The sequence below is a fragment of the Psychrobacter sp. ASPA161_9 genome, assembly GCF_051970275.1.
Taxonomy (GTDB): Bacteria; Pseudomonadota; Gammaproteobacteria; order Pseudomonadales; family Moraxellaceae; genus Psychrobacter.
On record NZ_JBEFNI010000004.1, the window covers coordinates 1 to 115,343 of the forward strand.

Consider the following 115,343-nt stretch of genomic DNA (forward strand, 5'->3'; position numbering starts at 1 on the left):
TATCTAAAAAAATAAATTTAAAGTAATCCGCAATTCTAATAGTGATTAATAATCAAGGACCACTTATGCCCAACGATACACGCCCACAGACAGGTCAAGAAGCACTTGAGCTTTTAAAAGAAGGTAACGCCCGCTATGTTGATAGCCTTACCAGCACGGATCCATGTATGCAACGCCGTCCAGAGCTAGTCAGTGATCAAGACCCTCTAGCTATTATTTTGGGTTGCTCAGATGCACGTGTACCGGTTGAGATTGTGTTTGATCAAGGTTTAGGTGATTTATTTGTCATTCGCGTGGCGGGTAACGTGGTTGCCCCTTCACAGATTGGCTCAGTTGAATTCGCTGCCGAAAAGTTCGGTACCAAGCTGGTTGTGGTGCTGGGACATTCACATTGCGGTGCGGTCACAGCCTGCGTAGAAGCGCTTATCAATCCTGAACAGAACTATTCACCTAACTTGCAATCTATCGTCGACCGTATTCGTCCAAGCGTTTATAACTTGCATGAACTTGCGACTGCCAACGGTCAAGATGTAGATGCGGACGAGCTAGTCGATCGCTCTATAAGTGCCAACGTGCGTATGTCGGTCAGTCAGCTCAAGCATGGTTCGCGAGCGTTAGAGGACTTAGCTAACAGTAATCAATTACTTATCGTTGGTGCAGAGTATGATTTAGAAACAGGGAAGGTGCGGTTTTTAGACAGCTAATCAATATGTTTGATTGAGCATATTAAAGGTATGCTCTTACAAAACCCTATCAATAATTCCGCCGTTTTTTATTATGATGAGATGGTCATGCAAGTCATTGTCACAGTGATTTGCTATCTTTTAGATTTTACATTCTGTTAAATATTAGGATAATTATGTCTACTCTAGCGTCTACTTCATCTGCTAACTCAGCAACTGATAATAATGCATCAACCGTCGCTCAGCCAGCTAGCAGCGTAACTACAGCTGGCGTTCAGCCTATCTCCGCGCAGACTTCAGGCTTTACTTTTAACCATACTATGCTGCGGGTAAAAGACACTGCTAAGTCGTTAGCGTTTTATACTGGCGTACTCGGTATGACTTTGCTGGCGGTAAAGAAATTCCCTGATATGGGATTTGATTTATATTTCTTAGCCAAGCTTACCGATAGCGAGCGTGAGAATTTGCCTGCTGGTAATGATTTGGAAATCTTTGCGTTCCGTCAGCGCGGTATTTTAGAGTTGACCCATAACTACGGTACCGAAACGAAAGCTGACTTTAGTTATCACGATGGCAATGGTGAGCCACAAGGTTTTGGACATATTTGCTTTAGCGTGCCTAGTCTTGATGAAGCGGTAGCTTGGTTTGATAGAAATAATGTCGAATTTAAAAAACGCCCAGAAGATGGCAGTATGAAAAATATCGCCTTTATCAAAGACGTTGACGGCTATTGGATTGAGATTGTACAAGCCGATTTGATGGGCTAGATTCTAGACATGTGAAAAATACATATGAAAAATAAAGGTGCTGATGGATATAAAGGTACTGATGAACATAAAAGTTAAATAACTTAAGGAGTGACACCTGAATGCCTACTTCTGAGGCAGACCCTACGTTGAGTGCTGAGACTGCTGCTACAACGGCTGATGCGCTGACGTATCAAAGCATTATCGATTCCGCAAATGGCATCCTGATTGGCTTTGTTGAGCGTATACCGTATTTTGTGGCTTCGATTATCGTTATCCTAATTTTTTGGTTTCTATCGATTGTCTTCAAAAAAATCGTCTATAAATTATTAGGAAGTCGTAGTCGCCATCAGAACTTAGTTAAAGTGTTTCAGCGGGTAGGCGGTGCACTGATTATTTTCATTGGTTTTATGATTGCGATGGTTATAGCTGTGCCAGGATTTACGCCTACCAAGCTGATTGGTGCACTCGGTATTGGTTCGGTCGCCATTGGTTTTGCTTTTAAAGATATTTTTCAAAACTTACTATCTGGTATTTTGCTACTTATCTCAGAGCCATTTCGTATCGGCGATCAGATTGTCTCAGGGGATTTTGAGGGCACAGTTGAAGATATCAAGATTCGTGCGACTACCATTAAGACTTATGATGGTCGGCAAGTGGTTATTCCAAACTCGGATTTGTATACTTCAGCATTGACTGTCAATACCGCCTATAAGCAACGCCGTTTACAGCTTGCAGTAGGGATAGGATATGCAGATGATATCAATGAAGCCAAAGCTGAGATTATGCAAGCATTGAGCCGAGCTGATACGGTGTCCAAAGAAGCAACGCCAACTATTATCGCAGTCAACTTAGGCGATTCAACTATTGATCTAATTGTGCGCTGGTTCATTGATGATGGCACTCAAGCTAATAAAGTGGCCTCAATAGACCAAGTTTTAATTGAAGTCAAGACTGCACTCGATGCAGCTGGTATCGATATGCCGTTCCCTGTACGTACTCTGGATATGAGTGATCCATCGGTAAAAGCTATGGTAAAATCGTTGAATAAGCAGAATGATGCAAGTAAAGATCAAACCGAGACTACAAGCCTTATTACGGAATAGCTGGCCTCACAGATTTCAAATTTAAGCCAATAAAAAACCACCATTATCATCATGATATGGTGGTTTTTTTATTTCTCTACTAATCAAGAAGATGATTAATCTTCTTTCACTCTAAAGTCTGTATGACAGGATTTGCAGCTGTCGCCAACTTGTCCAATGGCAGGCATCACATCCTCGACACTAGTCGCTGTTTGTGCGGCAGCACTTAATTCAGAGGTTACTTGTTGAAAATTATCTGCTTCAGCACGAAAACCATCAACATTACTCCAAACGGCTTCAGTTGCGTTACCAGCGGCTTCTGCATTTGCAAAATGGCTCCAAGGGTTTTTAGCTTCCTCTGCTAAGAAGGTAGCTTGCTCTTTAAATACGTCAGCATCAAAAGTGTCTGGCTCTTTAGCCATACCACCTATGACTTTCATCGAATCGCCATAGTTTTTCATAATATCTTGGCGTGCTTTAACATCAGGGTCAGCTGGCGTGCTACAGGCTGTTAGACCGAGGGCAGCTGCCATTAATGTAATGCCGAAGATAGATTTTAATGATTTATTAGTATAAACCTGTGCCATGTAAATTACTCCTTTAAAATTGGCTAATAAAACAGATAGGCGCGTTAGCAAACGCTGACCTCAAATTGAAGTGTGACTGTCTACTATGCAAGCTCAACTGCTGCCTATGAGCAGTCGTTTATGAAATGCAAATCTTGATACTGTCTTAGTTTCCAATATCTTAATTTTCCATATCAGTATTTATTGTTACCGTACTCTCTCAATGTAACCGTGATAAGAGAAAGCCTTGTAGGTTACTTCAGTGCAATTTTGTAAACACATGTAACTCTAAGACTAGGCTCATTATAGCTGATAAGCCAGCGAGTAAAAATTATAAGTGATAAACAATGCTTAAAATGCTTGAATAGGAAAGACTTAAACAATAAAGGCCAGCTATAAAAGCTGACCTGTTTTAATATTAGAAAAGACTAGGAAGTTAACCAATCTCGTGGTTTTAAGTAAAACTCAGTCAATTCAAACTCAGGAGTACCTTCCATCGGCTCGAAGCGGTAATGCCAGCTAGCAAGCGGTGGCATACTAACTAAGATAGACTCAATGCGCCCATTACTTTGTAGACCGAACAGCGTACCGCGATCGTAGACCAGATTATATTCAATATAGCGTCCACGGCGATACAGCTGGAATTCACGTTGTTCGTCAGTATAGGGTGTTTCTTTACGCTGCTCAAAAATAGGCATAATACCGTCAAGATAGCCGTTGCCTACGGCCTTCATAAAGTCAAAGCAGGTCTCAAAGTCCCAGCCACGGCTCTCTGTATTGACATCATCATAAAACAAACCGCCGATGCCGCGTTGTTCATCGCGGTGACGCAGATGGAAGTACTCATCACACCATTGTTTAAAGTCAGGATAGACGCTATCACCAAAAGGCGCGCATAAGTCATGACAGACTTGATGCCAATGGACGCAGTCGGCCAGTACAGGATAGAACGGCGTCAAATCAAAGCCACCACCAAACCACCAAATAGGGTCTTCACCCTCGGCTTCGGCGACAAACAGACGCACGTTAGCATGGCTGGTCGGGACGTTTGGGTTTTTGGGATGGACGACCAGTGACACGCCCATGGCTTGAGCTTTACGACCAGCAATATCAGGATGACGGGCAGTGGCTGAAGCTGGCAAGTTATGGACGTGAATATGACTAAACATCACGCCAGCTTTTTCAATGACTTTGCCATCTGCTAAGACGCACGAGCGCCCGCCACCACCTTCAGGGCGATCCCAATCATCAGGGACAAAAGTCGCATCACCACCGCCGTCACGCTCTTGCGCTTCTAATGCTTGGCAGATACGCGCTTGCAAATCGACTAAAAACTCACGTACGCGCGTGATGTCACTAGGAGATGGAAAGATTTGACTGTCTTTAGCGTCAGTTGTCGTTGTACTATTTATGCTAGGAATGCTCATAAAAACATCTATAATTATTGGGTGTGTTGGTAATTCTCGGTGTGTTTCTTAGGGATTTTTGCTGATAGTAACTTTACCTATGCTGATAGTAACTTTATCCATTCAGGGGCAATTTATTCAGATGTATGCAATCTACTCAGGTATATCTTATTTATTGAGATGAGCTTCAGTATAGAACTCTTTATCAAAAAGATGACCCATGCGGTCACGTTTGGTCGCTAGATAGTCAGCATTGCTATCATTAACGCCAACGACTAATGGAACACGTTCGATCACATTGACACCATTTTCGCTTAGATAGGCCACCTTATCAGGATTATTAGTGATAAGACGAACCTCATCAACCCCTACGTGGGCGAGCATAGGACTACACATATCGTAGATGCGGGCATCAGCGGGTAGACCTAACATGAGATTGGCATCTAGGGTATCATGGCCTTGATCTTGTAAGGCATATGCGCGGATTTTATTGGTTAGACCAATACCGCGACCTTCTTGACGCAGATATAAGATAGCACCGCAGCCAGTTGCTTGTATTGCTTGCATGGCGGTATTGAGCTGTGCACCGCAGTCGCATTTTAACGAGCCAAAAGCATCGCCTGTCAAGCACTCAGAGTGAATACGGACTAACGGGATGGGGTGATCTGCTAATTTATGCTGTTCATTTGTAGGAGCTGTTGGCGCGGCGTTTTCTTCTAACAATGGGTTTACCACTGGTAGACCGACGGTAAGCATTACATGCTCTTGACCGTCTTCATTTTCAAATACATGAAGATCAAACTCGCCGTGACGAGTAGGTAGTTTTGCGCTGGTAATAAATTGATATGACATTGATGTCCTGCATAGGCCGATCATCGTGGCGGTAGATAGTGTAGTGGTCATAGCCATGTCGTAATGACTATGTTGTAATAACTATATCCTAATAAATATATCGTAATAACTACGTTTTTCAAAAACTATGTGCTGTAACAACTTGATGTTTGATTAGGTGTATTAATAATTAGATGCTTAATAACTAGGTAAATAATCTATGTGTTTGTAACATCTATGTTCATGATAACCATCTGGTTATCGTTTTATAAAGCTAATAATGATAGCATCCTAATCGCGTTTGTAAGAAAAACACACAAAGTTCACAGACTACGCACGATGATTAAAGCGACAGTTTAAAAAAAATGCTATTATGCCATACTATTTTAACGGATACAGTGACAAGTCTTTGCCCTTACATTACTGTATCGTCACTACTACATAGTAGGCAGTACATTATTATTAATATAGTCATTAGAGTTACTATTATATAGCGCCTCTAATAACGGTGTATTTAACAAAGCATGTAAATACTTTCATGCAAATACTAATAAACAGTGGCGATGCGCTAAGCATATCGTAATCTATAACCAATGCCAGCATATATTGTTTTGCTGTTAGCGTTGTAGATGGTTTCATAATACCGTATTAATATGATAACGGTGTATGGCGATATAGTAAGATAGCGCCTTGTCAGCAGATTGGTAGGTATCGTACGATTTATGCAGCAGTCACCTTATTTTTCACAGTCTCAGTCAGCATCTGTGTCACCCCATACGTCGCTATCTACGCCATTAGCTACTGACTCTGCTGCACACCTATCAGGCTTGCAACAGACGTTCACGCAGATACCGCGTATGCGTCCTAATGCACCGTTGCTTGATGCCATTGATGCACCTTCAGACATTCAGAAACTCACTACTGAGCAATTAATAGTGCTGGCCGATGAGCTGCGCTTGTTTTTATTGTATTCAGCTGGTCAAAGTGGTGGACATTTTGGGGCAAATTTAGGCGTGGTTGAGTTGACCATTGCATTGCATTATCTGTTAGATACGCCTAAAGATCAGATCGTTTGGGATGTAGGGCATCAAGCTTATGCCCATAAAGTACTTACTGGTCGCCGCGATAAGCTAAGTAGTATTCGCTCTAAAGGCGGCTTGACTGCTTTTCCTGAACGCGCAGAATCTGCCTATGATACCTTTGGCGTTGGCCACTCATCTACCTCTATCTCAGCAGGTTTAGGCATGAGTTTGGCGCTGCGCTATCAAGGTCGTCCGCAGACGGTCGCTTGTGTGATTGGTGATGGGGCGATGACTGGCGGCATGGCTTTTGAGGCTATGAATGATGCAGTACAGCAAGACGCTGATTTACTAGTCATTCTAAATGATAATGACATGTCAATATCATGCTCTATTGGCGGATTTTCACGGCATTTAGCGATGCTATGGGAGTCGGGCTATCAAGTTGATATCTCAGATTCAGGTGTGCCTGTATTGCGTCATCGTCCAAACATGCAGGCGTTTGACCGACGTAAGCGCCATAGCGAACATCGTGATGTGCCGCAGCTAGAAGACAATCTATTTAAAGCAATCGGTTTTACTTATTTTGGGCCATTTGATGGTCATAATATTCCTGAGCTACTGCGTGTGTTGTCACTTGCTAAGCAGGTAAAGGGCCCAGTATTAGTACATATCTATACGACTAAAGGTAAAGGCTTTGCACCTGCTGAGGCTGATCCAGTCGGTTATCATGCAATTAGCAAACTACCTGCTGAGGATATCGTTGCCTGTGACTTTGATAAAGATAAAGCTCCTGTTAAAAGCAAAGCTTCTGAGAGTAAGGTTTCTGGGTTAAAATACTCGCAGGTATTTGGCCAGTTCTTATGTGATAAAGCAGCACAAGATGATAAATTATTAGCGATTACCCCAGCCATGGAAGAAGGCTCAGGGATGATTGACTTTGCTCGTCAGTTCCCAGAGCGTTTCTTTGATGTGGCAATTGCTGAGCAGCATGCAGTCACCTTAGCGGGCGGCATGGCAACCCAAGGCGTCAAGCCGATAGTCGCTATATACTCAACCTTTTTGCAACGTGGTTATGATCAGCTTATTCATGATATTGCCTTACAAAATCTTGATGTAACGTTTGCGATTGATCGGGCTGGTCTTGTTGGTGAAGATGGCGCCACGCATGCTGGCGTGTTTGACTTGGCTTTTTTGCGCTGTGTCCCTCACATACTGATTGCCGCGCCAAAAGATGAAAATGAGTGCTATCATTTGCTGAATACTTGTTATGAGTATCAAGGCAGCACGGCGGTACGCTATCCACGCGGAACCGGAACTGGCGCGATGATAAGTCGTCCAGCGCAGAATTATAAGATAGGTCAAGCCATTGTAGAGTCAGTATTAGGCGCTAGTAATGCCCCTAAAAAGCTCGCGTTATTGGCCTTCGGTACGATGGTTGCCACTGCTGAGCAAGCTGCCAAGATACTAACGTCTGACAGTGCTAATAGCGATTGCCAAGTACAAGTCGTTAATATGCGTTGGGTAAAGCCATTAGATACCAATTTGCTTGAGACCTTAATTGAGCAAGGCGTGACTCATATTGCGACACTAGAAGAGCATATGATTATGGGCGGTGCAGGCAGTGCCGTAAATGAATACTTGCTCAATGCTTCTGCTGCGTTTGCCACTAAGCGTCCAGCAATCTGCAATATTGGTATTCCTGATCGCTTTATCGCCCATGGTTCCCAAGCAGAGCAATTAGCTGATTGTGGTTTGGATACAGATGGTGTGGTTATGCAGTTACAGCGTTTATTGTCTTAAGCGAAAGTAAAAAACTCTGGATTAATTCTTTAAGATAACTTGAAGAGATGTACATTAAAAGATGTTGAAATTGAAGTAACGCCTACTTGCCGTAGGTGCTCATTGTTTTACAGCTTGCGTAATTTGTGATGGCAGCCATTAAAGATGGTAAGCTTCGTATTTATGGTCGTTTTTATTTTTTTATAACGCTTTTAGTATGATACGGTCAGTCTTTTTAAGATCGTATAGGTGTAGCGTAATATGGCAGACAATTGGTGTGCCGTTTACGTATGTAGATGTAATATCAGTAGTATTCATTCGTTTTATTCATTCATTAAGTAGATAGGTTATTTATGGAACCCATGGTTGTCATCGCAGCGCGTACTGCCGAAAAAGTTGGTGCAGAAATTTTATACGCGCACCAAAACCGCCACAAAGTCGAATTCGAGACTGAGTCAAAAGGTCTCGATGGCTTGGTGACACGCATCGACCGCTATAGTGAAGAGCTGACCATTGCGACGCTAAAGAACAGCTATCCGAATCATTCGTTCTTGGGTGAAGAGTTTGGTATGCAAGAAGGTCGCGGTGAAGATGCTGATTGGTGCTGGATTATTGATCCGCTAGATGGCACCAAGAATTTTGTGCACGGTATACCGCAGTTTTGCGTATCGATTGCTGTACAGCATAAAGGTGTCACCCAACATGGTGTGGTCTATGATCCTGTCCGTGATGAGATGTTCTCTGCCAGTCGTGGTAAAGGTGCGCGTTTAAACCAGCGCCGTATCAGTGTTAGTGAACGCAAAACCATCGATGGTGGTTTATTTGCGATTGGTCATCCTCTTGAGCGTAAGCGTAATGGTGAAGTCATCTCTTATGCCAAAGAGCACTTTGAAAGCCTACAAAAAGTATCTGAAGCAGGCGGTCAAGTGCGCCGTTTAGGTTCAGCAGCGCTTGACTTGTGTTATGTGGCTGCAGGCCGTTTCGATGGTTACTTTGAGATGTCTATCAAGCCATGGGATATCGCAGCGGGTGAATTGATTGTATCAGAGGCACGCGGTGTAGTGGTTGATCATACAGGCGCACATAACTCTATGAAGTCAGGATCTATCTTTGCTTGTAACATAAAACTATTAAAACCATTGATGCAAGTAGTCGTGCCATCATGGGGTGATGCAGTATAGTTTTTTTGAGCGTTGATGTTTAAGTATTTTGATATTAAAAAGCTGATTCCATAAATGGAGTCAGCTTTTCTATTGCTTCTTAATAAGAGGGTAATGCTAACGTTATTCGCGCAAGCCTAAGTGTTTCTCTTTGCTAATGTTTTCTAATACATCGATTTCTTCTTCAATCAAGCATAGCATATCTTGTACATGTGGTAGCAGCTTGCTACAGGCTGTAATACAAAACTCTACTTTATCTAAATAGCTGGCAAGGGTGATATTCATGGCCTGCCCATCTAATATAATAGATGCTGGATACAACGCTTTGAGCGGTGCTCCATTCCAGTACAAGGGTTTTTTGGCACCAGGTACGTTAGAAATAATAAGATTAAAGGCTTGTTTTTTGGGAAATAACCCTGTCAATAGATTAATACCTTCCCACGCATAGGCGATCGCACTGTAGTTAATTACTTGCGCCTGATTCATACGTCGAAACCGACGTTTACCACTGTTCATACTACCGTGAATCAACTGTAACCTACGTACAGGGTTGTCTAAATGAGTCCCTAGGTTCGCCAATACAAACGAAATTTGATTGCCCGTTGCACTATCATCACTGCGTAGTGACATCGGCACAAAAGCAATCAGCGGTTTGTTGGGTAGGGCATCGAGTTTTAGTAGGTAACGTCGAATTGCGCCAGAGCAGACGGCAAGAATGACATCGTTCATACTGACGTCGAGCTTATCAGCAATATCGTTAAAGCGCTGCATGTCATAAGATTGTGCCGCTATTCGCCGCGATGCAGAGATACGCTGGTTCAAAATACTCATCGGAGCATCAAAGGTACCAACGTAATCATCTTTGCCATGATGTTTAAAATTGTCCATCAGTTCGGTAAATACTGGCTTAATAGTAGACAGCTGCTCCTTTATAATGCGAGTTGCAGAGCGACCAGCTGGTATCAGAGCGTCAACTTGATTACGATGGCGCGCCATCAATGACCATACTGGTAACGTCATTGGTTCAGTAGGTGACTGCGAAAGCGACTTTTGAACAAGGCGCATAGCAGCAATGCCGTCAACCAACGAATGATGAATCTTAAAATATAGGGCAAAGCGCTCAGGACTGTTTTCAGTCTCTGGTTGAATACCTTCGATAACATGGCATTCCCACAACGGCATAGCGCGATCTAGCAAACGCCCATGTTCTTTTGAGACATACATAAGTAGCTCACGGACACGTGCAGGCCTTGGCAAGGCGACATGGCGAAAGTGATGTTCAACATCGAAATCCTCATCTTGCTTCCAAAATAATAAACGCTCAAGTACCTGATTGAATGGAAAGCTCGGTGGCACTTTGGATGTTTGCATTTGTTGTACCAGCTGATACACAAAATCGCTATCTGCACCTTGGGTATCGGCTGGTAGTTCAAACAAAAATAAGCCACCCACATGCATGGGCTGCTTACGTGATTCCAGAAGCAAAAATAATTGATCAACTGCTGTTAACAATCGCATGGCGTGTCCTCTAAGGTCAATGGGCTGCGTGTTATAAGTGGCCTGACGGCGCATCGATATGAACAGCGGTTAAATTAAATATAGAGCCAATTATATTTTAAAGCACTTTATTAAAAAGTACCTTATTGAATAACGTTTTACTAAAAGGCATCTTACTGAAAAAAGTACCCAGTTTGCGGTGAGCTGGCAGTCGCCATCTTACGCATCGGCATCCGTCCTGCTAAAAATGCCTCGCGACCTGCCCAAACTGCATGTTTCATGGCGTGTGCCATCATGACTGGATTCTGTGCATTAGCAATCGCTGAATTCATTAAGACTCCATCACAACCAAGCTCCATCGCGATAGCTGCATCAGAGGCAGTACCAACGCCAGCATCGACTAATACGGGCACTTTAGCGTTTTCGATAATTAGGCTGAGTGTATGGCGATTAAGTAGCCCAAGACCAGAACCAATAAGGCTACCAAGCGGCATAATCGCCACACAGCCCATACTTTCTAACTCTTGCGCGACGATAGGGTCGTCTGATGTGTATACCATTACTTCAAAGCCATCATCAATCAGTACTTTTGCCGCTTTTAAAGTTTCCATAATATTAGGGTATAAGCTATTTTCATCACCTAATACTTCAAGCTTTACTAGATTATGACCACCTAATAGCTCACGAGCAAGCTTACAAGTACGAACCGCGGTTTCAGCATCAAAGCAACCGGCAGTATTGGGTAAAATTGTATATTTATCAGGCGAAATCACATCGAGTAAGTTAGGCTCGTTACTGTTTTGGCCAATATTAGTACGGCGAATAGCGACAGTAACAATTTCAGCCGCTGATGCTGCAATAGCTATCCCTGTCTCATTCATATCTTTATATTTGCCAGTACCTACCAGCAGCCGTGACGAAAACGTACGACTACCAACGGTAAAAGTATCTTGAACAAGGGCTGGGTTTTCAATAGCAGTTTGAGTCGTAGCTTGGGACATATCTGAAATCCTAATAACAGGCGGACTATAAAAGATGAAAAACGTAGGTAACAATAATAACAATAAGGTGAGCAGTACAAAGTTAGCACGCAGAGACGATGATAATATATGCTCATCGAATTGTGACACAGCGTAAAAGCTTTGTTAATGACATAAAACAAAGTGTTATTATAACAAAATCATAAGCGCTTACTGACAATCTTTACCCAGATTGTTCATTTAGGTGCCAGACATTTATGTTAAACATTCGCTACTTATTGTAGATGCTTATGTTTAGTTTAAACGTTGATCCTTACTTAAGACACTAGGCGCTTATTATTTGTTTATCACATAGATTATCAAATTTTTTACCACTCATTCTATCTTTATCAGGTCGTTTTTATGATGCAACTGCCATACAGTTTTGCGAAACGCCATCAGCTCTTAGTTATTTTAGCTATTGACCCTGAGCTGCCACCGACGCTGGTATTAACCAAGGCCACACCACTATCTGCTATCAATGAAGCAGTGCGGTTTTTGCAGCAGCAAGGGGTGCGCGGTGTGCCAGCTTATGACAGTGTCAGCGCGGATGAGTTTGAAAAACGTATGAATGTCGCCTACGCTGGTAATACAGGCGAATCACAACATATCGCTGCTGGGCTTGAAGACCATCCTGACCTTGATAGCTTGGCAGATAGTGTTCCTGAGACCGAAGATTTGATGGATCAGCAAGACGATGCACCTATTATTCGTCTGATTAATGCGCTGTTGTCTGAAGCTATCCGTCTCAATGCCTCAGATATCCATATCGAAACTTTTGAGAAGCGCCTAGTGGTACGCTTTCGTGTCGATGGTGAGCTCAAAGAAATCATCACGCCTAAACGTCAATTAGCGCCACTACTGGTTTCACGTATTAAAGTAATGGCCAAACTCGATATTGCTGAAAAACGCGTGCCGCAAGATGGACGTATTAGCTTGCGATTGGCAGGACGCGAAGTCGATGTGCGGGTATCCACGTTGCCTTCAAGCTTTGGCGAACGAGTCGTGATGCGACTGTTGGATAAACAAGCAGGTCGTCTCAATATGACTTATTTAGGGCTTTCGGATAATGACTATAGCGAGCTCAAGCGCTTGATTCATCGTCCGCATGGCATTATTTTGGTGACGGGTCCTACGGGTTCGGGTAAAACGACCACCCTTTATGCCGCATTGACTGATTTGAATGATCAAACTCGTAATATCTTAACTGCTGAGGATCCAATTGAATTTCAGCTTGATGGCATTGGGCAGACGCAAGTTAATAATAAAGTCGATATGACCTTTGCCAAAAGCTTACGGGCGATGTTACGTCAAGATCCAGACGTGGTAATGGTAGGGGAAATACGAGACATTGAAACCGCTGAGATTGCCGTACAAGCATCACTGACAGGGCATTTGGTACTATCAACCTTGCATACCAATACCGCTATCGGCGCGGTGACACGTCTGCAAGATATGGGTGTAGAGCCGTTCTTATTATCGTCCTCGCTCATTGGCGTAGTCGCGCAGCGCTTAGTGCGTACGCTTTGCGCGCATTGTCATACGTGGCAGCTGGCTGATTCTGAACAAGCCAAATTATTTACAGAGATTGGTATTGAGATAGATTCTAAAACGTCGGTAGAGACAGCGATTAAACTACCCAAACCAGTAGGTTGTGATAAGTGTAATCAGTCTGGGTTTAAAGGGCGGACAGCGATATATGAAGTCGTACCGGTGGATGATACTTTGAGACGGATGATTCATAGTAATACTGCAGAATATGAGCTGGAGTCCTATGCACGGCAAAAGACTCCATCGATTCGTGCTGATGGATTACGTAAAGTTATAGCGGGGCAGACGACATTAGAGGAAGTATTGCGCGTAACCAAAGAAAGCGCCCTAACAGATGACGCTATCTTGATTTAAATTGTCGGTTAAATTGCCAGCTTAACCTTTGGTTTCATGGTCGGCTGACAATATTTTGTGAAACATTAACTGTCAGATATAGGTTGCTCAAGTGAACCGGCTAAAGTAATTAGCTTAGTTGCTTAGTTGCTTAGTTGCTTAGTTGCTTAGTTGCTTAGTTGCTTAGTTGCTTGTTTATATAAGCATTGATATTATTTAGCTGCCATACATTCTACTTCAACACTAGCGCCGGCGGCCAAGTCTTTGACACCAAAGGCTGAGCGTACAGGATAAGGCTTGGCAAGCTCAGTTTTATAGACTTCATTAAACGCGCCAAAATCATTCATATCGGTCAGCATCGCCATACATTTGACAATATCTGACTTCTGGTAGCCGTATTTTAGTAATACTTCGTTGATATTATCTAATGTTTGCTTGGTTTCTGCTTTGATACCGCCTTCAACCAACTTGCCATCTTTAAAGCCAATTTGTCCTGACATATATAAAGTGTCACCAACACGTACTGCGCTAGAGAAAGGGTAATCGCCGCCATCACCCAAAAAAACAGGTTTGGATTTGGTCATAGTAGCTGTGCTAGTAGACGTGGCTGGAGCAGCGTTTGCGGTGACAGTCAGTCCAAGTGCACAGGCTACCACTAGTAAAGACTTAGATAGGTTGACAGTAAATTTATTGCTGAATTTAGACATCATTTTCTCCTTGTTATTGACCAATTAACTATTAAATACACTGTACAAAGTTTATTAAGGTAAATAGCGCATTATAAGGTTATAGAGCTATTATTTACTTCATTATTGATGGTTAGCAGTTTCAGTCTCGTTTTCAGTTTTATCTTCAGCAACAGTCACTTTTTTTTGTGACTTGCCTTGACGGCGTGCTTCTAATTCAGATTTCGGTACCCATGCCCATGTCATCTCAACGGTGATGGGCTCACGTACGCTATCAGACTCGCGATCATTGATGACGCATGGTATGACCATCTCACCCTTGGGCGTATTTAGAATATCTAAGCGTTGTTCATCACTTAAAGTAGCAACCGCAGCGATTTGACCTTTTTTGAGCGGACGATAAAAATTTACAGAGTAAGACTTAATCAGTAACACCCGATCAGCAGGTAGGTTTAATCCCAAAATAAAACCGGTGGCAGTCTCGGCAAGTAGAGTGACGGCAACCGCATGGATTGAGCCAATATGGTTCTGTACAGCTTTGTTGTTATTTAAACTCACAATCACTTGATTGGGTTCTACAGTTTCGTAGTAGACACCCGTTGTGCCCACATAAGGTACGACTTTGCCAAAGGCTTTAGATAGAATGGTCGAGCGTGCGCCAGCAGGTAAATACTTGGTAATAGCTAAAAGCTTAGTAAACTGATTGCTTATAGGTTTGAGTTTACTAGGATTCATCGGGACATTTGCTTGAGGGGTTAAGGCGTCGGATATCTTTTCAGGTAACTTAGCTGGTATCTTGGTCGGTAGTTTAATAGGTAGCTTATTTAATAATCCTGACATACAAAGTTCCTCAAATTAATCTGTTTGGGCATTTTTGAATAATGGATAAAGCAGGGCAAGCATAATCATAACAATAGTATAAACTTGCATCTGGCTATCATTAGTACCATAAACGACCACGCTCACAAAATAGTAGTAACGTAACCAATGGAGCGTTGTACACCTTACCTATCTGGTTCTTTATCAATCGCTTTGAACGCTGAGTTAAGCTATGAATGACGTATCAATTAACAGCCCTACCAATATTATATACACCGGTGTAGCAGGCACAGGGAAGACTTATCGATTGCTACAAATCGCCAAACAGTATACTTATCATTTGCCGATGATAGACAGCAACGAGCTATTGTCGCAATTATTATATGAGCTTAGTTGGCGTGATGTGGTGTGCTTAATCTTTTTAGACTTTAAGACTCAGCACAAAGATTTAGTAAAGGTACCTGAAATCGTCAATCACGAGTTTTTTATTGCAAAAGCCGCGCAAAATGAGCGTGAAAAAAACTTAAGCAATACCGCATGGTCGGTGCTGCAAATGCATAGTCCAGCCAGCTCAAAGACAGTCACTTATAAAAACCGCGCAAATCAAGCGTACTTCGATAAAGACGAAAGCGGGGCATGGCATTTACTACCAGACAGCGTGTCGCTATTAATAGGATTATCACAGCAGCTGGCCGAGTTTCGACAGGCCCAACGAGAAAATCAGGCTGTACAAAAGCAGTGCTATAGCATGGTCAGCTTTCATCAAGCATATGGCTATGAAGAGTTTGTCGAAGGTATTCGCCCAGTTATTAGCGCCAATGAATACAGTGGGCAGGGTGCTCAAAACAGCCATCAAGAAGTTAGTAACCAAATGCGTTACGAAATCCAAGACGGCGCTTTCTTAAAGCTTTGTCAACGCGCCGCCAATGATCCTGAACATCGTTATGCGATGCTGATTGATGAGATTAACCGCGCCAACGTGTCGCGAGTATTTGGGGAATTACTTAGCCTGATCGAGGCGGATAAACGCAATGGACAAGCGAACGCGATGCAAGTCAATCTAGCGTATTCTGGAAGGTCGTTTAGTGTGCCTGCCAATGTTGATATTTATGCAACGATGAATACGCAAGACCACTCTTTAGCACCGCTCGATATGGCGTTACGTCGGCGCTTTCGCTTTATAGACTGTTCCCCACAGCCTGAGTTATTACAAGTTATCAATGTTTCTAACCACAGCTCTAAAAGTTTAGAAGATGATAAGTCATCAGAAACGATAGATTTAGCTAAGCTGTTGTCGGGCTTAAACTATCGTATCATTCAAACGTTGGGACAAGAGGTGCAGTTGGGTCACGCATTTTTATTTTCGGTAAGTAATTTGGCACAGCTGCAAACAGTATTGGTGGAGCAAATCATCCCGCAATTGGCCCAAGCGACTGGCGGTCAAGTAGCTTTATTGCAGTATTTATTTAATGATGAGCAACAGCCAACTGCCGTACAATTTATCCAGGATAGTCAAAGCAACCTGTATCAACAGCCAGATATGGCTAATCAAAGCTCTATGTTTGCTGGTCAAAATGCATTTGTAGGCTCAACGATGGGAAATGCTGGCTATATCATAAACCCAGATCTTCTCGCACAGACTGGCGAGTTTGCTAAGCCCCATATCTATCAGCGTTTGTATTGATTTTAATGAAAAGTATCCTAATGAACAATAACGGCAACAGAGCTGTTTATTCCACCTCAAAATCGTTTCCTGACTTAAAAACGTCGGGTAACGCTATTATGAGCGTGTTCGAACATCAGCGTTTAGTTTCAGCAGACTTTTCTGTAGTAGCTGATTTTGCTTGGCTATTGGCGCAAGATTTTACGGTATTTACTATTCAGCGTCAGCGTGGACAATGGCAGCTTAAAGTAGGTCACTATATTGGTGTCATTATGCTACCAAGTGGCATCACGCTTGAGATATTGCCCAAAGCGGTTGCAGGATCGCAGGAAAATAATCTCACGCAAAACGATAAAGTCATGCAGGCACGTCAGTGGGTACAACTGATGTTGTCTGATTTGACCGCTGGATCTAACACAAATAATAAATTGCCGCACACAAAAAACTTAGGACAACTGAGCCACCATCTCGCTCCCTTATCTACACAAACGCCGCCGCTATCGCAATGGTTAGTCACGCAGTTTTTACAGTTACTGTCCGATTATCAGCCTACCAAGCATTATCAGACCCAAATTCATAATCAAACAATGCTACAGGGTAAGCTGCTCATCAAAGAACAGCTCAAGCGTAATAGCCATCAACCTCATAAGTTTGCCTGTGAAGTAAATCATTTAAGTACGGATATGCTCGCCAATCGCCTAATCAAAAGCGCTTTGGTTTTTCTTAAGCAGCTGGCAGGCTCGCATCAGGGTTATGACTCGCAATCAATATCGCTGTCTGCGGTACTCATGTCTAAGTTGGTGTCTTGGCGACAGATCACTGTGCTTAGCTACTATGAGCTACAAAGGTTGGATTCTCTATATCAGATGGCAAAGCAGCAGATAAGGTTACAGCCGTTGACTAGGTTGCAGCTACAATCTGCGCATAAGCTACTAGATTTAGCTTATTGGCTACTCCAGATGCAGCATTCAAGCATGCCTGCAGGCAATGGCATCAGCCATCAAAGCAGCCAATTGCAATTATGTTTATTGATTAATATGAATCAAGCGTTTGAGCAGTGGGCAGGCCAGCGCGTTGCTGAACTGTTTAATCAGTCTGGTGGCATTAACCAACCTCTGTATCAGACATTTCATCAGCAAAGAGGGGTTTGGCTTAGTGACCCTACAGGACAGACTTGTCTGTCTATGCAGCCGGATTTACTGGTTTATGACTCGTCCGCCCATCAGAGTAGTGAAAAAACACATCTGAGTAAAGATGACAACGCACGTCGTTGTAGTCATGTCATCGATATTAAATGGAAGCATCTATCTCATGCACGCGACATCAGTGCCAACGATGCTTATCAGCTGACCAGCTATGCGCAAGCTTACCAAGCAGAGCAGGTTTGGCTCGTCTATCCGGTCACAGATGATGCTCGGCGACCAGTCGCACTGCGGCAGTCTGCAAATTCTATAGACTTAGAGCAGGCGACATTATGGCTAATGCCCTTTAATGTCACTACTGGCGCGCTTAATAGCGGGCCTGTATAAAGTTACTCAATATTTACTTAAAGAGGTATAAACAATAAAAACAATTACTTAGCTAAAATTATGCAGATTTATTAAAATAACTAGAAATAGGTGTTGACACCAAGGTCTATAAGCCTTAATATGTGCACCTCGATAGCGAGGAACATTAACCAGTTAGTGGCATTGCCAATAACGAGTTAACTAACAAAACTATCGTGATAATAGAGAATTTCGGAGTGTGGCGCAGTTTGGTAGCGCATCTGGTTTGGGACCAGAGGGTCGTAGGTTCGAATCCTATCACTCCGACCATCTATTTTAAGAGCCTTACAGGCTTTTTTTTATGTATAATGGTTTAGTTTCTGATATTATAAGTTTACCAAAATATGTAAAAGTCCTCTAAGAGCGCCTGTAGCTCAGCTGGATAGAGCATCTCCCTTCTAAGGAGGTGGCCGCAGGTTCGAATCCTGCCAGGCGCACCATTTAGCCTGCAAATCTTGCCTTTTTGGCAATAGTTATGGCGGTTGTAGCTCAGTTGGTAGAGCCCCGGGTTGTGATCTCGGTTGTCGTGGGTTCGAGTCCCATCAGTCGCCCCAATTTTTATTTGATACCCTTCTGTTTATATCTTTTTTTACAAACTAATTGCCCTCGTTGGCATTTTTTTTCGTCTGCGTTTTTTGTATCTTTACATTCCCTTCTATTTTTGGGCTATTTTTTGATAGCTTAATGATATTATTTCGCCTATTGTTTGATGATAATCCTCATTTTTTTCTTAAGGCAGTTAACTGTTTATTAACGCTTAATTTCTTCTTAGATTTTTTCTTAATATGCTCGTTGAATAGTATTCATCGAGAACTGTTGAGTATTTAAACTAATTTAAAATTTATTTAGCTGTATATATCTATTTTTTTTCATGTAAGCTATTAATTATTAAGTATTTATAAATAATATATTAGGTTTTCTTTGATAGTTTTTAATAAGATGATGTTGATTCCATAATTGCATTATTAATTTGGATTGGATGAATGCGATTAATGCCGCCAATATTGGATATATCTATAGTTCATATGAAGCAGATTGTTTGACCAATCTAAGTTCAAGATGTGCTTAGCGTACGTATAACTTTAATGACAGTCCACGATAAGCGATTTTTCTTGTGTAAAGTCTCTTAGGTGGTTTATTTTGCAGAGTTCGGCTCAACTGCCGTAAATTACCATATATTATTGAGGAAGTTTTAATGGACGCACTTAGTATGTTATTACAGAACGTGCATTTGTCTGAGACAAAATATTATCGTTTGAATGGTAAGGGTAATTGGTCTTATTCAATCGATAGAAAAGATACGATTTTATTTTATTTGGTATTATCTGGTAGCTTTTGCATCAACGTAGGGAGTGAGATACGAGAAGCAAATGCTGGCGATACAATCATGGTCACGAATGCCTATAAGCATGTCAGCTATGCACTTAATCACAATGGTGATGATGCCAAATCTTTAGATGAGCTGCTTAATAATTCTGAAGATCATGTTATTGATCTTAACGGTGATGGTGAAATCAATGCGTGTTTGATACTAATCGAATGTCAATACGAGAAAGAGATGATGCAGCCGCTATTATCGGTGCTACCATCGGTATTGCCTGAGCTTACTGAAGCATCTGATGGGCGATTTGGTGTTATTGATGTAGAGGTTAAGCTGCTAACCTTGGAGTCTGAGCACGAGCGTATGGGTAAGACTGCCGTCATCAACCATTGGGCAGGTATTATGATGATTGAGTGTTTGCGCACTTATATTGAAGGTTTACCGGAGGCGACAGACAGCTGGTTACAAGCTTTACGAGACCCTTATTTAACTAAAGCATTAGTCGCAATGCATTATACTCCGAGCCGAGACTGGACAATTCATAAGCTTGCTGAAGTAGCAGGTATGTCACGCTCAAGCTTTGCACAGCGGTTTAAAGATATCGTTGGCATGCCGCCATTAACTTATTTAATCGATTATCGGTTACGTTTGGCAGCACGTTATTTACGCTTGCAGCAGAATAGCATCAGTCGGATTAGTGAGCTGGTGGGTTATGCATCAGACTCCACTTTTAGCCAAGCGTTCAAGCGCGTTTATGGCATATCACCAAAAGCGTATCGTCAGCAGTATCAAAGTAAGTTGATGGCATAAATAGATTTATGGTAAAGCATTAAGGTCGATAATCGGGCTTTAGTGCTTTTTTTGTAATGGTATTTTATAAACACCGATATGATTAAAGACTAGATAGAGGGATGTAGTAAAACTGACAATCAAAGTGCGTTCAGGTACTATATAATAGTAAGTTGTCTAAGCGCAATCACCATAATATTTGGCTATGTGTTGTATTTAGTCATGACATTTAGATGAATAGCTTTAATATGTGGTTGCAATGCCTGAGACAACGTTTATTTTTTGCTGGTGATGGTACTTTATGACCCAACCGATTTTTGAGAGTAGCTTTCAATCTGCCACTATAAATGGCGATAATAGCGCTAACGATGACAAAAGCACCTATAAGCAGGTAGCGTCGACGCAAAACTCGTTAGCGATTGATAAAGCCGCTTTGCTTGCACTCTTTACTACGCCGCCCTCTGAAGCAAACTCTATTCAAACCATTCAAAATGCTGACACATCAGAGTCTAGCGTTGCTGAACAGCGTGTGGCACTTTATCAGGCACAGCATGAGCGTACACGTCTGCTCTATTTGGCACCTGCGAGCACGCGTCCTACGTATTTGGTACAGACCCTAAAGCCACAGTTTGCAGAATATCAGCAGTATAAGCTTGCGCAGCAGCTCGATAAGCGTGGCCTACTTGATATTGATACGATTGAGCGTTTATGGCAGCAACTGCATGTGGTTGACGATATCATCGCTGACATTGTGCGTCATATGCCAGCCCAGCAACCTGCCGGGTGGCAACTAACGGCTCAAGACGGTCATAATCCGCTAAGACTTGCGACCGTCGGTAAGCTTAAACATCCCAAACCTATTAGTGACCAAGCCAGCCTAAATAGCTATGTACTTGGTCATTTTGGGGTGAGTAGCTTTACTTATGATCGTGGCTATTATATTGGTCATGTGATTGGTTATTTGTTCAGCTGTTATTTTTGTGCGCATTTATCTATTAGCTATGGGGTCACGGCACTTGGCGAGCAGGTCATTGAAGATTATGACTATGCTAGCCTTGAGACGCCTTATATGGTGCGCTTGCTACAGGGTTTGGACAGTTATTGTAAAAAGCGTATCTATCAGCTCGCTGTCATCTGTGCACGACTCAGCGTCTATGCGTCTGATAAACGTATTGAAAAAATGCTTATCGCTGAGGTTAATGATTTTGATAAAAAACTCCAGCAACAGCATTTAGATGTTTTATTATTACAAGGAATGATGCCTGAGAGTAACGACTCTACGCCGCTCTTTTAAATATATTATCGACTTATTTTATAATCCATTGCCCTAGGATATTCGCTGCTATGCCTGCTTATCATTATAAAGCGCTTGATGACCAAGGCGGTGTCCAAAAGGGGCTACTCGAAGGTGATTCTGCACGGCAAATACGCCAGCAACTCCGCGATAAGCAATGGACGCCAGTAGAAGTCAATGCAGTCAACGACCAACAAGGGCGACAGCGTAGTCGCTACAAAAAACCCTCTGCTTACGAGCTGGCATTATTGACTCGCCAGCTGTCCGTACTACTTGCAGCAGGTATTCCGCTCGAAGAAACACTGGCAGCCGTCGCCAAGCAATCACCCAAAACTCATATCAAGTCTCTGATGTTGGCAGTACGCTCACATGTCTTAGAAGGTTTAAGCTTTGCCCGTGCACTACAGCAAGCAGCTAGCTTCCCACCGTTATATATTGCTACTATCGCTGCTGGTGAAAAGTCCGGTCACCTTGATCTTATTCTTAATCAGCTGGCCGATTACACTGAAAACCGCTTTGCCTTACAAAAGAAAATCCAAGGGGCGATGGTATATCCCATTGTATTGATGGTCATGGCAATCAGCGTCATTATGGGCCTGATGAGCTTTGTCGTACCCAAAATTGTCAAAGTGTTTGAGCAGTCTGAGCAGGCACTACCACTGATTACTCAAGTGGTGCTTGCGATGTCCAATGCCATTACCCAATGGTGGTGGCTGATGTTACTGGTATTAGTGGGTACAGCACTGTTGTTTTATCGGTTTGCACAAACGCAGGCAGGCAAGCTTGCTATTGATAGCATCGTGCTTAGATTGCCGATATTGGCGCGGCTCTCTAAAGGTCTGAATGCTGCACGCTTTGCCAGTACGCTTGCGATATTGGTACGTTCGGGTGTACCACTAATTGAAGCGCTGCATATTGGCGCTGCGGTCACCACCAATCTACATATTAAACAAACCATTATTACCGCTGCAGATCGGGTAACAGAAGGCGCCAGTCTGTCAAGCCAGCTTGAGAGAACGCCTTATTTTCCACCGATGATGGTACAGATGATCAAAAGTGGTGAAAACTCAGGTGAGCTTGAAAGTATGCTCAGCCGCGCTGCCAATATGCAAGAGGCGGAAGCGACCAACTTTATTAGCACTTTGCTATCGTTGTTAGAGCCTCTGATGTTAGTACTGATGGGAGTCGTGGTGATGATTATTGTGATGGCGGTTATGCTACCGATTGTAAATATGAATGATTTAGCTGGTTAGCACTGGCTGTTTTCTGTGCTCTTATGTTCGTTTATTTCTGCTTTATACCACTTTTTATTCCTAATTTTTATTCTTTTGATTTATATCAACCTTACTGTAGGTTTCTTAAATTTTTCTTACTGTTGTATATTGATGAATGAGAGAGAAATGTACTGTCGTCCATCAAACAGTTGGGCTATAGTGGCTCTCATAAATACAAGTAGCTCTTGTAACTATTAGCGTAGCTGCTTTGGCTACAAGTAACTATAGTAATAATCTAAGTGCGATGGTAGATAAATATAAAATCATAGTTTATAGTGATAATCGTCTTGATATTTGTGTATAACCGTAATAATAAAAGCGATGACTATGATTGATAAAACCCAAACAAATGCGACAAAGCAGTATTTTATGAAAAGCATACAATCCCATTTAAATACCAACGACTCTACTATTGTTAATTCAAATGCTATTAGCAGTCGAGCAAGAGTGCGCCACCGTCAGGTTGGCTTTAGCCAGTCAGGCTTTACGCTTATCGAGATTATGGTTGTGATTGTTATCCTAGCTATTTTGGCAGGATTGGTTGTACCAAAAGTGGTAGGACAAAGCGATAAAGCGCGTGTTAAAACGACAGAAACGGCACTGTCGACCGTGTCCAATACGCTTGATATGTATAAGGTAGATAACTCACGCTATCCAACGACAGCACAAGGTTTAGAGGCGTTAAGTACGCCACCTGCCGAGGCGAAGAATTATCCTGAAGGTGGTTATATCAAAGGTGGTTATCCGACCGATGGTTGGGAAAATGAGCTACAGTACGTCTCTCCAGGTAGCGAAGGTCGTCCTTATGATTTATTTTCTTTAGGGGCTGATGGGCAACAAGGCGGCGAGGGTCAAGATGCTGATATCTATGCGCAACTATAGATATCATGATAAGCATACTGATTAATAGACTACTGATTAACAAGCTACTAGTAACGGATAACTAGAACATAATAACTATCAACCAATAAGGCGTTATTGGTTGATATTTTTTTATGACCACATAACTGTCCCACTTATATAAGTCACATCAGTCTCATAAGTATAGTAATAGACCTAAAAATCTCCTAACCAATTCCTAATGCATTAAAAGTCATTATCGATATAACGCCAGTCTCAGAAAAGAATACATCAGCCAAAGTCAGATTTAGTTCTAAACGTTAGCAATTAAAGGTAATTATTCATGTTGATAAAAATGCCAATAACAAAAACAGTCGCAATACACAAACGTACTTCTAAAAAGTCTAATGCGTTTGCCCTTGCTATCATGAGCACCTCATTGATGATGGGATTATCAATGGTTTCTATGAGTGCTCAGGCTGCAGGTCTAGGCGATCTGTTTGGTAACAACAGTGCTGCAAAATCAAAGTTTTTGCCAGTTGATAAAGCCTTTCAAGTTGACAGCATTACCAATGCGACATCTAAAGGCACGCGTTTATCCATCACCTTTGATATCACGCCAGGTCATTACGTCTATAAAAATCAGCTTACTTTAAGTTTCCCTAAGGGTGTGAGTGCAACCCCGTTTACTTTTAGTCAGACCCCAGTCTCAATTGATGATCCAACCTTTGGTAAAGTGCCCGTATTTACGCAAAAGAATGTGATAGCAACCACAACGCTAACGACCAATAATGGTAAAGGGGCAAAGAATGCACCGCTCGTGATTGGTTGGCAAGGCTGCGCCAAAGCTGGGTTATGTTATCCGCCAGAGAAAATAAAAACCACAGTTGATATCGCAGCAAAACGTAAGTAAATATCGATTAAGTCGATTTAAGTATTAGTAATAAATAGGCAGTCCTTTATGTCCATTAAGACACCAGAAAAACCTCCATCGCTCACTGCAAATCGTTGTTCCAAAAAGTCTTATCTGTTGGCATTTGCTTTAACCAGTAGCTCATTGCTGACTGGATTGGTCGCTACTGGACTGACAGCCACATCCATGACAGCTCAAGCTGCTAGTTTGGGTGATTTGTTTGGTAGTAATAAAAGCTCATCGAAGCCGAAATTTTTGCCAGTCGATCAAGCGTTTCAGGTTGGTAGTATCAGTAAGCCTGTCGCTACAGGAACGCAGTTGTCGATTAACTTTGACATTACTCCTGAACACTATGTTTATAAAAACCAAATAAAATTAACCTTGCCTGCTGGCGTGACTGCTGCGCCATTTACTTTCAGTCAGACGCCGTACTTAATTGAGGATCCAACCTTTGGTCGTGTGCCAGTATTTGATCAAGCTAACTTGGTTGCGACTACGGTATTAAGCAGTACGAGTGGCAAAAGTGTAAATAATGCAGCAATGGTTATTGGCTGGCAAGGCTGTGCTAAAGCAGGGCTTTGTTATCCACCCGAAAAGATTAATACTACTGTCAATATCGCTGCGACTTCGCAACAAACTGCGGCAAGTAGTGCTGGTACTTCTGCCCAAAACCTTCCAACTAAAACCTCGGCAACGAACGATAATCTTACCGATGATTCTCAGTTGGCTGCAAGCACTACAACGACAGCAGAAGCGATAAATGTAGCTGGTGCCGACAGTCTTGCATCTACAGCAGAGCAGGCGGAGACAGATGACGAGGTTATTGACTATGCCTTGCTAGATGACAGTTCTTTAGATGGAGAACTTGCAGCTACCAATACGATTTCTGGCGCAGATACTAACGTCATAGGCAGTGATACGGTCGGTAGTAATACGGCTAACAGCAATGATATGAACGCTAATGGCTTAGTCGATGGTGACCCGTTTGGGCTAGCATCGCATCCTTGGTTGGCATTAGGTTTATTATTTTTAGCAGGTTTAGGCTTAGCGCTAACCCCGTGCGTACTGCCGATGCTGCCTATCGTCGCCAATATTGTGGCGCGTCAAAAGAATCCCACAGTTAAAAAAGGCGTGATTTTGACCACCAGTTATGCCATTGGAGTCGCTACAGCCTATGGTATTTTGGGCGCAGTCATCGCGGTGTTTGGTGAGTCATTAGGAATTATTGGCTGGCTACAAAACCCAATTATCTTGATTAGCTTTGCTATCATCTTTGTATTGCTCGCACTATACATGCTGGGCTTATTTACTATTCGTCTGCCACGAGCAATCAGTAGTAAAATGCAAAGCTTGAGTCAAGCGGGCGATAGTAAGCTTGGTAGTACGGGAGGCAGCTGGGTAGCTGGGTTTTTATCAGCATTGGTCGTATCGCCTTGTGTGTCCGCGCCACTATTTGGCGCATTGCTGGCAGTTTCGACTATCGGTAGTCCGCTGCTTGGTTTTGTCGCCTTATTCATGCTTGGTTTTGGTCTATCAGCGCCGCTGATTTTGATTGGTGCAACCCAAGGTAAAATTATACCGAAGGCTGGCGAGTGGATGAACTGGGTCAAACAAGGTTTTGCTTTATTATTATTCGCAGTAGCGTTGCTATTAATTGAGCGCGTGTTTGTATCCCCTGTAATGCTATTAGTATGGGCATTATGGTTCATGGTAGTGGCGACATGGGCATGGAGCTGGCTGGGTCGTGGTCGGATGCTTACCCAAGCACTTGGTTTAGTGACCGGTATTTGGGCAGCTTGTTTGATTATTGGCGCGGCCCTAGGTAATGATGATAGTTTACATCCGTTAGCCTCACTGAGCGCTGCACCGATGATGCTACAGTCGGCTAATGGTCAAGCGGTTGGTAATAGTAGTGCGAATGATGAGCACGTTACGACGCTTGCGCAATTAGATGCAATTATTGCCGCAAATCCCAAGGTCATCGTTGATGTGACTGCTGATTGGTGTATCGAATGCCGAATTATGGATAAAAATTTATTCCGTAGTCGTCCAGCACAGATGCAAGATTGGCAACTGGTCAGACTTGATATTACCGAAACCACGGCAGACTCCAAAGCAATCTTAGCACGCTACAAGCTATTTGGGCCGCCAGCATTATTGTATTATCAAGATAGCCAATTAGTGAATCAGCAAGTTGGTGAAATTGGACGCTCAGAGTTTGAAGAGACATTAACTATGCTCAATAAGTAACGCAGCACCAACAAGACTTAACGTCATATATGAGTCAGCATACTGTTATTACACAGTTGCTGGCTATTTTTTTAGCTGTCAAATACCTGAATATATATTGCAGGAATGTCACATGGTACGTTACCAATACTAAGCAATATAGGCTGGTAAATAGTAGAGGCGAGCTTGTTTATGAGTAGTATCATGATATGAACAGCATATCATTCAGAGAGCTTGATTGATAAGAATGGCTTAAATTATCAATAAGTTAGAACGATGGTTTGTTTCACTTTAAAGTAGGTTTGGGAATCTAGTAAGGAGCAATGTTAGCGATTTAAGATTGTACTAAGTACGGATAATTCTAGTATAATGCGCGTATCTTTATTACACTAAAGCAACAATACTAAAGTTGTACTGGCAAAACGTAGTGACTGTAATTTATATATTATGCTTGTTCTTTAGTTTTAGTAACTTTTGCTCTTTAGTTTCAGTAACTTTAGTAATTTGATTAACCTCAGATAATCTGTCGGCGATAATGCCAATTAAGACCAAGGACACCTATGTTTGTTCATACTATCTCGCAGCGTCAGGCCGTAAGCCCTATTACTGTTTACCAAGCTACCGCTTATGTAGGGTCTAAAACCCGTTTGAGTCTCGCCGTCGGTATAGCACTAACTTGCTTCACCATGCAGGTACATGCTGCAGATAGCAGTCCGGTCTATAATGAAATATTTGTAAAAGATGCAGCTGTTGAATATGAGGATAGGAATGCGTCACAAGCTATCTACAAGCAAGCCGAAAATTCAAATAAGCCTGTTAATGCATCTGTCAAAGAAAGTACTTATAAAGAAAATGATTATAAAAACACTGACTATGCTGCAAGGCAATCAGAGCTATTTATTGAATGTACGCAAGTACAGACTAGTGCGGCACGCTTGGCCTGCTTTGATAAGGTAGCAGAAATAGGACAAGTCCCTAGCTATACAATGACTAAACAGCCGCTAGATCTGGCAAAGACTTTTAGAACGACCATAACAGGTAATCCGCAAGTAGTATTTGCAGAAGAAGAAACCGCTACCAACGGTAATAACGGAGAGCTTAATAGTCAGTCAACCTCTAACGAAAGCCTAGATACGGTCGGACTGACGAGAGGAGAAGCACAAATCCTAGAGGACGCAGGCGTCACTCAAACAGATATTGAGAGATATACACCATTAAGTCTAGCCTATGATCTTGATAAAAACAGTGAGCGCGGTACGTGGACGGCAAGACCACATAATCCTAACTATGTACTGCCTATATTTTATACCGCTGATCCTAATCTTAACCCAACGTCAAGTAATGTAGAAGAACCAGGAAAAGAGTACTCTTCTAACGATATACGTAATACAGAATTGAAGTTCCAGTTATCTCTAAAAACCAAAGTGGCTGAAGATTTGTTCGATACTAGCGCTGATTTATGGTTTGGCTATACTCAACAGTCGCATTGGCAGGTTTATAACGAAGACGATTCAAGAGCGTTTCGTGCGACCGATTATCAGCCAGAGATTTTCTTGACCCAACCAGTGACAGCTAATCTACCATTCGGTGGACGCTTGCGCATGTTAGGGGTAGGGGCTGTGCATCATTCAAACGGTCAGTCTGATCCTATATCACGCTCATGGAACCGCGCTTATCTCATAGGTGCTGCTGAATGGGGCAAGCTCTCAGTTATTCCGCGTATATGGGCGCGAGTAAATAATGAAGATGATGATAGCGATGATAACCCAGATATCACAGATTATATGGGTCATGGTGATTTGACTTTGTTATATGACCTGCCTAATCAGCAAAGTATCAGTACTACTTTACGCTATAACACTGACACTAATAAAGGCGCTGCGCAGATTGACTACGTTTATCCATTAACAAAAGACGTAAATGGCTTTGTGCAGCTGTTCCAAGGTTATGGCGAATCAATTATTGATTATAACCATGAAAACACGTCTGTTGGTGTTGGGATAGTGCTCAACGATTGGAAAGGGTTTTAATAAAAATTAATCTAATGGCATATAAATAGGGCGTGTCCTAATTTTAATAATGGTGATAAAAATAAGATAGATTTTTGTCAATCAAAGGAAATTTTGCAGAGAATATGAACATATTGTCTAAAAATTTTCAAAGAGTGACGAAAATATAACCAGTTTTAGCTCATTAGAAGTTCATTCGTTCAGATTGAGGACACGCCCTAATGATGCAGCGCTTAGCTCCATATCAAATTGGCCTATGGCTGGCAGAGTATATCAATCTACGCTGTCAGTTATGTCATATCCATCGTAGCGCATCGCAAGTATCTAGCGTTGCCGCGTCCTCACATCCTAATCATATATATCAGCGATTGAGCACAGGCCTTTTGTGCCCCCTCTGCCAAGACAATATAGCGTGGCTACCTCCAGTCTTTAATGTAGATATTGCCGCGAGCACCTCTTTGCCCATCCAAGCAGCGAATTATTACGACTATCCAATTCGACAAGCCATTCGCGCTTTTAAACATCATGAAGACATGACCAAATTACCTCTATTGGTACATGTATTACGCCAGCTACCAAGACCAATGGGCTGTCATAGCAGTAATAGCGTAATCTTACCGATGCCTACCACACCCAGTCGCCTAGCTGAGCGCGGTTTTGATCCAGTGACCATCCTGTCTGTCTATTTATCCAAACATTGGGATATCCCTATTTGGCGCGGTGTTCAGCGTATCGATCACACTCTCAGTCAGCAAGGCTTGACGCGTGCAGAACGCCTAACCAACTTGAACGATGCTTTTTTGCTTAATGAGCTACCACCTGTCAAACGCGTATTACTATTCGATGACGTAGCGACTACCGGTGCAAGTCTGCAAGCATTAGCTCGGGCGCTGTATGGCGAATCCTCCTTTCATAATCAAAACTCCTTTCATAACAAAATCAGTGCTCCTGCCTCTTATCCTTATCATTTATCTGCCTATGCACTCGCACATGGTAGCAACAACAAATAACCATTGATGTTAATGAATAATCTACAGTAAATATTTTTATGTAAAATAATGATACTGTATTGTTTCTATGTTACATTAACTTTTCTTGATTCTCATGTTTTTTATATTTTATTCCATTAAAAACTCTCTACAAGACGTATCGTCTATAGGGACACGCTGAATATTGTTTAATAAATGTAATGGAATGAATATTGCAACAAATCTCTGAAGAATCAGCAAAAGATGAGATACATTTATGCTCGTTTCTTATACCTTGATAAATTTGTAGCTGCTATTAATAGGATCTTGATGTGAACGCATCTTTGTATAGCTCATCATGCCAACGACCAGCAACCAGCGCAGGGTTTACTCTGATTGAGCTAATGGTGACTATTACTGTGCTTGCGATTATCGTCAGTATCGCTGCCCCTAACATCAGTAATCAGTTAGCCAATCAACGGGTGAAGTCGACAGCTTCAACGATAGAAAATGCGTTAAAAGAAGCGAAAGCCGAAAGTATAATACGTCGTCAGTCTGTGACAGTAAGTGTTAATAATAGTAGCAGTCCCAAAGTTATCGAACTAAAAGACTCAAGCTTAAAAGTGATAACAAGCTACGATTACGATGCCAATAGTACTATTAAACAATTACCCACGACTGCCATCGTCTTTGAGCCTAGTAAGCGCGTTACTGCAGCAGTAACCTATACGCTCTGTGATAAAAATACCAGCGTAACACCACGACAAATTGAGGTTAATGCTATCGCTACCATTACTAGAAAAGTGGGAGGGACATGTTGATGAAGAAATTAAACTCTCAGCTGGGCGTGGGATTGGTAGAGGTGCTGGTCGCAGTATTATTACTGTCTGTCGCTGTATTGGGTTTTAGTGCGTTACAGATGCGCGCTATTAGTGCCACGGATGAGAGTTTGGTACGCACCAAGTCGTTGACCATCGTTCGTAATTTGGCTGAGATCATGCGTGCTTATCCTGAAGCTTATGTGACCGGCAGCGGTACTGCTTTTAGTAGTGTCGCACCAGATACAGCGAATGCAGTGCCAACCATACAAGCAGTTGTTAGTAGTACAGCGACGGATACCGTTAGCATCGACAGCAAGTCTATTAGTATTTTAGCAACTGCTAATAATTGTCTATCCACAGAAGTGATAACGGATCCTAATGACGCTAGTAAAAAAATACCAAAGCAGCCTTGTAGTATCAATCAGCTAGCTGCACGTGATGCGTTGATGGTTAAGAAGATTGCCGCTGATGAAGATATAAAAGTGACTGTTGTTATGTGTCCAGGTACGACAGTACAAGCCATCCAAAAGCAGATGTGTGTAATTACCGCATGGAACGACACTAAAGCATTGCTAGATAATACAGACGCTAATGCTTGTGCTAATAGCGATGGAGTTTATAAAACAGGTAATAACTGCTTGATATCGGAGGCGTATTGATGGGACATGTTAATCATAGGAGCTTTTCGTCTGATGCACGAGGTTTTACTCTCATTGAGCTAATGATCTCATTGGTGCTAGGTTTATTAATATCAGCCGCAGTCATGCAAGTCTACCTGATTAATACTCGTACCCTTACTGTGCAGCAGAGTGCCTCAGAGGTGCAGGACAGTACTATTTTTGCCTTACAGTCTCTTGATGACCATATTCGCATTACTAATCTGGGCAACCCTATCAGTAATATCACAGATGGAACTGCGAATGGCGGTGTTGTACTAACGGCCTCTAATGTAGCTAACATTACTGCTATTAAGACGGCATACATGACAATCAGTGCAGGTCAGACAGTGACTGCTGCTACCAAAGGCTGGACTGGCGTATCAAATACTAACGTGGCAAGTGATCAGCTGACCATTCAATACAAAAATATTACACCAGCATCTTTGTATGATTGTGAAGGTACAGAGGTGGTGTCTGGTAGTAGTGATTGGGTTATCGAGCGTTATTTTGTACGTACGGTAACTGGTGATGCGCCAACGGGTTCGGGGACACAAGATTTAGTACTCGCTTGTGATGCGGGGCGTATTCAAAGCTCCAGTACGGTCACTGGTTTCGGTGGAAACGGTGAGGTTATAGTACCTGCAGTTGAGCAGTTTCAAGTGTTATTAGGAACGCTAGCGGATTTCGATAGATTAACCTATTTGCCTGCCAAAACCTATTTAGAAATTACGGATAAACCAGCGATTACTAGCATCAAGCTTGGAGTCATCGTCCGTAGTAGTACGCCATTAATAACGGACGCTGACAAAACTCAATTTAGTGTTCTTGGTAAATCACAAACATTAAAAACAGACACGACAAACAAGAAGTACTATCGCCGTAGCTACGAGTCAACTATCTTACTGCGCAATGCTCGTGTGATGTCAGTGACTGGTCTTCCGTCTAATAGCCAGTAGTGCTTACTGCATTGTAAAAAGAGGACAGTATGTCAAAAAACCAGCAGTATCAGTCTCCTAACAGTTCGATTTCAACGCAGCAAGGTGCGGTACTGATCGTGGTGTTGTTGTTTTTGATTTTGATCATATTGGCCGGTGTAATCGCAGTAAAACAAAGCACCACTGACCTGCGACTGGCGACCAGCGATCAAATTAATGCTTTGCTATTACAGTCAGCAGATAACGCCAACCAGAATATTGAACAGACTATTAACAGCAGTAGTGAGAGTGATATATATAAAGATATGCTGTCCCGTTCGGGACCGTTCGGATACTTTATCTTAGATGCCGACAGCTTTGATCATGAATACGTATTCTGTTTTCGTCCACGCGATCGCTTTTTTGATATTAGTAGAACATCAGTCCTAACACCAACTGGTACAGTTTTTGGCGGCAAAACGGGTTATTGCAATCCTAGTAATTCCGACGATTATGTCAGCAAGCGTAATGCCAGTATGACCCAAGTCAATATCTCCCTAACCCCGCCAAGTGCCAGTAACGAAGCATTTGGCAGCTATACCATTGGACAAGATAGCGGTGAGATATCCAGTCAAGCCTTTACGTTCGATATAAATAGTATAGCCGTATTGCCTGCTTATGCAGATGCAACGGTAGGTACTGATAATTGCTTTGAACAAACCAGCAGGCTACATACCGTTAGTAATAGCGAAAAAACTATTGGAGGTTGTATGGCAAAGGCTGGAGTACCGAATACGATTGTTTATGAGCAAGCAAACGTTGAAAACCTATCGCTACGTACCAAGTGTGTCGATTTTGGTACAGGTGCAGGTTTACTTTGCACACTACCATCAAGCTAATATCAACTACTTTAATAACGGCTTAAAACACATGGTCGATTGGCTAATCGTACTGGTGATAATCAAGAGGAATAAGTCATGAAACACTTACGTAACCAAAATTCAGCCATACGATCATGGCCTATCAAAACTCTTACTTCTGCTGTCATAATAAGCTTAACGGCTATGGTATCGCAGACAGTGAGCAGTGCCGAGAGAAAGCCAATAGGTGACTTAGAGATTTATAAGGCTGCAACACCATCTGGGCCAAAAATTTTTATGATGCTGGATATCTCAGGCAGTATGGGTAGAGGCAGCATCAAAGAAGATTATGGTAACGACTGTAGTGAGGGTGGTGGCGATGGTGGATATAAGCCAAGACCTGATGAAGAAATTACCGCTACGATTCTGAATAAGGATGGAAGTACCGCATCGAATATTACTTATAGACCATCGGGTTGTCAAACCACAAAAGGCGGTGGCAATGCAAACCCTAAAGAATTTGATAGATTATCACGTTTACAAATGTCACTGATAGAGCTATTCGCTGATAAAATTTCTCATAAAACAGACAAAGATAGATTCACAGATAAAGCCTCAATATCTAATGAGTATGAGATTGGGGTAGGTGTCTTTAGTGGTGATAAAGGAAAAGTAATAACCACATTGGGACCACTGGACGCTGCTCAGCGTATCAACTTAATCCAATCAATTGTAGATATAGGCGATGGTGGTTGGACACCGACAGCACATGCACTGGCTGAAGCAGGTGCTTATATGATGGGCACTACAACCAAAAAGTCAGGTTATACCAGTTATAGTGGTTTTGATAGTTCGGTCTCAACCTCTAAGAAGGACAGCAAATACATTTCTCCTCTTACTACAGAAAGGCAATGTAGCGGCAACGGCATCTATCTAATGACCGATGGTGAGCCGAATAGGTCTAATGAATCAAGAGCCAAAGCATTAATGAATCAGTCCTTAGCGGGTAGCTCACTTTCAGTTAATAGTTGTAGCGGTTTGACCGGAGGCAACTCGGATGGTGCATGGGGCTGTATGGGTGAGTATGCTCAGCTGTTACGAGATCCTACCAACCCTATCAAGCAGCCTATCAAAATCGCGACCGTAGGTTTCGGTAAAGACTTCGCCGGTATAACCGCTAAAAAAACTATTTTTATTGAAGGTGAACCGCTTGAGGTAACAAACTGTGAAGGTGCAGCCAACACTACCAGTGATAAAGACGCGCTGAATCTATGCCGGTTAGGTCAGCGTTGGGGCGATGATGAGCTGGCTGATAATACTAAGAAACCCAAGATATTTGGTGATGGTGGCTTTTATTATGTGAAAGGTGACCGAGGTAATCTTGATGATGGTTCTGACGATCCTAGTGGTACAGCGACGATTCAAAGCAGTCTGCTTGATTTTGCGGCAAGCCTAGATTACGTTATTAGTACTTCGCCTTCGGGGACAATTACAGTGCCTGATGATCCTTATCGTGCCTCAAACCAGCTCCCTTATGCTTACTTGCCGATGCTAGATCCCAACATTGCTTCTACCTCTAGCATTTGGAAAGGCAACCTAAAGAAATACAATCTCAATAACGGCACTTTATATGGTAAAAGCTCGAATTCGGCAGACATCAATAATCCACTGGATAACCTACTATATAAAGACGCCTCTGGTCGACTAAACGAATTAACTCGTGATATCTGGCAAGCAGGCGACTATCAACAAAAAGATGGTAGCACTGCCAATAATGCAATTGATGCTGGTGGTGTCTATGCGCAGTTAAAATCTCCGAAATCTGGTTTGGGTAGTCTGCGAACACTGTATGTTGAAGATGTCACTTCAGCGACGGATAGCAAACCAATACTACGTAAGATCAGTGTTAATACTAGCGGTAAGGCAGTAGGCTTTAATTTACTGTTAGATTCCGTATACACCGAGCTCAATAAACGCCGTTTGCTGAGTTTCTTAGGCTTTGATGGCTTGATTACTCTTGATGGCGACGCAGCAAATAATACTCCTGTAGCAAACTTAACACTTGCTCCACCAGCTCAAGAAATCAAAGTGTTGGGCGGTGTCGTGCACTCCAAACCTACATCAGTTTCTTATAGTTCTACTTTAGAAGACAATGGGCGCATCATCGATCCTCGTGATGACTATGTGTTATTTGGATCTATGGAGGGTGCTTTGCATTTGGTTGATGCTGATGATGGTAAAGAGTCAATCGCCATTATTCCTAAACGTATGCTCAAATCACAACCTGAAGCTTTAGTCGTTGGTTCAAAGAAAACGAAAGTTGGTGAACCTTATTTTGGTGTCGATGCGCCGTGGCTAGTAACGACAGATTATAAGTACGACTTGGACAACAATAAAGTAACGGTAGATACAGCAGAAAATCGAGGCATGTTTGCCTATGGTGGTCTACGTATGGGCGGTGAAGGGCTTAGTGGTATTAATATCACTGATAAATCTGCGCCCAAGATGCTATTTACGATCACTTCAGCAGGACTAGACTCTAGTACAACTGCCAAGTCAAGTGCTACAGGCTTTGGACGCATAGGGCAAATTTGGAGCAAGCCAGTAGAGGCTAAAATCCGTATGACTAAAAATGCTGAACCTATTGATGTCTTGGTATTCGGCGGTGGTTACGATATGGGGTACGAACAAGATACTTATAAACCTACTGCTACTATGCCTGCACGCGGTAACGCTATTTATATGATTAATGCCAAAACAGGTGAGTTGATATGGTCAACCAGTGGAGAAACTGGTGGTAACAAAAACACCAAAACCGCTAGTATGATTCACAGTATTGTTGGCGGTATTACAGTGCTAGATAGAGACAATGATGGCTTGATGGATCATCTATATGCGGCAGATCTAGGCGGACAAGTATTCCGTGCTGATTTTGAAAATGCCCGTCCTGCCAAGTACGGCTTTGAAGAAGTCAGTAATGCTTCAAACAAGCGTGTCGTCCGAGTAATTAATACTGCCCCTAGTGCTCCCAACGATAAATACGCTTATCGTTTTTATGAGCGTCCTGTAGTCAGTTTTTATCGTAGTGAGGCTGGTCCTAATAACGGCAAGATCTTTGCAATGGTCAACGTCATCTCCGGCAATCGCAGCGCACCCTTATCGACTTTGCGCGATGGTGATACATATGCCAACCGTGTCTATGGCATCATCGATAATGACGTAACTAATATGGATCTATACAAAACAGGCTTTACCACTACCGTAAATAATTTAACAGAAGGTAATCTTGTTAACTTATCGTCTACGTTAGGAAAGAATCCGACGAAAAATCAGAAAGAGACTGCTAAAGCCTCTATGATTGCAGGCACCAAGCAGGGTTGGTATTATCCGCTGACTCGCTTCGATGGTTATAATAACGTTCGCTACAGTAAAGGCGTCGGCGACAGTGTCGTTATTAACGACTTGCTCTATACGACGGTTTATAACCCTGATAAACAGTATTATGAAGTGGATAGCTGTACAGCTCGTATTGCTGGTGGCTCAGAGCGTCAACTCTACTGCCTACCTTATGGGATATGTATGGATGACACCTCAAAATCAGGTACAGGAGGTTATATTCCTGCAGGTCAAGGTGTTCAAGAGATTACATTGGGTGCTTATAATAAAGACAATACTGATTTAAAAATTCTCATTGGTACGAGTACGATTACCGATCGTATTGATGCAGCCAAACGCTCTGGCTATGGTAATGATGCTAATAAAAACGGTAGTAATATTAAAAATGTTGTCTATGGGAATAATGGAAAACCCACTCAAAGTGACGGAAATGTGATCGGTGATGGCAGCGCAGCCGAGTTTATATTCAATGAGCGTTATACTTTGCAGCCACGAGCATGGTATGAGCAAAGTCAATAATGATGAGTAATGACAATTAATTATCCTACTTGTATCTATAACAGGACGCTGCATATGACTAAGCTGGATATGATTAAGCTGGATATGATTAAGCCGCGTGTAAATAAGACAGCAAATGCGCCAGCCTATACTGGTGTGCGCGGCTTTACGCTCATAGAGTTGATGATTACGGTGGCGATTATTGGCATAATTGCCGCTATCGCTATTCCCAGCTATCGACGCTATGCCATTATGAACGCTGAGCGTGAGACACAGGCGAAGATGCTGCAATTAAAAATACAGCTAGAGCAGTGGCGGTCGTCTGCGCTTACTTACAAGGGTTTTAAGCCAAAAGTCGTTGCTTCTAATAGTACTGTTACCTATAGCTATGATGAGAGTGACAATAAAACGATTTATGTACCAGATGGTAGTACGTCAATCAATTACCGTTATAAGATTACTCTAATTGATGGCACAGTCACCACCAAGTCATTAGTCACTTCTGGTGACACTGTTGATAGTGCCACTGGCAGAGCATGGAAGATGATGGCAGAGCCTAGTAGTCACTACGTTACCGCCAGCAAAATATTATTAAGTAGCAGTGGCTTGCAATGTAAAACTAAGAACAGTGATACGAGCGTAAAGTTAGCATCTAGTAGTTGTGGCACCTATTCGGAGAGCTGGTAATGCAAAATAAAATGAATCTAGATAAAGGCTTTACGCTTATTGAGCTAATGATCGTTGTCGCTATCATCGGTGTACTGGCAGCCATTGCTTATCCTAATTATCAAAACTATATTATTAAGACCAAGCGCGTCGATATGATGAGTGAAATGCAAAACATCGCTTCACAAATTCAAAGCCGCAAGCTAGTACAAGGCAGCTATAGTAATGCTTTGACAACGGGTTTAGGTGGCAATTACCCTGCCCAAGGTACGGCTCTCTATACGATTACCTTTACCCCCAATCCGCTTACTGACAAGTGGAGCATTATTGCCATCCCAAAAACTGGCACTCAAATGGCTAGTGATGGCACGCTCAGTCTCAATTATCAAAACATCAAATGTCGAGCAACGATATGTGGCACTGGCAAAGAATGGAACTAGAGCTTAATTACCTTGTCTAAGCCATTCTCGCAATACCCCTCCAAACAATGCTGACGAAAAATGTCAGCCTTCAAAATCAGCAATTTCTATGCTTTATCTATAGTGACAATTTACAGTAATAATGTAGCAACAATAACATTATGACGAAAATTGTTATCGTTAATTAATTGCTATAAATCAACCATTCATACTTTATATCGGCATACCATTTATTTTTTTAAAATTACTTCTTGTTTATATTTCATCCAATTTAGAAATAAAATGAATAGTTTGTACCGTTTATCTGCTAAATATAACCGTTCGTTATGTGTAGGGATACGACGAATTTAAGACACTCAAATTAATAATCTATTCCTTTAAAAAGTTGGCATGCTACCTGCAATAATAACTATAAGAGAGTCAGCAGGGTGAAATATTAACTGCGTCTGACAGTCACAATATTGTTAACTGAAGACAGTGATCAATGCCTAACTAAGAATTGGTTACGCTGTCAACCTATTATTCTAAAGGAGTTCTCATGAACGCTGCTCAAAAAGGTTTTACCTTAATCGAACTAATGATTGTTGTTGCCATTATCGGTATTCTAGCTGCGATCGCGATTCCTCAGTATCAGAACTATATTGCTAAGTCGCAAGTAAGCCGTGCGGTGGCTGAAACTGGGGCTATTAAAACCGCTTATGAAACTTGTCTAAATGATGGTAAAGCTGCAGCTGCAGCATGTGATTTAGGTTGGACTGACTCTAATCTTATAACGTTAACAACGCCAGAGCCAGACGCAGGAAAGAATAAAACTGCTTTAACCCTTGGTGGTATTATTCAAGGAACGTTTAAAGAAACTGGAGCATCAGCAGCGCTTAAAGATAAAACTGTAACTTGGAAACGTGACGGTAATGGCTCATGGGCTTGCAGCACTACAGCTGATTCTAAGTATGCACCATCAGGTTGTGGTTATGTAGCTACCGCTCCTACTGCTAGTTAATGATAGGACAGTCTGGCAGTTAGATCCAGCCAAGACCGACATCTACTATTAATCATAGAGGACAGAGAGCAACGCAATATAGCGACTCACCCTGTGACCAACCTAAATTAAAAGGAATTGTTATGAACGCTCAAAAAGGCTTCACCCTAATCGAACTCATGATCGTTGTTGCTATTATTGGTATTCTAGCTGCGATTGCTATTCCACAGTATCAGAACTATATCGCAAAATCACAAGTAAGCCGTGCGATGGCTGAAACTGGCGCTATCAAAACCGCCTATGAAACTTGTCTAAATGATGGTAAAGCTGCAGCTGCAGCATGTGATTTGGGTTGGACTAATTCTAATATACTGACTTTAACATTGCCCCTGCCCGACAGTGATGGAAAGAACACAGCTGCATTAGCCCTTGATGGTAGTATCATAGGTACGTTTAAAGATGATGGAGCATCAGCAGCGCTCAAAGGTAAAACTGTAACTTGGTTACGTACAACAGCAGGCTCATGGGCTTGTACGACTACAGCCGAGTCTAAGTACGCGCCAACAGGTTGTCCTTTTAAAGCTAAAGTATAAAATAAAATTTTTTAAAGTAAAAAATATAACTACCACAAAAAGTCAAACATCATGTTTGGCTTTTTTATTTCTCTGAAAAAATCTTTGTATGAAGCGTGCAACCATCAATTATTAACGGTAGTCTTGTAGGCAATTATGTCATCAGTAATTACAGCTCCAAAGCTTTACCCCAATTTTCAATCAGGCTTTACCCTCATTGAAATTACGATTGTCGCTGCTATTATTGGTATATTATCGGCGATTGCTATTCCTCAATATCAGATTTATGTTGCCAAAGCACAAGCGACTAGATTGATAGGTGAGTTGGGCGAATTAAGACTATCAGTAGAAAGCTGCTTACAAACAGGTATTACTGAGATTGGACTTGGTATAGATGAATGTGACCCACGTGCCACGGCTTCTAACCTTATATTAGGCAGCTCACAAGTGGGTGTTACCTTGCCTAATAACATGGGCGTCGCACAATTAAGCAATCCGCTGACATCAACGTCTAGCATTACCGCTATCGTATCAAATCAAGTTATCCCAAGTTTATCAGGAAAAAAGATAGAATGGCTACGTACTAGCGGAGGGTCTTGGAGCTGTAGCAGTAATATTGAGTCTATCTATTTGCCTCAATCATGTTCTTATGACGCTAGCTTATAGCTTTAATATAATAAAACGCCACCTAATAGCATATTGCCGTTAGGTGGTTTCTCTTTGGATAATACAAAGTCTGTTTAGACAGCTACTTCTCTAAATACTGAATCTTACCTTCTACACCATCCCACTTTTTAGCGTCTGGTAACGGGCCTTTCATCTCAGTAATGTTTGGCCATTTTTGCGCCAGCTCTTCATTGAGCTGCGTGAAAATCTCTTGCCCTTTCGGTACTTCATCTTCCGAGAAGATTGCATTGGCAGGGCATTCAGGCTCGCATAGCGCGCAGTCGATACATTCATCAGGATCGATGACGAGGAAATTTGGCCCTTCGTAGAAGCAGTCTACAGGGCAGACCTCCACACAGTCGGTGTATTTACAAAGAATGCAATTATCTGTAACGACAAAGGTCATATTGAGATCTACCTGTGATTAGAAGGCTGATAAATGGTGCGCGGGGCGCACTCTATAACGGCAGAAATTGAAACAATAAAAAACCATCTAACCGTATGATACCGTTAAATGGTTTTGAATATCTAATAAAAAGCTTGTTTGAAAAGCTACTTCTCTAAATACTGAATCTTACCTTCTACACCATCCCACTTTTCAGCGTCTGGCAGACTGTCTTTCATCTCAGTAATGTTTGGCCATTTTTGTGCCAGCTCTTCATTCAGCTGCGTGAAAATCTCTTGTCCTTTCGGTACTTCATCTTCAGAAAAGATCGCATTGGCAGGACATTCAGGCTCGCATAGCGCGCAGTCAATGCACTCATCTGGATCAATGACGAGGAAGTTTGGCCCTTCGTAGAAGCAGTCCACAGGGCAGACTTCCACACAGTCGGTGTGTTTGCAAAGGATGCAGTTATCTGTAACGACAAAGGTCATAGTGCTGTCTACCTGTTTATGGCTAGGGCATGTCATCATTTAGATCGTGAGGCTTAAAATGAGAAAAATTGCCGCTAAACAAGGAAGAAATTGCCGTAAATATGAACATATTGACAAGACTTCTGACAATGTTTAGCAAAATTTAGCCATTTTAAGACCACTAAATGTATCAATGTGCTAATTGATGATATGCCCTAAATAGAATAAGTGAAAAATAAGGCGTATTTTAACGCTTTTAGGCTTATTTAACAATTCCCTTTAACAACTAATGAGTTGTTTAAGATTATAGAGCAAATCATGTGCTTGCTTGGGTGTTAGGCTGTCAGGATCAGTATTCATAAGTTTATCATGTAAGCTAAGCAATTGTTTTTGTTGTTTATTATCGGCTGAATAGCTTGCTTTAGCATTGATTTGTACATTCGTCTCAGTTATATGACTGTTATCGACTGGCTGGCCTTTATCGTTTGCCGACTTAGCTAATTCATTTTTGTCATCAATACTTTTTGCCTGCTCAGCGGTTAAATTGTTAATAAGATAGCGTTTGGCATCGTTGAGCACTTGGGTTGGAATGCCTGCCATTTTGGCAACGTGCAGTCCAAAGCTGGAGCTGGCTGCACCTTCGCGTATTTGATGTAGCAATAGCAGTTGCCCATCGACATCGCTTGCCGCGACATGGACGTTACGGATACCATCATTGTTATTTGGCAGCTCGTTATCTGCTAACTGGTTATTTGCTAGCTGAGTCAGCTCAAAGTAATGAGTGGCAAATAAAGTCAGACAGCCAATCTCTAGCAATCGATTGACACAAGCATGAGCAATAGCAAGTCCATCAGTGGTAGCCGTACCGCGTCCAACTTCATCCATGAGCACTAAGGATTTATTAGTAGCCAAGTTCAGAATATTGGCGGTCTCAATCATCTCCACCATAAAGGTCGATTTGCCACCGGCCAGATCATCGGCTGAGCCAATACGGGTAAAAATACGGTCGATATCACCAATATAGGCGTGCTCGGCTGGTACAAAGCTACCGCAATGAGCAAGTAGGACAATCAGCGCAGTCTGGCGCATAAAGGTCGATTTGCCACCCATATTAGGGCCAGTAATGATTAATAATCGTTCAGAATGCTCAAGGCTGCCAAGCGCGCAGTCATTGGCAACAAAGTGGCTAAGATGCTCAGTATTAACGTTTCTGTTATTACTATGACTGTTACTATTTCTATTATTAGCATTGACCGGATTTAAGGCCGCCTCGACGACGACATGACGACCTTTTTTGATATCAATACTGGTTTGGTTTTGCGCTTGATTTGACAGTTGGCTTTGAGGCTGGTTTTCAGAGTAGCTTTGAACAGGGCTTTCAAAATTAAGTTGATTCTGCTGGACGTCATTATTTTTTCCCCCATCTGTATTATTTATATCGTTATTTGCTAAGCCATTATGCATGACTGGACGTTGCCAATGATGCGTAACGGCTAGCTGTGCCCAATTGCTAAGGACATCTATTTGGGCGATAGCCGCGCTCAACTGTTGTAGCGCAGTCAAGTGAGTTCCGAGAGTGGTAAGTAATTGCTGATAAAGCTGCTTTTCTCGTGCCAGTGCTAACGTTTGCGCGCTAAGATATTCGGTTTCGACTTCTTTTAATTCATCAGTGATAAAGCGCTCAGCATTTTTGAGCGTTTGCCGACGGATAAAGTGACTGGGCGCATTTTTAGCCTGCATCTTAGGAAGCTCAAAATAGAAACCACTGACTTTATTAAAGCCGACTTTTAAACTTGGTAGCTGACACTCTTGCCGCGTACGCTCCGCCATCTCATCAAGGGTCGCTTGGATATTGTCATGCAGATGGGTTAAGCGATCGAGGTCTTCATCATAACCAGCGGCGAGCATACCACCGTCACGGATATGGGCAGGAGGCTCTAAGATAATGGCGCGCTCAATAAGGTCGGCGACCGCTTGTACCGCCGGTAACTGGGCAGGCAATTGCTGCATAAGCATCGGTAGTAAACCAGTATGCTCAGAATTGATACCGGATTCAGTCAATAGGGCAGTCAATTGATTGCTACTAGCAATCCCATCAGCAAGCTTGCGCAAGTCACGAGGTTTGGCGCTCATCAGACCGATACGACTACTAATACGTTCCATATCACCGATGGTGCTTAGAGTGTCACGTAAATGCGTGATTAAGGTCGCATCTAAATCAGCTGACTTGTTTAGTCCCTTATCTACTGCTAACAGACTAGCTATCGCATCCAAACGCTGATGGATACGCACATGCTGGCGTAATGGACGCTTCATTTGCTGTACTAATAATCGTCGACCCATTGGGGTTTTGCAATGATTAAGTACCGATATCAGTGACGTTCCATTAGCGCTAACCGGGGTAAATAGCTCAAGATTTTGCTGGCTATTGGCATCTATAATTAGATAGTCGTCACTGTATTCAACGATAAGCTGGTTGACCTGCGGCACATGGCGTTGCTGCGTTTGGCGTGCGTAATGAATCAGGGCTGCACAGCTTGACTGACTCAGTGGCGCATCACTGATACCCAAGCCATCAAGGCGCTGTACTTCAAACTGCTGACAAAGGGTTGCGGCTGCGTGCTCACGGTGAAAATCATTGGCTGCTACTTCTATGATAGGGCAGTCAAGATGGCGACGTAACCATAGTAGCCAGTCCTCACTGATGGCTTCACTGACGATACATTCACTAGGCGCAAAGCGAGCCAAAACGGTCAGCATTTGCGCTTGCAGGTTTTCTACATCGCTATTTGTATTTTCAGAGGCTGTAGTCGTAGAGCTTATACTGTCAGAATTTGTGCTGCTATCTACGCTTAGCGTCTGCGTAGTGAGTGTACCTGCCGCTAAGTCCATCTGACTGACTGCCGCTTGTAATGGCTGCTTGCTATTGCCTTTCGCTCTTAAGGTAGGAATAGCGATGTCGATAGCGACAACAGTAGGCGTATGATTGGGCGCGATTAATGCATCATCGGTAATCGTCCCTGCGGTCAGGGTTTTGACCACTTCGCGGCGCATGATAGTAGGCGGCTTAGCTTTAGTCCCTGCTTTAGTACTGGTTTTACTAATGACTTTACCGCTACCTTGAAGCGAATGATCTTTTTTACTTTTCTCACCGATGCTTGGATAATTATTACTATCGGCTGATTCATCAATTTGCTCACAAACGACTACCGTTTGCCCAGCCGCAATCAGCCGTGCCATATAACTATCAGCGGCATGAAACGGTACGCCTGCCATCGCAATAGTGTTGCCTGCTTTATCGTTACCACGGCGCGTAAGGGTAATATCTAATATTTGCGCCGCCCGCTTGGCATCATCAAAAAACAGCTCATAAAAGTCGCCCATCCGATATAGCAATAATGCGTTTGGATAGCGTGCCTTCATGGTCAGGTATTGCACCATCATTGGCGTATGATGGGCCAAATCGTAGACGGCATCACCTATGGTCAGGATGTCAGTAGAAGCGTGGTTTACATCAGACGGTTTAACAGTCATGCATGATCTCTTATATGGTTTGGCTTAAATATTGCTGATAAAACTAGGGCGTGTTATGAGTTAATCGATGGCACGCCCTAGCAGGTTTGTGTTCATAGTGTTTGATTAAAGAGCTTTCAATTATTTTTTTACAAGTTTACAAGTTCTCAAAGTTGCTCATTATATTTTGGGCAAACATGGCCTTTATACAAACGTGGCGACTATCATTTATTAGATATAGCTATCAAGTTCATCAAAAGTATTGCTGAAATAGCGAGAAGTAGTGGAAAAATAAGCCCTATTTTAACATGACCTATCGCGTTTCGGCGCAGGCAAATATCTGCCTGTTGCCCTTGTATCCATCAGCGTCATAACCATATATAATGACGACACACTTTATTGGGTGATACTTAGTTAGGTAGTGATGTCAGGTGATGATAGGGCTCAGGCTGGGCTTTAACTCTCCGTGCTCTCCGTGCTAATTATCGAATATTTCCATAGGTTAAAAAATTATGTTATCAAAGATTGTAGGCAGTGTAGTTGGCACCAAAAATGACCGCGAACTTAAGCGTATGCGCAGAGTGGTCACCAAGATTAATGCCCAAGAGGCTGGCGTGCAAGCCCTGTCTGATGAACAACTACAACAAAAAACAGAAGAGTTCAAAGCACGCTTTCAAAAAGGCGAAAGCTTAGATGCGCTATTGCCAGAAGCTTTTGCGGTCTGCCGCGAAGCCTCTCTACGTATCACTGGCATGCGTCATTATGATGTGCAGCTCATCGGTGGTATCACGTTGCACGAAGGCAAAATTGCTGAGATGAAGACCGGTGAAGGTAAAACCTTGATGGCGACCTTGGCGATGTACCTCAATGCCATCAGTGGCAAAGGCGTACATTTGGTGACGGTTAACGATTATTTGGCGGCACGTGATGCGGAATTAAACCGTCCATTATTTGGCTTTTTGGGATTGACGGTTGGTGTTATCTACTCGCAGCAGCCAGCACAAGAAAAAGTCGATGCCTATCAGGCGGATATTACCTACGGTACCAACAACGAATACGGCTTTGATTATCTACGCGATAATATGGTCTTTAGCCTTGCTGAAAAAAAGCAGCGTCCGCTAAACTTCTGTATCATTGATGAGATTGACTCTATCTTAATCGATGAAGCACGTACGCCATTGATTATTTCGGGTCAAGCCGAAGATTCGTCACGGATGTATGCACTGATTAATACGATTATTCCGGTGCTAATACGCTCAAAAGATGAAGAAGCCAATAAGAATAATGAAGAAGAAGATTTTTGGATTGATGAAAAAAATCGTCAAATCGAAATCAGCGAAAAAGGCTATGAAAAAATTGAGAGCTTTTTAATCGAAGTAGGCGAACTTGGTGAAAACGAAAGTCTGTATAGCCCAAGTCGTTTGCCGCTATTGGCTCACGTACAAGCTGCTATTCGCGCCCATCATATTTTTGTCAAAAACGTCCATTACATTGTTGATGAAGGCGAAGTAGTCATTGTTGATGAAAACACGGGTCGTACGATGCCGGGTCGCCGTTGGTCAGAAGGCTTGCATCAAGCAGTAGAAGCCAAAGAAAACGTTGAGATTCAAGCAGAAAACCAAACGCTTGCGACCACCACTTTCCAGAACTTCTTCCGTCTGTATGACAAGCTATCAGGTATGACTGGTACTGCTGATACCGAAGCGGCAGAGTTTAAGTCGACTTACGATTTGGATGTCATTGTGATTCCAACCCATAAGCCTATCGCGCGGGTGGATATGGATGATCAGATTTTCTTAACCAAATTAGGCAAATATAAAGGCATTATTCGCGAGATTAAAGAAATTCAAGAAAAAGGCGCACCGGTACTAGTAGGTACGGCAACTATTGAAGCCAGTGAAGAATTGTCTTATTTATTGGATCAAGAAGGCGTTAAGCATAACGTCCTAAACGCTAAGCAGCATGAGCGTGAGGCTGAAATTATCGCACAGGCGGGTAGTCCAAAAGCCGTTACCATTGCGACGAACATGGCAGGCCGTGGTACCGATATTATCTTGGGCGGTAACTGGCAATCATTTATTGAAGATATCGACTCAGTCAGTCCAGAAGAAATGCAGCGTCTAAAAGCGCAATGGCAAATCAAGCACGATCAAGTAGTCGCGGCTGGTGGTTTGCATATCGTTGGCTCTGAGCGCCACGAATCCCGCCGTATTGATAACCAGCTACGTGGTCGTGCGGGTCGTCAAGGTGACCCTGGGATGTCGCGCTTTTTCTTATCGCTCGAAGATGACCTCATGCGTATTTTCGCGGGTGATCGCGTCGTTAATATGATGCGCGCTATGGGTCTCAAAGAAGATGAAGCTATCGAGCATAAGATGGTATCGCGGTCGATTGAGAATGCGCAAGGTAAAGTTGAGAGTCGCGATTTTGACGCGCGTAAAAACTTGCTGAAATATGATGACGTGGCCAATGAGCAGCGTAAAGTTATCTACGGTCAGCGTGATGACTTACTTGCTGATATGGAATTGTTAGAGGCCATCGAAGTGATGCATCATGAAGTCTATAATGCCATGATTAGTCAGTTTATCCCGCCAGGTTCTGTTGATGATCAATGGAATGTTGATGGGTTAGAAGATGAGCTTGAAGAAGAGTTCAAGCTCTATATGCCGCTTAATGATTGGCTCGATGAAGACCGTCGCCTTGATGAAGAAGGCTTGCGTGCAAAAATCATCGATACTGCGCTGGCACATTATCATGGTCGCCGTGAGCAGATGGGTGAGCAAAGCGCCGCACAGCTCGAACGTCACTTTATGCTCCAAAGCCTTGATAAGCATTGGAAAGAGCATTTGACACAGATGGATCAGCTACGTAAGGGCATCCACTTGCGCGGCTATGCACAAAAAAACCCTGAGCAAGAATATAAGCGTGAGTCGTTTGAATTATTTCAGATGATGCTGGGTGCTATTAAGTCAGAAACTGTACAAGACTTATCACGCGTACATATTCCGACCAAAGAAGAGTTAGAAGCACTAGAAGCACAGCAACGTGCAGATGCTGAACGTATGAAAATGCAGTTCGAGCATAGTGATGTCGATAACTTGTCAGGCGAGCCACAACCAGCACCGCGTCCTCAAAATCAAAGCGAACGCAGCAATAATAATCAAGGTCAGATGCGTGTGAATGTTGGTGGTGGCGTAGCGGCAGCAGGCGCTAATATGAATGTTAATGGCGATGATAGCACTGCCATTGATGATGAGCCGAACCCTTATGCAGGTATGAATATCAGTCGTAACGCGCCTTGTCCTTGCGGTTCTAGTCTAAAATATAAGCAATGTCACGGTAAAATCTGACAGCTATAGTCAGGTCAATATAAAAGAGATACAGCGAGACTGGGATGCTTAATTTTTTAATGTCGGTTTTGTAGACTCTGTCTGCGTAGGCACAGCAAGCAAGAAAAATTTGTCCCAGTCTCGCATCATAATATCGTGTATCCATTTTATTCAGTATCAACTATTTATTAGGTGAATGATTAGCTCAAATACCCATAACTGTTAACAGCTATGGGTATTTTTACGAATATTGATCAGTGTATAGTCTGGATTGTTTATAAAGGATTACCGTACTCAATCTAAACTTCTGATGTTTTGCCATCATTGTTTACAAATTCAGCATAGGCGTGCATATACGGACACGTTATAGTATTTAATATATATATCTAGGAGATAATAATGAATCTAGGACAATTAAAACAATTGCGTACTACCGCATTTATGACTGGTTTACTTGCCAGTGCCATTACTATCAGTGCTTGCCAGCAGCAGCAAGAGCCAGAGCCTAGTCTAGAGGATAGTATCAATGCTGAAGAGTCAGTGCCGATGTCAGCTGATCCAGCTGATCCTAGTGATACCGTTGTAGAAACTGATGATACATCGCTCAATGAAGTAGAGGATGACACGGTTGCCAATGTCAATACTGGTTTGACGCAGATGACTTACTTATGCTCACCTGAGCTAAAAGTCGAAGCGACTTATAAAGATGATACTAACCAGGTTGTCCTTGGTACAGATATGGGTACAGTCACGTTGGCGCAAACCAATGAAGGTAGCAACCCTGAAGTATTCGAAGTCGCCTCAGCTATGGATGGCGGTGAAGGCTTTACCCAGTGGCGCGTCGCTCATGAAGAGCGTGAAACAGGTGTAATGCGTACAGCAGGCGCGGACGAAACTAAGGTGAATACTTACGAGTGTAAGACGAATAAATAAATTAGGTTAAGATAGATACCAAGTCATTTATTCAACCACAAAAAAAGCAACGCTCGCGTTGCTTTTTTTGTGGCTATCTTTTGCTAAAAACGAGCTTATTTCTTATGAACACGTGATGCTTCATGTTCCAAAAACCCTTCTTCTATTACGTCTAGCTCTTCATGTTTTAACTCAACCTGAATGCTATCTGTATGTGTATGTGTGGTTTTATTGACTTCAATCTCTTGAATAGCATAAGTATCTTTAGTAATGGTTGCGACTTGGCGTGACAAAACGATTTCAACAGGCTCATCGCCCACTTCTATTTGCTTACCATTAATAGTGACTACTGCTTTACTGTCTAATGATGGCTCAACATGACGTAAGATGTCTTTCTCATCGTAACTACCTGAGAGCAGATCTTGGCTTTCTGCGTCATTATATTCGGTACGAATAGTGACGTACTCTTCTACTAGCTCAATTGGTACTTCAATCGTCTTCGTACGAGTATGCTTAGTCACTGTTACTTTACCAACATCTAAGCGTTCCTTATTAACGACGGGACGCTCTTCTAGCAGCTCTAGATGATGATTAACAGCATTTTGGTTGTTAATATCTGAGTTATTAGCATTTAAGGTATCAGTATCTAGGTGATTAGTATCTAAGTTATTAATAGAATTATCTGAAGTAGCATTTAGTATGGTAGCGCTATCTGCTGAGTCATGAGGTGCTGGTAATTTATTTTCAGCAGCATGGTCTTCTATTTTTGCTGTAGCTGCTGATGGCGATGCTGCATCTAGCTTTTGATTGGCATTCTCATTCATACTATCTATATTGTAGCCCGCTTTATTGTAGTCAGCATTCATAGTTATCTCCCTTATTATTTAAAATCGTTTTGTTGAGTAGAATGAAGCTATTGATAACTAATGTACAACTTGTATTTAATGTAGGACAGAATATCTGTCTTACATTATCTTTATCATAGCCTTTTCAATAACTAAATCTATAAATTTATCTTAAATAGGATTTATATCAAGATAATCTTTTGACGTAAAAAGCAAAAAAGGCCAGAGACAAACTCTGACCTTAATCTGCTAAGTTTTTACCCTTAGCTATGCTATATATTCACGCTACCTTATCGTAGCTATCCTATATCATATTAAGATAAACGATAGAGCAGAATATTACATGCCACGTGCGCTACGTACGTCTTCAGCAGTGATACCATCACGGTCTACGATATTGCCTTCACGGTCAACCACGTTGCCATCGTTGTCAATATCTAGCTCTTCACGTTGGATAGTCTCAACGATAGTTTCAGTACGATGTTGAGTCGTTTTACCCACGTTTACTTCTTCTGTAACGTAAGTTTCTTTGCTAACGCGAGCACGTTCAGCTTCTAGCTCAACTTCGATAGTTTCATTACCGTTGACATCACCGATACGGCGTTCTGTTGGACGATCCACGTTGGTACGTTGGATATTGGCGTGTTCTTCTTCGAGATCTACTTCAACGTTACGCTCTTCAGTCACAACATGCTTACCGACTCTTACTAGACCTGCAACGATACGGTCTTTGTTTACCGATAGACGCTCTTCTAGTAGCTCTAGTGTATTCGGTGCGTCGTAAGCATGATCGGCAACTTCCATACGCTCTTCAGCAGGAATGGAGTCAGCGACAAATGCTTGACGATCTCTTTCATACTGCTCTTTATAGCTATACTGATAGTCATGGTCATACTCTTCCATGGCATCAACTTGCGATTTAGTTAGACTATCAAAGAAAACGTCATCACCAACGATACGCGCTAAACCTGCTGGTACTAAAACTTCTTTTGAGCTAAACCAGCCGCCTGCATCGACTATTAGATAACGGATACGACCAGTAGTATCTTCTACTAACGCACCGTCAATTTTACCGATTTTTTCTTCGTTGACGCCATAGGCAGTTTTGCCTGTTGGGTCATAATAGTCATCACCAATAAGGTCACGGTGAGTAGCTTGGATGTCTTGTAAGCGAATTAGTTGGCTCATTATTGTCTTCCTTTTTTATGAGTAAATAGTTATTTGTAATTAGAATAAAATATAAAACAATGGCGTTAACAAATAACGCCGATTATAAATCTGTCGTTGAAGTATTAATAATGAACTGGCTTTTACCTTGTCTCATTATTTGCAGCAAATTACTGTAAGGAGGCAATGATTTTCTATTGCGCAGTTGCTCAATCAACTTGTAATTATCGTAACACCGTGATTTTCTTTGAGATATATGAACAAGGTAGCAAAGTGTGCGACTGACGTAATTGCGTGTAATAGGCTGTAAGTGCCATAACATCGATTGGGTATAAGTTAACGCTTTTTTACACTGATAAGTATTTGCTACACGTTTGCTAGTTTTTGGGCACAAAAAAACCGCACTGTGCGCTGACAATGCGGTGATTTGAACGTTAAAGCTAAAATATACAACTTATATAAGTTGTTAAAGTTATTTATTAAAATTAACTAAGGATTCTAATTGAAAATCTCTAACAATCTTATGATTTGAGCGACTAACAATTTAAGCTAATGACTAAGCCAATTCGATAGCTACAGCTACTGCTTCACCGCCACCGATACATAAGGTTGCAATGCCTTTCTTGCCGCCAGTACGCTGTAACGAGTTGATAAGCGTTACTAAAATACGCGCGCCTGAGCAACCTACAGGGTGACCTAGTGCACAAGCACCACCTTCGATATTGACTTTGGCATGATCGATATTTAACGCATCCATAGTCGCCATCGTAACCATAGCAAAAGCTTCGTTGATTTCCCAAAGATCGACATCTTCAACTTTCCACTCTGCATTAGCCAATACTTTTTCGATAGCACCAATCGGGGCAATCGTAAACTCACTTGGATGACGTGAGTTAGAAGCAGTAGCAATGATACGAGCTTGGTAATCTAAACCTTCAGACTTCGCTTGTGACTCTTTCATCATAACGACTGCAGCTGCACCGTCTGAGATTGAGCTGGCATTAGCGGCAGTGATAGTACCTTCTTTAGCAAAGGCAGGACGTAACGTAGGAATACGCTCAGCGTTTGCAAGACCTGGTTCTTCGTCATTCTCAACCGTCTGTTCGCCTTTACGAGTCTCAAAAGTGACCGGCTCAATCTCGTTTTTGAAATGCCCGTCTTTGATAGCAGTCAATGCACGGTTTAGCGATTCGATAGCAAACTCGTCCATTTGCTCACGCGTATAGCCTTTTTCGTCAGCCATTTCTTGTGCAAACTGACCCATTAGGCGACCAGTTTCTGCATCTTCTAAGCCGTCTAAAAACATATGGTCTTTAACTTCTTTGTGACCCATACGGTATCCGCCACGTGATCCTGGCATGATATAAGGTGCATTGGTCATCGACTCCATACCACCAGCGACAGCGACATTGAAGCTGCCAGCTTTAATACCATCATGCGCTTGCATAACAGCTTTTAGACCTGAACCACAAAGCTTATTAATTGTGACTGCACCAGTCGCATCAGGCAAGCCTGCTTTACGCATCGCTTGACGAGCAGGGCCTTGACCTAAACCAGCGGTCAAGATACAACCCATAATGACTTCGTCAACACTATCAGTGCTCACGCCTGAACGCTCAACAGCCGCTTTGATTGCAGCAGCGCCTAAATCTGTAGCACTAACGTCTTTTAGAGCGCCTTGAAAGCTACCCATTGGCGTACGAGCACCGTTGATAATTACAATTGCATCGTTAGACATCGTTATTCTACCTTGTTTGCTTATTTTGAATTAAAACTCAGCGTTTTAGATTAACACTGTGCCTCACTAATTGTTAATGAAGAATCATTGTTATAATGCGTACTAATAAATCAAAATTCAAGTGGTGGCTTTAATTAACAATCAACTATACAGGTTTATTGTGCCAGTTCATTTAAACGAATACGCACAACCTTGTCAGTGACCGCAGCAAGCTTTTCAATCTTGGCAATGGCTAGATTCATTTGGCTTTCAACTACTGGTAGCGTCAAGATAATGACAGGTACTTGGCCGAGTTTGTGCGCAGGCTTTTGTAAAATAGCATCAATGTTGATACCAGCATCACTCAAGATACGTGTGATATCTGCTAACACGCCTGGATTATCATAAGCATGCACACGCAAATAGTAGCCAGTCGTCATCTGTTCTGCACGTAATATTGGCGTGTCAGAGAGTTGCTCAGGCATAAAGGCTAAGTGTGGTACATGATGACTACGTTGGCTATGATCGTTTGTACCCAACACGCGTACAAGATCCATAACATCTGCCATCACTGCTGAGGCAGTTGCGCCTGCACCTGCGCCATCACCGCAATAAAGCGTTTGCCCAAGTGGATGCGAATTAACCAATACAGCGTTCTTTACGCCATTGACATTGGCAAGTAAAGCGTCTTGCGGGATAAGCGTCGGATGTACACGTAGCTCAATACCAGCACTGCCTTGTTGCCCATCTTCACTATTTCTACGAACGGCAAAGCCTAAATGCTTGATACGATAACCTAGCTCTTCAGCATAGTTTACGTCTTGTAAGGTGATACCAGTAATACCTTCACAATATACCTTGTCAAACTGTAGCGGAATACCAAAAGCGATAGAGGCGAGTAGTGCAAGCTTGTGCGCAGCATCAATACCTTCGACATCAAATGTCGGGTCAGCTTCTGCATAACCAAGCTCTTGTGCTTCTACTAAGACGTCTTCAAATGGACGGCCTTTATCACGCATTTCAGTCATGATAAAGTTGCCCGTACCATTAATAATGCCAGCCAGCCAATCGATTTTATTGGCTGCAAGCGCTTCACGCATGACTTTAATAATAGGAATACCACCTGCCACTGCTGCTTCATAAGCCACATGCACATCATGTGCTTCGGCTAAAGCGAATATCTCATTACCATGTTCAGCAAGTAAGGCTTTATTGGCGGTCACTACATGCTTACCATTTTTGATAGCATGCATAATAATGTCTTTGGCCAAAGTTGTGCCACCAATCACTTCGATGACAATATCAACGTTATCACTAGCAGCTATCGCCATTAAGTCGTCATTTTGGATAATGCTAGGATCAATATCATCACGCTGACGTCGCGTACCGACTTCAGTAATAATAATTTCGCGTCCGCTGCGACGCTTAAGCTCGGCTAAATTGTCATTAATTAGATTGACCACGCCAGTACCGACGGTACCTAGGCCAAGTATCGCTAGTTTGATGGATTTACTCACAGTATCCTCAGAAAATTAGATGATTGAATAGAAAATAGATGTCGTTTCGCTGGTGTTAGCTTTAGTGATATCGCCATATGTATGTGGCGCTTCACCGTATCATACCGACAAGCAGTTGCTGCGTCTACCCAAACTGACTGCCACCAAAGTCAACAATATCAGGGCAAACGACTAGCTTGCATCAATCGCTGTTTGTGCCAATTGCGCGGCTGGTAAATAACCACCGATTTGTTGTCCAGACTCGGTAAAGATGGCAGGCGTACCGCGTACGCCAAGACGTGCCCCAAGTGCTATTTGCTCTTGTACTGGACTGTCACAGCTAGGGCCTGATAAATTGGCGCCTGACTTAGCCTGATTCATCGCGGCAACACGATCTTCGCTACACCAGATTGCTTCCATTTTTGGAATACTTCCTTCACTACGAGGCCATGCTAAATAGCGTACTTCAATCCCTAAGGCATTAATCTCGTCCATTTCTGAATGTAGCTTAGTGCAATAAGGGCAGTCAGCATCGGTAAAGGAGTAGACAATTGATTTAGTTTCGCCTTTCGCAGGATAAATAATCATGTCTTTTTTATCGACAGCTTTAAGAGCATCTTGCGCTGTGCGAGCAACTAATGTGCCACTAATATCAACAGGCTCTCCTTGGCCAACAGAGATGATTTGCCCTTGGATAATGTGCTTGCCTGATTTATCAGTAAAAAATGCTGGCAATCCTTCAGCGGTCACCCAGTAAATACCCTCCATATCTGTCGCTACTGCTGAGATAATTTTTTCTTCAATACCAGACGCTTTTAGGTTTGCCTGTAATGATTTGACGACCGACTGGTCACTATTGGCATCAGCAGCAGGTTTAGAAGAGCTGGTAGCACTACTTGCTTTGGTACTACTTACCGCAGTAGTTTTGCTAGTTGCATCAGCAGTGTTGTTTGAGCAACCTGTCGCGACAACTACCAATAGTGCGCTTATTATGGCTTGTGACAGCTTGTGACGAGCAAGAGTATTCGCAGGTTTTGCAATGGTAGATATAAAGGGTAAGGACATACGGCATTTCCTATAGGCAGGCGCGCTTAATCACGATTTGAGCATTAAAGTTTATATTAAAAAGGGCGTTATGAGATGTTTAATACATGAGAAATTAAGTATATAACCTCTAAGATATAACACGCTAATCATTACAATGGATTATTATCATTTTGATTATAAAGTAAAAATAAGTCATAACATAAATAGTAATAAAGTGCCATATACTAACATATTTTTATAAATGACAGCCAAAACCAAAATTTAGCTAACTAATAATTTGGTTAGAGATAAACAAAAAAGTAATATAAGCTACATTCCTACTATTTCATATATCGCAGTAGCTAAGTAGGCTACAGTAAATATTATTAACTAATATTAGCAATTACCTTAGTTGCTACTTATCATTGTTATTTATCACTTATTTATTAGTGTTGATGACTATTATAAGAAGCAACTTTCATACCCATTCAATATTTAAGCGATTTTACGCTAAGGAGAGAGCATGGCAGGTGCCAGTTTATTAACCCTACTCGATGATATCAGTGTGATATTAGATGATGTTTCAGTTATGACCAAGGTGGCAGCCAAAAAAACTGCTGGCGTGTTGGGTGATGACCTCGCGCTTAACGCTGAACAAGTCACAGGTGTCAAAGCAAATCGAGAACTACCAGTCGTTTGGGCAGTAGCGAAAGGTTCATTTGTTAATAAACTTATTTTAGTACCAGCTGCGCTACTTATTAGTGCTGTCTATCCGCCGTTAATCACATTTCTATTGATGTGTGGCGGGTTATTTTTGGTTTATGAAGGTGCTGAGAAAGTTATACATCGGTTTTGGCCGCATGCCTTGCCGCATGATGAGGAACAGAATGCGCGCCGGCAGGCCAATGCTGATGAAACAGTGGATTTGGTAGCGTTTGAAAAAGAAAAAATCAAAGGCGCTATACGTACTGATTTTATTTTGTCAGCAGAGATTATTGTGATTGCACTAGGCTCGACGGCGAGCGCCACACTATTAGAACGTAGTCTTGTGCTTTCTATTCTAGCGATTGGTATTACCGTCGGTATTTACGGCTTAGTTGCTGGTATTGTCAAAATAGATGATGCAGGTTTACATTTAATGGAACAAGAAAGTAGTTTTAAACAAAAACTAGGTAAAGTGATGTTTGCTGCTGCGCCTAAACTGATGAAATTCTTATCTATCGCTGGCACGTTAGCGATGTTCTTAGTCGGTGGTGGCATCTTAGTTCATGGCATTAGCTTTTTGCAACATGGAGTAGAGGACTTAGCAGATTTAACAGGTATCTTTGAAAGTGTGACTACTACGCTATTAAATGGTTTGATTGGCTTCATCATTGGTGCTGTCGTTGTTGGTATTTTTACTATCGTTGGTAAATTACGCGGTAACAACGGAGCTTCGGCCCATTAATAATATTTATCTACTACAGTGCCAGAATTTATCATGTTGTAGGGTTCATAATCTTTTGACTTATTCCTTAATACTTTATTAAATGAGTCGGAAAAGCGTTAGATATAGGTTATAAAAATCTAAAAAAAAGCCCCAAAGTTATGAGTAGCTTTGGGGCTTTTTCTATGGTTAAGTATAAGATGGCTATGAAAGTCATCTTATATTAATGCTAATAATTAACTTTCGCTATCTGAATTATCATTTTCTGATTTCTCAGCTTGTGTTGGCTTCACGTGGTCAGTCTTTGGTTTACGACTGCGTGCTTTTGGAACCTTTGGCGTGGTCAAATTAAACATGCCAGTTTGTGGCAGCAGCTGCTCAGCGACACTTTCAATCATATTTTTATAACTGGCAATAGTCGTCTTAGATTTACCGGCTTGACTGTCCTCTTTGATAGAGTCAGTAAGCTCAACAGCCTTGTTTTCTTCTAGCATTTGATCAGCTTTTAGTAATTGCTCACTTTCAGTACTGATATCGTCTGCTTGTACCTCACTGGTCAATGCTGCTGCTTCAGTTTCATGAGCATCAATTTGACCATTGTCAGCTTGAATAGCCTCATTCTCAGTTTCAGCAGTTTCAGCAGTTTCAGCAGTTTCAGATGGAGCATCGTTGACAGTCTCAGCCATTTCAGACGTCTCAGCAGCATTAATCTCTACTATCTCTTGAGATTGAGTATCTGATTTTGGCTCCACAAGCGACTCATCAGGAACGTTCAATGTCGCCTGCTTTGGTTCGTCAGCATGATAATCAGGATGCTGTCCACGTGGGTCATTGCTAGCACGCTTGCCAATAGCACGTGGTGCAACCTCTGTTTTACCTTGCGCTGCTGCAAACTGACTGACTGCTTGGGTCATCGCATCAAAGCGAGTCAAGTAATCAGCATCTAGAGGCTGATAACCATAGTTGCTAAAGTCAAAAGTTTTATCATTAACACTATCAACGTCACCAACTTCAACAGCAGCAGGTTTGGCTTGCTGAGTATGCGCCTCAATAGCATCAATGAAGCAACTAATCACCCCATTATCCGCTAAGCGGCTTTGTGCATCTGCTAACGTCGCATGAATGAACTCACCAACAGTACCGCGAATAGTAGTCGGTACGGTGCTTGCTACAGTGCTTGCTTTAGCATCTGACTCAGCTACTGGTGCTGACTGCTGACGACGTACTACACGAGGATCATTGCTTGCTTGCCCGAATTTCTGAGCGGCCACATAACGTGTAGCAAATAATGCATCATGAGTAAGCGTGAGTACAGCGCCATTCTTTGTCTTGCTGTTGTCTACCTCACTATTACTGTTTACATCACTATTAGTGTCTGCATTGCTATTATTTGCAGTGCTACTTTTAGTGCTGCTAGTTGCTTCAACTTCACTATTATCGTCAGATTGCTGAGCATCGACTGACGCTTTTGTCGTATCTGCTTTAACCGTTTCTGACGCTTGTGCTGACTCTTTCACCGATTCTGTAGCGATTGTTTTAGCATCAGAGACTTTTTCACTCTGCTCAACCGATGATTTATTGTCCTCAGTTGGCTTTGCTTTGTGCTCGTTACTCTGTTGTTTTTCGTCGGCTAAGCGTTCAGTCGATTCGGTTTTAACCGTGTCGGTATCTGTGCTCTCAACCTTTTTGGTTACTGTCTCTTTCGACTTATCGTCATCACGTGGTGTAGCCGTTAGGTCTTTATCATCGACAGCTACATTAGGCTCAGCTTCTTGCATATCCGTAGGTTTATGCGCCGTTTGTCCAGACTTGCTATCATCTAAAGACAGATGTACCACTTCTGATGCTTTAAGCTTAGTTGGCGCTTCGTTGACCTGTAATATGACTTCGTTAGGATCTTGGTTGCGTCGAGCACTTGCCTGCGACTTACCGTTCGTAGCTGATTGTTGATTGCTTTGCTTCGCATTATTGTCAGCTGTTAAGGTCTCACCACGTTCAAGCTTACCACGTGAGTTACGCTGACTATGTGGTTTGCGCTTCGTACGAGATTGCTCTTCAGTGGCAGTATCGTCCTGACTTTCGCTATCATTACGATTATGCTGGCGATTGTCCTGACGGCTATCTTGACGGTTGTCTTGGCGATTACGATTACGATCGTTACCGCGTTTATTGTCGTGCTCACGCTTATTTTGTGTATCAGACTGAGTGCTGTCATTTGTACTGTCTGTGCTGTTATCTACACTATCATTATCATTGTCATCGCGTTGTTCTTTTCTTTGACGCGGTTTAGATGATCTTGATTTGCGTGGCTTACGCTTTCTTCTGTCGTCGCCATTGCTGTCTTTATTATCGTCGCCATTATCACTGTCATTGTCAGCACTGCCTCTTGACTGCTGAGTTACAGCTTGAGCATGGTTGTCGTCTTGTGGACGTACGTTTTGCTGATGGCTATCCTGCGTTGATGATGAACGTTGGTTATTATCCAATGCCGTATTATCAACTTGACCGAACGAACCTAAGCTCTGGGCACCAGTATTAACTAACGCTTCAATAGCTTCCGCTGCATCACGACTACTAATACTATTTGCAGTTTGTGCTTGTGGCGCTTGGGCAAACAGATTAGATAACCAAGCGACAGCTTTTGGCTGCGCAGCAGGTACAGACTGAGTGGCTACAGGATTAGGGGTCGTTTGGTTTTTTAGCGGAACGTTATTTGTAGCAGCACGCGTTGAAGAGACTTGGATGCTTTCATTGTTGCTTTGGCTATTATTGTTATTTTGATTACGATTATTACTATGGCTAGCTGCGCTCTTTGTTTCAGTGCTTGAGCTAGAGTTTTGGTTGTTACTCTGGCCACTAGCTGCTGGCTGTGAGCGGCCGCTATTTTGATTGTTCGAGCGATCGTCTGTTTGACTGCCTTGATTGTCAGCTGTCTTACGTGGCTGACGAGTAGGTTGCTGCTCAGGACGTTCTTTTTCCGCAGTCTGCCAATCGACATCGTAACCAAGGTCGCTATGCTCTTGTTGCTGAGTATCTGTAATACGTTCATAGCTTGTCGGTGCAAAACCATCACGGTTGAAGTGTAGTTTAAAGTTAGGCGATTCTAGATGAGCATGCGGCAGGATAGTAATACGTGTGCCGCTGTCTTGTTCGAGATAAACCAAGCTGTCGCGTTTTTCATTCAATAAGAACGCAGCGATATCAGTAGGTACTTCCGCTTGCACTTCGCCTTGACGCTCTTTAAGAGCGATTTGCTCAATTTGACGCATGATAGATAGCGATAGTGAGCGCAGATCACGAATCATACCATTGCCGTGGCAACGTGGGCAGATGTAACCGGTAGACTCTTCTAATGATGGGCGCAGACGTTGACGACTCATCTCCATCAAACCAAATTTGGATATTTCACCAAACTGGACACGGGCACGGTCATATTTGGTCGCATCAACTAGACGCTTTTCGACTTCTTTTTGATGCTTATTGTCATTCATGTCAATAAAATCAATGACAATCAAGCCACCCATATCACGTAGGCGTAACTGACGCGCAATCTCATCGGCTGCTTCTAAATTGGTATGATACGCGGTCTCAGCGACGTCTGAACCTTTGGTAGACTTAGCGGAGTTAATGTCAATTGAAACTAAGGCCTCAGTTTGGTCGATGACAATAGAGCCGCCAGATGGCAAACGTACTTCACGCTGATAGGCTGTCTCAATCTGCTTTTCAATATTAAAACGCGCAAACATAGGCTCGTAGTCCGTATATTTACGGAGTTTGTCTGCTTGTGTTGGCATGACTGCATCAATAAATCCTGCCGCTTCAATGTAAGCGTTTTCGTTATCGATCCAAATCTCAGCGATATCATCACGTAGATAATCACGTACTGCACGTGTGACAACGCCTGCTTCTTGATGAACTAAGCGCGGTGAAGGGTACTTTTGGTTTTGTTCTTGGATAGCTTGCCAGATGTTAAGCAGATGGTTGAGATCGTGTTGCAAATCTTCCTGGGTCTTGCCAATACCTGCAGTACGAATGATAACACTCATGCCTTTAGGTAAATCAAGATTGCTCAGCATACGCTTCATATCTTCGCGTAGTTTGCCAGAGATTTGACGTGAGATACCACCACCACGAGGGTTATTTGGCATCAATACAAGATAGCGACCAGCCAATGATACATAAGTCGATAGGGCAGCGCCTTTATTGCCGCGCTCTTCTTTTTCGACTTGGACGATTAGCTCATCGCCTTCTTTGATAAGTTTTTTGATATTTTCATCACGTGGATTGCCGCTAAGGTATTCGGCAGAAATCTCACGAATAGGCAAAAACCCTTGACGCTGTGAACCGTATTCAACGAATACTGCTTCAAGCGACGGCTCGACACGGGTCACATGACCTTTATAAATGTTGGATTTTTTTTGCTCGCGGGTACGGTTTTCTAAATCGAAATCGTAGAGATGGTTGCCTTTACATAAGGCGACACGAATTTCTTCGTTTTGAGTGGCGTTAATCAGAATGCGTTTCATACTATTATCCTATGAGTACACAGGACAACGACAAGAAAGACTTTTATATTAAATGATTCTGAACTTAAAACTCTAATGTTAAGCGGCTTTTATGATGAAAAGCATTAACGGTTTATTCAGACTGTCAATTGGACAGCAATCAATATAAAAATAATCAAAGTAGAGTAGCAGTGGCAAGTGACGCTAATATTGAGATTAGCTGAAAATACAAGATATCAGTTGAGCACAAAGCTCGGATAATATTGAATAAATAAAAGGATTGAATTAAGTGGCGGTCAAATGACAGACTATCTATCAATTGCTTGCGACTGACTCAAAACTTACTAACTGTGTTTAAGCATACTAAAATGATTGTTCTAAATAATCTGGATACAGAGTGTAAGGCTGTAACGTTATCTACTGTAATACTTTAACTGCTATCAATGATTGCGCCTAAAGTATTAACCCCTAATGCTAATTGTTTTGTATAGGCTCAGAGGACTGACTATTAACACATTGTCATCGTAAGCTTTATAAAAGTTATTAACATCTAAAGTGGTGAAGTGCGTTTAATATACTTTGTAAGGGTTTATTAAAGCGCCTGCCACGTGGTCACAATTAATTCGCCATTCTGTTTATTTTCTAAACTTTAAATTCGGCAAACCTCTTAATATTAGCTCAAATCAATTCAATTATTTTATCTATTATTTTATAACATCTATGTATTTTGGTGTCTTAGGTTATGAGTGCCACTGCGCTGTTATTCAGCGGGGCGTACTTGGCAAACAGAATAGGTAACCGGCTCATCAGCTCGGTAGGGTATACATTCTATGTGATATCTATTATATCTGTTTGACCGCCAATATTCAGGCAGCTCTAAACTCTTAACTTTGGACTACCATCACTTACTCAGCTGCGCTTGCCTACATGATTACAAATCAAGTCGTGGTCGTGCGCTAAATGAGTAGTTGTGTGTTGCTATCGCTTGATAAATGGACATGTTTGTCAGTATTATCAATACGATTATGTTTGGTATAAATACCATTTATTGGGCACTATGCTATGTATTACTAGGCATGTTGCTCTAAAAATTAGATGATGCGTGCAAAATTAGCGTGATTGACAACGGGTGCCTCGTTACTAGCAAGTAATAAAGATGGCGATAAGTTGTTCAGGACAATGGTTATTATTGCCACAGCCTCTGCTTAATTGGCGCTCAACATGCTAAACTATAACAAATCTTTCTGTAAATACCTAACTAAAAATGACAAATTCAAAAATGACTGACGACGCGCCCATCCATGAAGCCCCTGCTATCTTTAATAGCAAAACTCGTCCGCAAAGCGCTGATGATGAGATTAGTAACTTCGGAAAGGTTAATTACCTTGAAGTAACACGCCATCAGCACGACCAACGCTTGGATAATTTTTTGTTAAACCGCCTAAAGGGTTTGCCAAAATCTCATATCTACAAAATGATTCGCTCAGATGAAGTTCGAGTGAACAATAAGCGTTGTAAAGCGCATGATAGAGTGGAGCGTGATGATGTAGTACGCATTGCACCTGTACAGCTAGCGACTCGTGAGAAACCGATTATCAGTGCTGAGTTTGCTAAAAGCCTGCTAGAACGTGTAGTTTACGAAGACGATGGATTGCTAGTGCTCAATAAGCCGTCTGGCATCGCGGTGCATGGTGGTAGCGGTCTTGATTTTGGTGTTATTGAAGCCATGCGTGAAGTGACTGGTAAAAAATATCTAGAGCTGATCCATCGTATCGATAAAGATACTTCAGGGCTGCTAATGATTTCTAAAAAGCGCTCAGCACTGAAAGTATTACAGCAGCATCTAGTAGATAAGACCATCCAAAAGCACTATCTATGTCTCGCTAAAGGGCAGCCTACGCTCAATGAGCAGCGCATTGATGCAGCATTACTACGTTATACACTTGCTAGCGGTGAGCGCCGCGTCAAAGTGGATGCCCAAGATCCACAAGCTAAAGAAAGCCAAACTGATATTGTTGTACATAGCCGTTTTATGCTTGCCGGTCAGCCGGTGAGCTTGATTGAAGCTAAGCCATTAACAGGGCGCACGCATCAAATTAGGGTACATTTAGCTCATATCGGTCATGCTATCTTGGGTGATGATAAGTATCATGTACATGACAAATCAGGCGTTCATCGTCTGTGTCTACATGCGTGGCGCTTAGATATTCCGGGTTATAAAACCATTACCGCACCGCTACCAGACGATATGGCAGATTGGTTGCCAGAGGATACCAAATTACCTGAATAATATTCAAGCGTTCGCCTTTAAGTTCAATTTAATTATTAAACGCTAAAAAACGTCACAATAACTTATTTATTTTCATCAAATAAGCTAGCGTGACGTTTTAGTATCTGTAACTCAGTATGTCCAATAGTTATTGCCATTCGCTAAGGTAAAGTCATGAGTAAAAAATTTAATCACAACTTGGCAGATAAGAGCCTAGTTATTTTTGATTGGGATGGTACTTTGATGGATTCAATCGGTTTAATCGTTGAGTCGATGCATGTGGCTGGAGAGGAACATGGTTTTCAGACAAATGATAAAGAGGTGAAGGATATTATCGGTCTTAGCTTAATGAATGGTATTGAAATTTTATACCCGCAGGCAAACGATGTGCAAAGGCTGGCCATTCAACAGAGTTATGCTGATTACTATATTCCTAATAGTCATCGCACGCCATTTTTCACTCCTATAGAAGACATGTTGCAAACGTTGCAACAGCAGGGTCGTAAGCTTGCTGTAGCAACTGGTAAGAAAAGACGAGGGCTTGATAGAGTACTAGATGCCTCTGATAGTCATCGTTATTTTGAAATAACCCGCTGCGCTGACGAGTCTGGCTCTAAGCCTGATCCGCAAATGCTTACTGATATCTTAAACCACACACAGCAGCAAATATCTGAAGCGGTATTTATTGGTGATAGTATTTACGATATTCAAATGGCAAGTAGCTTAGGGATGACTAGTATTGCGGTAAATTATGGCACTGCAACCAGTATGGAGCTTGCCGCGCAGCAGCCTACTTATCAGGTCGATACGCCAGAAGCATTGGTTGAGCTATTATATGCTTAAATAAAAACCAGCTTAAATAATAAAAAATGATAATAAAAAAAGGGCTTATCTGAACTGACCCCCATAAGTTGGACACAAATTATGGGGGTCGGTTCAACGAGGTTAGCCCTTTTTTTATTAAATACTATGAGATTTATTTGCTTTCTTCTTTAGAGCTATCTCTTTGCTGGACAGCATCTTTTTCGATTGCGTCTTCTAGCTCAGCGCCTTCTAGTAATGCAAAAGAGGACTCGATAATTTTGTCGGCTTCAAGCTGATACTCATACCAGTTGCCCATAACGCCTGCTAATTCATCAAGGCCTTCTTTTCTTAAAGCTGAAAATAACTGGATCGTACAGTTCAAACCCAGTTGTTTCAGTCTTTTACGTGTATTAAGCAAAGCATTTTTAGAGGCACCATACTTCAGCTTATCTGCTTTCGTTAATAAGATATGAACGGGCAGCTCACCCTCTTTTGCCCAACGTAGCATTTGCTCATCAAAGAATTTGAGTGGATGGCGAATGTCGGTCATCAGCACCAAACCTGCAAGGCTTGAGCGCGATACTAAATATTCTTCCAGTTCCACTTGCCATTCTTTTTTCATCTCAAGTGGTACGGCTGCATAGCCATAACCTGGCAAATCGACCAAACGCCTATCGGCATCACCAATATTAAAAAAGTTAATCATCTGCGTACGACCAGGCGTTTTTGATGAGCGTGCAAGTTGGCGCTGATTGGTTAACGCATTAATAGCGGAAGATTTACCCGCATTTGAGCGTCCTGCAAAAGCGACCTCTAATCCAATATCAGGCGGGCAAAGGCGAAAAGTAGGCGCTGACGTCATAAACTCAGTTTGCTGAATGCGATGACGGGCTTTGGTATTAAACGCCGCATGTTCAGCGGCAACATCTTTAAACGGGGTACTCATAAATGACTCATTAACAATCAAAAAGTTTAAAACGGAATTTGGGGTAGTAATGCAAAACAGGCTAAAGAAAAATAAATGATAAGTTGTAAAGGTAATTATATAGGCTTTGGAGTATTTTTTAATATAAATAAGTATCTAAATAAGCTAGTAGCGATACGATGACTTATTCATTGCCTTACTTAGTACTGTCGTTATATTTATAACAGCATAACACTAAAGTGAATTATGGCTTAGCAAAAATTATTGACAGAGTCGTCAAGCGTTACTAATGCTAAACGCGATGACACTATTTTAACTCGACATATATCGTTACAATATAAGATGTAATAGAAGTGCATGATAATGGCAAGAAAAATAAGCGTTCTATTGCAGCTTCCATTAATAATTTTTTTCATCAAACAATTGTAAAAATGAGTATTCCGTAGTTATTTAGACAAAGGGGATATCGTATGCGGTTATTAAATATCAATCTTACTCAAATAGGGCGAGCCTTAGGCGGTAGTGTGGCTGCACTTGTATTAAGTATGGCTATGACAAGTAGTAATGCGGCAGCTGATATTCCGTCAACTTACAAAGACTCATGTGCGGCTTGTCATGACAGTGGCGCATTGAATGCTATCAAGAAAGGCGATAGCGCTCAATGGCAGCAGTTAATCAAGAAAAAAGGTATGCCCGCCCTGATTGACTCTGTAAAAGGGGGTATGATTCAGATGCCAGCAGGCGGATTATGTGATAGCTGTAGTGATGATGATTATCGCAAACTTATTGAATATATGAGTAAGTAAATAAGAGCCCCAGTTAGTCATACGCACGTAAAAAATAGAGCGCACGTTAGGATAACGGATAGCGCTTTTTGTTTTACTAGATATATAGTGAGGTTGTGCTGAGATAAAAACAGTTAGATGCTGTGATTAAGTAGGCAAATCATCTAAAGTCTTGCTATAATAATTGCAAATAAACCCTGATGTTAGTAAGTACTTTCAGGCTGCTTGTTATTAAGACCTCAAATCGTATGAGTTACCTTATCAAACTGTAGGTGTGCTCTTACGGTTTTTTGAGTGTCCTGTTAATACAATCAATCTAGATAATGCTTACGGCGAGTTAGTAGGATCTGTATCAATGAAAAAGTTAATCGCTGCCGCCAGCTTATGTGTTGCAAGTTTCAGCGTACAAGCTGTTATCACTGTTCCTGAATATGACGCTAATGCAGGTAAACAAATTGCAGAAACGGTATGTGCTGCCTGTCACGGTGTTGACGGTGTGAGTGCCATTCCAGCCCAGCCTAATCTTGGCGGTCAAAATGTAAAGTACTTATATAAGCAATTGGTCAACTTCAAGTCAGGGTATCGTAAAAACGGTATTATGCAGTCACAGGTTGCCAATTTGTCCCAGCAAGACCTTGCTAACGTGGCAGGATATTATTCTAGCCAAGCACCTTGGGGTGTAGGTTTTGGTAATCCTGCGACTAACCAAGAAGCGACTAAGCTGTACTTGGGCGGCGACAAATCACGCGGTGTGATTGGCTGTGCTGGTTGTCATGGTCCCGATGCTGCTGGTAATGAGTTTGCCGCTTTCCCACGTTTGGGTGGACAGCATGCTGAATATATCGCTACTCAACTGAAGTTGTTCCGCGCTGCTGGCCGTGTAGATGATATTGCAAGCGATGACCAAAAACGTGTCAATGATGGTGCGAAAGAAGGCGAAATGGGTATGATGCAGACGGTAGCAGCAAGACTGTCAGATCGTGATATTCGTATTTTGTCAGACTATGTTAGCGCCATTCACTAAGCAGCTTTCATTTAGTTATTAAACCCCGTTTTCGGGGTTTTTTTATAGGTGCATATCCCCTATATTATAGAAAATCATACAGCGTCTTATAATTGGCCTGTACTATTACATTTTATTATTATTCACTTTAGATCGTTTGGATTGAGATTATGATGATCCGCTATGCCTCTTATTTTATGGCAGCACTGTTGCCGCTATTGCTATTTCGTTGGTTTGCACCAGCTTCAATTGGTGAGATAGATTTCTGGTTACTCTGGTTATTTGCGATGGTGCTGGTATCATTGCCAGTCATTTATGCAGAGATAGCTTTAGCCTATCGTAGCGTTGAGGCACCCTTAGCGGGCATGCAGAAACTCACTCGTGAGGCTGATGCTAGTCCGTTATGGCGTAGTTTTGGCTGGTTAGCAGCGATAGTAGCGATTATTATTGCTGCCCTCGTTATATCAGGAGCGAGCAGCGCTATATTAGCTGCTTTAATTGATCTTAATAGTGCACCTAACTTACCGAGCTTTGCAGTCGCTGGTGGCTTAATGGTCATTGCATTATTGCTCAGCTTACTCGGTGTCGCACCTTTACCAATAGGTTTGGGTTTGATGGTTGTAGGTTTGATGATGGGATTGGCAGGTGGTCTACCACAAGTTGAATTTGCTATGACTAATATCAGCTTGACTGAATGGGCGCGTGCTGTTGCACTTGCTTTGGTAAGTGTAGGGGCAGGTACGGGGCTGTATTGGTTTGGTCAGCATTTGGTCGCCAAGCAGACGATAACGGCAGTAGAGTCCGGCAATCTAAACGCACCTAGTTCGAATTCTCCTAAAGTTGCTAACGTTTACCGAGCTACTAAATTGGTGCTACCGATTTGGATACTACAGCTGGTTGTTGGGGTTGTAGCATTATTAAGTAGTGGCTTGGCGTTGCCACCCATTGGACAATTATTATACTGGGCTGGAGTATTGTTCGTAGCAAGCTATCTGTTGCATTACAGTGCTCAGCAACTGGCGCATAAATTTGGATTATTGGTCAGCTTGCTTATTACGTTGGTGGTAGGTTTGCTGTTAGTGATAGTGGTACCGACGTCTTGGTTGGTTGGTCTACTGGTTGTGATTAGTAGCGTAGCAGTATTATTGCTATCTGTATTTGCTGGTTGGCGTATGAAGATCAGTCATCTGCGTAAATCTTTAAACTTTGGCAATGAAGCCCTATACAATTTATGGCGAGTAGCTATTCGCCTTGTTGTACCGTTAGCATTGATTTTAGCATTGATAGGTTGGATGATACTGTGGTTGAGTTAACGGAGGCAATATCTAAAATACCACTCATGATAACAGTGCATTTGGCCTATGCTGAGGATATACAACAGCAACATTATATGACGTTGCAAGTGGTTGAGGGTACGACGTTATATGAAGCACTGGAACAGGCTGGCTGGCTGGCTCAGTTTCCTAAGTTGGCGTTGTGGTGTCAGCAGGTGGTAGATATCAAAACACCTGCTGCTAAGCTCTGGCATGTTGGTATTTATGCACAGAAGCAACCTACAAGCTATATACTACAACCATTGGATCGCATTGAGGTATATCGTAGCTTGAGCGCTGATCCAATGTCCCAGCGCAAAAGTAGAGGTAAGAAAAAGTAGCAGCGACCAGTTAAGACTGAGGTAGAGTTTCCATACCTTCAATACGGTTAACAATTCCGTTTGCATCAAAGTAGATAATCAAATGCTGGCTGGCGTTTTTAACATTTGCTATACCTTTACGCTCACCCTCTGTGCCCGCTTGATAGTCATAGATATAATCCCAGCGATTGGGCGCTAATGTATCTTTGATAGCTGGGCTGCCAAGTATATACAGCACTTGGTTTTGATTCATTCCTACTTTTAACTTTTGCGCTTGAGTCTGTGTGATTGGCGTACCTTGCGGCAAATCAATTTTATAGACGCTAAACAATGAGCAACCAGATAGGGCGACAGTGGCGCCAAGAGTTGCTGTAATCATAAGTTTGCGCAGGCTACTGGAGTAGCTAAACGATTGGTGGCGAAGCGGAAGACGGTTTGATAGCTTTATCATGGTAAGATGACTCACAAAAATGGGTTAGGCGCGGCTAGGTGCATTTAGTGCAAGACTTGCCGGCAATCTTGGACAAATGATACGTCATTTACTTGCAATTGCCTACCACTTACGACATTATTTACCAAATGCTACCTGATATACTTAATGATTTATAGTGTTAATTCATAAGCTTATGGTCATACTATCAAGTGACGACAACCTATAATTTAGGTATGTTAGGTTAAATTATCAATATTATTATTTCAAATAGTTGGCAGCTGCTAACCTATCACAATTATTTATAATCTATTTTTGAGTTTTTATTTGCTAAGACTTTAACAGTCAGAAGGGACATTATGGCTTCTTTTACCAATCAAGATTTACGTAAAGCAGGATTAAAAGTAACTTTACCACGTATCAAAATTTTAGAGCTGCTTGAGCGCGCAGAGCTACATCATATGAGTGCAGAAGAGGTATACAAGGCACTAATTGAGCAAGGCGAAGATGTAGGGTTGGCAACAGTATATCGGGTGCTAACACAGTTCGAACAAGCTGGCATCGTTGAGCGTCATAATTTTGAAAATAACTTGTCAGTATTTGAGATTACTCAAGAAGAGCATCATGACCATCTGGTTTGTGATGTTTGTGGCAAGATTATCGAGTTTCATAATGAAGTCATTGAAGAAGAGCAGCTAAAAGTAGCGGCAGAGCACGGCTTCAAACTATCTGGGCATTCGCTAGTGCTATACGGTATTTGTAATAATCAAGAATGTAAAGACAGCGCGAAGTAGTAAATAGCATTAACTATAATAAAAACAGCCCTCAATTTGAGGGCTGTTTTTGGTTTAAGCATTTAGATTTTTAAGCGTTTAGGCTTCTTTAATAAACAACCACTAGCCAATATTTAAAGACAAACCACTAGCATTTTCATCAATATCTTTACTACCGTTTTTACTATTTAATTTGATTTTTAGGCGTAAGTCATTCGGTGAGTCAGCGTGTTTAATCGCATCTTGGTAGGTAATATCACCATTTTCGTACAGATCAAACAGCGCTTGATCAAAGGTTTGCATACCACTATCACGTGAGCGCGTCATGACCTCTTTAATTTCATGTAGCTCACCCTTACGGATATAGTCACTAATTAGCTGCGAGTTCAGTAGAACTTCAATGGCGGCACGGTAGCCTTTACCATCTGGGGTTGGAATGAGCTGTTGAGCAACAATGGCCTGTAAGTTAAGTGATAAATCCATGAATAACTGATTATGACGATCAGCCTCAAAGAAATGAATAATGCGATCAATAGCTTGGTTGGCATTATTTGCATGTAACGTTGCAAAAACTAAATGCCCTGTTTCAGCATATTGAATGGCATAATCCATAACTTCACGATTACGAATCTCGCCGATTAGAATAACGTCAGGGGCTTGGCGCAGAGTGTTTTTTAGACCTGCTTCAAACGATAAAGTATCGACACCAACTTCACGTTGCGTAATAATACAGCCTTTGTGCTCATGTACGAACTCTATCGGATCTTCGATGGTAATAATATGACCATGGGAGTTTTGGTTACGATGACCTATCATTGAAGCAAGCGTTGTCGATTTGCCAGTACCTGTTGCACCTACCAATAAAATAATACCACGCTTTCTCATTGCCAACTCTTTTAGAGAGGGCGGCAAGCGCAGCTCTTCAACCGTTGGTATTTTATTTTCAATCTTTCTTAGAACCATCCCTGCCATATCACGCTGCATAAAAGCACTAACACGAAAGCGTGCTAGCTGCGATTTATCTGAGATGGCAAATTGACATTCGTTAGTGTCTTCAAACTCTTTTTGCTGATTGTAGGTCATAAGGCTTTTGACCAAAAGTAGCGTTTGCTCACCAGTCAATGGCGCCTGTCCCACAGGGCAGATAGTGCCATTTATTTTCATAGAAGGGGCTACGCCAGCTGTAATAAATAGATCAGAGCCGTTCTTTTTAACCATGAGTTGTAGTAGTTTGTCGAAGTCCATATCATATCCAAATTAAAAGTGTGTTATAAGAGAATAAAGTGAAAATATTAACAATATTGTAAAACATATTTGGGTGCCATCAGCACTATATAAACGCTTCAGGCTGCTTAGCATAAGGTCGGGCAACCTCTTTACTAATAGTACCTTTAGTCACTAAGTTTTTGAGCGTTTGATCGAGGGTAATCATGCCGTCACCAGCACCAGTCTGGATAGCGGAATACATCTGGGCAATTTTGTTTTCGCGTATTAGGTTACGAATAGCTGGTGTACCTAACATAATTTCGTGAGCAGCAACACGTCCGCCTGTTTGTTTTGGTAGTAACGTCTGTGAAATAACGGCCTGTAAAGATTCAGATAACATTGCGCGAATCATGTCTTTTTCAGCAGCAGGAAAAACATCAATCACACGGTCAATCGTCTTGGCAGCGGAGCTGGTGTGCAAGGTGCCAAATACTAAGTGACCAGTTTCAGCAGCGGTTAAGGCCAAACGAATAGTTTCAAGGTCACGTAGCTCACCAACCAAGATAACATCTGGATCTTCACGTAGCGCTGAGCGCAATGCAGGCTCAAAACCTAAGGTATCACGGTGAACTTCACGCTGGTTAATGAGGCTTTTTTTGGATTGATGCACAAATTCGATAGGATCTTCAATGGTCAAAATATGCTCTTTACGCGTATCATTGATATAGTCGATCATCGCAGCAAGTGTCGTAGATTTACCAGAACCAGTAGGACCAGTGACAAGAACCACACCGCGTTTGAAGTTCGATACACGCTTAAATACATCTCCCATGCCTAGATCTTCTAAGGTTAGAACTTCTGATGGAATAGTACGGAATACAGCACCTGCACCGCGATTTTGGTTAAAAGCGTTTACCCGAAAGCGAGCTAGATTTGGAATCTCAAAAGAAAAATCCGTCTCAAAGAATTCCTCAAAATCTGCACGCTGTTTATCATTCATGATGTCATAAATTAGCTGATGTACTGCTTGATGACTCATCACTGGCATGTTAATACGGGTAATCTCACCATCGGCTCGAATAACGGCCGGCATTCCAGCTGAGAGATGTAAATCTGACGCTTTATGCTTAACAGTGAATCGCAATAGATCTTCGATGCTTAAATTGCTTTTTTCAGCCATGGTCAAACATTCCTATCAATCAATACAGTAAGTAAAACGAGTAACAAAGTAGCTCTATATCAAAATTATTTTGGCGCTTCCACAACCGTATCAACGTAAAAGTGCTAAGTGGCCGCATTTAATAGAATAAGAATATCGAAGTTACTCTTTTTACAATCAATGCTAATTTTAGCAGCATAAGCTAGGTAAAGTAACAATATAATAACAATAATAGTCAAATTTAATCATAAAAGAAACAGATTAAATGTAAATATAGGCGACCAACGGTTCACTTTCCTAAATTTTTTGATGATTGTGCAGTTTAAGCACTATTTAGTGGATAATATTTTTAATAAAGATGAGAATAATATGAATGACGATATTTTGATTGCCAATTGGCAACAGGTGAATAAACAAGTTAGCGATGCTTGTGTACAAGCAGATAATTTAACAGCAGATCATGAATCATTTGATAAGCTAGAGTCTAGTAGAGTCATATCCAGCAAGGTAAAATTGCTCGCAGTCTCAAAAACCAAACCTGCAAGCATGATTGCGACATTAGCTAAGCGAGGTCAGCGTGACTTTGGTGAAAATTATCTTCAAGAAGCCATTGAAAAGATTAAAGCGTTGCAACAGCAACCCGAAACTGAGCAGATCGTATGGCATTATATTGGGCATATTCAACGTAATAAGACTCGTGATATCGCTGAAAATTTTGATTGGGTACAAACGCTTGAGCGCGACATCATTGCTAAGCGTTTGAATGATCAACGTCCAGAAGGTATGGCGCCACTCAACGTATTAATTCAGCTAAATATAGATGACGAGGACAGTAAATCAGGTTGTCGTCCTGAGGATTTGCCAGACTTAATAGCGGCTATCAAAGAATACGAACGTCTGCAATTGCGAGGCTTAATGATTATTCCTGCCAAAGCTGACACCAATGCCTTTGAGCGCACTAAACAGTTATTTGAAGAGGTAAAGCAAAGACATCCTGACTTACATTCGTGGGATACCCTAAGTATGGGTATGAGTAATGATATGGTTGCCGCCATTGCTAGTGGCTCTACTATGGTACGAGTTGGCACAGCAATATTTGGCGAACGTGAATGAATTAAAGTATCTGCTCATTAGCAATCAGTATGTTAGGCCATTCAGTCCTATATTAGCGAAAGAAGGTTTTATGCCCCTTACACAGTTTCTTCAAGTTTGGTCACTAACATTTGATTGATTTTTAACTTATCAGTATCTAATATTTCGAAGCGATAATTGGCATATTCGATAGTGTCAGTTTTCTTAGGGATTTTACGTAGCATGTACATCATAAAGCCGCTAATGGTTTCATAGTTTTGGTTACGAGGTAGGTTAACAATGTCTAAAGCACGAATCACGTCTTCAATTGGTGTCATACCATCGATTAACCAAGAGTTATCAGTTCGTTGAACAATAGGCTGATCTTCTAGAGTGACAAGCTCGCCCATGACGATACTCATGACATCCTTGAGAGTGATGACACCAACCACCATGGCATATTCATTGACGATGACAGCAAAGTCAGCACCAGTAGATTTAAACATCTCTAATACTTCAAACAACGACAACGTATCAGGAACGAAGAGCGCCGGTTTCAGTAACGCTTTGTCTGTTAAGCTGACCTCTTGCTGATTAAGTACTAAAGCTAAAAAACTACGTGACTCTACATAACCAACAATATGTTCTAAATCATCATCGCTGCAAACCAAAAACTTATTATGCGGTTGCTCAATCATGACCTCGACTACTTTTTCAGTGCTTGTGTTGGTATCAAAATAAACGATATGTTCGCGTGGATTCATAACTGAGGTTACGGTACGCTCTTGCATCTCAAAGATATTTTCTATCAGGTGATGCTCTTGCTTCTTAAGGACACCAGCTTCGGCTCCAGCATCCATCATTGCATAGATATCTTCTGGCGTCATATCGTCTTGACGTGTGGTTGATATGCCCAGCATCTCAAAAATGATATTTGCTGCGCCATCAAATATCCAGATAACTGGTTTGAATATAAAAATTAAAAGCATCATTGGTCGTACGAGCCGTACAGCTATAATCTCAGTGTTAGACATCGCTAAGCGTCTAGGCATCAAATCAGCGAGCAGAGAGAACAAACTCGTGATTAATACGAACGATATAATGGAAGCCGCTGCTTCATTATTGAACAAAAGCTGTAGATAAGGACTAATTGCTGACTCACCCACCGCACCAGCTGAAATAGCAACTGCGTTTAGAACGACTTGCACCACAGTGATAAAGCTACCAGGGTTTTCCTGCATATGAAGAACGTCAAGTGCACGGACTTCTCCTTCTTTTGCCATGATTTGCAGTTTAATTTTGCGGCCAGCTGCGATTGCAATTTCGGCAGCAGAAACAAAGGCGCTCAAAGCAAGCAATAAAAGAAGAAAAATACTAGCGGTTAGCAGACTCATGAAGTACTCAAAGGAAGGAAGGTTTGAAAATAAATGAAGGTATAGCATAATAAGTAATACTAAGCACAGTCATAGTTTATACATTGATAGATGCTATGCCAGATAACCTTACTCAAATAAAGTCTTTAAAAAAAATACTTAAACTTAGTGTACTGCTACTAAAAAAGCTGAGCAAGTGCCCAGCTAATAATAAAAAGTGATGTCAATAATACAACTAAAGCTTTAAGTACTTAGCCATTGACTGACCATTTATTAACCAATGGATAGCGACGCTCACGTCCAAAAGCTCTCTGGCTAATTTTAGTACCAATCGGTGCTTGACGACGTTTATGTTCGCTATTGTCTACCATCTTAATCACTTTGGCGACCATATCGGCATCAAAACCCTTATCGACAATCGCTTGATAACCCATATCTTCATCGACATACAAGGTTAAAATGCCATCTAATACGTCATAATCAGGTAAGCTATCTTGATCTTTTTGATCAGGACGCAGCTCAGCTGACGGCGGGCGAGTAATGACGCGCTCAGGAATCACTGGCGTATCTTCTAAACGGTTACGGTAGCTTGCCAAGTTATAAACTTGCGATTTGTAAACGTCTTTTAGGACATCAAAGCCGCCAGCCATATCGCCATACAACGTCGAGTAGCCCACTGCCATCTCAGACTTGTTGCCCGTCGTGATGACTAAATGTCCAAACTTATTAGACAATGCCATTAAGATGACACCGCGCGCACGTGCTTGAATGTTTTCTTCAGTAGTATCAGCAGGTGACTTGTTAAATAGCGGCGCTAGCGTATGACGAATACCTTCAACTGCATCAAAAATAGGGCAAACCGTATAAGAGACATTTAAGCGGCGAGCTTGTGCTTGGGCGTCCTCTAAACTAATCTTTGAGGTAAACTCGTAAGGCATCATAACGGCATAGACCTTGTCCGCACCTAGTGCATCCACTGCAATACATAAGGTTAAGGCTGAATCAATACCGCCTGACAGACCAACGAGAACTCCGGTAAATCCTGAGTGATTAACGTAATCACGTAATCCAACGACTAAAGCTTGATACATCTCCGACTCACGGCTAAGTGTCAGCGGTGCTTTGGATTGAGTGTCAAACTTGCAAGTGTCAACGTTCAAGGTAGCGAGCATTAACTGATCCATAAAGCGCGATGCTTCGTGAGCGATAGAGCCATCGGCTTGCGTAACGATAGAACCACCATCGAATACTAAATCGTCTTGACCGCCAACGGCGTTAACATAAACAATCGGCATTTTATGCTCGCGGCTACGCTTAGTCAGCATGGCTTTACGTACATTTTGCTTATCCACTTCGAATGGTGAAGCATTTAGACTAACAATAAGGTCTACGCCTTGCTGCTTAAGATCAGCAATGGGGGTTTTTTCCCATAAATCTTCGCAGATAAGTAACCCGATAGTAATGCCTTTATAATCAAATAAAACTTGATTACGCCCTTTATCAAAATAACGGCGCTCATCAAACACACCATAGTTTGGCAAAAACTGCTTATGATAAAAGCCTTTTTGATGACCATTATGCAAGATAGCTGCTGAGTTAAAGGTGCCATGGTGGTCAACATGTGGATAACCAACAATCATTACAATATCTTGGATATCACTCAAAGTCGATAAGGCGCTTTTAATACGTCCAGATAGGCTTGGGCGCAACAGCAAATCCTGTGGGGGATAGCCTAATAACGCTAGTTCTGGAAAGATAATAACGTCAGCGCCTTGGTCACGCGCTTGAATAGCAAGTTGACGCATTTTTTCAGCATTGGCAGTAATATCACCTACTAAGAAATGTGATTGAGCTAAAGCAAAGGTGACAGCGTTGGGCGGTATATTGGTCGTATTAGCAGAATTTTCTGCCGTAAGGTTAGAGTTATCAGTGTCTTTTGACATTGTTATTGTTCCTGTAGATATATCAATGAAAATTTGGAGGACTATTATTAGCCCAAAACAAGATATCTGTAGAATTGTGCTAGCAGTTATGCCCTGCCTAAGCACTTTGCCTTAAATGTTAGGCTGTATTCTAAGAGTTTTCCGTAGAATGGTGGTAATTAATCAATACTACTAGCATGTTTGTAACCTACAATGCTGGCATTTGCGCAGGATATTGTACGAAAAATTTGCATAGTATTATAAAAAATAAAGTAATAGCTTTAGTATAACATCAATTTTATAGCCTACGAGAACGTAGCGGTGATTTACCTTTACAGATGACGCATCAGTTGTTTTAGCCTAGAGTATTTAACAGTAATCTTTATAAACCATCTAAACGTTCGTTTTTAATTGATAAAAACGAAATTGTAAGTAAAAATTACAACACATCATTGTTTATTTGCAGGACGCTATTGCATAATAGGTGCTCATAATTAAGTTTTTTTACTAACTTAGCACAGTTGAGTGGATAATTTTAGTTAGCAAATTATTTGTTATCGTATGTGAGTTATTACGCCGTTAATAAGATATAGTTGACGGTATTAATCACAAAAATCGATGTTTGAGTACCTTTAAATTTATTGAACAACGTCCTCGTATATGGATATAGTTTATAGACGTCATCTATAGGCTGTTGCCTACACATTTATAAATTTTGCAGTAAAAGCGTGCTAAGTTTTTGCTGTCAGTTCTTGGTTCAAAAGCTATGATTGAAAACTGGACAAAAGAAGTTGTAATTCAACGCCTGCTCGCTATTACACTATTAGTAATGCTATTTATTTTGTGCTTTCAAGTGGTGCAGTTTTTTATTGTACCTGCATTATGGGCAGCGATTTTGGCCTACGTTACGTTTCCAATTTATAAGTTTTTTCATGAGAAAGTCAGATTAAGTCCAGATTTCAGTGCTGCTATCATGACGATAAGTATCTCTTTGATTATTGGGGTGCCGCTAGTGATAGGGGTGTTTATTTTGCAACAAGAGGCGCTTAGTCTCTACAGTAACTTAATTTACCGTGTCAAAGTTGGCTACCTCGATGTACCAGATTATTTCAAAGAGCTACCGGTAATCGGTCAGCAGGTCAAAGATATATTATGGCAAATTAATAAAAACCCTGAAGGTACGCTTGAAGCATTCCGCGCGTGGATTCAGTCGCATTTGTACTATGGTAAGGTAGCACTGGACGTGGTGCTCAGCACTTTAGCTAAACTTGGCATGGCGCTAATGACCTTGTTTTTCTTTTATCGTGATGGTACCAGCCTAGTTCGTCAGATTCGTCAGGCTCTACGCAATATCATTGGCAATCGAATTGATGGTTATATTGACTCGGTTGGTACGACCACCCGCGCGGTAGTTTACGGTATCGGTCTGACAGCATTGGCACAAGCACTGCTTGCAGGCATTGGTTATTATTTTTCAGGATCACCAAGTCCTATCCTATTGACGATTGTGACCTTCATGGTAGCGTTAATACCTTTTGGTACGCCATTTGCGTGGGGTGCGGTAGCGCTTTGGCTACTGAGTCAAGGCCATACGACAGAAGGTATCGGTTTAGCACTGTGGGGAATCTTAGTCATTAGCTGGGTGGACAATTTGATTCGTCCTATCGTTATTAGTGGCGCGACTAAAATTCCTTTTATTATTATTTTCATTGGTGTATTAGGTGGTCTTACGGCTTTTGGTTTTGTAGGTTTGTTTATCGGACCAGTAGTGCTAGCTATCGGGCTTGCTGTATGGCGTGAATGGATATCTCAGCATAGAGACGAGATTTTTGCGCCAAAAGAGGTGGTACTGACAGACAATCAGATGCTGTTAGACTTTGATGATCAAGTGAAGAATAAGAGAGTAAATAAAAATAGTTAAATCTCTACCTAGTAGTATTGCAAGCTATTTACTATTTTTCCCTATTGCGTATGCTAAGGTGGGTGTTGTAATTAGACCTTGTTGGCAGCTCGGCAGTAAATATCACTACCTATCTATCAAAAGCATATATTAATATTATCTATCCACAATCAAAAGAGGCGCTCATCTATGCCTAATGTTATAAGCTCTGGCTCTGTTACACCTACCACTCTCTCATCTGACGAGTTAGCTCATAAACCATCTAAAGCTGCCAACAAGCTCACTATCATTGCTGATAGCAACATCGCTGGTCTTGAAGATTTTTTTAATGAGCAAACGCTAGGTCAAGATATTTATCAGACGGTTAATATTATCAAAGTTACTGGACGAGATATCAACGCCCAGTTAGTTGACGAGCTGCAACCAGATGTTTTATTAATCCGTTCTGTGACAACAGTAGATGCAACTTTACTAGCAGATAACCATAGTGTTAAGTTTATCGGCTCAGCAACGATTGGCACCGATCATGTAGACCAAGGCTACTTAGCAGAGCGCAATATAACCTTTGCTAATGCGGCTGGTTGTAGCAAGCATTCGGTCGCGCAATATGTATTGACGGCTATCTTAACCTTACGTCCAGAGTATTGGCAGCAGACATTGACGCCACCAACATTGGGTATTATCGGACTGGGTAATATTGGTAGCGTACTTGCGCAATATGCTACTGATCTTGGCTGGCAAGTACTGGGTTATGATCCGCTACTACCTGCATCGAATATTAATAATGCGAGCTTTGAGCAGGTTATTAGCCAAAGTAACGTTATCAGCTTACATGTACCGCTGACTGACAAAAAAGATAACAATCCAAGTGGTAGCGATTATCCAACGCGGCACTTAATTAATAAAACCGCGTTAGATGCTATGCCGTCAGAAACTTTGCTGATTAATAGTGCACGCGGTCCAGTTATCGATGCAGCAGCATTACAAGCTGACATTGAGGAAAATAAGCGCCAAGTAGTGCTCGATGTATTTGAGCACGAACCACAAGTATCGGAGCAGTTATTATCAAAGTTGGCTATCGCCACACCGCATATCGCTGGTTATACCTTAGAAGGTAAGCTGCGCGGTACGCAAATGGTCTATGATGCATTATGTGAAGCATTTGCGGTCACACCTACACAATCTATGCAGCAGCTATTACCAGTCAATATGTATTTATGGTCTGAGCTTAAAACCTATCCAGATAGGCTGATAAAGTTTTATGACATTATGCGAGATGATAGAGATCTGCGCAAAAAAGTAACTGATGGACAGGTGAGTGGCGCTGATTTTGATCAGCTGCGTCGTGATTATCATCTGCGCCGTGAGTGGCAGTTTTAAATCTTAAAAATGCTAATTTCAAAAATACATTGTTCATAAACCATGTTGGATAGTAATGAATCAGTCAAGCAATACCTCTACTCATACTTCTAAGCCTACCTACGCCCCAACTATGACGCTTGCAATGGCACAAAAGCGCGCAAAACTGCTTAGTGATATTCGCCAATTTTTTGCAACGCGTCAAGTGCTCGAGGTGCAGACACCATTGCTATCGCAAGCAGGTAATACCGATACCTTTTTGCAATCAGTGGCTGCGCGAGTAACTTACCAAGATAAGCCACGTACTTATTATCTACATACTTCGCCTGAGTTTGCGATGAAGCGTCTTCTTGCCAGCTGGCAGGTGCCTATTTATCAGATTTGCTCTGTATTTCGCGATAATGAGATAGGGACACGGCATAATATTGAATTTACCATGCTTGAATGGTATCAACCGTATTACAGCCTGACAGATTTGGCTGACGAACTGGGTCAATTGTTAGAGGTGTTATATGGCTATCCGGTGGTCATGAATCACTATCGTTATGTTGACGCATTTATGGACTTTGTAGGTATTCATCCGTTGACGGCTAGTATAGAAGCACTGAGAGCGGTAGCAGAAGACAAAGGTTTGACAGGTTTTGATTTCAGTACTGATATAGATAACAAAGAGGACAGTCGGCAAGGGTGGTTGGATTTACTATTCAGTCATGCTGTTGAGCCAAATCTAGGGCACGAGTTACCGACGTTAATTATCGACTATCCGCCTGCAACGGCGGCACTCGCAAAAACCGACCTAGACAAGGATGGCAACCTAGTCGCTAAACGATTTGAGCTATATATCAATGGGATTGAGATTGCCAATGCCTATGATGAACTGGCAGACGGTACAGCATTAAAGCAGCGTTTTGAACAAGACAATCTATTGCGTCAACGTCATGGCTTACCGCCAATGCCTATAGATGAGCATCTGCTTACTGCTTGTGATGATTTGCCAGCTTGTAGCGGTATTGCGTTAGGTCTAGATAGACTGCTAATGGTAATAACAGGAGCAACTTGCTTAGAAGAAGTTATTACTTTTCCAAGCGACTTAGCCTAGCACTAATTTGTCTAGCCACCAATTTGCCTTGCAACAATTCTCTCCGTTACTCTAGCTTTTAAGAATAAAATTACTTTACAAAACATTCCAAAATTAAAGCGAGCAAACCTTTCGGCTTACTCGCTTTTCTATTGCTTTAACTATTATAGCGCTACGCTTTATTATAGTTTTTCAATAGCGTCACTAATAGCGGTGTCACCATTCTGCATACTAAAGACTTGCTTGCTTGTATTATCTGCATTTAATACTGCAACTAACGTAGCAGCAACGTCTTCAATGGTATTTTCACCAGCTTCATTACTATTTACAGCGATTTTACCAGTACCAGCACGCTCTTTTAGAGCACCTGCTTGCACGATAGTGTAGTCAAGCGTACTATTATTGACTAACCACTGATCCGCATAATGCTTAGCAATATAGTAGTCTTTTAAATCAGTGATGGCAGGGCTATCCCATTTGCTAGTATCCAGTGAAAACACTGTGCTCAGCATAATATAACGCTTAATACCTTTGTCTTGCGCCGCTTGCATGGTCTTGACTGCACCATGCAAATCAACTTCTAACACACCTTTACCGCCAGAACCTGCTACAAAATATATCGCCTCGATATCATCAGTAATTTGGCTTTGGATAGCGTCTTTATCTGCAGTAATATCCAAATCCAACTGTGTGTAATTATCATCATTAAATAATTTTTCATCTTGACGGGTAGTGCCAACTACTTGATGATTATCAGCTAATAACTGTTCAACCATATCACTACCAACGCGACCACTTGCACCTATGACTAAAATTTTCATAATCTTCCCTATTCTTGTTCATATTATCGTTATGCTATATATCTTTATAACAAAAGTACTTTTTATTCGAAGACTTCATATTAAATATAAGTACTAAAAGTAAGTACTAAAAACTGTATATACAGTAACAAGAATAGATAGCACACTTCGTTATGAAGCGTGCCAGTTGCATAGTGTTTAGTTATAGAGTGTATAAGGTTTGCAAGGTAAATGGGATTAAGAACTAAAAAGTTAACGCACTAGTTTATTTAATCCATCGGCGAAAGCTTTTTTGTCACGGTCGCCATAAGGTTTTTGTCCGCTCATTTCTTGTAGCTCTAACACGCCAGTGCCGCGCATAGTATCCATAAAGTCACGCATATTGAGCTTTTGCTTGATATTGTTTTTATCATAGACCATACCGCGCGTTGTCAAAACCATGCCACCTTTGTCCAAAATATCATTGGCTAAAGGGATATCGCTAGTAATAGCCAAATCGCCTGGTTGTATTTGTTCTACGATATAATCATCAGCTTTATCAAACCCCGATGGCACCACTGTCATGACGAGTAGCGGTGACTTACGTAGTTTGATTGGCTGATTGGCAACGAATATCGCCACCGTTTGTGTACGCTCGGCAGTCTTTACGATCAAATCTTTAGCAATTAATGGTACCGAATCAGCATCCACCCAAATCTGCATTATTTTTTAGCCTTATCTTTCTTTGCCTTAACGTCTACCGCACTATCCATTTTACTGTCTTTATTTGCTAAGTCAGTGTTTGCGCTTGCTGTTTCATTTTCGCCACCAAGCTCTGGGACATCTTGATTGTCTGGCTCAGATGGCTGTTTTTGACTTTCTTGGATAGGCGTATATTCTTTATCTAAGCCAACCTTGTTGGGTAAAACGGCCACCAATTTAGCCATTGAAGATTCCAAGTCGGTCACGTCATTAGGCATCAGGGTAATGTGGGCAATTTTACGATCTTCCCGTTCAGCTTTGTGATAGCTATGATAGTGAGCACCATCGATAGCCAGTACGGCGTTGATATCAGGATATTGTCCCAGCACGTTGATCATAATCGAAGGATGGACGTTATCTGTATCGCCTAAAGGTAAGTTAACTACTGCGCGGATATGGTTTTCGAATTGACTGGTAATCGCGCCTTCAATGCTCCAGTGTCCAGAGTTATGCACACGCGGTGCAATCTCATTGGCAAGCAGATAGTCATGACCGCGAGTGTCTTTAGTAACGAACAATTCTAGTGCCATAACACCTACATAATCTAAATGGTTCATGACAGTAGTGATGGCTTCTTTCGCTTGCTTAAATATGTGGCTAGTGCCAACGGCAGGTGCTTGGGTCTTGGCCAAAATACCATGATGGTGATGGTTTTCGACCAAATCGTAACAGCGTACGCTACCGTCTTGGGCGCGTGCTGCAATGATAGAGACTTCACGGCTAAAGTTAACAAAGCCTTCTGCAATGAGTGGTGCAGGGGTTGGCGTTAAGCTGCCTTCACCGCTGACCGCATCTTTAAGATCTTGCCAAGCGGCTTTGATATCGCTGTCTTGCTTGATGACATACTGACCTTTGCCGTCATAACCACCGCGACTGGTTTTAAGAACGATAGGCAAACCTAATTGTTCGCAAGCTTGTTGTAATTCAGCCTGAGTGCTGACCGCCATAAAAGGTACGGTAGCAATATCCAGCTCATTAAACATCTGTTTTTCTTTCAAACGATCTTGAGCGATATCAAGGGCAATCGGCGGCGGAAACATGCCTTGTTTTTTAGCAGTTACTGCTAAGTTTGCCAGCTGCTCGACAATCGCTGTTGGGGTATTTTCAAACTCTAGAGTAAACACATCAGCTGCAGCAATAAAACTATCCAACTGCTCGTTACTGTATACCTGTCCATAAAGACTGGCAGGGCAATCAGGGTTGTCTTCTAAAAATACACATTGATAGCCGAGTGGCATAGCAGCTTGTGCAAGCATCATACCGAGCTGACCACCGCCTAAGATACCGATGGTATGGATAGTTTGAGTAACAGGATAAGCATTGGCTGTGGTCATGAGGGACTCTTTGGATTAAAAATGAATTAAAACTAACGGTTTAAAATAGGAAAAGGTGCAACATATGCACCTTGTATTCAGTAGAACCTATCTAAAATTAAATATCAAGTGAAGAACAATTAAATTCAATTTATCTTAACGAAAAATTCAGAATGGTTAGAGGTTTTCGTATTCAGTAACCAGTTCGATATCTAGTAGTTGATAATACCAGGCGTTGGACTGGCTAAGATAGTTTCGGTTTGCGTTTGACGCAGGCTGTCCAGCTTAGTAGCAATTGAATCATCATGCAAGGCTAGCACTTGAATCGCAAGTAGGGCTGCATTATAAGCACCAGCAGTACCGATGGCTAACGTACCGACGGCCACACCTTTGGGCATCTGTACGATAGACAGCAAGCTGTCCCAACCGCTAAGCATCGAGGACTTAACTGGCACACCAAATACAGGAAGTGGCGTCTGGCTAGCACACATACCTGGTAGATGGGCTGCGCCACCTGCACCAGCAATGATTACTTGAAGGCCTTTGCCTTTAGCCCCTTTCGCATAATCAAATAATCTATCGGGTGTGCGATGGGCAGAGACTACTTCGCAATCAAAGGCAATATCGAAGTCAGCCAATAGCTGCGCTGCACAGCTCATAGTTGCCCAATCAGACTGTGAGCCCATGATAATACCAACTTTTGGTTGGCCAGCAGGAGAGGAGATAGAATTAGGGTTTTCGGTAGCCGATCCAGTACTCATGATGAGATATCCTCAAAACGACCATCATACAAAAATTATGGCATAGCCGTAAAGCCAAGTTTTAGCATTAGTTTAAAAGCTAGCTTAATCTTTGTATCAATACAGGCTCAATTTGGTCTTAATATCCAATTGATACGCAGCAATTAATCGTTGAGATATTGCACAAAATTCGCAGGACTTAGAGGTAACGGCTGGGTAGTATCAAGCTGATAACAAGTCAAATAGCCACTATCGACAGCCGCTGAATAATCCGTACAAACGACTTGTGAGCTAAGTGGTTCAGGCTTGCCTGTCAACCAATAATGTCCGACAAACACTGGCTTGTGAGTCTTTATAGCGAAGTCTATATTCTCAGCTAGGGCATCGATTGGAATCTGAGCAAGGGCTGAAGCAGGTGCGCGAGCAATCTCATAAAGCGTGCGTGATTTTAATTCATCAAGCCACCAACGTACCCGCACGCGCGAGCGTTTAGTACCTTCTTTATCTACCATTACTATGCCGTCAGGTAGCGGTGTCTCCACACCCTTCAACACACGCTCTAGCGCATCAAACGGTTCGGTAAATTCTTCTGAAGTCGTTTGGAGGGCCTGAGCAGTCAGGCAATTATCAGCTGTGAGTAATGGCTTAAGCAGCGCCATACTGTCTACATCCCAGCAAGCATGGACAAAACAGGCGTAATCGGTCTCAATCCACAATGGAATCTCATAAAAACGCTGTAGCCAATATTGATGCGACTCTGAGCCAAATGGCACTTCAGCTAAAAAAGCTTCATGTTGGCGTGTATGCACGTCATTATGGGAGCGTAGATAACGTTCAGGATTGTTTGAATCACGCGTTGCAAAAGCAAGCGCATTATATTCATGATTACCCATCACTATATCGGCGACGCCAGCATCTAACATGGCAAAGGCAATCTCAAGCGTTGCTACTTGCTGGGAGCCGCGATCAATTAAGTCACCAATGAAGAGCGCACGATGACCGTCTGGCGGTACAAAGTAATGACCATTATGGACATAACCTAATTGCCCAAGCAGGCCAGTCAGCTTGTCTGCATAACCATGAACATCACCAATAATATCTATAATCATAAATCGTTGTCAAAACCTAAAAACAAATTGAACTAAAAAGTGAACTAAAAGCTAGGAGAGAGTAGGGCATTAATAAAATGTGGTAGTACTTGTGGTTCGAGAATGATTGTCGCTATTACACCAAACGCACCGCCCCACATATGTGCCATATGATTGATATTAGAGCCGCCACGCTTATCCGCATAGATGCTATAGGCGACATAAGCGACTGCAAATAGTATCGCAGGAATAGGAACAATGGCAAAAAGATAAATGGTTTCCCAAGGCGCTAATAGTATAAAAGCAAACAATACCGCCGATACTCCGCCCGATGCACCTAAGCTTAAATAACTGGCATTTTTCTTATTCTTAATATAGCTTGGTATCATCGCAATAATGATGGCCAATAAATAAAAGACAATAAAGCCATAACCACCCAAGAATGGCTGATACAGCCCTTCTATAGCGCGACCAAAAAAGTATAAAGTAAACATATTGAATAGCAGGTGCATGCTATCAGCATGAATAAAACCATGACTGACAAAGCGATACCATTGACCATCGCTCACTGCTGGCGGGTAGAATATCAGTCGGTTAAATAGCACTTTGTTTTGCCATGCTAACAAGCTCACGATGACCGTGACTATGATGATAAGAGTAGTGTGGTTAAACAAAGATTAATCCTTAGGTCAAGCCTGGTAAACAAAGACGTTACAAGCCTAGTCAATAAAGCTTCACAACATTGTTAGAGCTTACCATGCGTCGAAAATTATAGTTTTAATTTTATAGTGAGTAATAAGTACCTGCTACTTACTCTCTGTTAGATATCTGATGTACAGATATATATAGTTGGGTCATTTTAAAACCGATACAGTTCTGCTGGGGTAAATTTTTTGCAGCCTCTGTCAAGCTTGCGAACAGCACGCAATAAAAATTTATACCAGTAGCACGTGACTATTAACGTATCGATTTTATTTCGAACTAACTATATTGGTAACTATTATAAGAGTTACCAATGGAGCGGATTATAAAATCAAATCACAATCATAGGTTGAACAAATTTACATACGTATACAAATTATACTTAATAAGTGGTTAACTTAACGCACAAACATTATATCTTTTAAGTTTTGTAGGTATGACTGGTAGCTTTTAAAACTGTTTTTATATTTGATTATGCATAACCATATTACAGCTGCTTAATTAGATAGCAATATATAAATTTGTGCTAAATCAGATAATCAAATAAAATCGCTGACTAAATATATAGTTATTGCACCTTGTATTTAAAATTCCAACAACTACAAAGCAAAACCAGTATTTTTATAATTAATAAATAACGATTAAATAATGACCGCTTTTTAAAAATTTCTATTAATTTACTATCCACGCCGCCGAAGGCAGTATTTATGACTATCATTGACCAACTTGACCAGACTGTTACCACAGCCGTTTTAGGCGATGATAATAGCGTGGCGCACATCAGTTTGCTTGAACAGTTTTATGCTATTTTAATTACCCGTTTAGCTCAGCCAGCTGTGTATTCACAATTGCTACGTGCTGATCAAGACCTACCAATACAGTCAACTACAAGCTCTACCTTATTCGAGCAGCTTTGGGCGATAGTCAGCCTGCGTCAATTGTTGATTGATGAGTTGGCAGCGACTCATCATGTTGATCCGCAGGCCACTGAGAGTCTTCTGATAAACGCGGCGCCTTTAGCCTATCAAGAGCTCAAAATTCTGGCTAATGGTCAGTTTTTACCTGCATTTTTACAAGCACAGCAACTGTCAGTAAGATCTTATTTGCCAGTATGGGCAGAAGAGGTGATATTACCAATAAATGCAGTCAGTAATGAGATGGGTTTAAACAAAGATACGCTCATTAATAATATTGAAGTAACCGATGCCAATGCCAATGTGATGTCAGACGCTGTTAGTGAGACACAAACAATACCCGAACAAGCATTTGTAACGAATAAGTTGTCTATTGACCCGCTAGAAAGCACTGAAGTCAAAAATGATAAATTATTATTAGATAAAGAGCCGCTCTTGACCAATACTGTAGATGCTCTTCATGCGAACCCATCAGATTATTATGATGCAGGTATCTCTGAGAGTCGGTTAAATGTACGCACTCGTAACCGAAGAAATGATCTAATGGTCCGAGTTTTGATACTAGCAGGTGCGCTAGCAGCAATCGGTCTCGTATGGGCGTTAGTTATTCAACCTAATTATATGACGCCTGCAGCACCCGTTGTAACCTCGCCTGTTGTCATTACACCGGTAAGTGAGCCAGTCGCTAAGGTGTCGATACCAGCGGAGTTAGTAGTTGGAGTAGACGACAGTGGCAGTCTATATAGTTGTACCGCGACTGTTGGCGATACAGAATTGCAAAATGCGCTTAAGCAAGCGTTGAGTATGAGCTTTGGAGAACAAGTAAGTATTTGTGAGCTGAGAGTGCGACAAGGTGTTGCCAATAGCTTATCTAGTATTAATGTAGAAACTCTGCCTAGTATATTTACTCTACTGCGTTCAGTGCCCTTCGCGCGATTACAGTTGCAGCAGGACACTCTTAATCTAGAGGCACCCGATGATACGTTGCTCCAGCGCTTATTGATTGATATGCGAACATTAGTACCTGCTATAGCTATTACGAGTGCTGCGCCTTTACCACTAGATAACAGCAATGGGCTAGCTGATGATGCTAACAATGATATGAGCATGATGAACGGTCGTAACAATGAATTCACAAATGAAAATATACCGTTAGACAATACTTATGACAGCACCTATCCCAACAACAATTTGAGTCGTCATCAGAACTATCAACCCTCAGATGACAATACGAACGACATCATAGAAGTAGCGCCGCCTCGTAATAATAATTCTGACGATAGCTTTGATAGCAATGCCAACAATAACCGTGCATCTACTACCCAAGCAGGCTCTATGTCAGCATCAGAAGTTAATGACTTGGCAAACACTATTATTGTCGCTGAAAAGTTGCGTAATGAAAGACCTGTTGATAAAAATCTAATCCAAGACAGATAGATGTACTATAAAAAATAGAGAAAAATGTTATTAGCGTCAGCTTTCTGGCATTTATTTTCAATATATAGTAGGTTTTGTCTCCAAAGAAAACAGTGCAATTTGACATAAATTTGTTGATTTAAGTATAAATGGATGATGTGAATTAGTAGAGCCCTCCAAAATCATATTCAAAACTTGGCAACTAGATAATGTAATACTTAACCATAAGCAGTTGCAAACGTTTGATTTCTTACACCATTTCTCGTATTTATGTTAGTAATTCGTACTTTATTATCAATATAGTTACGTGCTACATCTGAAAAATTACCTAATGTATCATTTGCACAACAGCGCGTTTGTAGAGATGACTTATTCATTACTCTTATAATACTCATTAGCTGAAGATAATAAATGGTTAAGTGGATTTAAAAACTGACTTGTCAAAAGTGAATAATTCGAAATTAACTAATGTAAAAGTAAGTAAAAAGTAACTAAGTAAAAAATATTTAGTAAATAGCAGATAAAACACTTAAATTTTCACTTTATGCAGTTTGGTTTTATTTATCCATTTATAAGTAAGCGCATAATAGCTAGTTTTTATATTTAATTGATTTAGATATACGTAGTCAACCCAATGTAGCATTAATAAAAAAACTGATCCCAAGTGATGTCTTAATATGGCTAGCGCGGTTGAAGTTGCAATGGTTTTACAGCGGGAAGGCTATACAAAACAACAGTAATTGGAGGGGATATACTATGGATATTATTAGTCATTTGACACGCACTGTTAGCCCAGCAGTCTTAGGAGATGATCGATCTCCAGCTAAGAAAAATTTACTTGAACAGTTTTATGCCATTTTTGCTGCGCGTTTAGCAGACAAAGATACTTATGGTCGTTTCTCTAATGAAACCATTGCTCGTGACGATCAAGGTTTTTATGATCGCGTCTGGACTGATGGCTCGCACCGTGACAATATTTCACGTGAGCTTGCTGGTGCTCATAATGTCGATGCCACTGCGTCGCGTGGTTTAGTGGCTATGGCAGCACCACTTGCTTATCACGAAATTAAAAGTTTAGCAGGTACGACGCCAGTACCGCAGTTTTTGAGTGACAATTTCGCTGATTATCAGCACCATATTCCTGCATGGGCCAGTGCTGTGATACCTGCTGGTATGCTTGCTGCTGTTCCTGCTGGTACACGTATCTCTGATACTACAAGCATGGCTCCGCTACAGCATAAAGAAGAAGAGTCAGGCAGTTTTATGAAAGCGTTACTACCTATTATAGGTCTGATTATATTAGGCGCTTTAGCTTGGGCATTATTGAGAGGATGTCAGGATAATCCCGAGCCTGTCGCAACGCCAGTTGTCACTGAGCAATCAGCTGCCACTGATGAACAAACTGTAGTCGCAGCCGATGTTGAGCCAGCCGCGCTGCATATCTCTACTGGTGAAGCCAATACCTTATATGCTTGCCGTATGAATGTCGGTGATGAAGCGTTACAAACGACAGTTATGAATGCGATGAGTAGCACTTTTGGGAATGAAGCTGATAAGTGCCGAGCGGATGTAGATGATGGCTTTGCAACTGATATGCCAGCTGCTGCTCAATTGGCTTCTATCTTACCAATCATTAAAAGCGTACCAAACGCTAGTATGATTATTAAAGGTAATGAGATTGTTGTTAACTCTGCTGATGCAAGCATACTCGATAAGCTAGTTGCTGATTTGCAAGCCGCTGCTCCAGCGATGACAGTAAGAGCCGAAGGTCCGTTAGACTTACAAGGTGAGGTTGATGATAGCCTAGTGGCAGCAGATGCCGCCATTGACAACCTTGGTGAAAATCCAAATCCCCGCGACGTTGCTCGTGCTTTGAGTATACAGGTGGTTAATTTTGAGCTTGATGCGGCACTTATTCCAGAAGCAAATAAACCATTCCTTGATCGTGCCGCCACTCTTATCCAAGAAGTGCCTGATATGGAGCTGATGATTATCGGCCATACGGATAATCAGGCTTCTAACGCTTATAACATGAAATTGTCTCGTGATCGTGCTGAGGCGGTAAAAGAATATCTTATATCTAAAGGTGTTGATGCGACCAAGCTTACGACTAAAGGTATGGGCGAAAGCGATCCTATCGCTGATAACTCAACCGAACAAGGGCGCTTCCGCAACCGTCGCATTGAGTTTACTGTGTACGATGAAGCTGCCTTAAATAATAATGGAACCAACGGGGCAATCACTAATAATTCTATCGATCCAGATTTGAATCCATTAGATAGTAACAACGATGATTTATTACCTGATGGTGATGATCCAAGTAAAGGTACGGCATTAGATCCAAATGCTCAGTAAAACTAACTACGTCATTAAATTTTAAGAAAGAAAAACCGCACTTATAATTAAGATGCGGTTTTTTATACTGTATATAATATGGCTACATGGGCAAAAAGCCGATTATCTATAAGCCGTCGGATCTAGAGTTTCGCTATTCTCAGTTTCAAACAGTGAACTGTCAGACTGAGCATTAAAGAACGTGTTCAGCACATTGTCTTTAGCTTGCTGCCAGTATTCAAATTGGCGACAAGTAGACTCAAGATCACCTTGCCATGAAGGCACCTGCCCGCACATGGTTTTGATTCGGCTTTGATTAGGATAGGGCAGCTCTTGAGCAGCTTTGGCCGCTTCATGGGCTGCAACACGATCATTACATACGAGTGCAATATCACAGCCTGCTTCAATAGCTGCACGCACACGTGCACTGATATCACCAGCTGCTTGCGCTCCTGCCATACATAAGTCATCAGAGAATAAAACGCCATCGAACTTAAGTTGATCGCGAATAATGTCTTTTAGCCAAATTTTCGAAAACCCTGCTGGCTTGTCATCTACCTGCGAAAATATCACGTGTGCTGGCATCAACGCATCGAGCCACGGTAGAGTCTGAGCAAAAGGCTGCATATCACTGGCTAAAATTTCATCAAGGCTACGGTTATCAATGGCTTCTGCTACATGAGAATCAGGAGCGATAGCGCCATGTCCAGGGAAATGCTTACCCGTAGTCGCCATACCAGCCGCCCTCATACCACGCATAAACTGAGTCGCTAAGGCAACGATTACCTGTGGATCTTCATGAAAACTGCGATCACCGATTACTTGGCTAATACCGTCTCTATCAAGCACAGGAGCAAAGCTTAAATCGATACCTACCGCCAATACCTCAGCTGCCATCAGATAACCACAATCATAGGCGCAACTTAAGGCTTGAGTAGGATTGTGATCGAATAACTCGCCAAGCTTACCCATAGCCGGTAGCGGTGTGAACCCATCACGTAACCGTGCGACGCGTCCGCCTTCTTGATCGACCCCGATTAGAATGTCAGGATTATGACAACGAATATTATCGCAAAGCGAGCGAACTTGAGCCGCATTTGCTACATTGCGAGCGAACAATATTACCCCGCCAACTTGTGCTTGTTTGAGCAAACTGACGTCTTCATTCGTCAGTGCGGTGCTATCGATATCGATCATTAATACACCATACATTGCAAAATCCTTAGAGTGCTGTGCACTTATATTGTTAGTTTTTAATGCTAATTTCTGTTGTTGTCTGATACTAGTTTCTGTTATTGAGTCAATTGATCAAAATGAATAAGCACTACTCTTTAGTTATCAACATATTATGCCAGTTATCAATCCTAAGACCTATCTTGATCTTGCAGGTAGTGTTTGAGGTAGCCAATAGATTTAACTTGATTACCGTTTAGGTATTAAACCATGAGCACAAATTACGTTAGATGACTATAATAAATATGACAGCGAGCACAATAAAGATGACAGAAAGTTTGGTATGTGCAGGCGTAGCGTGTAAGATTGTTTATACAGTTTGAGACAGTTGTAAACTAATGACCATGATAATATTAAATGCTTTTTAATTAGGCGTTGTTAGTAAATTATACTGGCTCGTACAGAAAAAATAAAAACAACGGTAGTGCGTTTGCTAGCTTTTAATGCTAGCTTGATTGATATTACAATCTTAAAAATATGATGAAATTCGTTTTTATTATTGTTCAATTGTATTGGATGCGAATTGGCTTCAATGCTCTCTACTAATAAGCTAAATCAAGAAAAGATATACTTTAGGTATTTTATCACTTAAGACAACTAGGTACATATAATGAAAAAACAACCAGCACAGTGGTTACTCAGCGTAGCGTCAGTTGGCGTCGCGGGTCTTATTTTGACGCAAAGCTATGGCACAGCAGTGGCAAACACTGATACCGCAGGCTTTGCCCAAACTCCTGAACAGAAAATTACAACTAGACAAGTCGCTGCACTACTAGATCGCAGTCATTATCTGAACCAGCCGCTTGATAGCAAGATGGGCAGTGAAATTTTATCTATGTATATTGATAATCTTGATCCCAACCATACGTTGTTTTTGCAGTCTGATGTTGATGAATTTAAAGAAAAATATGCTAGTGAATTTGGTAATCGGCTCAAGCGTGGTGATTTATCTGCCGGCGTAGATATCTTTGAACGCTATCGCAAACGCTCAAATGAGTATTTTGAGATGGCCACAAGAATGCTCAAAACCGACCTTGATTTGACCAGTGATGAAACCATTATTCTCGACCGTGAAAAGCTTAGTCATTTTAAAACCAAAAAAGACCAACGCGATTATTGGGCGCGTCAGCTAAAATTCCAGTTGATGAGTATTACGTTGGGTCAAGAAAGCGAAAAAGGTAAAGAGCAAATATTCTTAGATAATCCTGATATTACTCGTGGTCAAGACTTAGTTCGCGATGATCAGCGTACGCCAAGCGAGATTTTACTGAACCGCTTGTCACGTCAGCAAGGGCAGATGAAACGTCTTAAAGATAACGAAATCATGGAAACGGTACTAAATACCGCTATGCTTACCTATGATCCGCATAGTAATTATTATGCACCTATTCAAGCGACCGAACTACAGATTCAATCGAGCTTGCAGTTAGAAGGCATTGGCGTCTCTATTCGTCCAGATCGTAAAAATCCAGACTATACGCGTATCGTTACTTTAGTCGATGGCGGACCTGCAGCCAAAACCGGACAAATAAAGCCTAACGATTTGATTGTTGGTATTGCTGAAGATGGCAAGACTATGACCGATGTGGTCGGCTGGTCGACACGTGAGATTGTAGGCTTGATTCGCGGTAAGCGTGGAACGTCAGTAACGCTCAAGTTGCGTCAGCCTAGTGCGCCGGAGGCAAGCGCCCGTACCGTCACTGTGGTTCGCGATATTATTCAGCAAGAAGAATCGGGCGTAACCCAGCGTGTCGTAGAAGTACAGCGTCCTAATATTGATGCGACACCAAAACGTATTGGTGTGCTTGAAATACCAAGTTTTTATCTGAATTATCGTGCACGTCGTAATGGTGAAGATTATCGCAGTGTCAGTATCGATACTGAAAAGGCTTTAAAGGAATTAAATAAAGAAAATATCGATGGCCTCGTAGTCGATCTACGTAATAACCCTGGTGGCTCATTGGATGAAGTTGCGAAGATGTTAGGGCTATTTATTAAGAGTGGGCCATTAGTACAGATTCGTGATAACCGTGGCAATATTCAAGTGTATCGCGATGACGATGGCGGCAAACAGCTATATGATGGCAAGATAGTTGTCCTTACTAACTTAGCCTCGGCTTCTGCTAGTGAGATATTTGCCGCAGCGATTCAAGATTATGGCCGAGGCCTAGTTGTTGGTAGTACCACAACTGGTAAAGGCTCTGCACAAATTCAGCTAGATAATCTGGCTTTGGGTTCTGCGACTTTGACCCAGCGTAAGTTCTACCGTATCACTGGTGGTAGTACACAAAATAAGGGCGTCGTACCTGATATAGAGTTGGTCAATATCTATGATGATGCTACCTTTGGTGAGCGCGCACAGAAAAAAGCATTGCCATGGGATACTATCAGAACGGCTGCATACAAGCCTGAGGGTAAGTTCAGCTCAAACACGCTTGCAACATTAAATCAGCAATCTAAAATTCGTCAGCAACAAAATCCGCAGTTTGTCTATCTATCGACCTTGAACGACATTCGTGATATGGAAGATGAGAAAAAACCTATTGAACTTGATATCGACAGTCGCCGTGCGAAAATGAGACTAATCGAAGAGCGCTCACTACAAGCTGAAAACAAGCGTCTAAAAGCTACTGGTGAGCGTCCGTATGCCAATTGGAACACTTATCAGGCAGCAATGGATGCAAAATTTGAAGAACGTAGTCAGATGAAAGCTGATAAACGTCCGCAGTTACCTGAGGATGAAGCTTTCATCAATGAAGCGGCTTATTTGATGCTTAGTGCTGATCCCAAACTGACAGCTAGCCCTGAAGAGAAGCTGCAAACGGCTATAAAACCTTAGATAAAAAGCAGTGTAAGTATATGCTTACACGCAATGACGCTATAGCCTCTTACCACAGATAGGGTAATCTGCGATTATAGACCCACTGCACAGTTTGACGATACTATTTTTGATACTAGGGATTGGTATTTATAGGTTGTCTATAAATTGTTTCAGGGATGGCTTGCTGATTACGGATGATAAGGCTGGATGCCTGTCAGTTATACTGTATCTTGGGATTGGATATGGCATAGCATTAACAAGGATGGTTAGTAACAGAAACCGCGTAGCGCTTGCCGTTATGCGGTTTTATTACGTTTATAAAAGCATAATCTAGGTGAAAAAAACGTTTTTAATTATTATAGTTGAGTCTTACTAAAGGTTTTTTATTTAGTAAAATGAGCCCATAAAAAAGCCAGTAGCAATATCTACTGGCTTTTCTCATTTAAACAACAAGTAAATTAATTTACCCGTCGTTTAATTCTCTATATAACTTACAATAGATTAGTGCTCAACGCCACCTGCACCATGTACATGGCCGTGGTTTAGCTCATCTTCAGTTGCTGCACGTACTTCTTGGATTTCTACATCAAAAGTTAGACGCTTGCCAGCTAGTGGATGGTTAGCATCAACAGTAACTTCGTCATCAGTAACTTCAGTAACCGTCACTAGCATTACTTGGCCGCCAGCTTCTGACTGGAACTGCATACCAGGCTGAATATCATCAACGCCTTGGAAGTTATCACGTGGCACATGCTGCACTGCTTGTTCTTGATACTCACCATAGCCATCAGCAGGCTCAACAACTGCATTGACTCGTTCGCCAGCAGATTTACCTTCTAGCTGTTGCTCAAGGCCTGGAATAATGTTGCTATGGCCATGCAAATAAGCAAGTGGTTGACCTTCTGGAGATTGGTCAAGAATGTTGCCTTCGTCGTCTTTTAGGGTGTAATTGAATTTGACGGCAGTGTCTTTTGCGATAGTAGTCATAAATTATCCTAAATATATCTATATAAAAAATTAAATGCGGTTGCAATAAACCTAAAAAAGCCAATCAGTAAGCTCAAAGCCATATCATTAGTCAATTATCATCAGTTTATTTTAGTTTATCAAAGTAACTTTAGCAGTTAGCATCTTTAATAGAGATGGTCGTAATAACTTTCAAGGCAAAAAACATAAAAAATATAAATATTAATGAAATTAATCCAATTATTACTATATAAGTTACTTATAGGCAGTTCGGAATAATATAAATACGGCTCTGTTAACATGTTACTAGTATAAATTTTCCTCGCTTGCTGTGCGCTTTGCCAGACAGAGGCTTGAAAAAATTTATCCCAATAACTCTGTATTCTCTTCAAAGTGTATTGACTATATGTCTCTTTTCTTATCAGTTGCGTTTTCTTCTCGAGGCTTCTACCATAACCTTAAACACCATAATAAGAATTTACTATGACTTCAGTATCTAGTTCTTCAGACAACCAATCAAATCAGCATGATTCGCGTAAATCGGCCACTGACATCAGTTATCGACTCGATTTCACTCGCTTTTCTGAGCATTTAGTCGATATTACGCTCAGCTTTATCGCAGAGACGACATCGCCGTGTTTATGGCTGCCAGCATGGATACCCGGCAGTTATTTGATGCGTGAATTCGCTCGCAATATTACGGCAGTTCATTATCAAATAGAAAACGTAGCTAATAGTAAGGATAGTCATCCTAAACATCGCGCCTATAAAATTGATAAAAACACTTGGCAATTACCACAGGTTGAAGTAGGGCAGACGTTGAGGGTGCATTATGAAGTCTACTGCTACGACTTATCGGTACGCACCGCTTATGTCGATCAGCAGCGTTTGTATGGTAACTTTACTTCGCTCGCATTAGCCGTTGAAGGACAGGAGCTTAAACCAGTACAAGTGAGTCTTATTGTGCCCACAGCATTTACAGCCGGTCAACAGGTAATGGACGATGATTTGAAAGGCAAGGATAATAGTGATGTGGTGCTGGCATGTGGTCTTGAAGCCACTCATCTACACATTGATGCGCAGGATGGGAGTAGTAAGCATGGCTACAGTCTACAGGCAGACAGCTACCATGAGCTAATAGATCATCCGTTTGAGATTGCAGCTCAAGAGTCGTTTAGTTTTATTATTCAGGATGATGGGCATCAGACATTGAGTCATCGCTTTTTTATCTCTGGCAAACACCATGCAAACATGGGCCGGTTGCAGCAAGATGTGACTCAGATTTGTCAGGCTTATGTGAATTGGCTAGGCGATGCGCCATTTGACGACTATACCTTTATGACTTATGCCAGTGGTCAAGATTATGGTGGCCTTGAGCATATTAATTCAACCAGCCTAATCACGCCGCGTCGTGACTTGCCAAGTGTTGATGAACCTAAAATACCAAGTACCGACTATCAGCGCTTTTTAGGTTTATGTAGTCATGAGTACTTTCATTCGTGGTGGGTCAAGACCGTGCGTCCAGATGTCATGCTAGACGTAGATCTGCGTAAGGAAGCCTTTACGCCATTGCTATGGGTGTTTGAAGGCTTTACTTCTTATATTGACGACTTTATGTTGCAAGCCTCAGGGGTAATTGATAAAGCAAGTTACCTCAAATTATTAGCCGAACAAATTAATCGCTATTATCAGACTGATGGTCGCGCGCACCAAAGTGTCGCAGAATCAAGCTTTGATGCTTGGATTAAGCTTTATCGTAGCGATGAAAACACCGGTAATGCAGGTATCAGTTATTACAATAAAGGCGCATTGGTCGCGTTATGCTTAGATCTGACGTTGCAGCAAAAAAGTGCTGGTCGCTATCGTCTATTCGATGTGGTGAAGGCGTTTTATAATCAAGCAAAGAAAAACGACAATAAGCGTATTGGTATCAGCAGTGCCGATATGAGTACGGTGATTGGTCAGTTTATGCCAGTAGCAGATTGGGAAGATTTTGAGCACCGCTATGTCAATGGCGTAGAAGAGTTACCTCTTGAGCAACTACTGACAGCCAATGGCATTAAAATCCATGTTGACATCAAAGATACCGCAGATAAAAAAGTACCTTGGGGCATGCGCTGTAGCGAGACGCCAGCCGGTCTAAAGGTCAATCGAGTACAACGCGGTAGTGCCGCTGCAAAGTCTGGAATATCTGCTCATGATGTTATTGTCGCTATTGATGGTATCAAGGCTGATAACAAGCAATTAGTGTCTTTAAGCAACGCTCAGCATGAGGTTCGCTGTCATTTGTTTCGCCGTGATGAGCTGATGCGTGTCTCCGTATTACCTAAAGCTGCTGTGCAAGCGCAAGATAATATAGAAAAAGCGTTGCCACATAAAATAAATCTGAGTTTGGCAAGAATGGATAAGTTTTCAGAAGAGAGCGTAGACAGTACTGACATCGCTCCAGCTTGGCAAGGATGGCTTGACGGGATGAAGCGCTATCAGCAATAAACCTACTAAGCTGATAGCGATTAATAAAATAGCAATTATCTATCTATGGTAATGAGAGGAATTAAAAAACCCTTGCTAAGCAACGATGCCTAGCAAGGGTTTATATTAGTAGATGTTTAAACAAAGTAACGAAACATATTATTAAACCTTCAATGAGTTTAATGGGCTTTAGCTAGTAGGTTGCTTAACTTGTTCTTGCGTATCAGCTTCATGATCAATAGTGCCATCCTTAACAAGAACATCGTTGGTATCATGCTTAGCAATCCAGTCTTGCATGATTTCAATCTCAGGCTGCTGTTCATCAATAATTTGCTGTGCCAGCTTACGCATTTCTGCATCAGTACCGTATTTTAGCTGAACCATTGCCATATCTACTGCGCCTATATGATGTGGTAACATGCCGCGAGCGAACGCCATATCAGGTACAGGGTTTGCGATACCCAGTGTCATCTCGCCATGCATTGCATCCATACCCTTGGCATACGCTTGCTGCATTGCCTGAGTATCAGGTTTAGGTTTAGCCGCATCAGGGTGGCTGGCAAGCCATTTGTTCATGATATCGATTTCAGTTTGCTGCGAATCAATAATTTCTTGCGCCAGCTTACGCATCGCCTGATTAGTACCGTATTTCAGCTCAATTTTTGCCATTTCCACCGCACCACGATGATGTCCCAGCATTCCCTTAGCAAATGCAGTATCTGGATCATTATAGTTCATCCCAATCATCATCTCATCATGCATTCTAGTCATCGACTTGGTGTAGTCTTTGAGCATATCGCTCATTTGTATATCATCAGCGCTCATGTCGACATTTGACATGTCATGGCCTGCATGTGCCTCTATCGTTTGAGCGTCGTCTGTTTTAGATGTCTCGATTGAGGGTGCTACCACCTCTTCTATTTTGGTAGATTCAGTATTTTCAGTCGCTGGCTGACAGGCACTCAGCGCGAGTACCGATGCTACGCTAGCAGCGAGAATAGCGAAACGATAGTGATAAGAAGAGGTCATGACATATCCTTAACATAAACAAGCAAGTCAAACAGTCAAATAGATTAACAGTTTGACGAATTATAGAGCTGAAACACAACAAATAATGAATCTTAGCAGATTAACCTTACCAATTCGAGACGCTACCGTTTTAAATGTCGTTGCCAAATTTGCGCTAATATACATTCGGTTACATCATAATACCCAGTTGTTGGCAACGCTCGCTATTTAGGTGAATACGTACAAATTCACCAACTTCTAGATCGCCTAATTCAAATCCTGCTACAGACCAGCGAATGAGGCGTAAGCAAGGTAAGCCAACATGCGCCGACATTCGTCTTACTTGACGGTTTTTACCTTCATAGATAGTCAGCATCAGCCATGAGTCTGGCACGCTTTTACGCTCGCGTATCGGTGGGTCACGTTGCCATAGGGACATTGGTAACTCATCTTCACTTAACTGTTTGACTTTGGCAGGTAGGGTTTTTCCATCTTTAAGAACAACGCCTTTTTCAAGCTGACTTAGTTGCTGAGGAGTAGGGATGCCCTCAACTTGCACTAAATAAGTTTTACCTTGTTTGTGCCCATCATTGGCTTTTGGCGGATGTGTAATGGCTTTATTTACCCGACCATCACTTGTCAAAATCAGTAAACCTTCTGAGGTCGCATCAAGTCGACCGGCGACTCGTAAGGACTTGTCAGTGAAGTATTGCGATAAAGTGGTATGGTCGTTATTACTATCGTCCCGAAACTGACTTTGCACCCCGTAAGGCTTATTGAATAAAATGAGGCTTGATGTCGACATAGAGCAGATATATCCAAACAGAAGAGTAAATTAAGAAAGTTTAATAAAATAAAAAAGGAGAACAGATGAGAAAGAGAAACAGGGGTAAATACTATTGTCTGACATTTTGAAACCAAGCAATCAAACGATAGGTGTTAGGGTGTACTTAATTAGGTATTTAATACTTACAGACTGTGTTAATTAATCTATTACTATCATACAATAAAGAGGTAAGATTAAAACCATACTAAAATAGTGGTATTTGCAATATTGATATTCGTATATGGCCTATGTATCAGAGAAATTATCATCTAGCACCTTATTTTAGTACTATGATCCTGATGATTTATAACATTTTTTACAGATTTTTATATAGCTCACAACTAAAAAAACCAACCATTGTTAAATTTGTGCAGTAGGAAATTAGCTAGCATAACAGAGTGATAAGCGTGCTTGCGACCTATAACATACAACCAAGGAGTTTTATTCATGTCCTATGATAAGGTTATCGTACCAAGAGACGGAGAAAAAATCACCGTAAACGCTGATTTGTCGTTGAATGTCCCTAATAATCCAATCATCCCATTCGTTGAAGGTGATGGTATCGGTGTAGATATCACTCCTGTCATGATAAAAGTGGTTAATGCTGCAGTGGATAAGGCATATCATGGCAAAAAATCAATCATCTGGATGGAGGCTTACTTAGGTGAAAAAGCAGCCAAAATTTACGATGGTGATTACCTGCCAAGTGAAACGCTAGAGATTTTAAAAGACTATGTTATCAGTATTAAAGGCCCATTGACTACGCCTGTTGGCGGCGGCTTTCGCTCGTTGAACGTGGCGGTACGTCAAGAGCTTGATTTATATGTCTGTCAGCGTCCAGTACGTTGGTTTGAAGGCGTACCAAGCCCAGTTCACCATCCGGAGCTAACTGATATGGTTATTTTCCGCGAAAACTCAGAAGATATCTATGCAGGTATTGAGTGGAAAGCGGGCAGTGATGAAGCCAAGAAAATCATCAAATTCTTAAAAGAAGAAATGGGTGTCACGAAGATTCGCTTCTCTGATGACTGTGGTATCGGTATCAAGCCAGTATCAAAAGAAGGCTCTCAGCGCCTAGTGCGTAAGGCCATTCAACATGCTATCGATAATGATTTGCCAAGTGTGACGCTGGTTCACAAAGGTAATATTATGAAGTTCACCGAAGGTGCGTTTAAAGAGTGGGGCTATGAGATAGCCGCAGAGCGTTTCGGTGCTGAGCTATTAGATGGTGGTCCTTGGATGACGATGAAAAACCCAAAAACGGGTAATGATATTATCATCAAAGACGTAATCGCTGATGCGTTCTTACAACAGATTTTGATGCGCCCTGCTGATTACTCAGTAGTCGCAACACTGAACCTGAACGGTGACTATATCTCGGATGCACTAGCAGCTGAGGTTGGTGGTATTGGTATCGCACCAGGTGCTAATAAAGGTGGAGCTGTCTCTGTCTATGAAGCGACTCATGGTACTGCGCCTAAATATGCTGGCCAGAACAAAGTAAACCCAGGGTCATTAATTCTATCAGCTGAGATGATGTTACGTGATATGGGCTGGGTCGAAGCAGCAGACCTCATTATCGAAGGTATTCAAGGTGCTATCGCTAATAAGACGGTCACTTACGACTTTGAACGCTTAATGCCAGATGCTATCTTACTTAGTACTTCTGAGTTTGGTAAGGCGATAATTAAGCATATGGATGCATAGTCATCGCTCTATCATGAGCTAAAAGCAATTTAATATAAGTGTTAAACAAGCCATCTACAATAATGTAGGTAGCTTTTTTTATCGTCGTTTTTAATGGTGTTTTTTCACAGTTAGCTTTTACGAAAGTTTTATAACTAGCACAAAAAAACGCCCCAAAGATCTAAGAACTTTGGGGCGTTCTACAGGCTTGATAAGTTAAGGTGCAAATCCACCTAACCTTACCTACACAAGACTAATAACTCTAGCAATCAATTATAACGATGCTAAAGTGTCATTAAATAAGGCACTTGGACGCATTACTTGCTTAGCCAATTCTTCATCTGCATAGTAGTAGCCTTTGATGTCTACAGACTTGCCCTGAACCTTACTAAGCTCTTTAACAATTGCGTCTTCATTGTCTTTCAGCTTTTGCGCAAATGGTGTAAATTGCGCTTTTAGTTCGCTATCTTGCTCTTGTGCCGCTAGCTCTTCGGCCCAGTACATGGCTAGATAGAAATGGCTGCCACGGTTATCTATTTCACCAGTTTTACGTGATGGTGACTTGTCATTTAGCAACAGTTTTTCTGTCGCTTTATCTAGCGTATCTGCCAATACTTTAGCTTTAGCATTGTCATCGTTGCTAGCCAAGTGTTCTAAAGATACCGTCAATGCTAAAAACTCACCTAGTGAATCCCAACGTAAGTGGTTTTCTTCTACTAGCTGCTCAACGTGCTTCGGAGCAGAACCACCTGCACCCGTTTCAAACAAACCACCGCCTTTCATTAACGGTACGACAGATAGCATCTTGGCACTCGTTCCCAACTCTAGAATTGGGAATAAGTCAGTTAGATAGTCACGTAAAATGTTACCAGTTGCTGAGATAGTATCAAGACCACGAGCAACGCGCTCTAAGGTATAACGCATGGCGCGAACCTGTGACATGATTTCAATATGCAGGCCGTCAGTGTCATGATCTTTCAAGTAAGTATTGACTTTTTTGATCAGCTCATTCTCATGTGGACGGTATGGGTCTAACCAGAAGATGACAGGGGTGTCTGATTCACGCGCGCGGCGTACGGCAAGCTTAACCCAATCTTGGATAGGTAAGTCTTTAACTTGACACATGCGCCAGATATCGCCTTTTTCAACACGCTTTTCAAGCAATACTTCATCGGTATCAACGTCAACAATACGTGCAATACCTGCATCACTAGACTCAAAGGTCTTATCGTGCGAGCCATACTCTTCGGCTTTTTGTGCCATGAGGCCAACGTTAGGGACAGTACCCATAGTTGTTGGGTCAAAGTTACCATGCCATTTACAGAAGTTGATCATCTCTTGATAAATACGGGCAAAGGTAGACTCAGGCATGACGGCTTTACAATCATATAGTTTGCCATCAGCGCCCCACATTTTACCGCCATTGCGAATCATAGCAGGCATAGATGCATCGACAATAATGTCGCTTGGTGAATGGAAGTTGGTGATACCTTTTGCAGAATCAACCATGGCCAGACGTGGGCGATGCTCTTGACAAGCATGCAAATCTTGCTCAATCTCTTCACGCTTTGATGCCGGTAGTGTTGAGATTTTGTCGTATAGGTCAGCCATACCGTTGTTGACGTTAATGCCTAACTCATCGAAGAAAGCACCATGCTTGTCAAATGCATCTTTATAATAAATTCTGACGGCATGTCCAAACACGATAGGGTGTGACACTTTCATCATAGTTGCTTTTACGTGCAGTGAAAACAAGATGCCAGCTTCGCGGCAATCTTCCATTTCTTGCTCATAAAACTCTAATAATGATTTTTTGCTCATGACCATCAAATCAATGACTTCTTTATCTTGTAGCGCAATTTTAGGCTTCAAGACCTTACTGGTGCCATCATCAAGTAACAAGTCCATACGTACATTACGGGCTTTGTCCAAGGTCATCGATTGTTCGCCATCATAGAAGTCGCCGCCATGCATGTGTGACACGTGCGTGCTTGACCACTGTTTCCATTCACCCATAGAATGCGGATGTTTGCGAGCATAGTTCTTGACGGCTTTAGGAGCGCGGCGGTCTGAGTTACCCTCACGCAATACGGGGTTAACCGAACTGCCTAGGCTTTTACCATAACGCTTACGTAGCTCTTTTTCTTCGTCAGATTGTGGATCTTCAGGAAAATCAGGTAACGCGAAGCCTTTGCTTTGCAGCTCTTTGATAGCAGCTTTAAGCTGCTGCACAGAAGCACTGATGTTTGGCAGCTTGATAATATTGGTGTTAGGGTCTTGTGTTAGACGACCAAGCTCAGCTAAATTATCTGGAACGCGTTGTTCTTCTGTTAGGTATTCAGGGAATTCAGCCAATACTCGCGCGGCAACAGAGATATCACTGGTTTCAACAGCAATCCCTGCTGTTTTTGTAAAAGCTTCAACAATAGGTAAGAAGGATAGGGTTGCTAGAGCAGGGGCCTCATCAGTTTTGGTATAAATAATCTTTGACATTTATAATTGTTCCTCTAGTCTGTAGTGAATAATAGAGCTTAAATATGACTTAACAAGTCTATGCAATAATGATTATGCGGTTAATTTGAACAAATCGTAGGTAGTCTTAAAACACTTGGAAACTTCTGAAAATCTTCAGTCGCTAACATTCACTAAAATAAGACTTAGAACATACGCTCTAAACTGTTTGAAAGTGAACTGTTGACGGCATATCATAGTGAATCCACTATAAATACGATACGATGTCAATCTTATATAATGAACTAAGTGTACCGTTTTCGCTCATATCCTATGTATCGGAATTATATTAAGCTAATAACAACGTTATTCTACCAGTCATCAGCCTCGATATCATCTTTTCCATTCAAGTACCGCTCTTTAACCCTGTTTTTTAAAGTAAAAGCGATAAAATCGGTATATATATACACATTGCAAATACAATTGACAGACAAACAGCACTTAATATTGTTATTAAATAATAAAACGTCAAGTAAAGTCATCTGCATTTTTGTAGGTGGCTTTTTTATGCTTGGTTGTAAACCATTATGATAAATTATCTATTTTCGATGTTTATTTTATCTGCATTTTTTGCAAATTGTGACAGCAAAATATCTGACGTTTGGTAGGCTAGACGATAAAGAGAAAACAGTGTGAGCCTTATGAATCTACAGTATGCGCTACTTAACGATACCAGTTGGCAGAGTCGAGCCGATTGGCAACTGCCTGATACCCCTTTTATGTCGTTTGCCTTTTGGCAGGCATTGATAGACACCGGTGCGATTGGTGAGCGGGCAGGATGGTTGCCTATCTTCATTTTGGTCTATCGTACAGATGGTGCTGAGAGTGAAGCGTTAGATGATCCAACCACCACAGCACCAGTGGACATCTCTCAGCCTGTCGCTGTCATGCCAGTCTTTGTAAAAGACCATCATCGTGGCGAATTCGTCTTTGATCACGCATGGGCACAGGCTTATGCGCATTACGGCATCGATTATTACCCGCGTCTGGTGACAAGCTCGCCTTATACACCGATTACCGGTCAGCGATTGTGGTTGGCAGCTGGTGAAACGCTTAACGCCGATATTGTAAAAACTGCGATAGCAGGGGTGGATGATATCGCGCAGCAAGTAGGAGCATCAGGCTGGCATGGGTTGTTTGTGACGCCAGAATTAGCCAAACTTGCGACGTCATCAATGCCTGCCAATCATATGGTTGATCCAGCGCAAGTAACCAATACTGAAATAGTAGAGCTTACTGCAAACAATCCTATCCTTGAGCGCCAAGGCTGTCAGTTCCTATGGCAGAATGAGGACTTACTGCAAGATGGTCAGCCCTTTGCGGACTTCGATGCGTTCTTAATGACATTGACTGCTAAAAAACGTAAAAATATTCGCGCTGAGCGTAGGAAGGTTGCTGCACAAGAAATTTACTGTGTTCGTAAGTGCGGAGATGAAATTACTGATGCGGATTGGAAGGCGTTTTATCATTGTTATGTGATGACCTATGCCGTTCGCGGACAGCAGCCATATCTAAAAGAAGCGTTTTTTATGGCATTGGCAAAAGACATGCCTGAGTATCTGTTTTTAGCGCAAGCTTATGATAGTAATGATGAGATTATTGCCAGTAGCTTGTTTTTATACGATAAACCTCATAGCGAAAATGCGACTTTATATGGTCGTTATTGGGGAGCGCTTGGTGAGTATGACAGCTTGCATTTTGAGCTGTGCTATTATCAAGGCATTGAGTTTGCCATTGAGCAGGGTCTGAAAAATTTTGATCCAGGTACTCAAGGCGAGCACAAATTAATACGGGGTTTTATTCCAACCAAAACGCATTCTTTGCACCGTATTTATGATCCGCGTTTTGTACCAGCGATTGCAGACTTCTGTACAAAAGATCGACTACAAATGGCGCGATATCGCCAGCAAGCACATGATGCATTACCATTTAATATTGATAATATGCCCAAGTTTATTGATCATGATCAATAAGGTTTGATAATCATGATTAATATCGGCTTTTCTTTTCTAACCTCTCACATTTAGTCACTTATGCCCAGTCACTCCTTTGATTATTCCAATACTTCGATACCACCAATTGAGCTACTATCGTGGCTCAATGCCGAAGGCTCTTTGACTGCAATGCTCGAAGAAAGGGCAGGACAGCCATTACGCGTAGAGCGTAGTTTTGAAGGCTATCGTCAGCTTACGTTACGTCAAAAGCAGCAACTAGGTCTACATCGCTCAGCATTTAATCGTCCGATGCTAGCATGGGTACGTGAAGTTCAGCTGTATGGTAATGATGACAGGCCTTGGGTACAGGCGCAAAGTGTCTTTCCTTTGTCAAGTCTAAAAGGACGCGCGCGCCGTCTACAGCAACTAAAAGGCACTCCTATCGGCTACGTCTTATTTAAATGCAGCCGCACCTTACCTAATAAGCGTTCTGTTTGCTTAACTGACGATGGTTGGCAACGCCAAACACGTTATGATTGGTATGGACGCAAATTACTTATCAGCGAGACCTTTTTATCAGCATTTTTGTCCGGCAATGCTTGAGGATTTTTAATAAATATACGTCTTATAGATAAACGTTGCTAAATATGACGTATCTAACATGTGCTGGCATGTATTAAAAATAAGTAAGCTATTTATTTTATTGGCTATTTATTTACGTTATAGGGGCATTTAATTAACGCATCTTAAGGTGAGGTTTTTTTGCGTTCGTAACATAAAGTTTCATGTTACACTTGAGTGCAGCGATACCCTAAATGTAGGAGCGCATCGAAAATATTGCTGAGAGCGAGATGTCAATTCTAGACTTCTTCCTTCTAATAGCTCCCTTCTAATAATAGTCAATATATAGGACATTAATATGTTTAAAGATATATCTATCAAAGAGTTTGATCCAGTACTTTCTGAAGCTATGGAAGCTGAAAGTGTACGTCAAGAAAACCACATTGAGCTTATTGCATCAGAAAACTATTGCTCGCAAGCAGTGATGGAAGCGCAAGGAACAGATCTAACCAACAAATATGCTGAAGGCTATCCAGGTAAGCGTTATTATGGTGGCTGCGAGCACGTTGATGTCGTTGAGCAATTGGCTATTGATCGCGCAAAAGAATTGTTCGGTGCCGAGTATGTAAACGTACAGCCGCATTCAGGTAGCCAAGCAAACTCAGCAGTATTTTTAGCATTGCTTGAGCCTAATGACACGGTACTAGGCATGAGCCTAGACGCGGGTGGTCACTTGACTCATGGCGCGCATATTAACTTCTCAGGCCTTAACTACAATGCGGTACAGTACGGCTTGGTTGAGGGCACTGGCCTTATCGATTATGACGAAGTTGAGCGTTTGGCAAAAGAGCATAAGCCTAAAATGATTATTGCTGGTTTTTCAGCCTATTCACAAGTGGTCGATTGGGCGCGTTTCCGTGAAATCGCCGACGAAGTAGGTGCGTACTTACTGGTAGATATGGCACACGTCGCTGGTCTTATCGCTGGTGGCGTTTACCCAAGCCCAGTACCTTTCGCTGATGTAGTGACTACTACAACCCACAAAACACTACGTGGCCCGCGTTCAGGTATGATCTTGGCACGTGATGAGAAGCTGGCGAAAAAGCTCAACTCTGCTGTATTCCCAGGCAACCAAGGTGGCCCGTTGATGCACGTAATCGCTGCCAAAGCGATTTGCTTCAAAGAAGCCTTAGAAGATAACTTCAAAACTTACCAGCAGCAAGTCGTTAAAAACGCCCAAGCAATGGCTAAAGTCATCCAAGAGCGTGGTTATGAAATCATCTCTGGTGGTACTGAAAACCATCTCATGCTTATCAGCTTAGTTAAGCAAGAAATGACTGGTAAAGAAGCGGACAAATGGCTTGGCGATGCACATATCACTGTGAATAAAAACGCAGTACCAAATGATCCAAAATCTCCTTTCGTAACTTCTGGTATCCGTATTGGTACGCCAGCGATTACTACTCGCGGCTTTAACGAAGCACAAGCTAGTGATTTAGCTGGTTGGATCTGCGATGTCCTGGACAGCCGTGGTGATGAAAAAGTCCTTGCTGAAATACGTGGCAAAGTAGAAGCTATCTGTAAAGATCTACCAGTTTACGAAAAAAACCAGTAGGCCAGTTCTCTTAATTTTAGCCAGCGCTTATTAAGTGTTGGTTAAAATAAAAACCGCTTAGCTTTTGCTAGGCGGTTTTTTTGTTTTCTTAGGCAATTAGGTCTGATGCTATTACACTCTTAACTTACATAAACGGCAACTTCGTAAATATCTGCAATATCGTGGCGTTGACGATATCAACGAAGAAAGCACCAACCATCGGCACAATCAAAAACGCTTTAGGTGATGGCAAGTAGCGATCGGTGACCGCCTGCATATTGGCAATCGCAGTCGGCGTTGCGCCCATACCAAAACCACAATGTCCTGCTGATAACACAGCTGCATCATAGTTTTTTCCCATTACTTTGAACGTTATAAAGTAGACATACACAATCATAATCGCTGTCTGCACTAGCAAGATAATTAATACAGGACCCGCTAAATCAGTCAACTGCCAAAGTTTTAATGACAGCAATGCCATCGCTAAGAATAGACTCAAAGAAGCGTTACCAAACACATCAATGGAGCGGTCGAACATATCAAAATCAAACACCATCGTTAACACATTACGGATAATGACACCGCCTGCCAGTGCCCAAACGAAGGTGGGTAACTCAAACCAAGTATCTGCTGCAACGAGTGTCATGGCATCTGCAAATGCCAATGCACCAGCAAATAGTGCCAAGGTCTCAATGGTAGAGGAGGCAGTAATAAAGCGCATACTGTCAGGTCTTTCAAAGATTTCTTTATTGCTATGCGCTGAATCTTCATCATGTTTGGTACTGTACAATGACTGCGCACCAGCTACCTTTTCGATGTCACTAGGATTTGGATTGGCTGGTGTCGGTTTTAGACCAAGCCTTTGAATCAAGCGCCGCGCAACAGGACCACCAACGATACCACCTGCTACCAAGCCATAGGTTGCAACCGCGATACCAAGCGTCGTCGCTCCAACCACGCCATAATCTTCTTCTAAAGTAATGCCCCAAGCACCTGCTGTGCCGTGTCCTCCGGTAAGAGCAATAGAACCTGTTACTAATCCGAGTAGAGGATCAAGTCCCAATGCGCTTGCCATGGCCACGCCCACGACATCTTGCAAGACAATAAAAACTGATACCACAATAGTGAAAATTAATAACGGCGAACCACCCGCTTTAAGCCTACCAAAGTCAGCACTGAGTCCAATAGAGGCAAAGAACATGAGCATAGTTGCCGTCTGCAAACCTTGATGAAAGTTAAAGGTATATCCCCAAAAAATATTTAAAATATAGACAACAATTGCAGCAACCAAGCCACCAGCAACTGGCTCTGGAATGTTAAAGTCTTCTAAAAACTTAATTCTCTTAACCAAAAAGCGTCCCAGCAGTAGCACTAAGGTGGCTAATATCAATGTGTAATAGCCGTTTAAAGTAATTTCCATACGTTAATCCTTTCTCTAAATATTAATTAACCTGAATCCGGGATAAATATGGCTTTATCTCGAAATCAGGTTTTTGTGATAATTAGCGACTAGTCCTTATCTTCGGACGACACAATTTCGGACGAAACAATCACCCACAATTGCGGCTTACCAAAATCTTTGTAGGCATCTTCAATAATGCTTTTAAAAACGTTAAAGTCTTCAGTATTGATGTTTTCTGTCTTAGTTAAACTGAGCTGTAAATGAGTGACATCACTATCCGTCAAGCAGTCCCAAGCACTGTCCCAATTATGGGCAAAGTAGCTAGGAAAATCGCACGCTTTGGCTAAGCTGGTTAAAAGATTTTCTTTATCAAGCACTTTACCGATGGGGATGTTAACAGCCTGCTCAGGAATGCTGTCACTAAGTGTTGTACCGTTTTGGTTAATATAGTAAATGGCTTGGCTCATATTAATTTACCTCCAATTTTCGAAAGCTATCGTAGTGGTCGACGGTCAAATAATATATGGTTGGAGGATTACCACCAGTGACAATGCGCCGCGCCCCGCGATGAGAAACCCCAGGCGTAGGTACGGTATATTCACGGTAGTAGCCTTGGGACTGCGCGGGTAGTCTGCCTTCTCGATTATAAAAAGTAGTACCGTCTTTATTAGGATATGGAAAAGGTCCACCTTGTTGAATAAGCGTGATGGTTTGGTCTATCTGAGGGTCGCCAGTTATGCCACGTGCCTTTGATTGGCTCGTTTCCGATGAGGTTTGTGATATAGAGTTCGGTTGGACGCTATCTGTAAAAAAAGTAGACTTTAAATCTGCAAAGAAATAAACAGCGACTGCAATGATAGTTATCAAACTAAATAGGGTAGATAGCGAGCTTTTCTTATTTTGGCTACTACGATGGTGGTTGCGATTGCTATGATTGTTTCGATTATTCTGACTATTGTGAAAGCCATTATTTTGACCGATATTACTTGACGAGCGCGTGGGGTAATCTGAATCTGCGCTTTCCTTAAGGCTTAATGAAACATCAGTGACTTCAGTGGCACGCAATTGATTTTTATCGTTACGTTCACTATTGAAATAGACTCTTTGACCTACGGTGATTGGTTGCGACAACTTCACTTTACTGACATGAAAAAACACGTCTTCACTTTGATTATCTACGTCGATAAAGCCATAGCCTTTATCTTGTTTCCAGTGTTTGATTTCGCCACTTTGCATGCGTATGTCGTCCTGTAAGCTTCCTGTTTTTATAACTAATAAAAAACGCCAGCAATTAGGCTGACGTTTTTTGTGGATTATACTTTAGGTCAAGCTACAAATGGTAGTTTAAAGCATAATAAGTTAGGCGCGGGTCTCACCATGTCCATAGACGATCCATTTTTGTGAGGTCAAACCTTCAAGACCTACAGGACCACGCGCATGAATCTTGTCGGTTGAGATACCAATCTCTGCACCCAAACCATATTCAAAGCCATCAGCAAATCGGCTAGAGGCATTAATCATCACGCTAGCTGAGTCTACTTCACGGATAAAGCGCTGCGACTTAGTATAGTTATCAGTGATAATGACATCGGTATGATGGCTGCCATGGGTGTTGATATGTTCAATCGCTTCATCAAGGCCTGCCACGATTTTAATCGCTAAAATAGGTGCTAGATATTCGGTATCCCAATCCTCATCTGTCGCTGCTGATAAATGTCCATCAAGCTTAGCGTTGTCATTTAAGATAGCTTGCGACTTATCATCAAGACGCAGTTGCATAGCGTCATCAGCTTGGATAATAGCTTCAGCGATCTGCGGTAGTAGCTCATCTGCAACTGCTTCATCGACCAGCAATGTCTCCATCGTATTGCAAGTACCGTAACGATGTGTTTTAGCGTTGACGCTGACTTCGATGGCGATATTAGGCTTGGCATCGCTATCAATAAAGGTATGACAGTTACCGTCTAAATGTTTGATAACTGGAACTTTAGCGTCATTACTGATACGTGCAATCAAACTTTTACCACCACGCGGTACAATCACATCAACATACTCTGTCATGGTGATAAGCTCGCCAACCGCAGCGCGATCTGTCGTTTGTAGTACTTGAACACTATGTTCAGATAGACCTACATTTTTTAGGCCTTGGTAAATACACTTAGCAATTGCTTGATTAGATTCGAATGCCTCTGAGCCACCGCGTAAAATAATAGCGTTGCCAGATTTTAGGGCAAGAGATGCTGCTTCTAAAGTAACGTTTGGACGTGATTCATAAATCATGCCGACCACGCCAAGTGGCACACGCATTTTACCTAAGTGAATACCTGATGGACGAAAGGTCATGTCAGTCACTTCGCCAATAGGGTCAGGTAGGGTAGAGACGTCTTTGAGACCTTGTAGCATACCCTCAAACCGAGCGTCGTTTAGCTCTAAACGATCCAGTAGGGCAGCATCAAGGTCATTTTTTTGACCATTGTCCATATCAATTTGATTGGCGGATAAAATATCTTGTTTGGCATCAACTAATACATCATGAATCGCCATAAGTGCTGAATTTTTATCGCCAGTATTAGCAGCGGCAAGAGCACGAGATGCTGCACGGGCTTGTTTGCCAACTTGTTGCATGTAAGCGGTGATATCTGTGGTATTTGGTTGACTCATAGATCATTTTCCTTATATCTGTGGATAGACGTTATTGTTCGTCATAATAATAGGTTATACAAAATAAACATGCCAAAGAAGGCAAAAGTGCACAAAGAAGCGCTAATAATGGGTGAAAAGGTAAGTTTTATCCCTGTTACAGCGTTATGCTATTTAACATAGAGGAGTTACAGTCGATAGTAAAGACGAATTTGTGAACAATATCTGCTTCTAACCTATAGTTACTGGCTTTTAAAGGCATGTATTTAGCTTTGTATTGAAGTTGGGTTATAAAGTGCTTTTATTAAAGAGGCCCTTATCAAAGAAAGTTTCATTAATGATATTTTATGATAAACATTTGATACTTATACAGTTACGCATTTTTAACACAACTATGCTGTAACTACTAATGTAGTAACCGGAAGTTGTCAGTATAGTTGAACACTAAATCGTTAAGTATGCACTAGGCTCAATATTGATTGGGTGTGTTTATAAAACTTTTAAATCCCATTATTGCTGATTGAGCGACGGAGAGTTGAGATGAATACCACTAAAAACATGAAAATGATAGAGAAGACCACTCATAAATCTATGCATAAAAAATGGTTGTATGCATCACTAGCAGCAGCGGCTTTAACATTGAGTGCTTGTGCAGATAAAGAAGCACCTATGAGTGAAGACGAAACCGCTATGGATGCTCAGGCAGAAGTAGAGCAGGGTGCAATTGGTGTGGCTAATGATAATCATATGGCAAATGAAGATGTTGCAGTAGCCTCTGAAGATATGGATATGGCTAATGATGCCAATACCGATATGATGAACGACGATGTCGCGGTTGCCGAAGCTAATGATGGCGTAGCGGTAGGTGTTGATGACTCCGAGATGCTAGATGGTAGCGAATCAGAAGAGCATGTTTCTACCTATTAATATTTTTCATAAAATAAAGCTGATAATATAAAAAAAGCTCAGACACGTTAATGCGATCTGAGCTATTTTTATGGATGACGTAATTGGAGATATTAAGCACGAAAAAAGATAGAAAGTTTGCCTTTTAGCCCTGTTTTAAGCGACAATGTGGCGCAAACGACTGATGAGACTTGTCATTATATTGATACGCTACCAGTCCCTATTTTTTTAAGTTATCATAACTTTGTTATTACGCTTCTCTTTTTAATCATTTTTAATGGAAATCCGCTAACCCATGCTTGAGACTGCCGCAAACTCGACTCGCCCTATCGCCTTAGAGTTACAAGATCTTCATAAAAGCTTCGGCTCATTGGCTGTGCTCAAAGGTGTATCACTGACTGCCTATGATGGTGATGTGATCTCTATCTTGGGGTCTTCTGGCTCTGGAAAATCTACTTTATTACGTTGTGTTAATTTGCTCGAAAAGCCAAATCAAGGCCGTATTATTATCGGCAATGATGAGCTCATGCTAAAACCAACAAAGTCCGGTGAGATGCAAGCAGTAGACAACAAACAGCTTGAGAGTTTACGTGCACGCGTGGGTTTTGTATTTCAAAACTTCAATCTATGGCCGCATAAGACAATCCTTCAAAATATTATTGAAGGGCCAACGCAGGTCTTAAGAATTAAAAAAGATCAGGCCATCAGTGATGCCGAAAAGCTACTAGATAAGGTCGGCTTACTCGACAAAAAAGACGCTTACCCTGCCAATTTATCAGGCGGTCAACGTCAGCGTGTCGCTATCGCTCGTGCACTAGCTATGCAGCCTCGTGTATTGTTATTTGATGAGCCAACTTCTGCGCTCGATCCTGAACTCGTTAACGAGGTGCTCGCTGTCATGCGAGACTTGGCAGAAGAGGGACGTACGATGCTAATTGTCACCCATGAGATGCGCTTTGCCCGTGAAGTCTCCAGTAAAGTGGTGTTTTTGCATCAAGGCGTTATTGAAGAGATTGGCACGCCTGAGCAAGTCTTTGACAATCCAACCTCAGAGCGAGTTAAAGAGTTTATGGCATCGCATAGTCAAAACCAGTCATAATAATTTGTTCAATACTCAACACCTTCAAGCATTAAATCATTAAATAACTATTTGATATCGCCAAATATCGATGGCATCAAATAGTTATTCATCATGCTGTCCGTCCTTGCTTAATACTTTATTACTCAATAATGACAGTCAATATGCAAAACGTTTGTTTTTGATATTTTAGTCAGGTATTATCGAGTAGTCTATAAAATGTCAATATTTGTTATTACATTTATTATTTGGCAAGGATGTCAAAAGTTAAAACAACATAATTATCTATCAGAAACCCTATTAAAAAATGAGGAACGTATGATGTCGAACTCTCGTCTATTGTGGTCGTCAATGACCATCACTGCAGCCATTGCGCTTAGTGCTTGTAGCCAACCTGCTAATGAAGCCACTGATACTAATGCTGATGCACCTGCGGCGGACGCAGCTGGTAAGACCATTCGTATTGCGACTGAGGGCGCTTATCCTCCTTTTAACTATACTAATGCTGATGGTAGCTTGGCAGGTTTTGATATCGATGTTGCTAATGCTTTATGTGCGCAAATGCAAGCAAAGTGTGAGATTGTCGCTCAAGATTGGGACGGTATTATTCCAGGTCTACTAGCACAAAAATACGATGCCGTAGTCGCTGGTATGTCAATTACTCCTGAACGTCAAGAAAAAGTCGATTTTACTGAA

General features: G+C 41.8%; 88 protein-coding genes and 3 tRNA genes (1 of these 91 running past the window's edge). 54 read left to right on the forward strand and 37 right to left on the reverse strand.

All coding sequences use genetic code 11. From position 1 onward, the window contains the following. Positions 1-65 precede the first annotated feature (65 nt). The 3 genes from ACTQ9S_RS06030 (at position 66) to ACTQ9S_RS06040 (ending at position 2,535) form a co-directional block, all read left to right on the forward strand. Positions 66-704, forward strand: a complete 639-nt coding sequence (locus ACTQ9S_RS06030; protein ID WP_068034100.1) for a carbonic anhydrase — start codon at positions 66-68, stop codon at positions 702-704. A gap of 299 nt (positions 705-1,003) precedes the next feature. Then, positions 1,004-1,450, forward strand: a complete 447-nt coding sequence (gloA, locus tag ACTQ9S_RS06035) for a lactoylglutathione lyase (protein ID WP_440454526.1) — start codon at positions 1,004-1,006, stop codon at positions 1,448-1,450. Between the two features lie 101 nt (positions 1,451-1,551). Next, a complete protein-coding gene (locus ACTQ9S_RS06040) occupies positions 1,552-2,535 on the forward strand; it encodes a mechanosensitive ion channel family protein (RefSeq protein WP_440454396.1) in 984 nt (327 codons plus the stop codon). 95 nt (positions 2,536-2,630) lie between these two features. Here ACTQ9S_RS06040 and ACTQ9S_RS06045 read toward each other — a convergent pair whose 3' ends face one another. From ACTQ9S_RS06045 to ribA, 3 genes are all read right to left on the reverse strand, one after another. Next, on the reverse strand, positions 2,631-3,101 hold the full coding sequence (locus ACTQ9S_RS06045) for a c-type cytochrome (RefSeq protein ID WP_440454398.1): 471 nt from the start codon (positions 3,099-3,101) through the stop codon (positions 2,631-2,633). A gap of 407 nt (positions 3,102-3,508) precedes the next feature. Further along, on the reverse strand, positions 3,509-4,507 hold the full coding sequence (gene hemF / locus ACTQ9S_RS06050) for an oxygen-dependent coproporphyrinogen oxidase (RefSeq protein WP_440454400.1): 999 nt from the start codon (positions 4,505-4,507) through the stop codon (positions 3,509-3,511). Between the two features lie 147 nt (positions 4,508-4,654). Beyond that, complete coding sequence (ribA, locus tag ACTQ9S_RS06055; protein ID WP_440454402.1) at positions 4,655-5,338, reverse strand: GTP cyclohydrolase II; 684 nt, start codon at positions 5,336-5,338, stop codon at positions 4,655-4,657. Positions 5,339-6,039: 701 nt separating this feature from the next. Between ribA and dxs the strand changes: the two genes are divergently transcribed. Further along, entirely contained in the window at positions 6,040-8,139 is a 2,100-nt protein-coding gene (dxs, locus tag ACTQ9S_RS06060; protein WP_440454404.1) for a 1-deoxy-D-xylulose-5-phosphate synthase, read from the forward strand. 332 nt (positions 8,140-8,471) lie between these two features. Then, entirely contained in the window at positions 8,472-9,299 is an 828-nt protein-coding gene (locus ACTQ9S_RS06065) for an inositol monophosphatase family protein (protein WP_068034112.1), read from the forward strand. A gap of 102 nt (positions 9,300-9,401) precedes the next feature. On the opposite strand, the gene ACTQ9S_RS06070 is transcribed toward ACTQ9S_RS06065, so the two are convergent. Continuing rightward, positions 9,402-10,796, reverse strand: a complete 1,395-nt coding sequence (locus ACTQ9S_RS06070; protein WP_068325666.1) for a WS/DGAT/MGAT family O-acyltransferase — start codon at positions 10,794-10,796, stop codon at positions 9,402-9,404. 152 nt (positions 10,797-10,948) lie between these two features. Continuing rightward, on the reverse strand, positions 10,949-11,776 hold the full coding sequence (locus tag ACTQ9S_RS06075) for a thiazole synthase (RefSeq protein ID WP_068325667.1): 828 nt from the start codon (positions 11,774-11,776) through the stop codon (positions 10,949-10,951). Positions 11,777-12,157: 381 nt separating this feature from the next. Between ACTQ9S_RS06075 and gspE the strand changes: the two genes are divergently transcribed. Beyond that, positions 12,158-13,699 (forward strand): type II secretion system ATPase GspE, encoded by a 1,542-nt coding sequence (gspE, locus tag ACTQ9S_RS06080; RefSeq protein ID WP_440454405.1) that lies wholly within the window; start codon positions 12,158-12,160, stop codon positions 13,697-13,699. A 191-nt stretch (positions 13,700-13,890) separates the two neighbouring features. Here gspE and ACTQ9S_RS06085 read toward each other — a convergent pair whose 3' ends face one another. Then, entirely contained in the window at positions 13,891-14,385 is a 495-nt protein-coding gene (locus ACTQ9S_RS06085) for a RidA family protein (RefSeq protein WP_068034120.1), read from the reverse strand. A 102-nt stretch (positions 14,386-14,487) separates the two neighbouring features. Further along, positions 14,488-15,204: a DUF4442 domain-containing protein gene (locus ACTQ9S_RS06090; RefSeq protein ID WP_440454406.1), complete on the reverse strand. Its 717-nt coding sequence runs from the start codon at positions 15,202-15,204 to the stop codon at positions 14,488-14,490. Positions 15,205-15,415: 211 nt separating this feature from the next. Here ACTQ9S_RS06090 and ACTQ9S_RS06095 point away from each other — a divergent pair, with 211 nt between their 5' ends. The 23 genes from ACTQ9S_RS06095 (at position 15,416) to ACTQ9S_RS06205 (ending at position 40,480) form a co-directional block, all read left to right on the forward strand. After that, complete coding sequence (locus tag ACTQ9S_RS06095) at positions 15,416-16,867, forward strand: McrB family protein (protein WP_440454408.1); 1,452 nt, start codon at positions 15,416-15,418, stop codon at positions 16,865-16,867. A 98-nt stretch (positions 16,868-16,965) separates the two neighbouring features. After that, on the forward strand, positions 16,966-18,375 hold the full coding sequence (locus tag ACTQ9S_RS06100; RefSeq protein ID WP_440454410.1) for an McrC family protein: 1,410 nt from the start codon (positions 16,966-16,968) through the stop codon (positions 18,373-18,375). Positions 18,376-18,586: 211 nt separating this feature from the next. Next, positions 18,587-18,663 (forward strand) — tRNA-Pro (locus tag ACTQ9S_RS06105). Between the two features lie 93 nt (positions 18,664-18,756). Next, positions 18,757-18,833, forward strand: a tRNA-Arg gene (locus ACTQ9S_RS06110). A gap of 38 nt (positions 18,834-18,871) precedes the next feature. Next, positions 18,872-18,947 (forward strand) — tRNA-His (locus ACTQ9S_RS06115). Between the two features lie 641 nt (positions 18,948-19,588). After that, positions 19,589-20,524, forward strand: a complete 936-nt coding sequence (locus tag ACTQ9S_RS06120; protein WP_440454412.1) for an AraC family transcriptional regulator — start codon at positions 19,589-19,591, stop codon at positions 20,522-20,524. 280 nt (positions 20,525-20,804) lie between these two features. Then, complete coding sequence (locus ACTQ9S_RS06125) at positions 20,805-21,797, forward strand: hypothetical protein (RefSeq protein ID WP_068034130.1); 993 nt, start codon at positions 20,805-20,807, stop codon at positions 21,795-21,797. A 50-nt stretch (positions 21,798-21,847) separates the two neighbouring features. Next, positions 21,848-23,050, forward strand: a complete 1,203-nt coding sequence (gene gspF / locus ACTQ9S_RS06130; protein ID WP_350655546.1) for a type II secretion system inner membrane protein GspF — start codon at positions 21,848-21,850, stop codon at positions 23,048-23,050. Positions 23,051-23,440: 390 nt separating this feature from the next. Continuing rightward, positions 23,441-23,953, forward strand: coding sequence for a type II secretion system major pseudopilin GspG (gspG, locus tag ACTQ9S_RS06135; protein WP_350655544.1), 513 nt, complete (start codon positions 23,441-23,443; stop codon positions 23,951-23,953). 301 nt (positions 23,954-24,254) lie between these two features. After that, positions 24,255-24,824 (forward strand): protein-disulfide reductase DsbD domain-containing protein, encoded by a 570-nt coding sequence (locus ACTQ9S_RS06140; RefSeq protein WP_440454414.1) that lies wholly within the window; start codon positions 24,255-24,257, stop codon positions 24,822-24,824. A gap of 48 nt (positions 24,825-24,872) precedes the next feature. Then, positions 24,873-27,074: a cytochrome c biogenesis protein CcdA gene (locus tag ACTQ9S_RS06145; RefSeq protein WP_440454416.1), complete on the forward strand. Its 2,202-nt coding sequence runs from the start codon at positions 24,873-24,875 to the stop codon at positions 27,072-27,074. 539 nt (positions 27,075-27,613) lie between these two features. Then, positions 27,614-29,083, forward strand: a complete 1,470-nt coding sequence (locus ACTQ9S_RS06150; protein WP_440454418.1) for a phospholipase A — start codon at positions 27,614-27,616, stop codon at positions 29,081-29,083. A 200-nt stretch (positions 29,084-29,283) separates the two neighbouring features. Next, on the forward strand, positions 29,284-30,072 hold the full coding sequence (locus tag ACTQ9S_RS06155) for a ComF family protein (RefSeq protein WP_440454420.1): 789 nt from the start codon (positions 29,284-29,286) through the stop codon (positions 30,070-30,072). 290 nt (positions 30,073-30,362) lie between these two features. Then, positions 30,363-30,851: a GspH/FimT family pseudopilin gene (locus tag ACTQ9S_RS06160; protein WP_440454422.1), complete on the forward strand. Its 489-nt coding sequence runs from the start codon at positions 30,363-30,365 to the stop codon at positions 30,849-30,851. Continuing rightward, positions 30,851-31,510 (forward strand): type IV pilus modification protein PilV, encoded by a 660-nt coding sequence (gene pilV / locus ACTQ9S_RS06165; RefSeq protein WP_440454424.1) that lies wholly within the window; start codon positions 30,851-30,853, stop codon positions 31,508-31,510. The genes ACTQ9S_RS06160 and pilV overlap by 1 nt, the downstream gene beginning before the upstream one ends. After that, a complete protein-coding gene (locus tag ACTQ9S_RS06170) occupies positions 31,510-32,466 on the forward strand; it encodes a PilW family protein (RefSeq protein ID WP_440454426.1) in 957 nt (318 codons plus the stop codon). The genes pilV and ACTQ9S_RS06170 overlap by 1 nt, the downstream gene beginning before the upstream one ends. Positions 32,467-32,495: 29 nt before the next feature. Next, the gene (locus ACTQ9S_RS06175; protein WP_440454428.1) at positions 32,496-33,323 is read left to right on the forward strand and encodes a pilus assembly protein PilX; all 828 of its coding nucleotides are present in this window, start codon (positions 32,496-32,498) and stop codon (positions 33,321-33,323) included. Positions 33,324-33,401: 78 nt separating this feature from the next. Next, positions 33,402-37,199: a pilus assembly protein PilY gene (locus ACTQ9S_RS06180; RefSeq protein ID WP_440454430.1), complete on the forward strand. Its 3,798-nt coding sequence runs from the start codon at positions 33,402-33,404 to the stop codon at positions 37,197-37,199. Between the two features lie 54 nt (positions 37,200-37,253). Beyond that, positions 37,254-37,865 carry a type IV pilin protein gene (locus ACTQ9S_RS06185; protein WP_440454432.1) on the forward strand — a complete coding sequence of 204 codons (612 nt, stop codon included), beginning with the start codon at positions 37,254-37,256 and terminating at the stop codon, positions 37,863-37,865. Further along, on the forward strand, positions 37,865-38,284 hold the full coding sequence (locus tag ACTQ9S_RS06190; RefSeq protein ID WP_440454434.1) for a type IV pilin protein: 420 nt from the start codon (positions 37,865-37,867) through the stop codon (positions 38,282-38,284). The genes ACTQ9S_RS06185 and ACTQ9S_RS06190 overlap by 1 nt, the downstream gene beginning before the upstream one ends. Before the next feature lie 517 nt (positions 38,285-38,801). After that, positions 38,802-39,263: a pilin gene (locus ACTQ9S_RS06195; protein ID WP_440454436.1), complete on the forward strand. Its 462-nt coding sequence runs from the start codon at positions 38,802-38,804 to the stop codon at positions 39,261-39,263. A gap of 122 nt (positions 39,264-39,385) precedes the next feature. Continuing rightward, positions 39,386-39,835 carry a pilin gene (locus ACTQ9S_RS06200; protein ID WP_440454437.1) on the forward strand — a complete coding sequence of 150 codons (450 nt, stop codon included), beginning with the start codon at positions 39,386-39,388 and terminating at the stop codon, positions 39,833-39,835. 135 nt (positions 39,836-39,970) lie between these two features. Then, on the forward strand, positions 39,971-40,480 hold the full coding sequence (locus ACTQ9S_RS06205; protein WP_440454439.1) for a pilin: 510 nt from the start codon (positions 39,971-39,973) through the stop codon (positions 40,478-40,480). An 82-nt stretch (positions 40,481-40,562) separates the two neighbouring features. Here the strand turns inward: ACTQ9S_RS06205 and fdxA (ACTQ9S_RS06210) are convergent, their stop codons facing one another. The 3 genes from fdxA (ACTQ9S_RS06210) to mutS form a co-directional block, all read right to left on the reverse strand. Further along, on the reverse strand, positions 40,563-40,886 hold the full coding sequence (gene fdxA / locus ACTQ9S_RS06210) for a ferredoxin FdxA (protein ID WP_440454440.1): 324 nt from the start codon (positions 40,884-40,886) through the stop codon (positions 40,563-40,565). A gap of 146 nt (positions 40,887-41,032) precedes the next feature. Beyond that, complete coding sequence (fdxA, locus tag ACTQ9S_RS06215) at positions 41,033-41,356, reverse strand: ferredoxin FdxA (protein WP_068034163.1); 324 nt, start codon at positions 41,354-41,356, stop codon at positions 41,033-41,035. 258 nt (positions 41,357-41,614) lie between these two features. Then, on the reverse strand, positions 41,615-44,869 hold the full coding sequence (gene mutS / locus ACTQ9S_RS06220; protein WP_440454441.1) for a DNA mismatch repair protein MutS: 3,255 nt from the start codon (positions 44,867-44,869) through the stop codon (positions 41,615-41,617). Between the two features lie 491 nt (positions 44,870-45,360). Between mutS and secA the strand changes: the two genes are divergently transcribed. Then, the gene (gene secA / locus ACTQ9S_RS06225; RefSeq protein ID WP_440454442.1) at positions 45,361-48,198 is read left to right on the forward strand and encodes a preprotein translocase subunit SecA; all 2,838 of its coding nucleotides are present in this window, start codon (positions 45,361-45,363) and stop codon (positions 48,196-48,198) included. Between the two features lie 378 nt (positions 48,199-48,576). Further along, the gene (locus ACTQ9S_RS06230; RefSeq protein ID WP_440454443.1) at positions 48,577-49,110 is read left to right on the forward strand and encodes a hypothetical protein; all 534 of its coding nucleotides are present in this window, start codon (positions 48,577-48,579) and stop codon (positions 49,108-49,110) included. A 95-nt stretch (positions 49,111-49,205) separates the two neighbouring features. Here the strand turns inward: ACTQ9S_RS06230 and ACTQ9S_RS06235 are convergent, their stop codons facing one another. From ACTQ9S_RS06235 to ACTQ9S_RS06255, 5 genes are all read right to left on the reverse strand, one after another. Beyond that, positions 49,206-49,955: a YsnF/AvaK domain-containing protein gene (locus tag ACTQ9S_RS06235; RefSeq protein WP_440454444.1), complete on the reverse strand. Its 750-nt coding sequence runs from the start codon at positions 49,953-49,955 to the stop codon at positions 49,206-49,208. 318 nt (positions 49,956-50,273) lie between these two features. After that, on the reverse strand, positions 50,274-51,122 hold the full coding sequence (locus tag ACTQ9S_RS06240) for a DUF2382 domain-containing protein (RefSeq protein WP_440454445.1): 849 nt from the start codon (positions 51,120-51,122) through the stop codon (positions 50,274-50,276). A gap of 535 nt (positions 51,123-51,657) precedes the next feature. Next, positions 51,658-52,839 (reverse strand): thiolase family protein, encoded by a 1,182-nt coding sequence (locus tag ACTQ9S_RS06245; protein ID WP_440454446.1) that lies wholly within the window; start codon positions 52,837-52,839, stop codon positions 51,658-51,660. A gap of 155 nt (positions 52,840-52,994) precedes the next feature. After that, positions 52,995-54,335, reverse strand: a complete 1,341-nt coding sequence (locus ACTQ9S_RS06250) for a homoserine dehydrogenase (RefSeq protein ID WP_440454447.1) — start codon at positions 54,333-54,335, stop codon at positions 52,995-52,997. Between the two features lie 171 nt (positions 54,336-54,506). After that, a complete protein-coding gene (locus ACTQ9S_RS06255; protein ID WP_068034179.1) occupies positions 54,507-55,379 on the reverse strand; it encodes a DsbC family protein in 873 nt (290 codons plus the stop codon). 484 nt (positions 55,380-55,863) lie between these two features. Here ACTQ9S_RS06255 and ACTQ9S_RS06260 point away from each other — a divergent pair, with 484 nt between their 5' ends. Then, a complete protein-coding gene (locus ACTQ9S_RS06260) occupies positions 55,864-56,787 on the forward strand; it encodes a DUF808 domain-containing protein (protein WP_068034182.1) in 924 nt (307 codons plus the stop codon). Between the two features lie 215 nt (positions 56,788-57,002). Here the strand turns inward: ACTQ9S_RS06260 and ACTQ9S_RS06265 are convergent, their stop codons facing one another. Continuing rightward, on the reverse strand, positions 57,003-61,292 hold the full coding sequence (locus ACTQ9S_RS06265) for an Rne/Rng family ribonuclease (protein WP_440454448.1): 4,290 nt from the start codon (positions 61,290-61,292) through the stop codon (positions 57,003-57,005). Positions 61,293-62,550: 1,258 nt separating this feature from the next. On the opposite strand from ACTQ9S_RS06265, the gene ACTQ9S_RS06270 reads away from it, so the two are divergent. Together ACTQ9S_RS06270 and ACTQ9S_RS06275 are read left to right on the forward strand one after the other, a co-directional pair. After that, positions 62,551-63,561, forward strand: a complete 1,011-nt coding sequence (locus tag ACTQ9S_RS06270) for an RluA family pseudouridine synthase (RefSeq protein ID WP_440454449.1) — start codon at positions 62,551-62,553, stop codon at positions 63,559-63,561. Between the two features lie 153 nt (positions 63,562-63,714). Beyond that, entirely contained in the window at positions 63,715-64,383 is a 669-nt protein-coding gene (locus ACTQ9S_RS06275) for an HAD-IA family hydrolase (protein WP_068325716.1), read from the forward strand. 133 nt (positions 64,384-64,516) lie between these two features. Here the strand turns inward: ACTQ9S_RS06275 and yihA are convergent, their stop codons facing one another. Continuing rightward, on the reverse strand, positions 64,517-65,290 hold the full coding sequence (gene yihA, locus ACTQ9S_RS06280) for a ribosome biogenesis GTP-binding protein YihA/YsxC (protein ID WP_068034192.1): 774 nt from the start codon (positions 65,288-65,290) through the stop codon (positions 64,517-64,519). Between the two features lie 449 nt (positions 65,291-65,739). Between yihA and ACTQ9S_RS06285 the strand changes: the two genes are divergently transcribed. The 4 genes from ACTQ9S_RS06285 to ACTQ9S_RS06300 all read left to right on the forward strand — a co-directional run bounded on the left by ACTQ9S_RS06285 (position 65,740) and on the right by ACTQ9S_RS06300 (position 68,711). After that, the gene (locus ACTQ9S_RS06285) at positions 65,740-66,075 is read left to right on the forward strand and encodes a c-type cytochrome (protein ID WP_068034194.1); all 336 of its coding nucleotides are present in this window, start codon (positions 65,740-65,742) and stop codon (positions 66,073-66,075) included. A gap of 334 nt (positions 66,076-66,409) precedes the next feature. Next, positions 66,410-67,078 carry a c-type cytochrome gene (locus ACTQ9S_RS06290; RefSeq protein ID WP_068034196.1) on the forward strand — a complete coding sequence of 223 codons (669 nt, stop codon included), beginning with the start codon at positions 66,410-66,412 and terminating at the stop codon, positions 67,076-67,078. A 149-nt stretch (positions 67,079-67,227) separates the two neighbouring features. Beyond that, positions 67,228-68,370: a hypothetical protein gene (locus tag ACTQ9S_RS06295; protein WP_440454450.1), complete on the forward strand. Its 1,143-nt coding sequence runs from the start codon at positions 67,228-67,230 to the stop codon at positions 68,368-68,370. After that, positions 68,358-68,711: an RnfH family protein gene (locus ACTQ9S_RS06300; RefSeq protein WP_440454451.1), complete on the forward strand. Its 354-nt coding sequence runs from the start codon at positions 68,358-68,360 to the stop codon at positions 68,709-68,711. Before ACTQ9S_RS06295 ends, ACTQ9S_RS06300 begins: the two co-directional genes overlap by 13 nt. Before the next feature lie 10 nt (positions 68,712-68,721). On the opposite strand, the gene ACTQ9S_RS06305 is transcribed toward ACTQ9S_RS06300, so the two are convergent. After that, positions 68,722-69,156, reverse strand: coding sequence for an outer membrane protein assembly factor BamE (locus tag ACTQ9S_RS06305; RefSeq protein ID WP_082787136.1), 435 nt, complete (start codon positions 69,154-69,156; stop codon positions 68,722-68,724). A gap of 323 nt (positions 69,157-69,479) precedes the next feature. Between ACTQ9S_RS06305 and fur the strand changes: the two genes are divergently transcribed. Continuing rightward, the gene (gene fur, locus ACTQ9S_RS06310; RefSeq protein ID WP_068034202.1) at positions 69,480-69,914 is read left to right on the forward strand and encodes a ferric iron uptake transcriptional regulator; all 435 of its coding nucleotides are present in this window, start codon (positions 69,480-69,482) and stop codon (positions 69,912-69,914) included. A 102-nt stretch (positions 69,915-70,016) separates the two neighbouring features. Here fur and ACTQ9S_RS06315 read toward each other — a convergent pair whose 3' ends face one another. Next, the gene (locus ACTQ9S_RS06315) at positions 70,017-71,138 is read right to left on the reverse strand and encodes a PilT/PilU family type 4a pilus ATPase (protein WP_068034204.1); all 1,122 of its coding nucleotides are present in this window, start codon (positions 71,136-71,138) and stop codon (positions 70,017-70,019) included. A gap of 85 nt (positions 71,139-71,223) precedes the next feature. Next, entirely contained in the window at positions 71,224-72,279 is a 1,056-nt protein-coding gene (locus tag ACTQ9S_RS06320; protein WP_440454452.1) for a type IV pilus twitching motility protein PilT, read from the reverse strand. A gap of 348 nt (positions 72,280-72,627) precedes the next feature. Here ACTQ9S_RS06320 and ACTQ9S_RS06325 point away from each other — a divergent pair, with 348 nt between their 5' ends. Then, complete coding sequence (locus tag ACTQ9S_RS06325; protein ID WP_068038889.1) at positions 72,628-73,371, forward strand: YggS family pyridoxal phosphate-dependent enzyme; 744 nt, start codon at positions 72,628-72,630, stop codon at positions 73,369-73,371. A gap of 77 nt (positions 73,372-73,448) precedes the next feature. Here ACTQ9S_RS06325 and ACTQ9S_RS06330 read toward each other — a convergent pair whose 3' ends face one another. Beyond that, a complete protein-coding gene (locus ACTQ9S_RS06330) occupies positions 73,449-74,723 on the reverse strand; it encodes a hemolysin family protein (RefSeq protein ID WP_068325726.1) in 1,275 nt (424 codons plus the stop codon). Between the two features lie 230 nt (positions 74,724-74,953). Next, the gene (locus ACTQ9S_RS06335; protein ID WP_350655508.1) at positions 74,954-76,645 is read right to left on the reverse strand and encodes an NAD+ synthase; all 1,692 of its coding nucleotides are present in this window, start codon (positions 76,643-76,645) and stop codon (positions 74,954-74,956) included. A 745-nt stretch (positions 76,646-77,390) separates the two neighbouring features. Here ACTQ9S_RS06335 and ACTQ9S_RS06340 point away from each other — a divergent pair. The 3 genes from ACTQ9S_RS06340 (at position 77,391) to epmA (ending at position 80,982) form a co-directional block, all read left to right on the forward strand. Further along, complete coding sequence (locus ACTQ9S_RS06340; RefSeq protein WP_068325729.1) at positions 77,391-78,545, forward strand: AI-2E family transporter; 1,155 nt, start codon at positions 77,391-77,393, stop codon at positions 78,543-78,545. A gap of 168 nt (positions 78,546-78,713) precedes the next feature. Next, positions 78,714-79,904, forward strand: coding sequence for a 4-phosphoerythronate dehydrogenase (locus ACTQ9S_RS06345; protein WP_440454453.1), 1,191 nt, complete (start codon positions 78,714-78,716; stop codon positions 79,902-79,904). A 55-nt stretch (positions 79,905-79,959) separates the two neighbouring features. Continuing rightward, positions 79,960-80,982 (forward strand): EF-P lysine aminoacylase EpmA, encoded by a 1,023-nt coding sequence (gene epmA / locus ACTQ9S_RS06350; protein WP_440454454.1) that lies wholly within the window; start codon positions 79,960-79,962, stop codon positions 80,980-80,982. A 161-nt stretch (positions 80,983-81,143) separates the two neighbouring features. Here epmA and ACTQ9S_RS06355 read toward each other — a convergent pair whose 3' ends face one another. The 6 genes from ACTQ9S_RS06355 to ACTQ9S_RS06380 all read right to left on the reverse strand — a co-directional run bounded on the left by ACTQ9S_RS06355 (position 81,144) and on the right by ACTQ9S_RS06380 (position 86,317). Next, the gene (locus tag ACTQ9S_RS06355) at positions 81,144-81,782 is read right to left on the reverse strand and encodes an NAD(P)H-binding protein (protein WP_068034215.1); all 639 of its coding nucleotides are present in this window, start codon (positions 81,780-81,782) and stop codon (positions 81,144-81,146) included. 231 nt (positions 81,783-82,013) lie between these two features. Next, positions 82,014-82,463, reverse strand: a complete 450-nt coding sequence (locus ACTQ9S_RS06360; RefSeq protein ID WP_068325736.1) for a YaiI/YqxD family protein — start codon at positions 82,461-82,463, stop codon at positions 82,014-82,016. Beyond that, positions 82,463-83,836: a 5-(carboxyamino)imidazole ribonucleotide synthase gene (locus tag ACTQ9S_RS06365; protein WP_440454455.1), complete on the reverse strand. Its 1,374-nt coding sequence runs from the start codon at positions 83,834-83,836 to the stop codon at positions 82,463-82,465. Before ACTQ9S_RS06365 ends, ACTQ9S_RS06360 begins: the two co-directional genes overlap by 1 nt. Before the next feature lie 191 nt (positions 83,837-84,027). Further along, positions 84,028-84,576 (reverse strand): 5-(carboxyamino)imidazole ribonucleotide mutase, encoded by a 549-nt coding sequence (purE, locus tag ACTQ9S_RS06370; RefSeq protein ID WP_440454456.1) that lies wholly within the window; start codon positions 84,574-84,576, stop codon positions 84,028-84,030. A gap of 143 nt (positions 84,577-84,719) precedes the next feature. After that, the gene (locus tag ACTQ9S_RS06375) at positions 84,720-85,664 is read right to left on the reverse strand and encodes a metallophosphoesterase (RefSeq protein ID WP_440454457.1); all 945 of its coding nucleotides are present in this window, start codon (positions 85,662-85,664) and stop codon (positions 84,720-84,722) included. 44 nt (positions 85,665-85,708) lie between these two features. Next, a complete protein-coding gene (locus tag ACTQ9S_RS06380; protein ID WP_068034222.1) occupies positions 85,709-86,317 on the reverse strand; it encodes a rhomboid family intramembrane serine protease in 609 nt (202 codons plus the stop codon). Between the two features lie 735 nt (positions 86,318-87,052). On the opposite strand from ACTQ9S_RS06380, the gene ACTQ9S_RS06385 reads away from it, so the two are divergent. Both ACTQ9S_RS06385 and ACTQ9S_RS06390 read left to right on the forward strand, forming a co-directional pair. Further along, positions 87,053-88,696, forward strand: coding sequence for a hypothetical protein (locus ACTQ9S_RS06385; RefSeq protein WP_440454458.1), 1,644 nt, complete (start codon positions 87,053-87,055; stop codon positions 88,694-88,696). A gap of 735 nt (positions 88,697-89,431) precedes the next feature. Continuing rightward, complete coding sequence (locus ACTQ9S_RS06390) at positions 89,432-91,030, forward strand: OmpA family protein (RefSeq protein ID WP_068034226.1); 1,599 nt, start codon at positions 89,432-89,434, stop codon at positions 91,028-91,030. Between the two features lie 102 nt (positions 91,031-91,132). Here the strand turns inward: ACTQ9S_RS06390 and nagZ are convergent, their stop codons facing one another. Next, positions 91,133-92,221 (reverse strand): beta-N-acetylhexosaminidase, encoded by a 1,089-nt coding sequence (nagZ, locus tag ACTQ9S_RS06395; RefSeq protein ID WP_440454459.1) that lies wholly within the window; start codon positions 92,219-92,221, stop codon positions 91,133-91,135. A 631-nt stretch (positions 92,222-92,852) separates the two neighbouring features. Here nagZ and ACTQ9S_RS06400 point away from each other — a divergent pair. After that, a complete protein-coding gene (locus ACTQ9S_RS06400; protein WP_440454460.1) occupies positions 92,853-95,081 on the forward strand; it encodes a carboxy terminal-processing peptidase in 2,229 nt (742 codons plus the stop codon). 483 nt (positions 95,082-95,564) lie between these two features. On the opposite strand, the gene ACTQ9S_RS06405 is transcribed toward ACTQ9S_RS06400, so the two are convergent. Continuing rightward, complete coding sequence (locus tag ACTQ9S_RS06405; protein ID WP_068034232.1) at positions 95,565-96,050, reverse strand: FKBP-type peptidyl-prolyl cis-trans isomerase; 486 nt, start codon at positions 96,048-96,050, stop codon at positions 95,565-95,567. A 462-nt stretch (positions 96,051-96,512) separates the two neighbouring features. Here ACTQ9S_RS06405 and ACTQ9S_RS06410 point away from each other — a divergent pair, with 462 nt between their 5' ends. After that, complete coding sequence (locus tag ACTQ9S_RS06410) at positions 96,513-98,522, forward strand: M61 family metallopeptidase (RefSeq protein WP_440454461.1); 2,010 nt, start codon at positions 96,513-96,515, stop codon at positions 98,520-98,522. Positions 98,523-98,690: 168 nt separating this feature from the next. Here the strand turns inward: ACTQ9S_RS06410 and copM are convergent, their stop codons facing one another. Continuing rightward, a complete protein-coding gene (gene copM / locus ACTQ9S_RS06415; RefSeq protein ID WP_350655496.1) occupies positions 98,691-99,530 on the reverse strand; it encodes a CopM family metallochaperone in 840 nt (279 codons plus the stop codon). Between the two features lie 169 nt (positions 99,531-99,699). Further along, positions 99,700-100,314, reverse strand: a complete 615-nt coding sequence (locus ACTQ9S_RS06420) for a pseudouridine synthase (RefSeq protein WP_068034237.1) — start codon at positions 100,312-100,314, stop codon at positions 99,700-99,702. Positions 100,315-100,782: 468 nt separating this feature from the next. On the opposite strand from ACTQ9S_RS06420, the gene icd reads away from it, so the two are divergent. Further along, on the forward strand, positions 100,783-102,042 hold the full coding sequence (gene icd / locus ACTQ9S_RS06425) for an NADP-dependent isocitrate dehydrogenase (RefSeq protein ID WP_068034238.1): 1,260 nt from the start codon (positions 100,783-100,785) through the stop codon (positions 102,040-102,042). Between the two features lie 252 nt (positions 102,043-102,294). Here icd and ACTQ9S_RS06430 read toward each other — a convergent pair whose 3' ends face one another. Continuing rightward, positions 102,295-104,514 (reverse strand): NADP-dependent isocitrate dehydrogenase, encoded by a 2,220-nt coding sequence (locus ACTQ9S_RS06430; protein WP_068034240.1) that lies wholly within the window; start codon positions 104,512-104,514, stop codon positions 102,295-102,297. A gap of 659 nt (positions 104,515-105,173) precedes the next feature. Here ACTQ9S_RS06430 and ACTQ9S_RS06435 point away from each other — a divergent pair. The 3 genes from ACTQ9S_RS06435 to glyA all read left to right on the forward strand — a co-directional run bounded on the left by ACTQ9S_RS06435 (position 105,174) and on the right by glyA (position 108,642). After that, complete coding sequence (locus ACTQ9S_RS06435) at positions 105,174-106,505, forward strand: GNAT family N-acetyltransferase (RefSeq protein ID WP_440454527.1); 1,332 nt, start codon at positions 105,174-105,176, stop codon at positions 106,503-106,505. A gap of 60 nt (positions 106,506-106,565) precedes the next feature. Further along, complete coding sequence (locus ACTQ9S_RS06440) at positions 106,566-107,069, forward strand: chorismate--pyruvate lyase family protein (protein ID WP_440454462.1); 504 nt, start codon at positions 106,566-106,568, stop codon at positions 107,067-107,069. A gap of 316 nt (positions 107,070-107,385) precedes the next feature. Further along, positions 107,386-108,642, forward strand: coding sequence for a serine hydroxymethyltransferase (gene glyA, locus ACTQ9S_RS06445; RefSeq protein WP_440454463.1), 1,257 nt, complete (start codon positions 107,386-107,388; stop codon positions 108,640-108,642). Positions 108,643-108,766: 124 nt separating this feature from the next. On the opposite strand, the gene gltS is transcribed toward glyA, so the two are convergent. The 4 genes from gltS to ACTQ9S_RS06465 form a co-directional block, all read right to left on the reverse strand. After that, positions 108,767-110,041 carry a sodium/glutamate symporter gene (gene gltS / locus ACTQ9S_RS06450; RefSeq protein WP_068034247.1) on the reverse strand — a complete coding sequence of 425 codons (1,275 nt, stop codon included), beginning with the start codon at positions 110,039-110,041 and terminating at the stop codon, positions 108,767-108,769. A gap of 89 nt (positions 110,042-110,130) precedes the next feature. Continuing rightward, entirely contained in the window at positions 110,131-110,490 is a 360-nt protein-coding gene (locus tag ACTQ9S_RS06455) for a barstar family protein (protein ID WP_440454464.1), read from the reverse strand. Between the two features lies 1 nt (position 110,491). After that, positions 110,492-111,259, reverse strand: coding sequence for a ribonuclease domain-containing protein (locus ACTQ9S_RS06460; protein WP_440454465.1), 768 nt, complete (start codon positions 111,257-111,259; stop codon positions 110,492-110,494). Between the two features lie 123 nt (positions 111,260-111,382). Next, a complete protein-coding gene (locus ACTQ9S_RS06465) occupies positions 111,383-112,684 on the reverse strand; it encodes a glutamate-5-semialdehyde dehydrogenase (RefSeq protein WP_350655488.1) in 1,302 nt (433 codons plus the stop codon). A 519-nt stretch (positions 112,685-113,203) separates the two neighbouring features. Between ACTQ9S_RS06465 and ACTQ9S_RS06470 the strand changes: the two genes are divergently transcribed. The 3 genes from ACTQ9S_RS06470 to ACTQ9S_RS06480 all read left to right on the forward strand — a co-directional run. Next, entirely contained in the window at positions 113,204-113,590 is a 387-nt protein-coding gene (locus ACTQ9S_RS06470) for a hypothetical protein (protein WP_440454466.1), read from the forward strand. A gap of 274 nt (positions 113,591-113,864) precedes the next feature. Beyond that, positions 113,865-114,668, forward strand: coding sequence for an ABC transporter ATP-binding protein (locus ACTQ9S_RS06475; RefSeq protein ID WP_440454467.1), 804 nt, complete (start codon positions 113,865-113,867; stop codon positions 114,666-114,668). A gap of 297 nt (positions 114,669-114,965) precedes the next feature. Next, positions 114,966-115,343: the start of a transporter substrate-binding domain-containing protein gene (locus ACTQ9S_RS06480; protein ID WP_203226483.1), read on the forward strand. 423 nt of this gene lie beyond the right edge of the window; 378 of the gene's 801 nt are visible here — the first part of the coding sequence; its start codon is at positions 114,966-114,968; its stop codon lies off the right edge, out of view.

What these genes read in the sequence shown, in the direction of transcription:
- ACTQ9S_RS06030 (WP_068034100.1), top strand. Translation starts at nt 66, where the DNA reads ATGCCCAACGATACACGCCCACAGACAGGTCAAGAAGCACTTGAGCTT.
- gloA (WP_440454526.1), top strand. Translation starts at nt 1,004, where the DNA reads ATGCTGCGGGTAAAAGACACTGCTAAGTCGTTAGCGTTTTATACTGGC.
- ACTQ9S_RS06040 (WP_440454396.1), top strand. Translation starts at nt 1,552, where the DNA reads ATGCCTACTTCTGAGGCAGACCCTACGTTGAGTGCTGAGACTGCTGCT.
- ACTQ9S_RS06045 (WP_440454398.1), bottom strand. Translation starts at nt 3,101, where the DNA reads ATGGCACAGGTTTATACTAATAAATCATTAAAATCTATCTTCGGCATT.
- hemF (WP_440454400.1), bottom strand. Translation starts at nt 4,507, where the DNA reads ATGAGCATTCCTAGCATAAATAGTACAACGACAACTGACGCTAAAGAC.
- ribA (WP_440454402.1), bottom strand. Translation starts at nt 5,338, where the DNA reads ATGTCATATCAATTTATTACCAGCGCAAAACTACCTACTCGTCACGGC.
- dxs (WP_440454404.1), top strand. Translation starts at nt 6,040, where the DNA reads ATGCAGCAGTCACCTTATTTTTCACAGTCTCAGTCAGCATCTGTGTCA.
- ACTQ9S_RS06065 (WP_068034112.1), top strand. Translation starts at nt 8,472, where the DNA reads ATGGAACCCATGGTTGTCATCGCAGCGCGTACTGCCGAAAAAGTTGGT.
- ACTQ9S_RS06070 (WP_068325666.1), bottom strand. Translation starts at nt 10,796, where the DNA reads ATGCGATTGTTAACAGCAGTTGATCAATTATTTTTGCTTCTGGAATCA.
- ACTQ9S_RS06075 (WP_068325667.1), bottom strand. Translation starts at nt 11,776, where the DNA reads ATGTCCCAAGCTACGACTCAAACTGCTATTGAAAACCCAGCCCTTGTT.
- gspE (WP_440454405.1), top strand. Translation starts at nt 12,158, where the DNA reads ATGATGCAACTGCCATACAGTTTTGCGAAACGCCATCAGCTCTTAGTT.
- ACTQ9S_RS06085 (WP_068034120.1), bottom strand. Translation starts at nt 14,385, where the DNA reads ATGTCTAAATTCAGCAATAAATTTACTGTCAACCTATCTAAGTCTTTA.
- ACTQ9S_RS06090 (WP_440454406.1), bottom strand. Translation starts at nt 15,204, where the DNA reads ATGTCAGGATTATTAAATAAGCTACCTATTAAACTACCGACCAAGATA.
- ACTQ9S_RS06095 (WP_440454408.1), top strand. Translation starts at nt 15,416, where the DNA reads ATGAATGACGTATCAATTAACAGCCCTACCAATATTATATACACCGGT.
- ACTQ9S_RS06100 (WP_440454410.1), top strand. Translation starts at nt 16,966, where the DNA reads ATGAGCGTGTTCGAACATCAGCGTTTAGTTTCAGCAGACTTTTCTGTA.
- ACTQ9S_RS06120 (WP_440454412.1), top strand. Translation starts at nt 19,589, where the DNA reads ATGGACGCACTTAGTATGTTATTACAGAACGTGCATTTGTCTGAGACA.
- ACTQ9S_RS06125 (WP_068034130.1), top strand. Translation starts at nt 20,805, where the DNA reads ATGACCCAACCGATTTTTGAGAGTAGCTTTCAATCTGCCACTATAAAT.
- gspF (WP_350655546.1), top strand. Translation starts at nt 21,848, where the DNA reads ATGCCTGCTTATCATTATAAAGCGCTTGATGACCAAGGCGGTGTCCAA.
- gspG (WP_350655544.1), top strand. Translation starts at nt 23,441, where the DNA reads ATGAAAAGCATACAATCCCATTTAAATACCAACGACTCTACTATTGTT.
- ACTQ9S_RS06140 (WP_440454414.1), top strand. Translation starts at nt 24,255, where the DNA reads ATGTTGATAAAAATGCCAATAACAAAAACAGTCGCAATACACAAACGT.
- ACTQ9S_RS06145 (WP_440454416.1), top strand. Translation starts at nt 24,873, where the DNA reads ATGTCCATTAAGACACCAGAAAAACCTCCATCGCTCACTGCAAATCGT.
- ACTQ9S_RS06150 (WP_440454418.1), top strand. Translation starts at nt 27,614, where the DNA reads ATGTTTGTTCATACTATCTCGCAGCGTCAGGCCGTAAGCCCTATTACT.
- ACTQ9S_RS06155 (WP_440454420.1), top strand. Translation starts at nt 29,284, where the DNA reads ATGATGCAGCGCTTAGCTCCATATCAAATTGGCCTATGGCTGGCAGAG.
- pilV (WP_440454424.1), top strand. Translation starts at nt 30,851, where the DNA reads ATGAAGAAATTAAACTCTCAGCTGGGCGTGGGATTGGTAGAGGTGCTG.
- ACTQ9S_RS06170 (WP_440454426.1), top strand. Translation starts at nt 31,510, where the DNA reads ATGGGACATGTTAATCATAGGAGCTTTTCGTCTGATGCACGAGGTTTT.
- ACTQ9S_RS06175 (WP_440454428.1), top strand. Translation starts at nt 32,496, where the DNA reads ATGTCAAAAAACCAGCAGTATCAGTCTCCTAACAGTTCGATTTCAACG.
- ACTQ9S_RS06180 (WP_440454430.1), top strand. Translation starts at nt 33,402, where the DNA reads ATGAAACACTTACGTAACCAAAATTCAGCCATACGATCATGGCCTATC.
- ACTQ9S_RS06185 (WP_440454432.1), top strand. Translation starts at nt 37,254, where the DNA reads ATGACTAAGCTGGATATGATTAAGCTGGATATGATTAAGCCGCGTGTA.
- ACTQ9S_RS06190 (WP_440454434.1), top strand. Translation starts at nt 37,865, where the DNA reads ATGCAAAATAAAATGAATCTAGATAAAGGCTTTACGCTTATTGAGCTA.
- ACTQ9S_RS06195 (WP_440454436.1), top strand. Translation starts at nt 38,802, where the DNA reads ATGAACGCTGCTCAAAAAGGTTTTACCTTAATCGAACTAATGATTGTT.
- ACTQ9S_RS06200 (WP_440454437.1), top strand. Translation starts at nt 39,386, where the DNA reads ATGAACGCTCAAAAAGGCTTCACCCTAATCGAACTCATGATCGTTGTT.
- ACTQ9S_RS06205 (WP_440454439.1), top strand. Translation starts at nt 39,971, where the DNA reads ATGTCATCAGTAATTACAGCTCCAAAGCTTTACCCCAATTTTCAATCA.
- fdxA (WP_440454440.1), bottom strand. Translation starts at nt 40,886, where the DNA reads ATGACCTTTGTCGTTACAGATAATTGCATTCTTTGTAAATACACCGAC.
- fdxA (WP_068034163.1), bottom strand. Translation starts at nt 41,356, where the DNA reads ATGACCTTTGTCGTTACAGATAACTGCATCCTTTGCAAACACACCGAC.
- mutS (WP_440454441.1), bottom strand. Translation starts at nt 44,869, where the DNA reads ATGACTGTTAAACCGTCTGATGTAAACCACGCTTCTACTGACATCCTG.
- secA (WP_440454442.1), top strand. Translation starts at nt 45,361, where the DNA reads ATGTTATCAAAGATTGTAGGCAGTGTAGTTGGCACCAAAAATGACCGC.
- ACTQ9S_RS06230 (WP_440454443.1), top strand. Translation starts at nt 48,577, where the DNA reads ATGAATCTAGGACAATTAAAACAATTGCGTACTACCGCATTTATGACT.
- ACTQ9S_RS06235 (WP_440454444.1), bottom strand. Translation starts at nt 49,955, where the DNA reads ATGAATGCTGACTACAATAAAGCGGGCTACAATATAGATAGTATGAAT.
- ACTQ9S_RS06240 (WP_440454445.1), bottom strand. Translation starts at nt 51,122, where the DNA reads ATGAGCCAACTAATTCGCTTACAAGACATCCAAGCTACTCACCGTGAC.
- ACTQ9S_RS06245 (WP_440454446.1), bottom strand. Translation starts at nt 52,839, where the DNA reads ATGTCTAACGATGCAATTGTAATTATCAACGGTGCTCGTACGCCAATG.
- ACTQ9S_RS06255 (WP_068034179.1), bottom strand. Translation starts at nt 55,379, where the DNA reads ATGTCCTTACCCTTTATATCTACCATTGCAAAACCTGCGAATACTCTT.
- ACTQ9S_RS06260 (WP_068034182.1), top strand. Translation starts at nt 55,864, where the DNA reads ATGGCAGGTGCCAGTTTATTAACCCTACTCGATGATATCAGTGTGATA.
- ACTQ9S_RS06265 (WP_440454448.1), bottom strand. Translation starts at nt 61,292, where the DNA reads ATGAAACGCATTCTGATTAACGCCACTCAAAACGAAGAAATTCGTGTC.
- ACTQ9S_RS06270 (WP_440454449.1), top strand. Translation starts at nt 62,551, where the DNA reads ATGACTGACGACGCGCCCATCCATGAAGCCCCTGCTATCTTTAATAGC.
- ACTQ9S_RS06275 (WP_068325716.1), top strand. Translation starts at nt 63,715, where the DNA reads ATGAGTAAAAAATTTAATCACAACTTGGCAGATAAGAGCCTAGTTATT.
- yihA (WP_068034192.1), bottom strand. Translation starts at nt 65,290, where the DNA reads ATGAGTACCCCGTTTAAAGATGTTGCCGCTGAACATGCGGCGTTTAAT.
- ACTQ9S_RS06285 (WP_068034194.1), top strand. Translation starts at nt 65,740, where the DNA reads ATGCGGTTATTAAATATCAATCTTACTCAAATAGGGCGAGCCTTAGGC.
- ACTQ9S_RS06290 (WP_068034196.1), top strand. Translation starts at nt 66,410, where the DNA reads ATGAAAAAGTTAATCGCTGCCGCCAGCTTATGTGTTGCAAGTTTCAGC.
- ACTQ9S_RS06295 (WP_440454450.1), top strand. Translation starts at nt 67,228, where the DNA reads ATGATGATCCGCTATGCCTCTTATTTTATGGCAGCACTGTTGCCGCTA.
- fur (WP_068034202.1), top strand. Translation starts at nt 69,480, where the DNA reads ATGGCTTCTTTTACCAATCAAGATTTACGTAAAGCAGGATTAAAAGTA.
- ACTQ9S_RS06315 (WP_068034204.1), bottom strand. Translation starts at nt 71,138, where the DNA reads ATGGACTTCGACAAACTACTACAACTCATGGTTAAAAAGAACGGCTCT.
- ACTQ9S_RS06320 (WP_440454452.1), bottom strand. Translation starts at nt 72,279, where the DNA reads ATGGCTGAAAAAAGCAATTTAAGCATCGAAGATCTATTGCGATTCACT.
- ACTQ9S_RS06325 (WP_068038889.1), top strand. Translation starts at nt 72,628, where the DNA reads ATGAATGACGATATTTTGATTGCCAATTGGCAACAGGTGAATAAACAA.
- ACTQ9S_RS06330 (WP_068325726.1), bottom strand. Translation starts at nt 74,723, where the DNA reads ATGAGTCTGCTAACCGCTAGTATTTTTCTTCTTTTATTGCTTGCTTTG.
- ACTQ9S_RS06335 (WP_350655508.1), bottom strand. Translation starts at nt 76,645, where the DNA reads ATGTCAAAAGACACTGATAACTCTAACCTTACGGCAGAAAATTCTGCT.
- ACTQ9S_RS06340 (WP_068325729.1), top strand. Translation starts at nt 77,391, where the DNA reads ATGATTGAAAACTGGACAAAAGAAGTTGTAATTCAACGCCTGCTCGCT.
- ACTQ9S_RS06345 (WP_440454453.1), top strand. Translation starts at nt 78,714, where the DNA reads ATGCCTAATGTTATAAGCTCTGGCTCTGTTACACCTACCACTCTCTCA.
- epmA (WP_440454454.1), top strand. Translation starts at nt 79,960, where the DNA reads ATGAATCAGTCAAGCAATACCTCTACTCATACTTCTAAGCCTACCTAC.
- ACTQ9S_RS06355 (WP_068034215.1), bottom strand. Translation starts at nt 81,782, where the DNA reads ATGAAAATTTTAGTCATAGGTGCAAGTGGTCGCGTTGGTAGTGATATG.
- ACTQ9S_RS06360 (WP_068325736.1), bottom strand. Translation starts at nt 82,463, where the DNA reads ATGCAGATTTGGGTGGATGCTGATTCGGTACCATTAATTGCTAAAGAT.
- ACTQ9S_RS06365 (WP_440454455.1), bottom strand. Translation starts at nt 83,836, where the DNA reads ATGACCACAGCCAATGCTTATCCTGTTACTCAAACTATCCATACCATC.
- purE (WP_440454456.1), bottom strand. Translation starts at nt 84,576, where the DNA reads ATGAGTACTGGATCGGCTACCGAAAACCCTAATTCTATCTCCTCTCCT.
- ACTQ9S_RS06375 (WP_440454457.1), bottom strand. Translation starts at nt 85,664, where the DNA reads ATGATTATAGATATTATTGGTGATGTTCATGGTTATGCAGACAAGCTG.
- ACTQ9S_RS06385 (WP_440454458.1), top strand. Translation starts at nt 87,053, where the DNA reads ATGACTATCATTGACCAACTTGACCAGACTGTTACCACAGCCGTTTTA.
- ACTQ9S_RS06390 (WP_068034226.1), top strand. Translation starts at nt 89,432, where the DNA reads ATGGATATTATTAGTCATTTGACACGCACTGTTAGCCCAGCAGTCTTA.
- nagZ (WP_440454459.1), bottom strand. Translation starts at nt 92,221, where the DNA reads ATGTATGGTGTATTAATGATCGATATCGATAGCACCGCACTGACGAAT.
- ACTQ9S_RS06400 (WP_440454460.1), top strand. Translation starts at nt 92,853, where the DNA reads ATGAAAAAACAACCAGCACAGTGGTTACTCAGCGTAGCGTCAGTTGGC.
- ACTQ9S_RS06405 (WP_068034232.1), bottom strand. Translation starts at nt 96,050, where the DNA reads ATGACTACTATCGCAAAAGACACTGCCGTCAAATTCAATTACACCCTA.
- ACTQ9S_RS06410 (WP_440454461.1), top strand. Translation starts at nt 96,513, where the DNA reads ATGACTTCAGTATCTAGTTCTTCAGACAACCAATCAAATCAGCATGAT.
- copM (WP_350655496.1), bottom strand. Translation starts at nt 99,530, where the DNA reads ATGACCTCTTCTTATCACTATCGTTTCGCTATTCTCGCTGCTAGCGTA.
- ACTQ9S_RS06420 (WP_068034237.1), bottom strand. Translation starts at nt 100,314, where the DNA reads ATGTCGACATCAAGCCTCATTTTATTCAATAAGCCTTACGGGGTGCAA.
- icd (WP_068034238.1), top strand. Translation starts at nt 100,783, where the DNA reads ATGTCCTATGATAAGGTTATCGTACCAAGAGACGGAGAAAAAATCACC.
- ACTQ9S_RS06430 (WP_068034240.1), bottom strand. Translation starts at nt 104,514, where the DNA reads ATGTCAAAGATTATTTATACCAAAACTGATGAGGCCCCTGCTCTAGCA.
- ACTQ9S_RS06435 (WP_440454527.1), top strand. Translation starts at nt 105,174, where the DNA reads ATGAATCTACAGTATGCGCTACTTAACGATACCAGTTGGCAGAGTCGA.
- ACTQ9S_RS06440 (WP_440454462.1), top strand. Translation starts at nt 106,566, where the DNA reads ATGCCCAGTCACTCCTTTGATTATTCCAATACTTCGATACCACCAATT.
- glyA (WP_440454463.1), top strand. Translation starts at nt 107,386, where the DNA reads ATGTTTAAAGATATATCTATCAAAGAGTTTGATCCAGTACTTTCTGAA.
- gltS (WP_068034247.1), bottom strand. Translation starts at nt 110,041, where the DNA reads ATGGAAATTACTTTAAACGGCTATTACACATTGATATTAGCCACCTTA.
- ACTQ9S_RS06455 (WP_440454464.1), bottom strand. Translation starts at nt 110,490, where the DNA reads ATGAGCCAAGCCATTTACTATATTAACCAAAACGGTACAACACTTAGT.
- ACTQ9S_RS06460 (WP_440454465.1), bottom strand. Translation starts at nt 111,259, where the DNA reads ATGCAAAGTGGCGAAATCAAACACTGGAAACAAGATAAAGGCTATGGC.
- ACTQ9S_RS06465 (WP_350655488.1), bottom strand. Translation starts at nt 112,684, where the DNA reads ATGAGTCAACCAAATACCACAGATATCACCGCTTACATGCAACAAGTT.
- ACTQ9S_RS06470 (WP_440454466.1), top strand. Translation starts at nt 113,204, where the DNA reads ATGAATACCACTAAAAACATGAAAATGATAGAGAAGACCACTCATAAA.
- ACTQ9S_RS06475 (WP_440454467.1), top strand. Translation starts at nt 113,865, where the DNA reads ATGCTTGAGACTGCCGCAAACTCGACTCGCCCTATCGCCTTAGAGTTA.